The following is a 112,929-nucleotide window of genomic DNA, read 5'->3' on the forward strand; positions in this document are numbered from 1 at the left end:
AAAAAGGGGACAGATTTATTTTTTGATCAAAAGGGAAGCGGGTTATCGACCGTCTGAGTCATTCGTATTGCGCTTTTTTGCGGGCCTACCTTGCCCGCGACCTATTATACGAAGCCCTGTGATGCGTTCTATTTCCTCTACAAAGCAGGAGGTCCCCGTCAACTGTCCACGTTGAAGAGCGCCTCTTATGAGCTCCAGTTCTCCACTCGGAGTGACTTGGGCTACAAATTCTTTATAGCTGTTTCGGCGAATGAGTTCAGTAGTGCCCAATGCTTCAAAGCATGGGTCAATATCCAGCCAATTGCGTTCAGCTGGTTCTTGTAGACGAAGTCGGTAGCTAGACCATGGATAGTCCTCTGCGCGTGACACGATATGAGCTCTCACGGGATTCAGCTCAATGTACCGGCTGCACGCAAGAAGATAGGCGTCAGATTGAACAACACTGGATTTGTAACGGCTCTCCCATAACGTGCCTGAGCGCCCTTCCAGCTTATTTCGATAGCGGGTCATGCGAGCTGCAAGGGCTTTCATTAGTTGCCCAAGGCCTGATGCGGTGTCGCCAGGTGCAAGCAAAAGATGGACGTGGTTGGTCATCAAACAATAGGCATACACGCTTACATCGAAGGCCTCTTTCAGTTCGCGCAGGTCTGAGAGGTAGTGTTCAAAATCGGCTGTTTCAGCGAAAACAACCTGCCGATTGTGGCCACGTTGTACGACATGGTGGGGGTGGTTGGGCAGTACTACGCGTCCTATTCTGGGCATGCATCCTCCTACGTCCTTGTAGTGATGAGGAAAGCTTAGTGGGGGCGAGTAATTTTGCTTCCGTCATGTTGTAAATAAATCTGTCCCCTTTTCCCTTCGTCCCCTTTTCCCCCCTTTTCCCTTTTTCCGTCCCCTTTTCTGCCCAGAGATCTGCGGCGCACTAGGCAGAGCGCACGCGATCAGAGTCCAAAACAGGATCGGGCGAATAAGGGTAGGAGTTGGGGGTATTTAACCGTGAGGCCAGCTTCTGCTCGGCTGTGTGCACTATGCTCATTTTATACTGGTGTACTCGAGTGTTGGGAACATATTTATCGAGTTCGTTGCTGATTCTCACGGCTTGTTCAATCTTGCTTTTGGCTCGGAGTATTGCATCATTCCTTTGGGGTGAGTTCGGCGCAGCGACTGCTGCCTTGATGGCTGCAAGGTTTCTATGGATTTTATTGTATTGATGTGCAATGGTGTTATTAAATAAGATCTGTTCGTTTGTATTCTTCAGACTTGTAGCAAGTTGTTCGACACCTACAGTGCCTTGTAGGAAGGCCTTTGAATTCTGCAGGGCCTTAACCATGGGGCCGAAAAGCTCTTCGGGCAGGTTTGCTTTGAAATGTGTAATGACTGCTTTATACCAGTTGTGCCCCGTTGTATCGGCCCGGTTCATCGAGTCGCCACTGCAATATGTATAGCAATTCAACCCTCCTTTTCCAAATGGGCTAAAACTATCCGGGCTATTAAACCGCATCAACACCGGATTAAACGCCCGATATCCATTCCCCAGCAAATAATGCCCTGTTACCGGGTCCGGACGTTCGCCGTTAAAGCCCAGAAGACTCGTCAATCCACTTTCGGCCTGGCGATGGCCGTAAGGCGAGTAGGCGATGGGGTGTTGCTGTTGATCGGCTGTGAAGGTGTGCAGCACCGAGCGCTGCTGGTCAGTCGCCAGCAATGTGCTTTCAACGGCGCCGCCCTGGTTCTTGTGTTGCGCCAGCAGGAGGTCGTTATTCTGAAAGACACTGAATCCAATCGCCCCCTGTATTTCGGTGGCCAAGCGGCTTTTGCAGTAAAAACGCTGGTGAGCGGGTGCGTCCGGTTGAAGCTGGCTGATCAGGCGATCCAGTGGGTCGTACCCATAGCTGCAAAGTATTACAAGTTGTTGAGTCCCCATGGCAGGCGCTCCAGTTAACTCGGATTGAGCGCTTGAGTATCTGCGCAAACATCGCAGGCAGGTACTAGCAGAACTGCTAGGTTCGGCAGTCTGTACGGCTCGGTCAGGTACGAGTCTAAGCACCGCAAACCCTGTGGGAGCGGGCTTGCCCGCGAAAGCGGTGGGTTGGCCAACATCAATGGTTGCTGTGCCGACGTCATCGCGGGCAAGCCCGCTCCCACAGGGGTCTCCACAAGCCTTACAACCAGCCGCCACACCCTCAATTCCCCTCCAGGCAAAAGTTGGAAGGCTTCTTGCAGTAGCCGCCCTGCGCCCGCTTCTGGCGTCAAAAGTTTGCTTCAAAGGAACGGGGAATACCGGTGGATCGCTCTCAATTTATCAACAATGCCCGCAGCAACATGGCAGACCTCAGTCGAGGCAATCTGGGCGTGCCGCTGTTGCTGCTGGTCATGTTGGCAATGATGATGTTGCCGATCCCGCCGTTCCTGCTCGACGTGTTCTTTACCTTCAACATTGCCCTGTCGATCGTGGTGCTGCTGGTCTGTGTGTACGCGTTGCGGCCGCTGGATTTTGCGGTGTTCCCGACCATTCTGCTGGTGGCGACGCTGCTGCGCATGTAAATAAATCCATGTAAATAAATCTGTCCCCTTTTTCCCGGTCCCCTTTTTCCCCGTCCCCTTTTTCCCCTTTTTCCCGGTCCCCTTTTTCCCCCTTTTTCCCGCTGTATGGCGATTTAGTGGGGGGCTATAATTCGTGATACTCCCTAATTGTTTTTTTGTATTTTTCAATGTATCTATCATGAAATAATGCACTTTCTCCGTCAGTTATCTCGCCTTTCCTAAATAACTCGATTTGTTTGGTTCGGATTGTGGCGGCCCTTGCGGGTATTACTCCCGGTACTTTGCCGTTGAGTAGTTCTGATTCACGCGCACTCGCGTCGCCCGGAGCGAATCGTCCGGCAGGGTAGCGATGTTTAATATAGTTGACGTCCCCATGCAGGCGATCAAATTTTAGGACTAGATTTTTAGGTAGTTCTTTGGCTTTTTGAAGTTCAACCAGTTCTTTGCCGGTAAACTGTCTTCCCGCTTGTGAGAATAACGAGTCTGGCTCAGTCTTTGGGTAGATAAGTCCGGGATTGCTGTTGTGCACTTCAAGTGTTAGCTTTTCTCTAAATGTTAATCTTCTGCCGCCGCTTAATGTCCTGAGGTGATCTTTGCTGCTCATTCTCGCGAAAGTATGTTCAAAAAAAACTTTGTCAGCTTCTTCAAAAGAGTATCTATTCGGATTGGATGGGGTGGGGGGATATTTTGCGGGAGTGTGGCCGGGCGCTCTGCCAGTTGCATCGTTTCTATTGATCGGGTCTCCCAAACAATATGAATAAGTATTTAATCCGCCTTCCCCAAATGGACTCCATTTATCCGGGCTATTAAATCGCATCAACACCGGATTAAATGCCCGATATCCATTCCCCAGCAAATAATGCCCTGTTACCGGGTCCGGACGTTCGCCGTTAAAGCCCAGAAGACTCGTCAATCCACTTTCGGCCTGGCGATGGCCGTAAGGCGAGTAGGCGATGGGGTGTTGCTGTTGATCGGCTGTGAAGGTGTGCAGCACCGAGCGCTGCTGGTCAGTCGCCAGCAATGTGCTTTCAACGGCGCCGCCCTGGTTCTTGTGTTGCGCCAGCAGGAGGTCGTTATTCTGAAAGACACTGAATCCAATCGCCCCCTGTATTTCGGTGGCCAAGCGGCTTTTGCAGTAAAAACGCTGGTGAGCGGATGCGTCTGGTTGACGTTGGCTGATCAGACGATCCAGTGGGTCGTACCCATAGCTGCAAAGTATTACAAGTTGTTGAGTCCCCATGGCAGGCGCTCCAGTTAACTCGGATTGAGCGCTTGAGTATCTGCGCAAACATCGCAGGCAGGTACTAGCAGAACTGCTAGGTTCGGCAGTCTGTACGGCTCGGTCAGGTACGAGTCTAAGCACCGCAAACCCTGTGGGAGCGGGCTTGCCCGCGAAAGCGGTGGGTTGGCCAACATCAATGGTTGCTGTGCCGACGTCATCGCGGGCAAGCCCGCTCCCACAAGGATCTCCTCGCGCCACACAGCCAACCGCTGCACCCTCTGTTCCCAGCCTCGGCAAAAGTTGGAAGGCTTCTTGCAGTAGCCGCCCTGCGCCCGCTTCTGGCGTCAAAAGTTTGCTTCAAAGGAACGGGGAATACCGGTGGATCGCTCTCAATTTATCAACAATGCCCGCAGCAACATGGCAGACCTCAGTCGAGGCAATCTGGGCGTGCCGCTGTTGCTGCTGGTCATGTTGGCAATGATGATGTTGCCGATCCCGCCGTTCCTGCTCGACGTGTTCTTTACCTTCAACATTGCCCTGTCGATCGTGGTGCTGTTGGTCTGTGTGTACGCGTTGCGGCCGCTGGATTTTGCGGTGTTCCCGACCATTCTGCTGGTGGCGACGCTGCTGCGTCTGGCGCTCAACGTGGCGTCGACGCGGGTGGTGATGCTCCACGGCCAGGACGGGCACGCCGCCGCCGGCAAGGTGATCCAGGCCTTTGGCGAGGTGGTGATCGGCGGTAACTACGTGGTTGGTATCGTGGTGTTTGCGATCCTGATGATCATCAACTTCGTGGTGGTGACCAAGGGCGCCGGGCGGATTTCCGAGGTCAGCGCACGTTTCACTCTCGATGCGATGCCCGGTAAGCAGATGGCGATCGACGCCGACCTTAACGCCGGCCTGATCGACCAGGGCCAGGCCAAGACCCGTCGTACCGAAGTCGCCCAGGAAGCCGAGTTCTACGGCTCGATGGACGGTGCCAGCAAGTTTGTGCGCGGCGACGCCATCGCTGGCCTGTTGATCTTGTTTATCAACCTGATCGGCGGCATGGCGGTGGGGATTTTCCAGCACGGCATGACCTTCGGCGATGCCGGCCGGGTATACGCCTTGTTGACCATCGGTGACGGTTTGGTGGCGCAATTGCCATCACTGCTGCTGTCCACCGCTGCGGCGATCATGGTGACCCGTGCCTCGGGCTCCGAAGACATGGGCAAGCAGATCAATCGGCAGATGTTCGCCTCGCCCAAGGCCCTGGCCGTTTCGGCCGGCCTGATGGCGGTGATGGGTATTGTCCCGGGCATGCCACACTTCGCCTTCCTCAGCATGGCGGCCCTCGCCGCGGGCGGCGCCTACCTGTTCTGGAAGAAGCAGAACACCCTCAAGGTCAAGGCCCTGGAAGAGGTCCAGCGCCAGCAGGAGCTGCTGCCTTCGCCGGCGCGGGCCATGGAAACCAAGGAGCTGGGCTGGGACGACGTGACGCCGATCGACATGATTGGCCTGGAAGTCGGCTACCGCCTGATTCCCCTGGTGGATCGCAACCAGGGTGGGCAGTTGCTGGCGCGGATCAAGGGCGTGCGCAAGAAGTTGTCCCAGGACCTGGGCTTCCTGATGCCCACCGTGCACATCCGCGACAACCTCGACCTGGCGCCCAGCGCCTATCGCTTGACCCTGATGGGGGTGATCCTGGCCGAGGCGGAGATTTATCCGGACCGCGAGTTGGCGATCAACCCGGGGCAGGTGTTCGGTACCCTCAACGGGATTACCGCCAAAGATCCGGCCTTTGGCCTGGAGGCGGTATGGATCGAAGTCAGCCAGCGTTCCCAGGCGCAATCGCTGGGTTACACCGTGGTCGATGCCAGTACGGTGGTGGCAACGCACCTGAACCAGATTCTGTACAAGCACTCCAGTGAGCTGATCGGTCACGAGGAAGTCCAGCAACTCATGCAATTGCTGGCCAAAAGCTCGCCAAAACTGGCTGAGGAGCTGGTGCCAGGCGTGCTGTCGCTGTCGCAACTGCTCAAGGTGCTGCAGGCACTGTTGGCCGAACAGGTGCCGGTACGCGACATCCGCAGCATCGCCGAGGCGATCGCCAACAATGCCGCCAAGAGTCAAGATACTGCCGCTTTGGTCGCGGCCGTGCGCGTCGGCTTGTCCCGAGCTATCGTGCAAAGCATTGTAGGCACTGAGTCCGAGCTGCCTGTGATCACCTTGGAACCAAGGTTGGAACAAATATTGCTCAATAGTATTCAAAAGGCCGGGCAGGGCGCCGATGAGGGTGTCTTGCTTGAGCCAAGCATGGCCGAGAAGCTGCAGCGTTCGTTGATCGACGCGGCCCAGCGTCAGGAAATGCAAGGTCACCCGGTGATTCTGCTGGTCGCAAGTCCGGTCCGCGCGATGCTCTCGCGGTTCGGCCGCCTGGCAGTCCCGGGGTTGCATGTGTTGGCCTATCAGGAAATTCCTGACAACAAGCAAGTGACCATCGTTGCGACAGTAGGGCCCAACGGCTGAGGTAGTGGTTTATGCAAGTTAAGCGTTTTTTCGCCGCCGATATGCGTCAGGCCATGAAGCTGGTTCGTGATGAGCTGGGCGCCGATGCCGCGATCATCGGCAACCGCCGCATCGCCGGCGGTGTCGAGCTGATGGCGGCCCTGGATTACAAGCTGTCGGCCCTGGCGCCGCGGGTGCCGAACATTGAGCTCGAGGACGAGCTGCGCAAGACCCAGTCGCGCATTGTCACCGCCCAGGCCGAACTGAGCTTGCGTGGCGAAGGCGAGGCGGGCGAACACGCCAGTCGCCAGCTGTTTGCCGGGCTGCCGCTGACCGCCGCCGAACCCTTGATCGAACCGACCCTGTCCGAGCCGCCGCGTCCTGCCCCGGCACCAGCACCGGCGGCCGCCATCGACCCGCGTGCCTACGATTCGATGCGCTCGGAGCTCAATGGCTTGCGCGAGTTGCTCGAAGTGCAACTCGGCTCCCTGGCCTGGAACCAGCTGCAGGGCCGCCATCCGCAGCAGGCCAACCTCTGGCGCCGGCTGCAACGCATCGGCTTGTCCGGTCCGTTGTCCCGTGACCTGCTGGAGCTGACCACCAGTATTGAAGAACCCCGCCAGGCCTGGCGCATGCTGTTGGCCCACCTGGCGCGGATGATCGTCACCCCCGAGATCGAACCCCTGGAAGAGGGCGGAGTGATTGCCATGGTCGGCCCGGCCGGCATGGGCAAGACCACCACCCTGGCCAAGCTGGCAGCACGTTATGTGCTCAAGTACGGCGCGCAGAACATCGCCCTGGTGAGCATGGACAGCTACCGCATCGGCGCCCAGGAGCAACTCAAGACCCTGGGGCGGATCCTCAACGTGTCGGTGACACACCTGGATCCGGGTCAGTCCCTGGCCCAGGCCCTGGACCCACTGCTGCGCAAGCGCGTGGTGTTGATCGACACCGCGGGTCTGCAGGCCAGCGACCCGGCCTTGCGCATGCAGCTGGAAAGCCTGGCGGGACGCGGGATCAAGTCGAAGAATTATCTGGTCCTGGCCACCACCAGCCAGAAGCAGGTGCTGACGGCCGCCTATCACAGTTATAAACGTTGCGGGCTGGCCGGCTGCATCCTGACTAAACTGGACGAAACGGCAAGTCTGGGCGAGGTCTTGAGCCTGGCGATCAGTCACGAATTACCGGTGGCCTATCTGACCGATGGGCCGCGTATCCCGGATGACCTGCATCTGCCGCGCCGCCATCAGTTGGTCAGTCGCGCCGTGAGTGTACAAATGCAGGAAGAACCCAGCGAAGAAGCCATGGCTGATATGTTCGCTGATCTCTACCACAGCCCGACCAAACGGGTCGGCTGAGGTATTAATGACTAGATTTGTATCTACATCGATGGCCTGCCGTGCATTGTTCCCCAGGGAACGCGCAGCCAGTCATGTAGCCCGCGTCTAAGCAAGACAAGGTATAGAAAGCACATGGGCAGCATGCATCCCGTACAGGTGATCGCGGTGACCGGCGGCAAGGGTGGCGTCGGTAAGACTAACGTTTCAGTGAACTTGTCCCTGGCTCTGGCAGAGCTCGGCCGGCGCGTTATGTTGCTGGACGCCGACCTGGGGCTGGCGAACGTCGATGTGTTGCTGGGGCTGACGCCCAAGCGCACGCTGGCCGACGTGATCGAGGGTCGCTGCGAATTGCGCGACGTGCTGCTGCAGGGGCCCGGCGGGATTCGTATCGTGCCGGCCGCCTCCGGTACCCAGAGCATGGTGCATCTGAGCCCGGCCCAGCACGCGGGCCTGATCCAGGCGTTCAGCGATATCGGCGACAACCTCGATGTGCTGGTGATCGACACCGCGGCCGGGATCGGCGAGTCGGTGGTCAGTTTTGTCCGCGCCGCGCAGGAAGTGCTGCTGGTGGTCTGCGACGAGCCGACTTCGATCACCGACGCCTACGCCCTGATCAAGCTGCTCAACCGTGACTACGGCATGAACCGCTTCCGCGTGCTGGCCAACATGGCGCAAAGCCCGCAGGAAGGGCGCAACCTGTTCGCCAAGTTGACCAAGGTCACGGACCGCTTCCTGGATGTCGCCCTACAATACGTCGGCGCGGTGCCCTACGACGAAAGCGTGCGTAAGGCAGTGCAGAAGCAGCGCGCGGTGTACGAAGCCTTTCCTCGTTCCAAGTGCGCCCTGGCCTTCCGCGCCATTGCGCAGAAAGTCGATACCTGGCCATTGCCCGCCAATCCGCGTGGGCATCTGGAGTTTTTTGTGGAGCGCCTGGTGCAACAGACTGCGGGTCCGGTGCTATGACAGCCAGCGGTTACAACCTGTACAAGCAATCGGCGCGTGACGCGCAGTACGAGCTGATCGAGCGTTACGCGCCACTGGTAAAACGCATTGCCTATCACTTGCTGGCGCGTCTGCCGGCCAGTGTCCAGGTCGAAGACCTGATCCAGGCCGGGATGATCGGCCTGCTGGAAGTCTCGACCAAGTACGACGCCAGCAAAGGCGCGAGTTTCGAAACCTACGCCGGGATCCGCATCCGCGGGGCAATGCTCGACGAGGTCCGTAAAGGTGACTGGGCGCCACGCTCGGTGCACCGCAATACCCGCATGGTCAGCGACGCGATTCGCTCAATTGAAGCTAAAACCGGACGTGACGCTAAAGATCACGAGGTTGCGGCCGAACTCCAATTGAGTCTCGACGATTATTACGGGATTTTGAATGACACCTTGGGCAGTCGCCTGTTCAGTTTCGACGATCTGTTGCAGGACGGCGAGCATGAAGGGCTGCATGAGGATGGCGCGAGTGCTCATCTCGAGCCGTCGCGTGACCTGGAGGATGAACGCTTCCAGGCTGCGCTGGCGGACGCGATTGCCAATTTGCCGGAGCGTGAGCGACTGGTCTTGGCGCTGTACTACGACGAGGAGCTGAACCTCAAGGAAATCGGTGAGGTCCTGGGGGTCAGCGAATCGCGGGTCAGCCAGTTACACAGCCAGTGCGCAGCCCGTTTGCGGGGGCGTTTGGGAGAGTGGCGAGCGCGCTGACAGCAGTGTGGGGACACTGCGAACGACACCGCTACAGCCTCGCGCTGGCGCGGTCATCATCCGTTGTGCTCCAAACCGTCGTTGAGTGCTCTGCCTGTTGATTGAATGGCGTGCCCAGGTGCTGGGCGCGTTTAAGACTGCTTGGAGGTCGAATTGGACAAGAACATGAAAATCCTCATCGTTGATGACTTCTCAACGATGAGGCGGATCATCAAAAACCTGTTGCGTGACCTCGGGTTCACCAACACGGTCGAGGCAGACGACGGCACTACAGCCATCCCAATGCTCAACAGTGGCAGCATCGATTTTCTGGTCACGGACTGGAACATGCCGGGCATGACCGGTATCGATCTGCTGCGCCACGTGCGCGCCAACGAAAAGCTCAAGCACTTGCCAGTGTTGATGGTGACCGCTGAAGCCAAGCGCGAGCAGATCATCGAAGCGGCCCAGGCCGGCGTCAACGGCTATGTGGTCAAGCCGTTCACCGCCCAGGCGTTGAAAGAAAAGATCGAGAAGATCTTCGAACGCATCGGTTGATGTCTGGCGCCACGGGGGAGCTATGGAACAACGAGAGATTTCACAGGGCGATTTTGAATCGACCCTGAAAAAACACGCGGTCGAATTGGTCGACAGCCTGGAAAAGGGCAAGTTCGGCGAGGCCGTGCAACTGATCCATGAGCTCAACCAGACCCGTGACCGTGGCCTGTACCAGGAAGTGGGCAAGCTCACCCGTGAGCTGCATAGCGCGATCGTCAATTTCCAGATTGACCCGAACATGCCGCAAGCCGAGGAAGTCTCGCAGATCACCGACGCCACCGAGCGCCTGGGGTATGTGGTCAAGCTGACCGAGGCGGCGGCCAATCGCACCATGGACCTGGTGGAGAACAGCACGCCGCTGGTCAATGCCCTGGGGACCGATGCCCAGGCGTTGAGCGCAGACTGGGGGCGTTTCATGCGCCGTGAAGTCGGGGCTGAAGAGTTCCGTGAGCTGGCCCGGCGCGTCGATGGTTTCCTGAGCCGCAGCGCCAGCCACAGCCAGATCGTGGCGGGCAACCTCAACGACATTCTGCTGGCCCAGGATTACCAGGACCTGACCGGTCAGGTGATCAAGCGCGTGACGCAACTGGTCACGGAAGTGGAAAGCAATCTGCTGAAACTGGTGCTGATGGCCAGCCAGGTCGACCGCTTTGCCGGCATCGAACATGACCGTGCAGCGATCCTCGCGGAAAAAAATCCGCAAAAACATCTGGCGCAGGGTGAAGGTCCGCAGATTCATGCCGATAAACGTGATGACGTGATGTCCGGTCAGGACGATGTCGACGATTTGCTTTCCAGCCTTGGATTCTAGGAGCACCCCTACACATGAGCTTCGGCGCCGATGAAGAGATCCTTCAGGATTTTCTGGTTGAGGCCGGCGAGATTCTGGAGCAACTGTCCGAACAACTGGTCGAGCTGGAAAGCCGACCGGATGATGCGGACCTGCTCAATGCAATTTTTCGCGGTTTTCACACTGTAAAAGGGGGCGCCGGCTTCCTCCAGCTCAACGAACTGGTGGAGTGCTGCCACATCGCCGAGAACGTCTTCGACATCCTGCGCAAGGGTGAGCGGCGCGTCGACTCGGAGCTGATGGACGTGGTGCTCGAAGCGTTGGATGCGGTCAACGGCATGTTCAGCGAAGTGCGCGAGCGCGCACCGGTCACTGCTGCCACGGCCGAGCTGCTGGCGGCCCTGGCGCGCCTGGCGGAACCGCAATCGGCCGACGAGGTGGCAGCGCTTGCGCCAGCACCCGCGGCGCCGGTTGTCGCCAGCGACAGCGGCGATATCACCGATAACGAATTTGAACTGCTGCTCGACTCGCTGAATGCGGTCAAGGCGCAAGCCGAGGCACCTGTGATCCAGGCGCCAGCGGCGGCGAACGGCAGTGATGAAATCAGCGATGCCGAGTTCGAGTCGTTGCTCGATCAGTTGCACGGCAAAGGCCAGTTCGCCGTGGACAACCTGGCGGCCCCGGTCGAGCCGGTTGCCCCGGTGGTCGCGGCTGAAAGCAGCGACATAACCGACGACGAATTCGAAGCCTTGCTCGACCAGTTGCACGGCAAGGGCAACTTTGCCGTTGAAGCGCTCGAGTCGGCGATTGCCTCGGTGCCGGCCGCCATCGTTGCCGAAGCGGCGGCGGTTGGCGGCGACCTGATCTCCGATCACGAGTTCGAATCGCTGCTCGACGAGCTGCACGGCAAGGGCAAGTTCAGCCACGTCGCCGGCAATGCCGAGACCGCTGCGGCCAGCGCCGCGCCAGTCGCGGCCAAAGCCGTGGCCCCGGTCGCCAAGCCGGCTGTCGCCAAACCGGTCCCGGCCCCGGCCCGTGCCCAGTCGGCGCCACCAGCGGAAAAACCGGCCAGTGAAGCCGAGACCACCGTACGGGTAGACACCGCGCGCCTGGACGAAATCATGAACATGGTGGGCGAGCTGGTACTGGTGCGTAACCGCCTGGTACGCCTGGGGCTCAACAGCGGTGACGAGGCCATGTCCAAGGCCGTGTCGAACCTCGACGTGGTCACCGCGGACCTGCAGACCGCGGTCATGAAGACCCGCATGCAGCCGATCAAGAAGGTCTTCGGGCGCTTCCCGCGCCTGGTTCGCGACCTGGCCCGCCAGCTCAAGAAAGAGATCAACCTGGAGCTGGTCGGCGAAGAAACCGATCTGGACAAGAACCTCGTCGAGGCCCTGGCCGACCCGCTGGTGCACTTGGTGCGCAACGCGGTCGACCACGGCATCGAATCGCCGCAGGAGCGTGAAGACGCGGGCAAGTCCAGGGGCGGCAAAGTGGTGCTGGCGGCCGAACAGGAGGGTGATCACATCCTGCTGTCGATCTCCGATGACGGCAAAGGCATGGACCCCAATGTCCTGCGCGCCATCGCGGTGAAACGCGGGGTGATGGACAAGGATGCGGCCGAGCGCCTGAGCGACACCGAATGCTACAACCTGATCTTCGCTCCGGGTTTCTCGACCAAGACCGAGATCTCCGATGTGTCCGGGCGTGGCGTGGGCATGGACGTGGTGAAAACCAAGATTTCCCAGCTCAATGGCTCGATCAACATCTACTCGACCAAGGGCCAGGGTTCGAAGATCGTGATCAAGGTGCCGTTGACCCTGGCGATCATGCCGACCCTGATGGTGATGCTGGGCAACCAGGCCTTTGCGTTCCCACTGGTCAACGTCAACGAGATCTTCCACCTCGACCTGTCGCGCACCAACGTGGTCGACGGCCAGGAAGTGGTGATCGTGCGGGACAAGGCCTTGCCACTGTTTTATCTCAAGCGCTGGCTGGTCGCCTCCGCCGCTCATGAAGAGCAGCGCGAGGGCCATGTGGTGATCCTTTCGGTGGGCACCCAGCGGATCGGCTTTGTCGTCGATCAACTGGTTGGCCAGGAAGAAGTGGTCATCAAGCCATTGGGCAAAATGCTCCAGGGAACGCCGGGCATGTCGGGCGCCACCATTACCGGTGACGGTCGCATCGCGTTGATTCTCGATGTCCCGAGCATGCTCAAGCGTTACGCCACGCGGCGTATTTGATTCTGGTGGAGCGGGGCGCCTGGCGCCCTGTTGCGCCTATATGGAGTGTTTATGGCAGTCAAAGTCCTGGTGGTGGATGATTCCGGTTTTTTCCGCCGCCGCGTCTCGGAAATCCTTTCGGCGGACCCGAATATCCAGGTGGTCGGGACCGCGACCAATGGCAAGGAGGCGATTGATCAGGCGCTGGCCCTCAAGCCCGACGTGATCACCATGGACTACGAGATGCCGATGATGGATGGCATCACGGCGGTGCGGCATATCATGCAGCGCTGCCCAACCCCGGTGTTGATGTTCTCCTCGCTGACTCATGAAGGCGCGCGGGTCACCCTCGACGCGCTGGACGCCGGTGCGGTGGACTTCCTGCCGAAGAATTTCGAAGACATCTCGCGCAACCCGGAGAAGGTCAAGCAACTGCTGTGCGAGAAGGTCCACAGCATTTCGCGCAGTAACCGACGCTTCAGTGCCTATCGGGCACCGGCGCCGGCACCAGCAGCGGCGCCGATCCCGACCCCAGCCCCTGCACCGGTCAGCAATTTTGCCGGCAGCAGCCCGACACCACGTCCGGCGGTGGCACCTGTGCCAACCCGTGCTGCGCCGTCCTCGCCGGCACCCAAGCGCAAGGCCTACAAGCTGGTCGCCATCGGTACCTCCACGGGCGGCCCGGTCGCCCTGCAGCGCGTGCTGACCCAATTGCCGGCCAACTTCCCGGCGCCCATCGTGCTGGTCCAGCACATGCCGGCGGCCTTTACCAAGGCATTCGCCGAGCGCCTGGACAAGCTGTGCCGGATCAGAGTCAAGGAAGCCGAGGACGGCGACATCCTGCGTCCGGGCCTGGCCTTGCTGGCGCCGGGTGGCAAACAGATGATGATCGACGGCCGTGGCGCGGTGAAAATCCTCCCGGGCGACGAACGTTTGAACTACAAGCCGTGCGTGGATATCACTTTCGGTTCGGCGGCCAAGTCCTACGGCGACAAAGTTCTGGCGGTGGTACTCACCGGCATGGGCGCCGATGGTCGGGAAGGTGCGCGCCTGCTCAAGCAGAGCGGCAGTGCCATCTGGGCCCAGGATGAAGCCAGCTGCGTGATCTACGGCATGCCGATGGCCATCGTCAAAGCCAACCTGGCCGATGCCATCTACGACCTCGACGAAATCGGCAAACACCTGGCCGAGGCGTGCCTCTGATGGATGTGCTGAGTCTTATCGGGATCATCATGGCGTTTGTCGCCATTATCGGCGGCAACTACCTGGAAGGCGGCCACCTGGGCGCCCTGGCCAACGGCCCGGCCGCCCTGATCGTGCTCGGCGGAACCATCGGTGCGGCGCTGCTGCAGTCGCCGATGAGCGCCTTCAAACGTGCCATGCAGATTCTGGTATGGATTCTGTTTCCGCCACGGGTCGACCTGGCTGGCGGGATTGATCGGGTGGTCAACTGGAGCCTGACCGCGCGCAAGGAAGGCCTGCTGGGCCTCGAAGGCGTGGCGGATGCGGAGCCCGACAACTATTCGCGCAAGGGCCTGCAGTTGCTGGTCGATGGCGCCGAGCCGGAAGCGATCCGCAGCATCCTCGAAGTGGATTTCTACACCCAGGAAAGCCGCGACATCGAAGCCGCCAAGGTCTTTGAAAGCATGGGCGGCTACGCCCCGACCATCGGCATCATCGGCGCGGTGATGGGCCTGATTCACGTCATGGGCAACCTGGCCGATCCGTCGCAACTGGGCAGCGGCATTGCCGTGGCCTTCGTCGCGACGATCTACGGGGTGGCCAGTGCCAACCTGGTGCTGCTGCCGATCGCCAGCAAACTCAAGGCGATTGCCTTGCGTCAGTCGCGGTACCGGGAAATGTTGCTCGAAGGCATCCTGTCGATCGCCGAAGGTGAAAACCCTCGTTCCATCGAACTCAAGCTTCAGGGCTTCATGGACTGATAGGGGGCATGGAGCATGGCACGTCGGCGCTACACTGAAGAACCCGTCAACCATGAACGCTGGCTAGTGTCCTACGCCGACTTCATTACCTTGCTGTTCGCCTTTTTTGTGGTGATGTATTCGATTTCCTCGATCAACGAAGGCAAGTACAAGGTGATCTCCGAGGCGCTGATCGGCGTGTTCACCGACTCCGATCGGGCGCTCAAGCCGATTCCCATCGGCGATGAACGGCCACAGACCGTGACCCCGGCCAAGCCGCTGGTCAAGGACAGCGAGCAGCTCGACGCGGGCATTGCCCAGGCCGCTGACGACCCGCTCAAGCGCATCGCCGATGACATCAGCGCGGCTTTCGGTGACCTGCTCAGTGCCAACCAGATGACGATCCGCGGCAACGAGTTGTGGGTCGAGATCGAGCTCAACTCCAGCCTGTTGTTTGGCAGCGGCGATGCCATGCCCAGCGACATCGCGTTCAACATCATCGATAAGGTCGCGGCCATCCTCAAGCCGTTCGATAACCCGATTCACGTCGAAGGTTTTACCGACGATCTGCCGATCCGCACCGCGCAGTACCCGACCAACTGGGAGCTGTCCTCGGCCCGCTCGGCGAGTATCGTGCGCATGCTCGCGATGCAGGGCGTCAACCCGCAGCGCCTGGCGTCGGTGGGGTATGGCGAGTTCCAGCCAGTGGCCAATAACGCCACCGCCGAGGGACGGGCGCGCAACCGGCGGGTGGTGCTGGTGATCTCGCGTAACCTCGATGTGCGACGCAGCCTGACCGGTACGGGTACCGCCCATGCACAACCGGATGCGGCATTGAAGCGGGCTGGCACACAAACTGCACCGACCCAGGTCAAGTCGCCGGGACCGCAGAGTGCCGTCAATTCTCCGTCACCCGGCTTGCCACGTTGAGCTATTTCTCGGTTGCCCCATACGACCGGGAGGAACGAACTGAATGAGAGTCTGGGCAGTTGCCAATCAAAAGGGTGGTGTTGGTAAAACCACTTCCTCCATCGCTTTAGCCGGGTTGCTGGCTGAGGCGGGCAAGCGCGTGGTCGTGGTCGATCTCGACCCCCACGGCTCCATGACCAGTTACTTCGGTTACGACCCGGACAGCCTGGAACACAGCTGTTACGACCTGTTTTTGCATGGCGGCAGCGTGCCGCAAGGCCTGCCCGGGCAGTTGTTATTGCCCACCAGCGACGAACGTATTTCCCTGTTGCCGTCGAGCACCGCGCTGGCCACCCTGGAGCGCCAGTCGCCGGGCAAGAGCGGCCTGGGCCTGGTGATTGCCAAGAGCCTGGCGCAGTTGTGGCAGGATTTCGATTACGCCCTGATCGACAGCCCGCCGTTGCTCGGCGTGCTGATGGTCAATGCCTTGGCGGCAAGCCAGCAACTGGTGATCCCGGTGCAGACCGAGCACCTGGCGGTCAAGGGCCTGGAGCGCATGGTCAACACCCTGGCGATGATCAATCGCTCGCGCAAGCAGGCGTTGCCGTTCAGCATCGTGCCGACCCTGTTCGACCGTCGCACCCAGGCCTCCCTGAGCACTTTGCGGGTGCTGCGCGATATGTACCCGGATGACATCTGGCAGGGCTATATCCCGGTCGACACAAGGCTGCGCGATGCCAGCCGCGCCGGTCTTACGCCTTCGCAGTTCGACGGCAAGAGCCGTGGCGTGCTGGCCTATCGTTCGTTGCTCAAGCACCTGCTGGCGCAACAACTTGTCGCGCAGGTGGCTTGAGATGAATCGGCCGCTGAAAACCACCTCACGCCCGCAACTGGCGCTGCAATCCTACCTCGACGCCTTGCTGCAGGACGCCACCGAAGAGCAGCCGGTGGAGGTGAGCTCGGTCATCGAAGTGCTCGAGGTGATCGAAACCCAGGGGGCGCTGGACGAGTTCCAGGCGGCGGTGCTGCAAGAGCAGGCGCGCGATGCCCAGCCTCCTGTGGTCGAGTTGCCGCAAGTGAGCTTGGTCGAGGCGGTGGTCCCGGCACCGGCTGCCCCGGTGTTGCCGTTGCTGCACACGCTGGTCGAGCCGGTGGCCGACGTACACCTGCCGCCGAGCACCACACCACCGCCCGTGGACAGCGATGGTCGGCCGAGCTGGGCCGCCGAGCCGTTCGAATGCCTGTTGTTCGATGTCGCAGGTTTGACCCTGGCGGTGCCGCTGGTGTGCCTGGGTTCGATCTATCCCCTGGCCGGGCATGAGCTGACGCCTTTGTTCGGCCAGCCGGAGTGGTTCCTGGGGATCCTGCCGAGCCAGGCCGGCAACCTCAAGGTGCTGGATACCGCACGCTGGGTGATGCCCGATCGCTACCGCGACGACTTTCGCCAGGGCCTGCAATACGTGATCTCGGTGCAGGGCTACGAGTGGGGGCTGGCGGTGCATCAGGTCAGCCGCTCGTTGCGCCTGAACCCCAACGAAATCAAATGGCGCAGTCATCGCGGGCAACGGCCATGGTTGGCCGGCACCGTGATCGAACACATGTGCGCCTTGCTCGATGTCGCGCAACTGGCCGAGTTGATCGCCAGCGGCGGGGCCAAACACATGGGCACGCGCAAGCCGCTGCACTCACTGACATAACAAGCCACTGGCCGCCCGTCGTGGCGGCCAGGCAGAACACACACCGCCATCGGCGGTTTTTTTAAGGGGTCAGGGTATGAATGATAAGGCGTCGTCAGCAAAGGGTTCCGAAGATCCGATCCTGCAATGGGTAACCTTCAAGCTGGACAATGAAACCTACGGGATCAACGTGATGCGCGTCCAGGAAGTCCTGCGCTACACCGAGATCGCGCCGGTGCCGGGTGCACCCAGCTACGTGCTGGGCATCATCAACCTGCGCGGCAACGTAGTCACCGTGATCGACACCCGCCAGCGCTTCGGCCTGATGAATGCCGAGATCAGCGACAACACCCGGATCGTGATCATCGAGGCCGACAAGCAAGTGGTCGGGATCATGGTCGACAGCGTGGCGGAAGTGGTTTACCTGCGTCAGTCGGAAATCGAGACCGCGCCCAACGTCGGCAACGACGAGTCGGCCAAGTTCATCCAGGGCGTGTGCAACAAGAACAACGAACTGCTGATCCTGGTCGAGCTGGACAAGATGATGAGCGAGGAAGAGTGGTCGGACCTGGAGAGTATCTGATTGATTCTCGAAGCGGCTGTTACTGTCCTGGGGCTGCTGTGGATCGGCAGCCTGGCGATTTTCCTCGCCTATACCCGCAAGCAGCGAGCACTGGCCGTGGTCGCGGCACAAGCCGATGCGCAGCGTGACCAGCGGATCAAGGAACTGGCCCGGCGCGTCGATCATTACCAGGACGGTACGGTGCGCATGGGTGAAGAACTGCAAGAGTTGCGCGTGCTGGTCGAGCCGTTGCCGGACAAACTGACCCGGATCGAACAGCGCGACCCGACCAGCCTGTCATTCGCCCAGGCCGCGCGCCTGGTGGGCATGGGCGCCAGCGTCGACGAACTGACCCACTCCTGCGGCTTGACCCAGGCCGAGGCGGAGTTGATGAGCAAGATGCACAAGGGCTGATTGCGGCTTGCAGGCTCCGGCTTGCCCGCACCGGCCTCATCGCGGGCAAGCCCGCTCCCACAGTAATTTTCGGTGCTTGCGGATCTTGGATACACCCACTGAACCTGTGGGAGCGGGCTTGCCCGCGAAAGGCCTGAGGGCGCTGCTGGGTGTCAGGCTGTATGCGTCATCGTTGACGACCATCGCGGGCAAGCCCGCTCCCACAGTAATTTGCGGTGCTTGCAAATCCTGCATGCACCCACTGAACCTGTGGGAGCGGGCTTGCCCGCGAAAAGCCCGAGGGCGCTGCTGGGTGTCAGACTGTACGCGTCATCGTTGACGACCATCGCGGGCAAGCCCGCTCCCACAGTAATTTGCGGTGCCTGCAGATCTTGGATACACCGACTGAACCTGTGGGAGCGGGCTTGCCCGCGAAAGGCCTGAGGGCGCTGCTGGGTATCAGGCTGTATGCGTCATCGTTGACGACCATCGCGGGCAAGCCCGCTCCCACAGTAATTTGCGGTGCCTGCAGATCTTGGATACACCGACTGAACCTGTGGGAGCGGGCTTGCCCGCGAAAGGCCTGAGGGCGCTGCTGGGTATCAGGCTGTATGCGTCATCGTTGACGACCATCGCGGGCAAGCCCGCTCCCACAGTAATTTGCGGTGCTTGCAGATCTCGCATACACCCACTGAACCTGTGGGAGCGGGCTTGCCCGCGAAAGGCCTGAGGGCGCTGCTGGGTGTCAGGCTGTATGCGTCATCGTTGACGACCATCGCGGGCAAGCCCGCTCCCACAGTAATTTGCGGTGCTTGCAGATCTCGCATACACCCACTGAACCTGTGGGAGCGGGCTTGCCCGCGAAAGGCCTGAGGGCGCTGCTGGGTGTCAGGCTGTATGCGTCATCGTTGACGACTATCGCGGGCAAGCCCGCTCCCACAGTAATTTGCGGTGCCTGCAGATCTTGGATACACCGACTGAACCTGTGGGAGCGGGCTTGCCCGCGAAAGGCCTGAGGGCGCTGCTGGGTGTCAGGCTGTATGCGTCATCGTTGACGACCATCGCGGGCAAGCCCGCTCCCACAGTAATTTGCGGTGTTTGCAGATCTTGGATACACCCACTGAACCTGTGGGAGCGGGCTTGCCCGCGAAAGGCCTGAGGCGCTGCTGGGTGTCAGGCTGTATGCGTCATCGTTGACGACTATCGCGGGCAAGCCCGCTCCCACAGTAATTTGCGGTGCGTGCAGATCTTGGATACACCGACTGAACCTGTGGGAGCGGGCTTGCCCGCGAAAGGCCTGAGGGCGCTGCTGGGTGTCAGGCTGTATGCGTCATCGTTGACGACTATCGCGGGCAAGCCCGCTCCCACAGTAATTTGCGGTGCTTGCAGATCTTGGATACACCCACTGAACCTGTGGGAGCGGGCTTGCCCGCGAAAGGCCTGAGGGCGCTGCTGGGTGTCAGGCTGTATGCGTCATCGTTGACGACCATCGCGGGCAAGCCCGCTCCCACAGTAATTTGCGGTGCTTGCAGATCTTGGATACACCCACTGAACCTGTGGGAGCGGGCTTGCCCGCGAAAGGCCTGAGGGCGCTGCTGGGTATCGGCACCCACCCAACCTGTGGGCGCTGTCACTTCAGTAATCATCCCCGCGATGGGTGATGTCTTTCTCCAGCTGCGTCGTGTCCAGGTCCTGTGTCTGGGCAAACTTGCCCTTCAGGTTCCAGGCAAACGCAATGATCTCGGCAATGGTCCGATACAGCTCTTCGGGGATGCTATCGCCCAATTCCATCCGCGCCAGCAGCCGCACCAGCTCGGCGTTCTCGTAGATCGGTACCTCATGCTCACGGGCGATTTTCAGGATGGCTTCGGCCAGGGCATCGTCGCCTTTGCCGGTGAGCGTGGGGGCGTGCTGGCCGTCGTATTTGAGGGCGATGGCCTGGCGGGGCAGGTTGTGGTGGTTCATGCGGTGTCGTCCACCCAGCGTTGTTCGAGACGGGTTTGTGGGCCTCGGGGGGGAATGCCGAGGTGACAGTCGAGGTCGCCGACGTTCAGGCCGCAGGCATGCAGTTGCGCGCGCAAATGGTCCAGGTGCTGTTCAATCAGGCTGGCGGTGTAGGGGCGTTCGGCCCAAAGCTGGCTGGACAGGCTGCCGCGTACCAGTTGTGCCTGTACCTGCAGTGGTCCCAGGGGCTCAAGGTCGAATGCCAGGTCGACCCGCCACAAGTGTTGGCGGGCTTCGCGTTCGGTGGGTTTTTCCTTGGGATCCCTGGGCGGAGGGTCTTCGCGCTGCACCTTGACCTGCAGTGGCACGATGTCTTGCAGGTTGCGCATGGGGATTTCCAACTGCCAGGTGGTTTGCAGGCGGCCGTCCTCGGTCATGCCGGTCTGTTCCAGGCTCGACAATTGGTGGCTTTGCAGGCGCGAGATCGCGGCGGCGGCCAGGCGCAGCAGGTGTTCCAGGTCGCCTTCCTCGGTCAGCTTCTGCAGCAGCCGCGAGGGCAGGGGAAAGCCACCCGGGGCCGGTTTGGCGCTGACCTGGCCAAGGGTGCCGAGGGCATTGCGCACAAAGCTCGGCAGGGCCTGGGCCAGGGTGTTGGCGGCCAACGCGGCATTGAAGCTGGGATTGGCCGGCAGGCCGGGGGCCAGTTGGGCGATCAGACGCAACAGGTTGCCCTTGAGGTCGTCTGCCGGCGCCGGATTCTGTCCGGCGAGCAATCGGCTTTCGAGAAACAGCCCGCTGTTGGCCAGCGCTTGCGCCAGCCCCTTGGCGCTGCTCAGGTGCTGGACCTCGGGCAGGCTGGCAAGCAGTTTGTCGACGCTGGCGCGAACCTCAGGGGATTGCCCATCGGCCGGCAGGTTCTGCAAGGCCTTGAACACCGCGTCCAGGGAACCCTGGCGACTCTGCTGGGTGTGCAATTGTTGGCTGATCGCCAATTGTTCCTGGCGAGTGCTCAGGGGCACGAAGCTGAGGGTGTGCGCGTCCTGGACCTGGGCACTGAGCAGGGTGCCGATGCGCAGTGGCTGCGGGCTGTCGATGTTCAGAGCGGTGCCGCTGAGCGCGCTGTTGAGCAGGCTGACCATCGAGCGGTACACCGCCGGTTGCCCCGGTGCCTGCGGCTGTAACTGGGTGGTCAGCACCTTGCCCTGCAACAGCGTGCCGACCGGCAGTTGTGTGGTGTCAATGCGCGACAGGGCTGCGGCGTTGCCAGCCAGGCTGGATTGCGGACTGATCGCCAGGCTGCCGGCCGAGGGCTGGGTAATGGCCAGGCTGGCACCCAGGGCCAATGGCAGGCTGCTGGTGGCCGATACGGTGGTCTGGCGCCCACCCGCCAGGGTGATCTTGAGCAGCAGCTGGAACATCTGCTGGTCCTGCTTGAGTGACAGGACTTCGGCCTTGGCGCTCTGCCCGGCACCGATCAGGCCGTCCACCGGGGTCAGCAGCTTGAGCAACTCGCCACTGGCCTGCACGCGCGGCGTGGCAGGTGCCGCGGGGGGCAGGGGAGGAAGGTTGATCTCAGCGGTCATCGGTCACACCCTGTCGAAATTGCCCTCTTGAGAGTAGGACATGACATGTATAATGCCGCCCGTCTCCAAGGACGCGCGGCGCCATCGCGCAGCAAAACCAGCATAAATATTGACCCAGCTCTCTGGAACAGGCCGTCAATGCATCTATGCTGCACCACTTTAACGGCCGATCCACTGCCGACTTGAACCGTAAAGGCCCGCGATCTCTTGACCATCCCTCTACTAGAAGCCGTAGCGCTCGCCTGTGAGCGAGACTGGCGGATGCTCTTCGAAAACCTCGCATTGCGTCTGGATCGCGGCGACATGCTGCAGATCAGCGGCCCCAACGGCAGCGGCAAGACCAGCCTGCTGCGCCTGCTGGCCGGCCTGATGCAGCCGACCAGCGGCCAGGTGTTGCTAAATGGCGAGCCGCTGCACAGCCAGCGGATAGAGTTGGCCCACAACTTGTTGTGGATCGGCCATGCCGCCGGCATCAAGGATCTGCTGAGCGCTGAAGAGAACCTCAGTTGGCTCTGCGCCCTGCACCAGCCGGCCAACCGCGAGGCTATCTGGCAGGCGCTGGCGGCCGTCGGGCTGCGCGGTTTTGAAGATGTGCCGTGCCATACCCTGTCCGCCGGCCAGCAACGCCGGGTCGCTCTGGCGCGGTTGTACCTCGAGAGTCCGGCGCTGTGGATCCTCGACGAGCCGTTCACCGCCCTGGACAAGCAAGGTGTCGCCCAGTTGGAAGAGCACCTGGCCGCCCATTGTGAACAGGGCGGCATGGTGATCCTGACCACCCACCACACCATGACCCGGATGCCGGCCGGTTACCGTGATATCGACCTGGGGCAGTGGGCCGTATGAGTGTTTTTGCGCTGTTGGTGGCCCGCGAGGCCCGGTTGTTGTGTCGCCGTCCGGCGGAGCTGGCCAACCCCTTGGTATTTTTCGCAATTGTTGTCGCATTGTTTCCATTGGCAGTGGGACCTGAGACTCAATTGTTGCAAACCTTGTCTCCGGGCCTGGTCTGGGTAGCTGCCCTTTTATCGGTTTTGCTCTCGCTGGACGGGCTTTTCCGCAGTGATTTCGAGGACGGATCCCTTGAGCAGTGGGTCCTTTCGTCGCACCCCCTGGCTCTTCTGGTTTTGGCCAAGGTACTGGCACACTGGGCGTTTTCCGGCCTGGCATTGGTATTGCTTGCGCCGTTGCTGGCCTTGATGCTCGGTTTGCCTGCCGCCTGTCTGCCGGTTTTGCTCTTGTCGCTGTTGCTGGGTACACCGGTGCTGAGCCTGCTCGGTGCGGTCGGCGCGGCGCTGACGGTGGGTTTGAAGCGTGGCGGCTTGCTGCTGGCGCTGTTGATTCTGCCGTTGTATATCCCGGTGTTGATCCTGGGCAGTGGCGCCTTGCAGGCGGCACTTCAGGGCATGCCGGCGACCGGGTATCTGCTGTGGCTTGGGAGCCTGACCGCCCTGGCAGTTACCCTGACACCCTTTGCAATAGCTGCTGGCCTGAAGATCAGCGTCGGCGAATAATGAGGTCTGGTCAAAAAACGACCAGTAAAGACCCTGGCTTTTCGTGTTGACGAAAAGCAACCGTGATGGAAACAGCAATGAACTGGACCTGGTTTCACAAGCTCGGCTCGCCCAAGTGGTTTTACGGCATCAGCGGCAAAATGCTGCCCTGGCTGAGTATCGCCGCCGTGTTGCTGATCGGCATTGGAGTGGTCTGGGGCCTGGCGTTCGCACCGCCGGACTACCAGCAAGGCAACAGCTTCAGGATCATCTACATCCACGTGCCGGCGGCCATGCTGGCGCAGTCGGTGTATGTGATGCTGGCGGTCTGCGGCATCGTCGGGCTGGTGTGGAAGATGAAGCTGGCCGACGTCGCCCTGCAATGCGCGGCCCCGATTGGTGCCTGGATGACCGCCGTGGCGCTGGTCACCGGGGCGATCTGGGGCAAGCCGACCTGGGGTTCGTGGTGGGTCTGGGATGCGCGACTAACGTCGATGCTGATCCTGCTGTTCCTGTACTTCGGTCTCATTGCGCTGGGCAACGCCATCAGCAATCGTGACAGCGCCGCCAAGGCGTGCGCGGTGCTGGCGATTGTCGGGGTGATCAACATCCCGATCATCAAGTATTCGGTGGAGTGGTGGAACACCCTGCACCAGGGCGCGACCTTCACCCTCACCGAAAAACCGGCGATGCCGGTGGAGATGTGGCTGCCATTGCTGCTGACGGTGTTGGGTTTCTACTGTTTCTTCGGCGCGGTGCTGTTGCTGCGCATGCGCCTTGAAGTGCTCAAGCGCGAAGCCCGGGCCAGTTGGGTCAAAGCCGAAGTGCAAAACAGCCTGGAGGCCGCCTCATGAGTTTTGCTTCATTGGGCGACTTCCTCGCCATGGGCCATCACGGTCTATATGTCTGGTCGGCCTATGGCATCTGCCTGGCGGTACTGGCCCTCAACGTGGTCGCGCCGATCCTGGCCCGCAAGCGTTATCTGCAACAAGAGGCGCGTCGTCTGCGCCGGGAGAACAGCAAGTGAATCCGCTGCGTAAAAAACGTCTGCTCATCATTCTCGCGATCCTGGTGGGGGTTGGCGCTGCTGTCGGCCTGGCCTTGAGTGCCTTGCAGCAAAACATCAACCTGTTCTACACCCCGACCCAGATCGCCAATGGCGAAGCCCCGCAAGATACGCGCATCCGCGCCGGTGGCATGGTCGAGGCCGGTTCCCTGAAACGTTCCGGCGATTCGCTGGACGTGAGGTTCGTCGTCACCGACTTCAACAAATCCGTGACCATCACCTACCGTGGCATCCTCCCGGACCTGTTCCGCGAAGGGCAGGGCATCGTCGCCCTGGGCAAGTTGAATGCCGAGGGCGTGGTGGTGGCTGACGAAGTGCTGGCCAAGCACGACGAGAAGTACATGCCGCCGGAAGTGACCAAGGCGCTCAAAGACAGTGGTCAATCCGCCCCGACACCCGTGAAGGAGGGTTGATCCATGACGTCCGGCATCTTTATTCCCGAGTTGGGCCACCTGGCGATGATCCTCGCCCTGTGTTTTGCCATCGTCCAGGCGATCGTGCCGTTGTTCGGTGCCTGGCGCGGTGACCGCATGTGGATGGGGCTGGCCCAGCCTGCCGCCTGGGGGCAGTTCGCCTTCCTGGCATTCTCCTTCGGCTGCCTGACCTACGCCTTCATGGTCGACGACTTCTCCGTCGCCTATGTGGCCAACAACTCCAACAGCGCCTTGCCGTGGTACTACAAGTTCAGCGCCGTGTGGGGCGCCCACGAAGGTTCGCTGCTGTTGTGGGCGATGATTCTGGGCGGCTGGACCTTCGCCGTGTCGGTGTTCTCGCGGCAATTGCCGCAGGTCATGCTGGCGCGGGTGCTGTCGGTCATGGGAATGATCAGCATCGGCTTCCTGCTGTTCCTGATCCTCACCTCGAACCCGTTCGAGCGCATCCTGCCGCAGATGCCTACCGATGGCGCCGACCTCAACCCGTTGCTGCAGGACATCGGCCTGATCGTTCACCCGCCGATGCTGTACATGGGCTACGTCGGCTTCTCGGTGGCCTTCGCCTTCGCCATCGCCGCCTTGATGGGCGGTCGCCTGGATGCCGCATGGGCTCGTTGGTCACGTCCGTGGACCATCGTCGCCTGGGCGTTCCTGGGCATCGGCATCACCCTCGGTTCGTGGTGGGCCTACTACGAACTCGGCTGGGGCGGCTGGTGGTTCTGGGACCCGGTAGAAAATGCCTCGTTCATGCCTTGGCTGGTCGGCACGGCGCTGATTCACTCCCTGGCCGTGACCGAAAAACGTGGCGTGTTCAAAAGCTGGACCGTACTGCTGGCGATCGCTGCCTTCTCGCTGAGCCTGCTGGGGACCTTCCTCGTGCGTTCCGGGGTCCTGACTTCGGTCCACGCCTTTGCCTCGGACCCTGAGCGTGGCGTGTTCATCCTGATCTTCCTGCTGTTTGTGGTGGGTGGCTCGCTGACCCTGTTCGCCCTGCGCGCGCCGGTGGTCAAGAGCCATGTGGGCTTCAACCTGTGGTCGCGGGAAACCCTGCTGCTGGGCAACAACCTGGTGCTGGTGGTGGCGGCCTCGATGATCCTGCTCGGTACCCTGTACCCGCTGATCCTCGACGCCATGACCGGGGCCAAGCTGTCGGTCGGCCCGCCCTACTTCAACGCCCTGTTCATTCCGTTGATGGCGTTGTTGATGGTGGTGATGGCCGTCGGCGTGCTGGTGCGCTGGAAGGACACCCCGGTGAAGTGGCTGGTGGGCATGCTCACGCCGGTCTTGCTGGGCAGTGCTGCGCTGGCAGTGGTGGCCGGGATCGCCTATGGCGACTTCAACTGGGCCGTGCTGGCGACCTTCATGCTCGCCGCCTGGGTGCTGTTGGCCGGGGTCCGCGACATCCTCGACAAGACCCGCCACAAAGGCCTGATCAAGGGCCTGCCGACCCTGACCCGCAGTTACTGGGGCATGCAGGTCGCGCACCTGGGGATCGCCGTGTGCGCCCTGGGCGTGGTCCTTTCCAGCCAGAACAGCGCTGAGCGCGACCTGCGTCTGGAGCCGGGCGAGTCGATGGAACTGGCCGGCTATCACTTTGTGTTCGAGGGGGCCAAGCATTACGAAGGGCCGAACTTCACCTCCGACAAGGGCACCGTGCGGGTGATCAAGGGCGGCAAGGAAGTCAGCGTGCTGCACCCGGAAAAACGCCTGTACACCGTGCAGAACTCGGTGATGACCGAGGCCGGGATCGACGCTGGTTTCACCCGTGATATCTACGTCGCCCTTGGCGAGCCATTGGGCGAAGGTGCCTGGGCCGTGCGGGTGCACGTCAAGCCGTTCGTACGCTGGATCTGGTTCGGCGGCCTGCTGACCGGCTTTGGCGGGTTGCTGGCAGCGATGGATCGGCGCTATCGGGTCAAGGTGAAAAGCCGGGTGCGTGAAGCACTGGGCATGTCGGGAGCGGCTGCATGAGACGTTGGTTGATGGTGTTGCCACTGGCGCTGTTTCTGCTGGTGGCGGTGTTTCTGTACCGCGGGTTGTACCTCAATCCGTCCGAGTTGCCTTCGGCAATGATCGGCAAGCCGTTCCCGGAGTTCAGCCTGGTCAACGTGCAGGGTGACAAGACCCTGACCCGCGCTGATCTGCTGGGCAAGCCGGCGCTGGTCAACGTCTGGGGCACCTGGTGCATTTCCTGCCGGGTCGAGCACCCGGTGTTGAACAAGCTGGCCGAGCAGGGCGTGGTGATCTACGGGGTGAACTACAAGGACGTGAATGCCGATGCCTTGAAGTGGCTGGCCGAGTTCCACAATCCGTACCTGCTGGACATCCGTGACGAGGAGGGCTCCCTGGGCCTGAACCTGGGCGTCTACGGGGCGCCGGAAACCTTCTTCATCGACGCCAAGGGGATCATCCGCGACAAGTACGTGGGGGTGATCGACGAGGTGGTCTGGCGTGAACAACTGGCGGCCAAGTATCAGGCGCTGGTGGATGAGGCCAAACCATGAAGCGCTGGTTTGCCGCTGTGGTCCTGGGCTTGAGCCTGGCCGGCGTGGCGCATGCCGCCATCGACACCTACGAGTTCGCCAAGGACGGGGATCGCGAGCGTTTTCGCGAACTGACCAAGGAACTGCGTTGCCCCAAGTGCCAGAATCAGGACATTGCCGATTCCAATGCACCGATTGCCGCCGATCTGCGCAAAGAGATTTTCCGCATGCTCGGCGAGGGCAAGGACAACCAGCAGATCATCGACTTCATGGTCGACCGTTATGGCGACTTCGTCCGCTACAAGCCCGCCCTGACCGGCAAGACCGCCCTGTTGTGGTTTGGCCCGGCCGGGCTGTTGCTGGGTGGCGTGGTGGTGATTGCCCTGATCGTCCGTCGTCGGCGCGTTGAACGCGCGGCTGGCAAGGACACGCTTTCTGCCGAGGAGCGCGAGCGCCTCGACCAACTGCTGGACAAAAACACTGATGATTGATTTCTGGCTTGCCGCAGGTCTGCTGCTCCTGGTTGCCCTGAGTTTTCTGTTGATCCCGGTTCTGCGTGGCCGTCGTGCCCAACGTGAAGAGGATCGTACCGCGCTGAACGTGGCGCTTTATCAAGAGCGCGTGGCCGAGTTGCAGACGCAGCAGGCTGAAGGCGTGCTCGATGCTACACAAATGACCGCAGGGCGCGACGAAGCCGCTCGTGAGCTGCTGGCCGACACCGAAGGCGCCGACGCCGGCCGGGTATCCCGCCTGGGCAAGCCGTTGCCGCTGCTGGCGGCAATCCTGGTGCCGGTGCTGGGCCTGGGCCTGTACCTGCACTTTGGTGCCAGCGACAAGGTTGAGCTGACCCGCGAGTTCGCCCAGGCGCCGCAGTCGATGGAAGAAATGACCTTGCGCCTGGAGCGTGCCGTAGCGGCACAACCGGATTCCGCCGAGGGCCTGTACTTCCTTGGCCGTACCTACATGGCCCAGGACCGTCCAGCCGACGCGGCGAAGATCTTCGAGCGGACCGTGGCCCTGGCGGGTCGCCAGCCCGAACTGCTGGGTCAATGGGCCCAGGCCCAGTACTTTGCCGACAACAAGAAATGGTCGGACAAGGTCCAGGCGCTGACCGACGAAGCACTCAAGGCCGATCCAAAGGAAGTCACCAGCCTGGGCCTGCTGGGTATCGCCGCCTTCGAAAGCGAGCGCTACCAGGACGCTATCGACTACTGGAACCGCCTGTTGGCCCAACTGCCGGCCGAGGACGCTTCCCGTGCCGCGCTGCAAGGCGGCATTCAGCGGGCCACGGAAAAACTCCAGGAAAGCGGCGTGACTGTCGCCAAGGCCCCAGCCGTCGCGGCCAAGCCGGTGGCCTTGCTCAAGGTTTCGGTCGACCTGTCGGCCGAGGTCAAGGCCAAGGTCCTGCCAGGTGACAGCGTGTTCATCTTCGCTCGCGCCGTTTCCGGCCCGCCGGCCCCGCTGGCAGCCAAGCGCTTGACGGTTGCCGACCTGCCGGTGACCGTGGAACTGGGCGACGCGGATGCAATGATGCCGCAGTTGAAACTGTCGAACTTCCCTGAAGTCCAACTGGTTGCACGGGTATCCCGCGCCGGCCAACCGACTGCCGGCGAGTGGGTCGGGCGCAGCCAGCCAATGGCCAGCAGCACCACCGCGCCGCAATCGTTGACCATCGACAGCCCGGACCAATAATCAGGAAATGCCGCTATGACCGTACTCGCTCGAATTACCCTGCTCAGCCTGGTTCTAGGGTTAAGCGCCTGTACGGTCCAGCAGCCCACTCCAGACACCAGCCCGTTGCCACCGATCCCGCCGTCGGGCCCGACCACCAAGCCCAAGCCCACGACGGCTCCCGGCAAGCCGGTGACGCCGAACAAGCCGGCCAAACCCTTGCCACGCACCTCCGCCAGTTTCGCTCCGCCACCAGGTGGCAACAGTCATTGGGATGCGAAACTGGGGGTCTACGTCCTCGACGACCAGAGCAACGTCTTCTACCGCCAGCGCACCTATTACCGCTGGGATAACGGCTGGAGCCGCAGCATCAGCCCCCAAGGGCCGTGGGAAGACACCGATATCCATGGCGTGCCTTCGGGGTTGGGCAGGCAGTTCGGGCAGTAGATAAGACCCTTTCGGCTTGATTGGTGAGTTTCCGGATGTTGCGGTCACTGGAACCCTGCTGCCGGTTGATTTAGATTTCCCGGTCATTCCAGGGAGTCAGGAGTCTTCATGCACAAGTCGGTGTTAAATCCCTCCAGTGTTTTCAACTCGCTGCAGTACGGATTCAGCCAGGCGGTTGAGGTTCGTGGCGGGCGTCGGTTGCTGTTGTCCGGCCAGGTCGGTGTCGACGAGCATGAGCGTACGGTAGCGCCTGGCTTGCGCGAGCAGACTGACAAGGCGTTCGATAACATCGAGGCGATATTGCGCGAGGCGGGCGGGGACCTGTCCCATGTGGTGGTGATGCGGATTTACATCGCCGAGACCGCGCGCGATGAACAAGAGCAGATCACCCAGGTGTTGCTGGAGCGCTTCCCAACCAATCCGCCAGCGTCTTCCTGGGTGATTGTCAGTGGGCTTTCGTTGCCGCAGTGGCTGATCGAAGTGGAAGTGGAAGCGATGTTGCCCTAGGACGGGCAGCGACAAAAAAAGGCGACCCGCAGGTCGCCTTTTTTCGTTTCAGTGCAGCTTATTGGCCGCTGTAGATCTTGTCGAAAATCCCACCGTCGTTGAAGTGGGTCTTCTGCACGGTACGCCAGTCACCGAAGGTTTTTTCTACCGACAGGAAGTCGACTTTCGGGAAACGGTCGGTGTACTTGGCCAGCACCGCCGGGTCACGTGGGCGCAGGTAGTTGGCGGCCGCAATTTCCTGACCTTCTGGGGACCACAGGTACTTCAGGTATTCCTCGGCAGCGGCACGGCTGCCTTTCCTGTCGACGACTTTGTCGACCACGCTGACCGGTGGCTCGGCTTCGGCGGAGACGCTTGGGTAGATCACTTCGAACTGGTCGCGACCGAATTCGCGGGCAATCATTTCCGCTTCGTTCTCGAAGGTCACCAGCACGTCGCCGATCTGGTTGGTCATGAAGGTGGTAGTGGCCGCACGGCCGCCGGTGTCGAGGACCGGGGCTTGTTTGAACAGTTTGCCGACGAAGTCCTTGGCCTTGTTCTCATCGCCGCCGTTTTTCAGCACGTAGCCCCAGGCAGACAGGTAGGTGTAGCGGCCGTTACCCGAGGTTTTCGGGTTGGGCACAATCACCTGCACGCCGTCCTTGAGCAGGTCGGGCCAGTCTTTCAGGGCCTTGGGGTTGCCCTTGCGGACGATGAATACGGTGGCCGAGGTAAACGGTGCGCTGTTGTTCGGCAGGCGGGTAACCCAGTTTTCCGGGACCAGTTTGCCGTTGTCGGCCAGGGCATTGATATCGGTGGCCATGTTCATGGTAATGACGTCAGCCGGCAGGCCGTCGATCACCGAACGTGCCTGTTTGCTGGAGCCGCCGAAAGACATCTGCAGGGTGATGGTTTCGTTGTGCTCGGCTTGCCAGTGTTTCTGGAAGGCAGTGTTGTAGTCCTTGTAGAAATCGCGCATCACGTCGTAGGAAACGTTAAGCAAGGTTGGTGCGGCTTGAGCCACGCTAGCGAGGGTCAGGCCAGCGGCCAGGAGTGAGGCGCCAAAGATCTTTTTCACTGCACATTCCTTTTGTTCGAGAGAGTGAAGGCATTTTGCCGTCGACTATAGCCGGGGCTCTATAGCTCTTTAAAGATTAAAAAGTACTTTGCTTATTCGATTTTCTTAAATAGCGCATTACCGCAACGTGAGCAGAACGCTGCGCCGTGCTCATGGCTGTTTTTCTTGCACACCGGGCAGTCGTGTTGCAGTTGCTCGCCGCGCATGGCGTTGGCCAGTTCTGCGGTAAAGATGCCCGTCGGCACGGCAATGATCGAGTAACCGGTGATCATCACCAGCGAGGAGATCACCTGGCCCAGGGGCGTCTTGGGCACGATATCGCCGAAGCCCACGGTGGTCAGGGTGACGATCGCCCAGTAGATGCCCTTGGGGATGCTGGTGAAGCCGTTCTGCGGGCCTTCAATCACGTACATGAGGGTGCCGAACACCGTCACCAGGGTGCACACGCTGACCAGGAACACCACGATCTTCTGCTTGCTGCCGCGCAGCGCCGCCATCAGGTAGTTGGCTTGCTTGAGGTAGGGGCTGAGCTTGAGTACGCGGAAGATCCGCAGCATACGGATGATGCGGATAATCAGCAGGTACTGGGCGTCGCTGTAGTACAGGGCGAGTATCCCCGGCACGATCGCCAGCAGGTCGACCAGTCCATAGAAGCTGAACGCATAGCGCAACGGCTTGGGCGAGCAGTACAGGCGCAAGCCGTACTCGATGGCGAAGATCAAGGTGAAGCCCCACTCGATGTAGGCCAGCACGTTGGCATAGTCGCGGTGGATGCTGTCGATGCTGTCGAGCATCACGATCACCAGGCTGGCGAGGATGATCAACAGCAGGATGCCGTCGAAGCGCCGTCCGGCCTGGGTGTCGCTCTGGAACACGATGACGTGAAGTTCTTCGCGCCAGTTTCTGCTGCTGTCCATGGAAAACGCCTGAATCGATGATCAGCGCAGCCTAGGTTGATTCTCCTCCAGAGTGCAAGGCGTATGGGCGACAGCGGTCTTCGCAAACATTTGCACGGCGCTGCGCAGCAGCCAGCAGGCAACAATGAACGGCGCGGTCAACGTGGGCAGGCCGATGGCGGCAAACAGCGGTGTCAGCAACAAGGCCAAGGTTATGCCGAGCAGCGGCAACCACGGTTGCTGGCGTTGCGAACTGAGGGCGAGGGCGGCGAGCACGGCGTTGTAGCCACCGAGGCCGAGCAATGCGCTGTAGAAGTCGTGATGCAGCATGCTCCAGCCCATGCCCGCGACAGAGGCCAGCAATGCCCAGCAGAAGGCGCGGCGGTCGGCGATCAGCAATCCGCCGGCAATCAGCGCACCGGCCAGCGGATGCCCGAGGAACATCACCTGGCCGATTCCTTTGAAGGGGGCTGCGAGCATGTTCAGCGAGTTGACTTCGATCAAGTGCGCGGTTGTCGGGGGCGTGGCGAAACACAGCAGCAGCCAGCTCAGTACGACGAAGGGGGTGGTGTAGGCCGGCAGGTATTGGCTGACCCGCACCCGTTTGAGCCACTGTTGCGTGATCATTGCGCTCAGGCCGCCGGCGGCCAGGATCAGTGGTGGCAGCAGCGCCGACCAGGGGAAATACAGGCTCAGCAGCAAGCCGAGCAAGACCCCGTTGTAACTGAAAAGCCCGGCCTGGCGATCGGCCTTGGCATAGTTGCGGCGTTGCGCGGTGAGCAGTCCCGCGACCCCGCCCAGTAGCGCGCCGCCCAGCAAGGCCGGTGCGGTAAACAGGATGGCGCAGAGGCACAGCAGGCCGCACAGCGGATTGCGCTGGAGGAAGATCTGGCTGAAGCCGTTGAGCAGCGCAGTCGCCCAGTCGGGGCAGTGGCTGTTGAAGTGGTTGGCAGGCATGGCAGTTCTGCAAGGTCAAAGGGAGCGAATTGGTCGAGCGTGACCCCGGCTGATCGCCAGCAGGCTGGCTCCCACACTGAATCTTGGTTCAGTCTTGATTCTGAGATCGACCCAAAACCAATGTGGGAGCCAGCCTGCTGGCGATGGGGCCGGTATGGGCGCTCTAGATCAATGTCTCGATACGCAACGAGTTAGTCGATCCCGGCTGGCCGAAAGGCACACCGGCGGTGATCAACAAGGTATCGCCGCGCTGGGCCATGCCTTGGGCCTGGGCGATTTCCAGCGCGGTGGAGCAGACCTCGTCGACTTGGCGCAAGCGGTCGTTGACCACCGAGTGCACGCCCCAGGCCACGCTCAGGCGCCGTGCAGTCGACAGGTTCGGGGTCAGGTTGAGGATCGGCACAGCCGGCCGCTCCCGCGCCGCGCGCAAGCTCGAGCTGCCCGACTCGCTGTAGTTCACCAGGACCGCCACCGGCAGGATGTTGCTGATGCGGCGGATGGCGCAGCTGATGGCGTCCGAGGTGGTGGCTTCGGCTTTCGGTCGGCTGACGTCGAGTTGCGCCTGATAGTCCGGGCCGCTTTCGACCTGACGGATGATCTTGCTCATCATCTGCACGGCTTCGAGCGGGTATTCACCGGAGGCGGTTTCCGCCGACAGCATTACCGCGTCGGTGCCTTCGGCCACGGCGGTCGCGACATCGGTGACTTCGGCGCGGGTCGGTGCCGGGGAGAAGCGCATGGACTCGAGCATCTGGGTCGCCACCACCACCGGCTTGCCCAACTGGCGGCAGGTGCTGATGATGTCTTTCTGGATCTGCGGCACGCTTTCGGCCGGCACTTCCACTCCCAGGTCGCCGCGGGCGACCATGATCGCGTCACTCAGCTCGGCGATTTCGCGCAGTTGCTCGACTGCCGAAGGCTTCTCGATTTTCGCCATCAGGAACGCCTTGTCGCCGATCAGGGCGCGGGCCTCGCGGATGTCCTCGGGACGCTGGACAAAGGACAGGGCCACCCAGTCCACCCCCAGTTCCAGGCCGAAGCTCAGGTCACGACGGTCCTTGGCGGTCAGCGGGCTGAGGTCGAGCACCGCTTGCGGCACGTTGACGCCTTTGCGATCCGACAGCTCGCCGCCGTTGAGCACCGTGGTGTCGATGGCGTCGGCGTATTTACTGACCACCCGCAGGCGCAGTTTGCCGTCGTCCAGCAGCAGGTCCATGCCCGGCTCCAGCGCCGCGATGATTTCCGGGTGGGGCAGGTTGACCCGGCGGGCATCGCCCGGCGTCGGATCGAGATCCAGGCGCAGGGCCTGGCCACGCACCAGTTGCACTTTGCCTTCGGCGAACTTGCCGACCCGCAGCTTCGGACCTTGCAGGTCCATCAGGATCCCCAGTGGGTAATTGAGCTGGCGCTCGACTTCGCGGATCCACTGGTAGCGCTGGGCGTGGTCGGCATGATCGCCATGGCTGAAGTTCAGGCGAAAGATGTTGACCCCAGCCAGTACCAGTTCGCGGATGTCTTCGATGCCGTCGGTGGCAGGCCCCAGGGTGGCGAGGATTTTGACCTTTTTGTCAGGCGTCATGTTTTGGGTTCTCGAGGATCAGGATGGCGCGGAAGTCATTGACGTTGGTGCGCGTCGGCTCGGTGACGATCAGGGCGTCGAGCGCGGCGAAGTAACCGTAGCCATTGTTGTTGTCCAGCTCGGCGCTGGCGCTCAGACCCAGGGCGGCGGCGCGGGCGTAGCTGTCCGGGGTCATCAGGGCGCCGGCGTTGTCTTCGGAGCCGTCGATGCCGTCGGTATCACCGGCCAGTGCGTAGACGCCTGGCAGGCCCCTGAGGCTGTCAGTCAAGCTCAGCAGGAATTCGGCGTTACGCCCGCCGCGGCCATTGCCGCGCACGGTCACGGTGGTCTCGCCACCGGACAGGATCACGCACGGCGCGGCAAGCGGCTGGCCGTGCAGCACCACTTGGCGGGCAATGCCGGCGTGGACCTTTGCCACCTCGCGGGACTCGCCTTCCAGGTCCCCGAGGATCAGTGGGCTGAAACCGGCCTGGCGGGCTTTCACTGCCGCGGCTTCAAGGGATTGCTGGGGGCGGGCGATCAGTTGGAAATGGCTGCGGGCCAGGCTCGGATCACCGGGTTTTACCGTTTCCGATTCGGGGCTTTGCAACCAGGTGCGCACCGAAGCCGGAACCTCGATGGCGTAACGCTTGAGAATGTCCAGGGCCTGGCCGGAGGTGCTCGGGTCGGCCACGGTCGGGCCGGAGGCGATCACGGTGGCGAGGTCGCCCGGGACATCGGAAATGGCATAGGTGTACACCGTGGCCGGCCAGCAGGCTTTGCCCAGGCGGCCACCTTTGATGGCGGAGAGGTGCTTGCGCACGCAGTTCATCTCGCCAATGGTCGCGCCGCACTTGAGCAGGGCCTTGTTGATGGCCTGCTTGTCGGCGAGGGTGATGCCGGCTGCGGGCAATGCCAGCAAGGCCGAGCCGCCGCCGGAGAGCAGGAAGATCACCCGGTCGTCTTCATTCAGGTTGCTGACCAGTTCGAGTACACGCTTGGCCACGGCCAGGCCGGCGGCATCGGGCACCGGGTGGGCGGCTTCGACCACTTCGATTTTTTCGCAGGGCGCGCCGTGACCGTAGCGGGTGACGACCAGCCCGGACACTTCACCCTGCCAGCAGCGCTCGACCACCTGGGCCATGGCGGCCGCGGCTTTGCCGGCACCGATGACGATGACTCGACCGCTGCGGTCTTTGGGTAGATGAGCTTCGAGGACCTGTTGCGGATGGGCCGCGTCGATGGCGGTGGCGAACAGGTCGCGCAGGAATTGTTGCGGATCGACCGACATGGCGGGCTCCCGGAATTCTTGTTATTGGGATGGAACGAACACGTGTGGGCAGCTCGGGCCCTGGTGGGAGCTGGCTTGCCTGCGATTCAGGCGACGCGGTTTATCAGGTAAATCGCGGCGATTCCATCGCGGGCAAGCCCGCTCCCACAGGGAGAGCGGGTGGCACCAAAGGCTTATTTATCGCGAATCGAGAAATTCGCCATGTGCTCCAGGCCCTTGATCAGCGCCGAGTGGTCCCAGTTGCTGCCACCGATGGCCGCGCAGGTGCTGAACACTTGCTGGGTATTGGCGGTGTTGGGCAGGTTGATGTTCAGTTCCTTGGCGCCTTGCAGGGCCAGGTTCAGGTCCTTCTGGTGCAGGCTGATGCGGAAGCCTGGATCGAAGGTGCCCTTGATCATGCGATCGCCGTGGACCTCAAGGATCTTCGAGGAGGCAAAGCCACCCATCAGTGCTTCGCGAACCTTGGCTGGGTCGGCGCCGTTCTTCGAGGCGAACAGCAGGGCCTCGGCCACGGCCTGGATATTCAGCGCAACGATGATCTGGTTCGCTACCTTGGCGGTTTGACCGTCGCCATTGCCGCCGACCAGGGTGATGTTCTTGCCCATGGCCTGGAACAGCGCGAGGGCGCGTTCAAAGGCATCGGCATCGCCACCGACCATGATGCTCAGGGTCGCAGCCTTGGCACCCACTTCACCGCCGGACACCGGGGCGTCGAGGTACTGCGCGCCTTTTCCATTGATCCGTGCAGCGAAGGCTTTGGTTGCGGTTGGCGAGATCGAGCTCATGTCGATCACTACTTTGCCTTTGCCAACACCGGCTGCAATGCCATCAGCACGAAACAGCACGTCCTCGACCTGAGGGGTATCGGGGACCATGACGATGATGAATTCAGCTTCCTGGGCGACTTCTTTCGGGTTCGCCAGGGCGACGGCGCCAGCAGCGATCAGATCGGCAGGGGCGGCGTCGTGGTGTTGCGAAAGGAACAGGCTGTGCCCGGCTTTCTGCAGGTTTGCCGCCATTGGGTGGCCCATGATGCCGGTGCCGATAAATCCGATTTTAGCCATGAGAAAATCCTCTTGTTTTTATTGCTGCTGCAAACAAATGGGCAACTGCTGCTCTAGGTAGGAGCGAGCTTGCTCGCGATAGCGGCCTCGCTCCTACATGGGGAGCAGCGTTAGATTGCGTTGTGGGTTTTCAGCCAACCCAGGCCTGCTTCAGTGGTGGTCAGCGGCTTGTATTCACAGCCAACCCAACCCTGGTAGCCGATGCGGTCCAGGTGTTCGAACAGGAAGCGGTAGTTGATCTCACCGGTGCCCGGCTCGTTGCGGCCCGGGTTGTCGGCCAGCTGGATATGGTTGATCTCGCCCAGGTGCGCCGCCATGGTCCGGGCCAGGTCGCCCTCCATGATTTGCATGTGATAGATGTCGTATTGCAGGAACAGGTTGGCACTGCCCACTTGCTCGCGAATCGACAACGCCTGCGCGGTGTTGTTCAGGTAGAAACCCGGGATGTCACGGGTGTTGATGGCTTCCATCACCAGCTTGAGGCCGGCTGCTTGCAGCTTTTCGGCGGCGAACTTGAGGTTGGCGACGAAGGTTGCTTGCACCGTGGCATCGTCGACGCCCTGTGGGCGAATGCCGGCCAGGCAGTTGACCTGGGTGTTGCCCAGCACTTTGGCGTAGGCGATGGCCAGGTCGACACCGGCGCGGAACTCTTCCACGCGATCGGGGTGGCAGGCGATCCCGCGTTCACCCTTGGCCCAGTCACCGGCCGGCAGGTTGAACAGCACTTGGGTCAGGCCGTGGGCTTCCAGCTGGGCCTTGATTTCGGCGGAGCTGAAGTCGTACGGGAACAGGTATTCGACGCCACTGAAACCGGCCTTGGCGGCCGCTTCGAAGCGGGCAAGAAAATCCTGTTCAGTGAACAGCATGGACAGGTTGGCTGCAAAACGCGGCATGGTGGACTCCTGTAAATCTCTGGTGAGCGTTCCCGGATCCCTGTGGGAGCGAGCTTGCTCGCGATAGCGGTGTGTCAGTCGACATGGATACTGAATGGCAGTCCGCAATCGCGAGCGAGCTCGCTCCCACAGGATGCGAGAACGATCCTACAAATTAATCGAGCATCGAAATCGCGGTCGGCGCGTCGTTGCCGACCAGCGCCAGGTCTTCGAATTCGTTGACGGCGTTGATCTCGGTGCCCATGGAAATGTTGGTCACGCGTTCCAGGATAATCTCGACGATCACCGGCACTTTGAACTCCTCGATCAGCGCTTGCGCCTTGCGCAGGGCAGGGGCGATTTCGGCGGGTTCGAAGACCCGCAGGGCCTTGCAACCCAGGCCTTCGGCAACCGCGACGTGGTCTACGCCGTAGCCGTTGAGCTCCGGTGCGTTGAGGTTGTCGAAGGACAGCTGCACGCAGTAGTCCATGTCGAAACCGCGCTGCGCCTGACGGATCAGGCCCAGGTACGAGTTGTTCACCACGACGTGGATGTACGGCAGTTTGAACTGCGCGCCCACCGCCAGTTCTTCGATCATGAACTGGAAGTCGTAGTCGCCCGAGAGTGCCACAACCTTGCGGCTCGGGTCAGCCTTGACCACCCCCAGCGCCGCCGGAATGGTCCAGCCCAGTGGGCCGGCCTGGCCGCAGTTGATCCAGTGGCGCGGCTTGTAGACGTGCAGGAACTGCGCGCCGGCAATCTGCGACAGGCCAATGGTGCTGACGTAGCAGGTGTCTTTGCCGAACACCTGGTTCATCTCTTCGTAGACGCGCTGTGGCTTGACCGGCACGTTGTCGAAGTGAGTCTTGCGGTGCAGGCTGGCCTTGCGCTGCTGGCAGTCCTGCAGCCAGGCGCTGCGGTTTTTCAGTTTGCCGGCTGCGTGCCACTCACGAGCAACCTCGATGAACACGGTCAGCGCGGCGGCGGCGTCGGAGACGATGCCCAGGTCCGGGGTGAACACACGGCCGATCTGGGTCGGTTCGATGTCGACGTGAATGAACTTGCGACCTTCGGTGTACACGTCGACCGAACCGGTGTGGCGGTTGGCCCAACGGTTACCGACGCCCAGCACCACGTCGGACTTGAGCAGGGTGGCGTTGCCGTAGCGGTGCGACGTCTGCAGGCCAACCATGCCGACCATCAACGGGTGATCATCGGGGATCGTGCCCCAGCCCATCAGGGTCGGAATGACTGGAATACCGGTCAGCTCGGCGAACTCCACCAGCAGCTCGCTGGCGTCGGCATTGATGATGCCACCACCGGCCACCAACAATGGACGCTCGGCTTGATCGAGCATGGCCAGGGCTTTTTCCACCTGCACGCGGGTCGCGCTCGGCTTGGCCAATGGCAGCGGTTGGTAGGCATCGATGTCGAATTCGATCTCGGCCATCTGCACGTCGAACGGCAGGTCGATCAGCACTGGGCCTGGACGGCCGGAGCGCATTTCATAAAAGGCCTTCTGGAACGCGTAAGGCACCTGGCCCGGTTCCATGACGGTGGTCGACCACTTGGTCACCGGCTTGACGATGGTGGTGATGTCGACAGCCTGGAAGTCTTCCTTGTGCATGCGGGCGCGGGGTGCTTGCCCGGTGATGCACAGAATCGGGATCGAGTCGGCCGAGGCGCTGTAGAGCCCGGTGACCATGTCGGTACCGGCAGGGCCGGAGGTGCCGATGCACACGCCGATGTTGCCGGCCTTGGTGCGGGTGTAGCCCTCGGCCATGTGCGAGGCGCCTTCAACGTGGCGAGCGAGGACGTGATCGATGCCGCCGACCTTTTGCAAGGCGGAGTACAGCGGGTTGATTGCGGCTCCCGGGATGCCAAAAGCGGTATCAACCCCTTCACGGCGCATCACCAGAACGGCGGCTTCGATTGCTCTCATTTTGCTCATGGTTTTGTGCCTCTTTACGTTTTGTAATTGTATACAAGTGGCTTTGCGCAGAGTGTATTCACGGCGGATGGCGCAGGTCAATCCATTTTCTCAAGCGCTTGTTTCATTCGGCAAAAGCCCATAAACACTGTGGCGTTTCGTCGCATGAGGCGCTTTTCGAAAATTATTGTATACAAAAAAATACTTCATTGTGTTCTATTTGTTGCATCGGACTGCGGCACCCACCCGCGTCCCACGGCTTCGTGAAAAACAATATGAGGACGGCACCATGAGCGCTCTAACCTTGAAAGTCGCAGTCAACCTGGCCAGTCAGGCCATTGCCGCGGGACGTGCCATTACGGCAGCGCCCCTGACCATCGCAGTACTGGATGCCGGTGGGCATCTGATCACCCTGCAGCGTGAGGACGGCGCCAGCCTGCTGCGCCCGCAGATCGCCATCGGCAAGGCCTGGGGCGCGATCGCACTCGGCAAGGGCTCGCGCCTGTTGGCACTGGACGCCCAGCAACGCCCCGCCTTCATCGCCGCGCTTAATAGCCTGGGGCAGGGCAGTGTGGTGCCGGCGCCGGGCGGGGTGCTGATTCGTGATCAGCAGGGCAATGTGCTGGGAGCCGTGGGCATCAGCGGGGATCTGTCGGATATCGACGAGCAGTGCGCGATCAATGCGATCGAGGCGCTGGGGTTGCGGGCGGATGCGGGGGTAGCGGCTTGATCTGCGGCGGCTGATCGATCGCTATCGCGGGCAAGCCCGCTCCCACAATGATCGAAGGTGCCCACATATTTTATGTACACCATCAGACCCTGTGGGAGCGGGCTTGCCCGCGATGGCTATCGACGGGACACATCCAGCTAAAGGTCCGCATGATCATCCAGCGCTTCCGGGGCTAGCCTTCTCATGACTTCATCATGAGAGTGGCAAAGGAATGCCTGATTCACCTGCTTCACATCGTCTACGCACGGGTCGCTATGCCGAACCCAATCGAATCTATTTACTGACCACCAATACGCTTGGCCGAGAACCGGTTTTCGCCGATTACGCTTTGGGCAGATTGGTAGTGCATCAATTTCGGAAGGCGCAAAGCCTGGGATTGGCAAACTCATTGGCTTGGGTTGTCATGCCTGACCATTTCCACTGGTTGGTGGAATTGGAGAAATGCTTACTCAGTAGTCTGATGCGGCAAACCAAATCACTGACTACGCGGGAGGTGAACCTTTCCACAGCCAGGCACGGGCCACTCTGGCAGCAGGGCTATCACGATCGAGCACTGAGGCGAGATGAGGATCTGGTGAAGATGGCGCGGTATGTTGTTGCCAACCCATTGCGCGCTGGGCTTGTAAAGCGTCTTGGCGACTATCCTTTGTGGGATGCGATTTGGGTCTGATCCACTCCCAGTTGCCGCCATCGCGGGCAAGCCCGCTCCCACAGGGATATGTGTGGCTCACAGAATTTGAATTCTACAGGGAAACCTGTGGGAGCTGGCTTGCCAGCGAAGGCCGCGCAGCGGTCTATCAGTCCGGCTCGCAGCCCTTGAGCACCAGGCGGATGATGGTCTGCGCGGCGGCTTCGTAGTCTTCTTCGTCGAGCTTGGCCTTGCCGGTGACGGCGGAGATCTGCCAGTCGAAGTCGGCGTAGGTCTGGGTTGCGGCCCAAATGCTGAACATCAGGTGATTGGGGTCGATCGGGGCGATCTGGCCGCGGTCGATCCAGGTCTGGATGCACTCGATATTGTGCTTGGCCTGGCCGTTGAGCTGTTCGACCAGGTCGGCGCTCAGGTGCGGTGCGCCGTGCATGATCTCGCTGGCAAACACCTTGGAGGCAAATGGCAGGTCACGGGAGATGCGGATCTTGGAGCGGATGTAGCCGCTGAGCACCTCGCTGGGTACGCCATCGGCGTTGAACGGCGTCGAGGCCTGCAGGATCGGCTCGATGATGCTTTCCAGAACCTCGCGGTAGAGGTTTTCCTTGGACTTGAAGTAGTAATAGACGTTGGGCTTGGGCAAACCCGCCTTGGCCGCGATGTCACTGGTTTTGGTCGCAGCGAAGCCTTTGTCGGCAAACTCTTCACTGGCGGCACGCAGGATCAGTTCTTTGTTGCGCTCGCGGATAGTACTCATAAACCAAGGTGTTCCTTGCCGATACTGGCGGTCGCGCATGGTAGCACCGGCCTTGCGCAGCGCTCAAGAATGCCCATTGCCCCGATGGCAGGCTATGCTGCGCAACATCCATTCCCGAAGGAAACCATGAGCCATGGCAGGAAGTAGTTTGTTGTTGCTGATCGACGATATCGCCGCCGTGCTCGATGACGTCGCGCTGATGACCAAGATGGCCGCGAAAAAGACTGCGGGCGTGCTTGGCGACGACCTGGCGCTCAATGCCCAGCAGGTCAGCGGCGTGCGGGCCGAGCGGGAAATCCCGGTGGTCTGGGCGGTGGCCAAGGGCTCGTTCATCAACAAGTTGATCCTGGTGCCCTCGGCGCTGGCCATCAGTGCGTTCGTGCCCTGGCTGGTGACGCCGCTGTTGATGCTCGGCGGCGCCTACCTGTGTTTCGAGGGCTTTGAAAAGCTGGCGCACAAGTTTCTCCACAGCCCGGCGCAGGATCAGGCCGAGCATGCGCAGTTGGTCGAGGCGGTCGCGGACCCGGCGGTCGACCTGGTGGCGTTCGAGAAGGACAAAATCAAGGGCGCAGTGCGTACCGACTTCATTCTCTCGGCGGAGATCATCGCCATTACCCTGGGCACCGTGGCGGATGCGCCGCTGACCCAGCAGGTGATCGTGCTGTCGGGCATTGCCCTGGTCATGACCATCGGCGTCTACGGCCTGGTGGCGGGTATCGTCAAGCTCGACGACCTGGGCCTGTGGCTGACCCAGAAGCCTTCGCCGATTGCCAAGGGCATCGGCGGCGCGATCCTGCGGGCCGCGCCATACATGATGAAAAGCCTGTCGGTGATCGGCACTGCGGCGATGTTCCTGGTCGGTGGCGGGATCCTGACCCACGGCGTACCGGTCGTGCATCACTGGATCGAAGGCGTGAGCCAGAGCGTTGGCGGCTGGTCGTGGATCGTGCCGAGCCTGCTCAATGCGGTGGCCGGGATTGTCGCGGGGGCGGTGGTGTTGGCGGGGGTGATGGTGGTGAGCAAGATCTGGAAATCTGTCAAAAGCTGATGCTGTGGGTGGAAAATCAAAAAGGCCATTCGATCTGCATCGAATGGCCTTTTTTATCACCGCAAACGTTACTCGGCGATCTGCAGCTTGCGTGCTTCGGTGTACACGTAGCGGACCTTCTCGTACTCGAACGGCGAGTTCATCTGACCGTAGCGGAAGTTGGTCTGGTAGCGTTTGTCGACGCCGCGCAGGATCCAGACTTCCGGATGGTTGGAGCTGACTTCAGCCACGTTGAGGAAGTTGATCGCCGACTCTGCGCTGTAGTCCACCACCAGCCCGCCGGTATCGCGCAGGTTGGAAGGCCCAAGGATCGGCAGCATGAAGTAGGCGCCACCCGGAACGCCGTAGAAGCCCAGGGTCTGGCCGAAGTCTTCGCTCTGACGCGGCAGGCCCATGGCGGTCGCCGGGTCCCACAGGCCGGCGATGCCGATGGTGGTGTTGAGCAGCAGGCGGCCGGTGGTCTCCAGCGAGCGCTGGCCCTTGAGTTGCAGCAGGCTGTTCACCAGGTTGGGCACGTCGCCCAGGTTGTTGAAGAAGTTGCTGACGCCGGTGCGCAGGAAGCTTGGGGTGATGTAGCGGTAGCCGTCGACCACGGGCAGGAATACCCACTGATCGAAGCGGTAGTTGAAGTGGTAGACCCGACGGTTCCACGACTCCAGCGGGTCATAGACGTTCAGCGCACTGAGGGTCGAGCGCTCGAATTCGCGCTGGTCCAACCCTGGGTTGAACTTGAGTTTGGTCAATGGCTCGGTAAAGCCATCCGGGTCGACCACTGTGGGTTCGTTGGCCTTGCTGTTGTCGGCATTGGCATAGCCTGCGCAAAGTAACGCGGCGAGAAGCAGGAGAGGTTTAGCCACGGAAAAACTCCAGCATGGCGTCGGCGTTGACGCGGTAGTTGAGGTTGCCGCAATGGCCGCCGTGAGGGTAGACCGTCAGGCGGTCACCAAAAGTCTTGCGCAGGAAGCCGAGGTCGCCAGGGCCGAGGATCACGTCGTCGGCGTTGTGCATGACGGCGATTTTCGGGCTGGCTTGCAGGTAATCCTTGAGCGCGTAGAGGCTGACCTGGTCGATCAGTTGCAGCAGGCTGCCACCGTCGGTGCGGGCGCGCCACATCGGGATCACCTGCTCGGTGAGGTAGCAGTCGAAGTCGCATTGCAGTGCACGCTTGAGGAACGGCGTGAGGCTGGTGCCTTCGGTGATCGGGTACTTGGGCGGAGTGATCAGGCCACGACGGTTGACCAGGTCCGAGGTGTAGGCGATGTCGGCCGCGGAGAAGCGGAACGAGGTGCCGATCAGCATGGCCATCTGTTCGTTGGTCAGGTGCTGCTTGGATTGCTGGAAGTCGTAGAGCAGGGCGTCGTTGAGGTCGATGTAGCCTTTTTGCTGGAAGTAGCGGGTCAACTTGTTGAGCACCAATTCATAGAAGGTGGTGCTGGTGTTGATGCCCTTGACCTCGGTTTGCACCAACTTGTCCAGGTTGGTGACGGAGGTGTAGAGGTTGACCGGCGGATTGAGCAGCAGGACTTTCTTGAAGTTGAAGCTGCGTCGGGTTTCGTCCAGATGAGCAACAAATGCCGCGTCCAGGGCGCCGAGGCTGTAGCCGGTGAGGTAATAGTCGGTCACCGGTAGTTTCGGGTTCTGCGCGCGTACCGCTTGCATCACGCGGTACAGGTCTTCGGCATCTTCCTTGGTTACGCCCGGGGTGGCGAAGCGCGACGCTGCGCTGATGAAGTCGAAGCTGGTGGGCGAGGACAGTTGGACGACGTGGTAGCCGGCCTTGTAGTACAGGCGCTTGAGGTATTCGTTGAGGCTGCTGTCGTAGCGGGCGCCGGTGCCGGCGATCAGGAAGATCAGCGGTGCCGCGTGATCCTGGGTGGCCATGCGATAGGTGAGTTTCTTCACGGCCCAGAAGTTGTCCGGCAGTTCGAACTGACGTTCCGGGCGCAGGGTCAGGCTGTGATCCGATTGGTTGATGTCTTCGTCCAGGGGCAGCTCTGGCCTAAGGTCCGGAGGTGTCGTGGCAATAGTCGCTTCAAACGGGTTGGTAAGCGGGTAGCCATAACTGGCGGCATCGATATCTGCCGCCAGTGCGGACGCACTCAGGATAAGGCCGCCGAAAACGGCAGCGAAGCGCAAGGAACGGAGCATGACTAAATCCCTTAGAGGAAGGTGCCTAATGAAGTTTGCAGGCTATGACCACAGGTTATGCGCCAAAGTGCCATGGATCGGCACCAAACAGGCCTTATGGTGGGTAATAGTAGCTGGACGATACACTTTGCCAGTAATTGATGACCAGATTTCTGTTGATCTTCCTTGCGCCGTTTCGCGGGAGGATTAAGCTGGGCGCCGTTTTTGCCTATCGGAGTGCTTCATGTCCAGCCGTTTTCCCGTGATTTTGCTGCTCATCGTCCTGCCGTTGTGGCTGGCCGCCAGTTATGGCGCGCGTTATGGCTTTATGGAAGATGCCCAGTGGGTGGGGATTTGTGTCGACGAGGCGAATCGCTGGCAATGCCAGTTACGCGCAAACCTGGGGCTGCTGATTCACTTCAAGGTCATGGGCTGGGGCGCATTGGCGGCGGCGGTGCTGGGGTTTGTGCTGCCGGGTCGTGCTGGCTGGTGGCTGGCGGTGTTGGCGCTGGTACTGGGCTTTCCCGCATTGGCCTTGTACAACACCGGCCTGGCGGTGTTTGCGGTGGTGATTGCGGGGTTGCGGTTGGTCAGGGCGCCGCGTGGCGCCTGACTAATCGAATCGCGGGCACAGGACTGCTGAAAATCAACCGCGGCGTACCCGCAGGCTGCGCCACAGTGCAGCCACCAGCAAGCCGCTGACCAGCGCCCAGCCCCAGGCCTGCTGGTTGAGCAGTCCTTCACGGTACAGCTGTGGGGCGATCCCGGCACCGATGATGAACGCCAGCAAGGCGATTTCGCGGCGCGGTGCGCTCACCGGGCGAATCAGGTAGACCAGTGCCGGCAACAGCAAGGCGGCGCTGGGGAAGCTGCGATAGCGGGGTTCGAACACCAGCCCCAGCATCATTACCGCGCCCGCAAAGCCGGTAGCAGCCAGTAACCAGCCTGCACGTCGTTGCAGTGCCTCAAACGCGCGCTCGCGCCAACCGGTGCGGGTGCTCAGGCTCAGCGCCGCGTGGGCCAGGACCAGCAGGTTCAGCGCGACCAGCAGACCGGCCCACAGCCATTCATCGAGCGAGCGGCTGGTGACTCGCGCCAGTTCCCCCCAGGTACCGATAGAACAGGCCGCCACGGCGCCCAGCAGCGGCAGCACCAAGGCTGCACGGGTGCTGCGTACGCGACCACCGAGCAACAGCGTGGCGAGGAAGATCAGCCCGCCCACCGCCAGCCATTGTGGCCAGAGTGGCAGGTTGCTGACCGGGCCTGCGAGGACATTCTTGTCCTGGCGATCGGCATCGAACAGACCCCAATAGCCGCCCACCGCGCCTTCGCTGCCACGTTTCCACGGCTGGTCGAAGGCTTCGATCAGGTTGTAGTGCCAGCCTTGCTGCTCGGCCATGGCGACAAAACCGCGGATGAAGCGCGCTTCGTTGACGCGGCTGGGCAGGGCAGTCTCACGCTGGCGACCTTCGCTGGGCCAGCCGGTTTCGCCGATCATCACGTCCTTGGGCGCGAAGCGGTTGCCGAACACCTGGCGCACTTGGGCAACATGCTGCAAGGCGGCATCGATATTGGAAGGGTCATCCTCCCAGTACGGCAGCAAGTGGATAGTCAGGAAATCCACTTCGGGGGCGATCTGCGGGTGCTGGAGCCAGAATTCCCAGACGTCGGCGTAGGTCACCGGTTGCTTGACGTTCTGCTTGACGTGCTTGATCAGCTTGGCCAATTGCGGGCCGGTGATTTCCTTGCGCAGCAGCGCTTCGTTACCGACGATCACCGCCGAAACCACGTCCGGGTTGGCATTGGCCTCGGCAATCAGCAGCTCGATTTCCTTGGCGGTGTCCACCGGGTTGCTGTTGACCCAGGCGCCGATCATCAGCTTCAGGCCATGTTTGCGCGCCAGTGCCGGCAGTGCTTCCAGGCCGGTCACCGAGTAGGTACGAATGCATTCAAAGCGGGTTGCCAGCAGGGCCAGGTCGGCGTCCATGCGCTCGGGGCGCAGGTTGAACGGCTGGTCGAACGGCGACTGGTCCTTGTCGAAGGGGGTATAGGAGGCGCACTGCAGTTTGTGCGTGGCGCTGGCAACGTCCGGCAGCAGCACCGGTTGGCCAAGGCCGTACCAGTAGCCGCCGAGGGCAAACAGGCCGAGCAGGCAGGCAAATGCATAAGCTAAAAAAGGAAAACGCGCGGTGGCGGGCATGGTCAGACCGTCTGGGAGCAAAGCCGCGCATCTTACCTGCATTTACCGGCGGTCTGGGCGTTAGGTGGTTTTGCCATGCAAGGTTCGGGCGGGATCGGCCGGGGTTTTACCGATGGCTGTCGTTACTGGCTTTCTGATGTCGTTTCTCGCTGCCTTGAGGTCGCTGACAGAGCAGGTCCTCTTGGGCGCGAGGTTGATGATCGAAGCATCAGTACTCCGCTGATGTTCGAACGATTTTGCGGTGAAGCGTGATGGGGGCGCTGTGCACCATAACAATACGTTGACGCCGCTCGGCATCCGTCGGGCGCAGCACTTTCGGGGAAGTAACGATGAAGATGCGACGACTCTTAGGCGCCAGTGCCGTTCTGGCATTGGCGATGGGCTCTACTCTGGCGACAGCCGACAGCAAAACCCTGAGCATCGGCTATGTCGACGGTTGGTCCGACAGCGTGGCGACCACCCATGTGGCGGCGGAAGTGATCAAGCAGAAGCTGGGCTACGACGTGAAACTGCAGGCCGTGGCGACCGGGATCATGTGGCAGGGTGTGGCCACCGGCAAGCTCGATGCCATGCTCTCGGCCTGGTTGCCAGTGACCCATGGTGAGTACTGGGCCAAGAACAAGGACAAGGTGGTCGACTACGGCCCCAACTTCAAGGACGCGAAAATCGGCCTGATCGTGCCGGAGTACGTCAAGGCTGTCTCGATTGCCGACCTCAAGACCGACACTACCTTCAAGAACAAGATCGTGGGCATCGATGCCGGTTCAGGGGTAATGCTCAAGACCGACCAGGCCATCAAGGACTACGGCCTCGATTACAAACTGCAAGCCAGTTCCGGCGCCGCAATGATTGCCGAGCTGACTCGCGCCGAAGACAAGAAAGACTCGATTGCCGTGACCGGCTGGGTGCCGCACTGGATGTTCGCCAAGTGGAAACTGCGTTTCCTTGAAGATCCAAAAGGCGTGTATGGCGCGGCGGAAACCGTCAACAGCATCGGCAGCAAGGGCCTGGAAGCCAAGGCGCCGGAAGTGGCCAAGTTCCTGCACAACTTCCAATGGGCTTCGAAGGACGAAATTGGTGAAGTAATGTTGGCGATTCAGGATGGTGCCAAGCCTGACGCAGCGGCCAAGGATTGGGTCGCGAAACACCCTGAGCGCGTCGCCGAGTGGATCAAGTGATTTGATTCGACGCGTCTAGTCAGCATCTTCCAGGCCCGTTTGGCATTTTTGCCAAGCGGGCCTTTGTGTTTCTGGCGCTAAAGCAGTGGTTTTTATGTCCGGGGCAAATTGGCGAAAGCGACATCTGGTTCTAAGACTAAGGTCGTCTGGAACCTCTCCTTGAGCCGCATAGAGTGGATAACGTTCCAACTAAAATCTGTGCTGCGAGGATAAAAACAATGAACGACAGCATTTACCTCTCGATTCAAAACAGCCCGCGCTTCAAGGAGCTGGTTCGCAAACGAGAAAAGTTCGCCTGGATTCTCTCGGCGATCATGCTTGGGCTGTACTCCGGATTCATTCTTCTGATCGCTTACGGGCCGCACGTACTGGGGGCAAAAATCAGCCCTGAGTCGTCGATCACCTGGGGCATTCCGATTGGTGTGGGGCTGATTGTGTCGGCCTTCATCCTGACCGGTATCTATGTGCGACGCGCCAACGGCGAGTTCGACGATCTGAACAATGCAATTCTGAAGGAGGCCAAGCAATGATCCGGCGTCTATTGGCTCTATTGAGCGTTGCAGCGTTCGCGCCGGGTGCCTGGGCGGCTGACGCCCTGACCGGTGAGGTGGCCAAACAGCCGCTGAACATTCCTGCAATCCTGATGTTCGTGGCCTTTGTCGGCGCTACGTTGTGCATCACCTACTGGGCCTCGAAGAAAAACAACTCGGCGGCCGACTACTATGCGGCGGGCGGCAAGATCACCGGTTTTCAGAACGGCCTGGCGATTGCCGGCGACTACATGTCGGCAGCGTCCTTCCTGGGGATTTCCGCGCTGGTGTTCACCTCCGGCTACGACGGCCTGATCTATTCGATCGGCTTCCTGGTGGGCTGGCCGATCATTCTGTTCCTGATCGCCGAGCGTCTGCGTAACCTGGGTAAGTACACGTTTGCCGACGTGGCGTCCTACCGCCTTGGGCAAACCCAGATCCGCACCCTGTCTGCCTGCGGTTCGCTGGTGGTGGTGGCGTTCTACCTGATCGCGCAGATGGTCGGTGCCGGTAAGCTGATCCAGTTGCTGTTCGGCCTGGACTACCACGTTGCGGTGATCCTGGTCGGTGTGCTGATGTGTATGTACGTGCTGTTCGGCGGCATGCTGGCGACTACCTGGGTGCAGATCATCAAGGCGGTGCTGCTGCTGTCCGGTGCCTCGTTCATGGCGCTGATGGTGATGAAGCACGTCAACTTCGACTTCAACATGCTGTTCTCCGAGGCGATCAAGGTTCACCCTAAAGGTGAAGCGATCATGAGCCCGGGCGGCCTGGTGAAAGATCCGATTTCTGCGTTCTCGCTGGGTCTGGCTCTGATGTTCGGTACTGCTGGCCTGCCGCACATCCTGATGCGTTTCTTCACAGTGAGCGACGCAAAAGAAGCGCGTAAGAGCGTGCTGTACGCGACTGGCTTCATTGGTTACTTCTACATCCTGACCTTCATCATCGGCTTCGGCGCGATCTTGCTGGTGAGCACCAACCCGGCCTTCAAAGATGCTGCTGGCGCGCTGTTGGGCGGCAACAACATGGCGGCGGTGCATTTGGCCAACGCGGTTGGCGGTAGCATCTTCCTGGGCTTCATCTCGGCAGTGGCGTTCGCGACCATTCTGGCAGTAGTCGCGGGTCTGACCCTGGCCGGTGCTTCGGCGGTGTCCCATGACCTGTATGCCAGTGTGATCAAGAAGGGCAAGGCCAACGAGAAGGATGAGATTCGTGTTTCGAAGATCACCACTATCGCTTTGGCGGTGCTGGCGATTGGCCTGGGTATTCTGTTCGAAAGCCAGAACATTGCGTTCATGGTGGGCCTGGCCTTCTCCATTGCGGCCAGCTGTAACTTCCCGGTGCTGCTGCTTTCCATGTACTGGAAGAAGCTGACGACTCGTGGGGCGATGATTGGTGGCTGGTTGGGGCTGATCAGTGCCGTTGGCTTGATGGTGCTTGGGCCGACCATCTGGGTGCAGATCCTGCATCACGAGAAGGCGATCTTCCCTTACGAGTACCCGGCGTTGTTCTCGATGATTATTGCGTTTGTCGGGATCTGGTTCTTCTCGATCACTGACAAGTCGGCGGCTGCGGACAAAGAGCGGGCGCTGTTCTTCCCGCAATTTGTGCGTTCGCAGACTGGGCTGGGGGCGAGCGGGGCGGTTTCGCATTGATGGTTTGATGGTTTTGTAATGTTGTGCTGAATGCCCCGGTTGAGAGATCGGGGCATTTTTTTGTGGGCGGTTATCGGGCTTTGGTGTGTTTTTTATTGGGTGTATATCCGTTGCTGCGGTTAGGGCTGCTTAGGGTTTCGCCCTTACGGCGACTCACTTTTTTTCAAACGCCAAAAAAAGTAAGCAAAAGGCACTTGCTCCTACGTCCGGCCCGCTCGCTGGGGCTCGGGGTCCCTTCGCTCCGGGATCGATCCGGGCGCAGCGCCTACGGTTTGCTTCGCTGCACCTCCTCTCGCTGTGTTTGGCTTCGCCAAACGGTCGCTGCGCTCCCACCCCCGGATCAATCCCTCCACTCAGCCTTCCGACGTCGCCTTACAGATCAAGATCAAGAGCAGGCGAGCTGACACTCGGCCTATTGAGTGGTGAGGGGCTCTTGATCTGGCTTGTGATCTTGCTTTGGCTTTGGCTTCGGCTTTTGATCTTTTGCCCCATCGGCAGGCCGAGCGAAGGCCCCCGGTGTCAGGGTAGTTGTCGTGTCCTCCGCTTTTTAAAAGTATTCCGGGGGCGGCAAGAGTAAGGTCATGCCTTTCTATTCAGAAGAACGCAAAGCTGCGTTGTTGAAAATGATGCTTCCGCCCCTGAGCCTTTCAGCGTCGGAGGTCGCGCGCCGTGAAGGTTGTAGCGACATGTCTCTTCATTATTGGCGTAAGCAAGCTGCTGCCAGAGGTTCCCAGTTGTCCGAAAACAAGCAGTCGCCTGAAAATTGGTCTGCCGAATCCAAGCTCATGGCAGTCATCGAATCATCAGCTTTGTCGGAGCTGGAGCTGAGTGAGTATTGCCGTCGCAACGGTATTTTCCCTGAGCAAATTGATGGCTGGCGCAAAGCTTTCATTGCCAACAGTACTAATCATTCAGCGCTGAAAAAAGGAATCGCTGGGGAGACCAAGGAGGATAAAAAGCGGATTCGGGAACTGGAGCGCGAGCTGCGCCGAAAGGATGCAGCACTGGCTGAAACAGTCGCATTGCTGGTGCTGCGAAAAAAGCTCAATGCCTACTGGGGGAGCGACGACGAGGTCAATTGACCTTGTTGCCAGAACGGCATCTTCTCGTCGACTGGCTCAACGAAGCCATCACGGCGGGCGCCCGCAGGGCGCCTGCGTGTCTAGAAGTCGGTATTTCGCTACGCACGCTACAGCGCTGGAGCCTGCCCGAAGCAATGTTGGCAGATGGGCGCACCACGACGGTGAGGCCAGTGCCGAGTAACGCCCTGAGTGATCTTGAGCGCCAAGCTATCCTGGTCTTGTGCAACAGCAAGGCCTACGCACATCTGCCACCGAGCCAGATCGTGCCACGGCTCGCTGACGAGGGACGTTACATGGCATCGGAGGCAACCTTTTACCGAGTGCTGCATGCGGCAGATCAGCAGCATCATCGTTCCCGCGCCAAACGCCCGCATCGCCATGAAGCACCCACCACTTACGCGGCGACAGCCGCCAATCAGGTGTGGTCTTGGGATATTACGTACCTGCCGTCGCCGGTTCGTGGGAAGTTTTACTACCTCTATTTGATCGAGGATATCTACAGCCGAAAGGCCGTGGGCTGGGAAGTTTACGAGGCAGAAAGCGGTGAAAAAGCAGCCGTCCTACTGCAACGAAGTGTCACTCGAGAGAAGTGCTGGCGTCAGCCGCTGGTGCTTCACTCGGACAATGGCGCACCGATGAAATCGGTGACGTTACTGACCAAGATGTACGACCTGGGTATCACGCCATCGAGAGGAAGACCTCGGGTAAGCAACGACAATCCTTACTCGGAGTCGCTGTTTAGAACGCTGAAGTACTGCCCGCAGTGGCCGCAGGATGGATTTAGCAGCCTGGATGACGCGCGTATCTGGGTGAGGAATTTTATGGCCTGGTACAACACCGAGCATCGTCATAGCCGAATCCGCTTCGTGACACCCGCCCAGCGCCACGAGGGAAATGACCGGGAAATCTTGGCCCGGAGGGCGGCAATCTATGGGCAAGCGAGAGAAAAAAGGCCTGAAAGATGGTCAGGTGAGACACGCAACTGGAACCCAATCGGGACGGTGTATCTCAACCCCGAAAGGGAGCTGACAGTTGTCGTGAAGGTCGCCTAGCAAGACGGGCGACACGACAACTACCTTGAAAAACGCCGAAGGTGTTCATCGGGGGTAGGCGCGCAGCGCCGTGCGGCGTAGCCGCATTCATCGAGAGGAGGTGCAGCGAAGCAAACCGTAGGCGATGCCCCCGGATGGACACCGTAGCGAGGGAACACTGAGCCTCAGCGAAGTGCCGTACGCCAGGGGCAAAGCCTTTTGCTTACTTTTCGGCGTTTGGAAAAGTGAGCCGCTGTAAAAGCCAGCCCTTTCAAGGTCTTTTGACTTTAGCGGCCTTGAGCACCCGATCCGTCGACACGTGGGCATTCGCGGCTTTGCCTTCAAGCCACTCCTTTGGTTTGGGCACCTTCGGACCTCGTTTACTCTTGACGACCGCTTTGGGCTGGATGTTTCGAGCGAGTGCAAGCAGATACTGAGCCAGCCCTCCTGCGGGGATCGGAATGGATGAGTGTTCTGCTGGCAGGGCTATTTGCATACCCTCGTAACCGCTGCGTACCTGTACCGTCAGGTGGAAAATCGATGCTTCCCAATCGTCGGGCAGGGTCTGGCGATGAGCCTGTTCAACGCTGTGCTTGAGCACGGCCAAGACGTTGTAAGCCAACACGGCCGACGCAAATCCCAGCAGGGCGGCCTTAGGGTTGCCCAAGGTTTCGATTTCGCTGTCCAGCACCGATTCCAGACGCTGGAACATCCCTTCGATGCTCCAGCGACGGCGGTACAAATCGGCGATTTGCTCGGCACTGATGGAGTCGGGCAAGTTGCTCCAGAACAACAGCGTGGTGTCGCCAGATTCGGTGGGGTTTTGCAGATTCAGTTCGACACGCCGCCACTGGCGACCACCTTTGACCTCGATGATTTGCTCGCGCACGCTGCCTACCCCGACCGCGACAGACTCCTGCCAGTCGCTTTCCTTAAGTAGACGTGGATGCTTGCTCGGTTCGCGAATGATGAACGAGGCTCCGGACTCTTCGCAGGCGTCCATGACGGGGAGCGTGCAATAGAGTCGATCAGCCATCCACAGCTGCCCCGCACAGGCTTTTTCCAGCAACGGCAGAACGCTGACGCGCTCACTGGCATAGGTATCTTCACAGGGCTGAAGATCGACGACCTGATCCAGATCGGGGTCGTAAACCACTACTGAAAAACCAGGCCGGGCGGCCCCTCGTTCACGGCGCAAAGCGCCCAGGCGTTTTTCGCTGGAAGGCAGGTGATTGCCGTCGACGACCCGCAGTTGCCAGCCAGGCAAAATGGCTGAGTGCCCCAGCTCTTTTATCGTCGGGGCCAAGCGCTCTGCGCTGCCGGTGACCAGGGCGCGCAGCAGCGCAGGTTCTGTGCGGCTGACCTTGTCATACAGCGCCGCCAAGCTGACGGGAAGATCCTCCATCTGCCGTGCAGCAGCATGTAGCGATGGTCGCAAGCCCAATGAAACAAGGGACATCAGTTCAACGATGGTTGAGAACAGAAGCTCACGCGGGTATTGCCGCTGACGATGTTCTTCGAACACCTGATCGACCCATGTGGCAGGAACAGCCTGCTCCAGTATCACTCTGGTCATGACACTGGCCGGTGTTTTTTTCTCAAACCGCGCTAGAACTTCTGCCCACATCGCTTTCGTCACCCTGACTGGAGTTTTGGGGGATTTTATCAAAGACCTTGAAAGGGCTGGCTGTAAGAGCGAAACCGCCAGCGGCAGCACCCTAAGAAACGGATATGCCCCCAACCCCAAAAAATACCAACCCCAGCACAAACAAAAACGGCCCCTATATAAATAGAGGCCGTTCCCGGTACAACTTAAGACTTCATCGCAAGACAAATCTTATTTGCGGTCTTCCAGCTTGGTAATGTCACGCGACTCGTAGCCGGTGTACAACTGGCGCGGGCGGCCAATCTTGTACGGGCTGGAGAGCATTTCTTTCCAGTGCGAGATCCAGCCGACAGTACGTGCCAGGGCGAAGATCACGGTGAACATGCTGGTTGGAATGCCGATCGCCTTGAGGATGATCCCCGAGTAGAAGTCGACGTTCGGGTACAGCGAGCGTTCGATGAAGTACGGGTCGGTCAGGGCGATCTCTTCCAGGCGCATGGCCAGTTCGAGTTGCGGATCGTTGTTGATCCCCAGCTCCTTCAGTACTTCGTCGCAGGTCTGCTTCATTACAGTCGCGCGAGGATCGCGGTTCTTGTAAACGCGGTGACCGAAGCCCATCAGTTTGAACGGATCGTTCTTGTCCTTGGCCTTGGCGATGAACTTGTCGATGTTCGAGACATCGCCAATTTCGTCAAGCATGGTCAGTACCGCTTCGTTGGCGCCGCCGTGAGCCGGGCCCCAGAGTGCGGCGATGCCGGCAGCGATACAGGCAAACGGGTTGGCACCCGAGGAGCCTGCCAGGCGGACGGTGGAAGTCGATGCGTTCTGCTCGTGGTCGGCGTGGAGGATGAAGATCCGGTCCATGGCCTTGGCGAGTACCGGGCTGATCGGTTTGATCTCGCACGGGGTGTTGAACATCATGTGCAGGAAGTTTTCCGCGTACGACAGGTCGTTGCGCGGGTACATCATGGGTTGGCCCATGGAGTACTTGTAAACCATCGCTGCCAGGGTTGGCATCTTGGCAACCAGGCGGATCGCGGAGATTTCGCGATGCTGCGGGTTATTGATGTCCAGGGAGTCGTGGTAGAAGGCCGAAAGAGCGCCGACTACGCCGCACATGACCGCCATCGGGTGGGCGTCGCGACGGAAGCCGTTGAAGAAGGTCTTCAGCTGCTCGTGAACCATGGTGTGGTTCTTCACGGTGCCGACGAACTGGGCCTTTTGCTCTGCGGTCGGCAGTTCGCCGTTGAGCAGCAGGTAGCAGGTTTCCAGGTAGTCCGACTTTTCAGCCAGTTGTTCGATCGGGTAGCCGCGGTGCAGCAGGATGCCGTTATCGCCGTCAATATAGGTAATCTTCGACTCGCAAGAAGCGGTCGACATGAAACCCGGGTCAAAGGTGAAGCGGCCCGTGGCGGTCAAGCCCCGGACGTCGATAACATCGGGACCAACGGTGCCGGTTAAAATGGGCAGCTCGACGGGGGCTGCGCCCTCGATGATCAACTGCGCTTTTTTGTCAGCCATGTGGCCTCCTATTTATGCTTGAAATCATCAGACAGACCCCCCACGCAGGGCCCGCACCACTATAGTGAGATAAATTCGAATGTCAATTTGCCTAAAGTCTTGCCCCAGAAGGCTTTAACCACACTTTTTCCTCGAAATTGCCTGCCATTTACGCCTTTTATCCTGCTTGCGCAATCAGCTATTAGGGGAAGGTGTTTGCGTTGTCATTAGTAACCTAACTGTCTATACTCGGCAGCCGACCGCCAAGGGCTTTTGGGCCTGTTTTGATGGGGGTCGCATCCCTGGGTGGTGGTTACCTGACCAGTGCACTCCCCAACAACTTTGCCCTGATTGTTAGGGGCTCTTCAGTGTGAAAAAAAAGCCGTGAATAGCCAACGACCTGTAAACCTAGACCTAAGGACCATCAAACTCCCCATCACCGGCGTTACGTCGTTTCTTCACCGTGTTTCCGGCATCATCCTCTTCCTGGGCCTTGGCTTCATGCTGTATGCATTGGGCAAATCCCTGGGTTCCGAGGAAGGTTTCGCCGAGGTGAAGGCATGCTTGACCAGCCCGCTGGCCAAGTTCGTAGCATGGGGCCTCCTGTCCGCTCTGCTGTATCACCTGGTAGCCGGTGTGCGCCACTTGATCATGGATATGGGCATCGGTGAGACGCTGGAAGGCGGCCGCCTGGGCTCGAAAATTATCATCGCCGTTTCCGTGGTGTTGATCGTTCTGGCAGGAGTTTGGATATGGTAACCAGCGTTACGAACCTTTCGCGTTCGGGCCTCTATGACTGGATGGCACAACGTGTGTCTGCGGTCGTTCTCGCGGCTTATTTCATTTTCCTGATCGGGTACCTCGTCGCGAACCCTGGCATTGGCTACGCCCAATGGCACGAGCTGTTCGCAAGCAACTGGATGCGTATCTTCAGTCTGTTGGCCCTGGTGGCCCTGGGCGCTCACGCCTGGGTCGGCATGTGGACCATCGCGACCGACTACCTGACGCCAATGGCGCTGGGCAAGTCCGCGACTGCAGTACGTTTCCTTTTCCAGGCAGTATGCGGCGTTGCGATGTTCGCTTACTTCGTCTGGGGTGTGCAGATTCTCTGGGGTATCTGATTCATGGCTAACATTCCAACGATTTCTTTCGACGCCATCATCATTGGTGGCGGCGGTGCTGGCATGCGCGCAGCGCTGCAACTGGCACAAGGCGGTCACAAGACTGCCGTGATCACCAAGGTTTTCCCGACGCGTTCGCACACTGTATCGGCCCAGGGTGGCATCACCTGCGCCATCGCTTCTGCGGATCCGAACGATGACTGGCGCTGGCACATGTACGATACCGTCAAGGGTTCCGACTACATCGGTGACCAGGACGCTATCGAATACATGTGTCAGGAAGGCCCGGCCGCTGTCTACGAGCTGGACCACATGGGTATGCCGTTCTCCCGTACTGAACAGGGTCGTATCTACCAGCGTCCATTCGGCGGTCAGTCCAAGGATTACGGCAAAGGCGGGCAGGCTGCCCGTACGTGTGCTGCTTCCGACCGTACCGGTCACGCGCTGCTGCACACCCTTTATCAGGGCAACCTGAAAGCCGGTACCGTGTTCTTGAACGAGTATTACGCTGTTGACCTGGTAAAGAATGGTCAAGGCGAGTTCGTCGGCGTAATCGCTATCTGCATCGAAACCGGCGAAACCACCTACATCCGTGCCAAGGCCACCGTTCTGGCTACCGGCGGTGCAGGTCGTATCTACGCGTCCACCACCAACGCCCTGATCAACACCGGTGACGGCGTTGGCATGGCCCTGCGTGCTGGTGTTCCGGTACAAGACATCGAAATGTGGCAGTTCCACCCGACCGGCATCGCCGGCGCCGGTGTACTGGTGACCGAAGGTTGCCGTGGTGAAGGTGGTTACCTGATCAACAAGCACGGCGAGCGTTTCATGGAGCGTTATGCTCCGAACGCCAAGGACCTTGCCGGTCGTGACGTGGTTGCTCGCTCGATGGTCAAGGAAATCATCGCTGGCAACGGTTGCGGTCCGAATGGCGACCACGTAATGCTCAAGCTCGACCACCTGGGCGAGGAAGTGCTGCACAGCCGTCTGCCAGGCATCTGCGAACTGTCGAAGACGTTTGCCCACGTTGACCCGGTTGTTGCTCCGGTTCCGGTTGTTCCGACTTGCCACTATATGATGGGCGGCGTTCCGACCAACATTCACGGCCAGGCGATCACCCAGAACGACGAAGGCGTGGATCAGATCATTCCAGGTCTGTTCGCTGTAGGTGAAGTAGCTTGCGTATCGGTTCACGGTGCCAACCGCCTGGGCGGCAACTCGCTGCTCGACCTGGTGGTATTCGGCCGCGCTGCTGGCCTGCACCTGGAAAAAGCACTGACCGACGGCATCGAATACGATGAGGCCACCGACGCCAACATCGAAACTGCCCTGGCGCGCCTGTCCGCTCTGAACGAGCGTACTGATGGCGAAGACGTGGCAACCCTGCGTCGCGAGCTGCAAAGCTGCATGCAGAACTACTTCGGTGTGTTCCGTACCGGCGAATACATGCAGAAGGGTATTGCCCAGCTGGCTGACCTGCGCGTGCGCATCGCCAACGTCAAGATCAACGACAAGTCGCAGGCGTTCAACACTGCGCGGATCGAAGCTCTGGAACTGCAGAACCTGTTGGAAGTGGCTGAAGCCACCGCCATCGCTGCCGAAGTACGTAAAGAGTCCCGCGGTGCTCACGCCCGTGAAGACTTCGAAGACCGTGACGACGAAAACTGGCTGTGCCACACCCTCTACTTCCCGGGTGACAAGCGCGTGACCAAGCGTGCTGTGAACTTCTCGCCGAAGACTGTTCCGACTTTTGAACCTAAGATTCGGACTTATTAAGGGTGGCCGCCATGTTGAAAGTCAGCGTTTATCGTTACAACCCTGATCAGGACGCCGCGCCGTTCATGCAGGAATTTTCGGTCGATACCGGTGGTAAAGACCTGATGGTGCTGGACGTGCTGGCCCTGATCAAAGAGCAGGACGAGGGTTTCTCCTATCGTCGCTCTTGCCGTGAAGGTGTTTGCGGTTCCGACGGCATGAACATCAACGGCAAAAACGGCCTGGCGTGCGTTACGCCGCTGTCCGCTGTCGTAAAAGGTAACAAGTTGATCGTTCGTCCTCTGCCAGGTTTGCCGGTTATCCGTGACCTGGTCGTCGATATGAGCATCTTCTACAAGCAATACGAGAAGGTTAAGCCTTACCTGCAGAACGATACGCCGGCTCCGGCCATCGAGCGTCTGCAGTCCCCTGAAGAGCGTGAAAAGCTCGACGGTCTGTACGAGTGCATCCTGTGCGCTTGCTGCTCGACTTCGTGCCCGTCCTTCTGGTGGAACCCGGACAAGTTCCTGGGTCCAGCTGCCCTGCTGCAAGCGTACCGCTTCCTGGCAGACAGCCGCGACACCAAGACGTCCGAGCGTCTGGCTTCACTGGATGATCCGTTCAGCGTATTCCGCTGCCGCGGCATCATGAACTGCGTCAACGTTTGTCCGAAAGGCCTGAACCCGACTAAGGCCATCGGTCACATTCGTAACATGCTTCTGCAAAGCGGCGTGTGATTCAGCAGTAGTAAATGCAGGACCGCTGTACCCGTAGAGGCCAAGGCGCGGGCTTCAACCCGCGCCCTGGCTATAACCAGAGCAGTAGCCCATAAAGCTGCAGCTCTTATTTTGAAGAAATGAGACAAGCAGGGGCATCCGGGCTGGTACCCGGACTATCAGCGTGATCCTAAGTGGCTTGTTTTGGTCGCTGCACTCGGACTTCTGCAAGCTCGCTCGGTGTCTTCGCCGATGGTGTTCCCCTAACCGAGGGTGACCAAGCATGCAAGAAAGCGTGATGCAGCGCATGTGGAACAGCGCCTACCTATCCGGTAGTAACGCTGCCTATGTGGAAGAGCTCTACGAGCTCTACCTGCACGACCCTAACGCTGTGCCAGAAGAGTGGCGCACCTACTTTCAGAAGTTGCCGACAGACGGCAACTCTGCCATCGATGTTTCGCACTCCACAATTCGCGACCATTTTGTGCTGCTGGCAAAGAACCAGCGCCGCGCCCAACCGGTTTCCGCCGGCAGCGTGAGCAGTGAGCACGAGAAGAAGCAAGTTGAAGTGCTGCGATTGATCCAGGCCTACCGTATGCGTGGCCACCAGGCAGCCCAGCTTGACCCGCTGGGGCTGTGGCAGCGTCCTGCACCTGCAGACCTGTCGATCAATCATTACGGCTTGACCAATGCCGATCTTGATACGACCTTCCGTGCCGGCGACCTGTTCATCGGCAAAGAGGAAGCGAGCCTACGCGAAATTCACGAAGCGTTGCAGCAGACATATTGCCGCACCATCGGCGCTGAATTTACGCACATCACCGATTCCGAGCAGCGCCAGTGGTTCCAGCAGCGTCTGGAAAGCGTGCGTGGCCGTCCGACTTATTCCGCGGACATCAAGGGCCACCTGCTCGAGCGCGTGACCGCCGGTGAAGGCCTGGAAAAATACCTGGGCACCAAATACCCGGGTACCAAGCGTTTCGGTCTGGAAGGCGGCGAAAGCCTGATCCCGATGCTCGACGAGCTGATCCAGCGTTCCGGTTCCTACGGCACCAAGGAAATCGTCATTGGCATGGCCCACCGTGGCCGTCTGAACGTGCTGGTCAACACCTTCGGCAAGAACCCGCGCGAGCTGTTCGACGAGTTCGAAGGCAAGAAGAAGGTCGAGCTGGGTTCCGGTGACGTTAAATACCACCAGGGCTTCTCGTCCAACGTGATGACCACCGGCGGTGAAGTTCACCTGGCCATGGCGTTCAACCCGTCCCACCTGGAAATCGTTTCCCCGGTGGTCGAGGGTTCGGTTCGCGCCCGTCAGGATCGTCGCAACGACCCAACCGGTGAGAAGGTTCTGCCGATCTCGATCCACGGTGATGCGGCATTCGCCGGTCAAGGCGTGGTGATGGAAACCTTCCAGATGTCGCAGACCCGCGGTTTCAAGACCGGCGGCACCGTGCACATCGTGATCAACAACCAGGTCGGTTTCACCATCAGCAACCCGCTGGACTCGCGTTCCACCGAGTACGCTACCGACGTTGCGAAAATGATCCAGGCGCCGATCCTCCATGTGAATGGTGATGATCCGGAAGCCGTATTGTTCGTGACCCAGTTGGCCATCGACTACCGCATGCAGTTCAAGCGTGACGTGGTGATCGACCTGGTCTGCTACCGTCGTCGCGGCCACAACGAGGCCGACGAGCCAAGCGGCACCCAGCCGATCATGTATCAGCAGATCACCAAGCAGCGCACCACCCGTGAGCTGTATGCCGATCGCCTGACTCAAAGCGGTGTGCTGGACGCAGAGCGTGTGCAGTCGAAAATCGACGAATACCGCAACGCACTGGACAACGGCCTGCATGTTGTAAAAAGCCTGGTCAAAGAGCCGAACAAAGAGCTGTTCGTGGACTGGCGTCCGTATCTGGGCCATGCCTGGACTGCGCGTCACGACACTCGCTTCGACCTCAAGACCCTGCAGGAACTGTCCGCCAAGCTGCTGGAAATTCCAGAAGGCTTCGTGGTTCAGCGCCAGGTTGCGAAAATCTACGAAGACCGTCAGAAGATGCAAGCCGGCGGCCTGCCGATCAACTGGGGTTACGCCGAAACCATGGCGTACGCGACCCTGGCGTTCGAAGGTCACCCGATCCGCATGACGGGTCAGGACATCGGTCGCGGTACGTTCTCGCACCGTCACGCTGTCTTGCACAACCAGAAAGACGCGGGGACCTACATCCCGCTGCAGAACCTGTACGAAGGCCAGCCACGTTTCGACCTGTACGATTCGTTCCTGTCCGAGGAAGCCGTACTGGCGTTCGAATACGGTTACTCGACCACCACGCCTGACGCGCTGGTGATCTGGGAAGCCCAGTTCGGCGACTTTGCCAACGGTGCCCAGGTGGTTATCGACCAGTTCATCACCAGTGGCGAGCACAAGTGGGGCCGTCTGTGCGGTCTGACCATGCTGCTGCCACACGGTTATGAAGGTCAGGGTCCTGAGCACTCCTCGGCACGTCTGGAGCGTTACCTGCAACTGTGCGCCGAGCACAACATTCAGGTAGCCGTACCGACTACGCCGGCTCAGATCTACCACTTGCTGCGCCGTCAGGTGATTCGCCCGCTGCGCAAGCCATTGATCGTACTGACACCGAAGTCGCTGTTGCGTCACAAGCTGGCCATCTCGACCCTGGAAGACCTGGCAGAAGGTTCGTTCCAGACCGTTATCCCGGAAATCGATGCCCAAGACCCGAAAAAGGTCGAGCGCATTGTTCTGTGTAGCGGCAAGGTCTACTACGACCTGCTGGAAAAACGCCGTGCCGAAGGCCGTGACGATATCGCCGTCGTGCGTCTCGAGCAGCTGTATCCATTCCCTGAGGACGACTTGAACGAAGTCCTGGCGCCTTACACCAACCTCAAGCATATCGTTTGGTGTCAGGAAGAGCCGATGAACCAGGGTGCCTGGTACTGCAGCCAGCACCACATGCGTCGCATCGTTGGCAATCACAACAAGGCACTCGTCCTCGAGTACGCCGGTCGTGAGGCCTCCGCTGCACCGGCGTGTGGTTATGCATCGATGCACGCTGAGCAGCAGGAAAAACTGCTGCAAGACGCCTTTACTGTTTAACGCCTTCGCGCACCTGAAACCGAATTTAAGGAACCACAGACAATGGCTATCGAGATCAAAGCCCCCACTTTCCCGGAATCGGTTGCCGATGGCACCGTTGCCACCTGGCACAAGCAACCGGGCGACGCGGTCAAGCGCGACGACCTGATCGTCGACATCGAAACCGATAAAGTCGTACTGGAAGTGTTGGCTACCGCTGATGGCGTACTGGGCGCTATCGTCAAGAACGAAGGCGACACCGTTCTGTCCGACGAAATCCTGGGCTCCATCGAAGCGGGCGGCGTTGCTGCCGCTCCTGCCGCGGCTCCTGCTGCTGCCGCTCAAGCCGCTGCCCCGGCTGCTGCTGGCGAAGACGATCCTGTTGCCGCTCCAGCTGCGCGCAAGCTGGCTGAAGAGAACGGCATCAACATCGCTTCCGTTGCCGGTACTGGCAAAGGCGGTCGTGTGACCAAGGAAGACGTGGTTGCAGCCGTTGCTGCCAAGAAAGCCGCTCCGGCTGCCGCGCCTGCCAAGGCTGCTGCTCCGGCCGCCGCTGCTCCTGTATTCGCTGCTGGCGATCGCATCGAGAAGCGCGTTCCGATGACCCGCGTGCGTGCCACCGTGGCCAAGCGTCTGGTTGAAGCTCAGTCGAACATGGCGATGCTGACTACTTTCAACGAAGTCGACATGACCGAAGTCATGGCACTGCGTTCGAAGTACAAGGATCTGTTCGAGAAGTCCCACAACGGCGTACGCCTGGGCTTCATGTCGTTCTTCGTGAAAGCGGCTACCGAAGCGCTGAAACGCTTCCCGGCGGTCAACGCTTCGATCGACGGTGCAGACATCGTTTACCACGGTTACGCCGACGTCGGTGTTGCTGTTTCCAGCGACCGCGGCCTGGTGGTTCCGGTTCTGCGTAACGCCGAACTGATGAGCCTGGCTGAAATCGAAGGCGGCATCGCCACCTTCGGCAAGAAAGCCCGTGACGGCAAACTGTCGATGGACGAAATGACCGGTGGTACGTTCACCATCACCAACGGTGGTACTTTCGGTTCGATGATGTCGACTCCGATCGTCAACCCGCCGCAAGCAGCGATCCTGGGCATGCACAACATCCTGCAGCGTCCTATGGCGATCAACGGTCAAGTGGTAATCCGTCCGATGATGTACCTGGCTCTGTCCTACGATCACCGTCTGATCGATGGCAAAGAAGCTGTGACTTTCCTGGTGACCATCAAGAACCTGCTGGAAGACCCGGCTCGTCTGTTGCTGGATATCTGATAGAAGCAGCCGCGAGCTGCAGGCTTCAGGCTGCTGGTTAACGGCAGTCTGGCTTGTGGCCCGCGGCTTCAGGCTTTTCGCTAAAGAGGATTTTTTTCAATGTCGCAGAAATTTGACGTAGTAGTGATCGGTGCCGGCCCTGGCGGCTATGTAGCAGCTATCAAGGCCGCTCAACTGGGTCTTTCGACGGCCTGCATCGAGAAGTACACCGACAAGGAAGGCAAACTGGCTCTGGGCGGTACTTGCCTGAACGTCGGCTGCATTCCATCCAAGGCGCTGCTGGACAGCTCCTGGAAATTCCACGAAGCACAAGACGGCTTCGCGATCCACGGTATCAACCACGCTGGCGTGACCATGGACGTTCCAGCAATGGTCGGCCGTAAAGCCAACATCGTCAAAGGCCTGACCTCGGGTGTTGCCACCCTGTTCAAGGCCAACGGCGTGACCTCGATCCAGGGCCACGGCAAACTGCTGGCTGGCAAGAAAGTCGAAGTCACCAAGCCTGACGGTTCGGTAGAAATCATCGAAGCCGAGAACGTGATCCTGGCTCCAGGTTCGCGTCCAATCGACATTCCACCGGCTCCGGTTGACCAGAACGTGATCGTCGATTCGACTGGCGCCCTGGAATTCCAAGCTGTGCCAAAACGTCTGGGCGTGATCGGCGCTGGCGTGATCGGCCTGGAACTGGGTTCGGTATGGTCGCGCCTGGGCGCTGAAGTGACTGTCCTGGAAGCCCTGGACACCTTCCTGATGGCTGCTGACGCCGCCGTTTCCAAGGAAGCACTGAAAACCCTGACCAAACAAGGTCTGGACATCAAGCTGGGCGCTCGCGTAACCGGTTCCAAGGTCAACGGCGAAGAAGTAGTCGTGACCTACACCGACGCCAAAGGCGAACAGACCATCACCTTCGACAAGCTGATCGTAGCCGTTGGTCGCCGTCCGGTGACCACTGATCTGCTTTCCGCTGATTGCGGCGTGACCCTCGACGAGCGCGGTTTTGTGCACGTCGACGATCACTGCGCGACCACCGTACCGGGCGTATACGCGATCGGCGACGTGGTTCGCGGCATGATGCTGGCTCACAAGGCCTCGGAAGAGGGCATCATGGTTGTCGAGCGCATCAAGGGCCACAAAGCCCAGATGAACTATGACCTGATCCCTTCGGTTATTTATACTCACCCGGAAATTGCATGGGTCGGTAAAACCGAGCAGGCCTTGAAAGCTGAAGGCGTTGAAGTTAACGTCGGCACTTTCCCGTTCGCAGCCAGTGGCCGTGCCATGGCAGCCAACGATACCGGCGGTTTCGTCAAAGTGATCGCCGATGCCAAGACTGACCGCGTATTGGGCGTCCATGTGATTGGCCCGAGCGCTGCAGAACTGGTCCAGCAGGGCGCAATCGGCATGGAATTCGGCACCAGCGCTGAAGACCTGGGCATGATGGTCTTCTCCCATCCGACCCTGTCCGAAGCCTTGCACGAAGCAGCTCTGGCAGTGAATGGCGGCGCCATTCACATCGCCAACCGCAAGAAGCGTTAAGACAATAAGAAACCACGGCGGTATGGCCCGTCGTGAGCCTTGCATGCAAGACTCACCGCGGAATATCCGCTGGACGCAGTCTTGCGTAGCTTAGGCTACGCAAGCAGCAGTCACAGGTGGTGCGGCACTCCACAGTGCAGCACCGAATGCGCAGTACCTAACGAAGACGGTAATAAGCATGAATCTTCACGAGTATCAGGGTAAGCAGCTGTTCGCTGAGTACGGCCTGCCAGTATCCACCGGTTACGCGGTAGACACCCCGGAAGCAGCAGCAGAAGCTTGCGACAAAATCGGCGGCAGCGAGTGGGTTGTCAAAGCCCAGGTCCACGCCGGTGGTCGCGGTAAAGCGGGCGGCGTAAAGCTGGTTCGCAGCAAAGAAGACGCTAAGGCATTCGCACAGCAGTGGCTGGGCAAGCGTCTGGTGACTTACCAGACTGACGCCAATGGTCAGCCAGTCACCAAGATCCTGGTTGAATCGTGCACTGATATCGCTAAAGAGCTGTACCTGGGCGCTGTCGTTGACCGTTCGAGCCGTCGCATCGTGTTCATGGCTTCCACCGAAGGTGGCGTGGACATCGAGAAAATCGCTCACGACACTCCAGAAAAAATTCTGAAAGCCACTATCGATCCACTGGTTGGCGCTCAGCCATTCCAGGGTCGCGAGCTGGCATTCCAGCTGGGCCTGGAAGGCAAGCAAGTTGCTCAGTTCGCCAAGATCTTCGTAGGTCTGGCCAAACTGTTCAAGGATCACGACCTGGCTCTGCTGGAAGTGAACCCGCTGGTGATCAAGGCTGACGGCGATCTGCACTGCCTGGACGCGAAGATCAACATCGACGCCAACGCCATGTACCGTCAGCCTAAGCTGAAGACTTTCCACGATCCGTCGCAAGACGATCCGCGCGAAGCGCACGCTGCCAAGTTCGAACTGAACTACGTAGCGCTGGAAGGCAACATCGGTTGCATGGTCAACGGTGCTGGCCTGGCCATGGGTACCATGGACATCGTCAACCTGCATGGCGGCAAACCAGCCAACTTCCTCGACGTGGGCGGCGGTGCTACCAAAGAACGCGTTACCGAAGCGTTCAAGATCATCCTGTCCGACACTAACGTCGCTGCAGTACTGGTCAACATCTTCGGCGGCATCGTTCGTTGCGACATGATTGCCGAAGGCATCATCGGCGCTGTGAAAGAAGTCGGCGTGAAAATCCCGGTTGTTGTTCGCCTTGAAGGCAACAACGCTGAGCTGGGCGCTAAAGTACTGGCAGAAAGCGGTTTGAACATCATCGCTGCTACCAGCCTGACCGACGCTGCTCAACAAGTTGTCAAAGCTGCGGAGGGCAAATAATGAGCGTCCTGATCAATAAAGACACCAAAGTTATCTGCCAGGGTATTACCGGTTCGCAAGGTAGTTTCCACACCCAGCAAGCCATCGAGTACGGCACCAAGATGGTTGGTGGTGTAACTCCAGGCAAAGGCGGCACCGAGCACCTGGGTCTGCCAGTGTTCAACACCGTGAAAGACGCCGTAGCTGCCACTGGCGCTACCGCCAGCGTGATCTACGTTCCGGCTCCTTTCTGCAAGGACTCGATCCTGGAAGCTGCTTTCGGCGGCATCAAGCTGATCGTGTGCATCACCGAAGGCATTCCTACCCTGGACATGCTGGACGCTAAAGTTAAGTGCGACGAGCTGGGCGTAGTCCTGATCGGCCCTAACTGCCCAGGCGTGATCACCCCAGGCGAATGCAAGATCGGCATCATGCCAGGTCACATTCACTTGCCAGGCAAAGTCGGTATCGTTTCCCGTTCCGGCACCCTGACCTACGAAGCTGTGAAGCAGACTACTGACGCCGGTTTCGGTCAGTCGACTTGCGTCGGCATCGGTGGTGACCCGATCCCGGGTTCGAACTTCATCGACATCCTGAAGCTGTTCCAGGAAGACCCGAAGACCGAAGCGATCGTGATGATCGGCGAGATCGGCGGTTCGGCTGAAGAAGAAGCGGCTGCCTACATCAAGGCACACGTGACCAAGCCGGTTGTTTCCTACATCGCTGGTGTGACTGCTCCTCCGGGCAAGCGCATGGGCCATGCTGGCGCAATCATCTCTGGCGGCAAAGGCACTGCAGACGAGAAGTTTGCTGCCCTGGAAGACGCAGGCGTGAAAACCGTGCGTTCGCTGGCAGACATCGGCAAGGCTTTGTCCGAGCTGACCGGTTGGGCTGTCAAGTAAGCCTCGCGCTTAGCTGACGCTTTACCAGACAAAGGCCACCTTCGGGTGGCCTTTGTCATTTCCGGGATTTGTGTTGACCGTGCGGACGCCATCGCGAGCAAGCTCGCTCCCACAGGGATTTGTAGTGCACATTCGATTTGATTCACACCGCAAAAACTGTGGGAGCGAGCTTGCTCGCGATGACGGACTTACAGACACCAACCATTTACATGCATAAACGCGACACGAAAATGTCGTAGATCGGATAGTTCGCCCTTTAACAGTGCGTTTTCCTGCCGAATTCGTTAGGCTACTCGCCATTTTTGCGTCTGCGTCCCACAAGGTTGCTGCGCGCTAAACGGGTCAGTCCTATACGGACCGACAGCATTTCCCTCACCCATCAGGGAAATCCCTCTCTAAATTCCGATTCAGTAGTGTGGTATTTCCTTAATGAAAGTGTTGAAAGGCCAGGACATTCTGGCACTTGGTTTTATGACGTTTGCCCTGTTCGTCGGGGCCGGCAACATCATCTTCCCGCCTATCGTCGGTTTGCAGGCCGGACCACATGTCTGGATGGCGGCGCTGGGTTTTCTGATTACCGCGGTAGGTTTGCCGGTGATCACCGTTGTCGCGCTGGCCAAGGTCGGGGGGGCGATGGACGCCCTGAGCAGTCCGATCGGTAAAGTCGCTGGTGGCATACTGGCGGCTGCCTGCTACCTCGCCGTGGGCCCGCTGTTTGCCACCCCGCGTACCGCCACCGTGTCCTTTGAAGTAGGCCTGGCGCCACTGACCGGCGAAAGCCCGCTGGCGCTGTTCCTCTACAGCTCGGTGTACTTCCTGCTGGTGTTCTTCATTTCCCTGTACCCGGGTCGCCTGCTGGACACCGTGGGACGTTTCCTCGCTCCCCTGAAGATCATTGCCCTGGCAGTGCTCGGGATCGCCGCATTCGCCTTGCCGGCCGGGGATATCGGGCACGGCACGCCAGAATACGTGGCGGCACCGTTCTCCCAGGGCTTCATCAATGGTTACCTGACCATGGATACCCTGGGCGCCCTGGTGTTCGGCATCGTTATCGTCAATGCCATTCGCTCCCGTGGCGTCGAGTCGCCTGCGCTGATTACCCGGTACGCGATCATTGCCGGGCTGATTGCCGGCGTGGGCCTGGCCCTGGTGTATGTCAGCCTGTTCCGTCTCGGTTCCGGCAGTCATGAAGTGGCTGTCGGCGCGACCAATGGCGCGGCGGTATTGCACGCTTACGTGCAGCACACCTTCGGTTCGCTGGGCAGTGGTTTCCTGGCGGTGCTGATTTCCCTGGCGTGCCTGGTGACCGCGGTCGGCCTGACCTGTGCCTGTGCCGAGTACTTCAGCCGTGTCCTGCCACTGTCCTACAAGACCCTGGTGATCATCCTTGCGGCATTCTCCCTGCTGGTGTCCAACCTGGGCCTGACCAAGTTGATTGCGTTCTCGATCCCGGTACTGACGGCGATCTACCCGCCGTGCATCGTGCTGGTGGCCCTGAGCTTCTGCAAAGACTTCTGGCACGAGCACAGCCGCATCCTCGGTCCGGTGATGCTGGTGTCGTTCCTGTTCGGCCTGATCGACGCGCTCAAGGGCGCTGGCCTGGCTGACTGGATGCCGACTCAACTGACCCACTTGCCGCTGGCCGAGCAAGGCCTGGCATGGCTGGTGCCGTGCGTATTCACCCTGGTGGTAGCGGTGGCTTGCGACCGCCTGCTGGGCAAGCGCGACGAAGCCCTGGCGTAACTGACGCCGCCCGTCACAAGCGGGCTGGCGCGAAACACCGAAATGCCCCGTATCGATTGATGCGGGGCATTTTTTATGGGCGCATAGCCGTGCCTTTTTCCCTGAGCTAACGTCGAACATCTAACTTGCAGGAACATGGCATGCCCGCGATGACGATCTCCAGGACGGCATCGCGGGCAAACCATGCTCCTACGGGTTTAATCAACGTCTCCAGGGAATTACATGTCGTTCATCCATGCCAATCTGATCCATCTGCTGGCCGCGCTCTGGTTTGTCATCTGCTGGGGTGGCTACACCCGTTATGCCAGTTGGAAGGGGCGCGACACGGCGTGCCTGGCCAGCGTGTTGCACCTGTACCGTGAAGACTGGATGCGCCGCATGCTGCTGCGCGACAACCGCATTGCCGACGCCAGCGTGATTGGCAACCTGGAGCGCAACGCGTCGTTCTTTGCCTCCAGCACCCTGATTATTCTCGCCGGTATTCTCACGGTACTGGGCGCATCCGAGCGCGCGGTGTCGTTGCTGGCTGATATTCCGATGGTGCAACAGGCCTCCCAGGGCATGTCGGAGATCAAGTTGCTGTGCCTGGCGCTGGTATTTGTCTATGCCTTCTTCACGTTCAGTTGGTGCATGCGCCAGTACAACTTCGCCGCGATCCTGGTGGGCTCGGCGCCCATGGTTGGTGAGCGCCATGTCTCGGAGCAGGAGCGCAAGGCATTTGCCGCGCGGGCGGCGCGGGTGATTTCGATGGCCGCCAACCAGTTCAACTTCGGCCTGCGTTCTTACTACTTCGGCATGACCATGCTGGCCTGGTTTGTCAGCCCCTGGTTGTTCATGTCGATGAGTGCCGGGGTGGTGTTTGTGTTGTATCGCCGGGAGTTTCATTCCGACGTTCTAGAGGTCATGGTCTATACCCCTACTGAGGCGCCATTGCCCGAGGCCAATAAAGAGGTGAGCTGATGAGTATTGCGTTCTGGTGCGTATTGATCAGTGCCTTGCTGATTTTTGTCGCGCGTGTGCCGGTGACCAAGGCCATGAAAGAGCAGGGCGGCTACAACAATCACCTGCCGCGCCAGCAACAGGCGCAGTTGAGCGGCTTGGGTGCCCGGTCGCTGGCGGCCCACCAGAACAGTTTTGAGGCGTTCATCCTGTTTGCAGTGGGGGTGTTGATGGCGCACACCACGCAGACGGCGGGATGGCTGATCGACGGGTTGGCAATGGTCTTCGTGATTGCCCGGGTGATCTATTTGCTGTGCTACTGGGCTGACCTTCCCTGGCAGCGCAGCCTGGTGTGGTGTATCGGCCTGGTGTGTTCATTGCTGCTGATGCTCAGCCCGACATTCAAGAGCGTGCTGCTCTAATACGTTTGCAACGCGCACAATAAAGCCCGCACTTGGCGGGCTATATTGTGCAGCGCTAAAACCATTAATTGGTTTTTGGAGCGGCTTCTTCGGCAGCGGCTTTGTTCGATTCAGCCTGAGCTTTGGCAGCTTCGGCGTTTTCTTTCGCAGCGTCGTTCACTTTATCCTGAGCTTTGCTCATGTCCTGCTGAGCTTGCTCGGCATGTTTGGTAGCATCTTGAGCTTTGTCCTCGGATTTTTTATCGCAGGCAGCGAGACCGAGGGAAGCGGTCAACATCAAGGCAATAGCTAAAGTCTTACGCATGGGGTGTTTCTCCTTATGGAAAATATCTACTTGGCCTTTCGAGCACAGCCTGAGGGGTTAAGTTCCATGTTTCCCACAGATATATAAGTTTATTCTTGTGGGAACTTTTCCTTACGTCCATAACAGCTAAGCAACAACACTAATCAGAGCCTATAGCGAATGTCGGATAACCCCATTTTTGAGCGTGCGATGCGCTTTTTATCGGCCCTGCGTCATTGTCAGGTCCTCGGTTTGCATGTGCACAGCGCCAGCCAGGACGGTATGACCATCACCTTGCCCTACAGCCCGCAGATCGTCGGTAATCCGCAGACCGGGGTGATTCACGGTGGCGCCATTACCTCCCTGATGGACACCGCCTGCGGCATGGCCACCCTGTGTGTGCTGCCGGAGTTCGAAGTGTGCCCGACCCTCGACCTGCGCATCGACTACATGCACCCGGCCGAACCCCACAAGGATGTGTACGGCTTTGCCCAGTGCTACCGGGTGACCACCGATGTGATCTTTACCCGCGGCTTTGCCTATCAGGACGATCCGCAGCAGCCAATCGCCCATGTAGTCGGGACGTTCATGCGCATGGGCAAAGGGATCAAGGGCACCAAGGGCTTCGGCGGTTCGATGAGTGGTGGGCAACAATGAACGATGACTTCAAGACCCAATTGCAGCAGGCCCACGAGCGTGGCGACTATGCCTCGCTGCTGCACCTGATCCCGTACGCCAAGCTGATTGGCGTCGAATGCTCGCGCCTGGGCGATGAGTTGCTGTTTCGCCTGCCGGCGAACAAGGACAACATTGGCAACCCGCTATTGCCGGCAATTCACGGCGGGGTGATTGCGGGTTTCATGGAGCTGGCTGCAGCCCTGCACCTGGTGGTGTTCACCGGCTCGCCGGGAGTGCCGAAGATCATCGACTTTTCCCTCGACTACCTGCGTGCCGGGCAGTTTCGCGATACCTATGCCAAATGCCAGGTGTGTCGGCAGGGGCGGCGCGTCGCCAACGTGGCGATAACCGCGTGGCAGAGCACTGAAGCCGAACCGATTGCCACGGCGCGGGCGCATTTCAAGATCGAGGAAACACCCAGCCCTTGAAATCCTCGGTGGCGCCCCCAACTTGAATGACATCCCGCCGCCACCCTTCAGGGCGCGGCCACTGCCATCCAATCGGAGTTTGATGACCATGAGCGTGGAAACTCAAAAGGAAACCCTGGGCTTCCAGACCGAGGTAAAGCAACTGCTGCACCTGATGATCCATTCGCTGTACTCCAACAAGGAAATTTTCCTTCGCGAACTCATCTCCAACGCCTCTGACGCTGTCGACAAATTACGTTTCGAAGCCCTGTCCAAGCCTGAGTTGCTGGAAGGCGGCGCGGAACTGAAAATCCGTGTGAGCTTCGACAAAGACGCCAAGACCGTCACCCTCGAAGACAACGGCATCGGTATGAGCCGCGAAGATGCGATCACGCATCTGGGCACCATCGCCAAGTCCGGCACTGCTGATTTCATGAAACACCTGACGGGCGACCAGAAGAAAGATTCGCACCTGATCGGTCAATTCGGCGTGGGTTTCTACTCCGCGTTCATCGTTGCCGACCAGGTTGAAGTGTTCAGCCGTCGTGCCGGCCTCGCCGCAAGCGAAGGCGTGCACTGGTCGTCCAAGGGCGAAGGCGATTTTGAAGTCGCGACCATTGAAAAAGCCGATCGCGGTACCCGTATCGTCCTGCACCTGAAATCCGCTGAAGACGAGTTCGCCGATGGCTGGCGCCTGCGCAACATCATCAAGAAGTACTCCGACCACATCGCGCTGCCGATCGAACTGCCGAAAGAAGTCACGGCGGCCGAAGGTGAAGAGCCGCCTGCGGTTGAATGGGAAACCATCAACCGTGCCAGCGCGCTGTGGACACGTCCGCGTACCGAGATTAAGGACGAGGAATACCAGGAGTTCTACAAACACATCGCCCACGATTTCGAGAATCCGCTGAGCTGGAGCCACAACAAGGTCGAAGGCAAGCTGGAATACAGCTCCTTGCTCTACGTGCCGGCCCGTGCTCCGTTCGACCTGTACCAGCGTGAAGCGCCTAAAGGCCTGAAGCTGTACGTGCAGCGGGTGTTCGTCATGGACCAGGCGGAGTCGTTCCTGCCGCTGTACCTGCGTTTCGTCAAGGGTGTGGTCGATTCCAACGACCTGTCGCTGAACGTGTCGCGGGAAATCCTGCAGAAAGACCCGATCATCGATTCGATGAAGTCGGCGCTGACCAAGCGCGTGCTGGATATGCTGGAAAAACTGGCGAAGAACGATCCTGAGCAATACAAAGGCTTCTGGAAAAACTTCGGCCAGGTGATGAAAGAAGGCCCGGCCGAAGATTTCGCCAACAAAGAGAAGATCGCTGGCCTGCTGCGCTTTGCCTCTACCCAGGGTGAAGAGGGCGAGCAAGTGGTTTCCCTGGCCGAGTACCTGGCACGCGCCAAGGAAGGCCAGGACAAGATCTACTACCTGACCGGCGAAACCTACGCACAGGTCAAGAACAGCCCGCACCTGGAAGTCTTCCGCAAGAAAGGCATCGAAGTGCTGCTGCTGACCGATCGCATCGACGAGTGGTTGATGAGCTACCTCAGCGATTTCGACGGCAAGAGCTTTGTCGACGTGGCGCGTGGCGACCTGGACCTGGGTAACCTGGATTCGGCCGAGGACAAGCAAGCAGCGGAAGAAGTCGCCAAGTCCAAGGAAGGCCTGGTTGAGCGTCTGAAAACCGCGCTGGGCGACGCTGTTGCCGAGGTGCGGGTTTCCCATCGCCTGACCGATTCGCCGGCGATCCTGGCCATCGGTGAGCAGGACCTGGGCCTGCAGATGCGTCAGATCCTTGAAGCCAGCGGGCAGAAGGTTCCGGACTCCAAGCCGATCTTCGAATTCAACCCGGCTCACCCGCTGATCGAGAAGCTCGACGCGGAGCAGAGTGACGAGCGGTTCGGTGATCTGTCGCACATCCTGTTCGATCAGGCGGCCCTGGCGGCCGGCGACAGTCTCAAGGATCCGGCCGCTTATGTGCGCCGGCTGAACAAGCTGCTGGTTGAGCTGTCGGTGTAAACAGGTTGTAGAAAAACCCGCTTCGGCGGGTTTTTTCCTTCTGGCGTTTATTGACGGGAGTGAGTCATGAGTCAAATCACTGTGCGTTCCGTGGTCTATCAGATTGATGGCCAGCCATACGAAAGTCGCCTGGCGTTCGATGCCGCTCACTCAGGTCCGCGTCCGGGCCTGTTGATGGCGCCGAACTGGATGGGCGTTGGTGCGGGTGCCGAGGAGATTGCCAAGGCGGTCGCGGCCAAGGGCTATGTGGTGCTGATTGCCGACCTCTATGGTCAGGCGGTTCGACCGCAGGACAACGATCAGGCGGGGGCGGCGATGATGCCGCTGAAGAATGACCGGCCGTTGCTGCGCAAGCGTATGCAGGTGGCGTTCGAGCAGTTGCAGGGCCAGGGTGAGGCGGCGGTCGATGTGTCTCGGCTGGCGACGTTCGGTTTCTGCTTTGGCGGCTGCTGTGCGTTGGAGTTTGCCCGCACGGGGGCGCCGGTGAAGGCGACTGTGTCGTTCCACGGTACGCTGGATACGCCGGATGCCAGCGATGCGAAGAGCATCAAGGGCTCGGTGTTGGTGCTGCACGGGGCGTCTGACCCGTTGGTGCCCAAGGAGCAGTTGCCGGCCTTCGAGGCCGAGATGAATGCAGCGGGTGTGGATTGGCAGTTGTTGAGTTATGGCGGGGCCTTTCACTCGTTTACCGATCGGCATGCCAATGTGCCGGGCATGATGATGTATGACGCCAAGGTGGCGGGGCGGGCCTTCAGGTCGATGCATGATTTGTTGGATGAGGTGTTTGCGGGGTAGGGGATTGGGGGCATCGCCCTCCGGGTGGATCAAGATCAAAAGCCAGGGCACGGCGACCTACCCGTCGGCCTGCTTTCCCGCGCTGGAATATCTCTGTGGGAGCGGGCTTGCCCGCGATGGCGGCTTGCTCCACACCAAAGCTCTCGGTGTAACCCCCCAATCCTCTCGCAGCGCATCCCACAAAAAAACCTGCCCGCCTCAGCCTTTGCCTTTGGGTAACTCAATTCTCTCGCTTTCCCCCGGAACACTTGGCCAGTCACCTGCTGCCCAGCGCCGGCGCGCTTCTTCGATGGCGCTCGGGTCGCTGGCAACGAAGTTCCAGTTGATCCGGCGTGGGCCGTCCATGGGGGCGCCGCCGAAGAGGATGGCGTGACAGTCGCTCTCGGCGAACAGGGTCATTGTTTCGCCGCTTGGCAGGATCACCAGCGAGTGGGGTTCGATGGGCTGGTCGTTGAGCTGGGCGTCGCCGCTGAGGACGTAGAGCGCGCGTTCTGTGTGTTCGGTGGGGATCAGCAGGGTGGTCGCGGTTTGCAGTTGCAGTTCCGCGTACAGGGTCGGGGAGAGTATGGGGACCGGGGACTCAAGGCAGAAACCGGTGCCGGCGATCATGCGGATTTTTACTCCCAGGTTATCGCTGACCGGCAGGCTGGCGGCCGGGTGGTGGCTGTAGTGGCCTGGGCCTTGTTCGTGTTCCTTGGGCGAGGCCAGCCAGATTTGCAGGCCGTGCATGCTGAAGTCCTGGTCCCACAGCTCGGCGGGCGTGCGTTCGACGTGGGCGATGGCGCGGCCGGCGGTCATCCAGCTGACGTCACCGGCCTGGACGAGTTGCTCGGAGCCCAGGCTGTCCTTGTGCAGGAGTTGGCCTTCGAACAGGTAGGTCAGGGTCGACAGGCCGATGTGCGGGTGTTGGCGGATGTTCATGCCGTGGCCGGCCGGGTAGCGGGTGTGGAGCATGTGGTCGAAAAACACGAAAGGCCCGACGCTGCGGCATTTGGCCGAGGGCAGCGGGCGCAGGATCGGCTGGCCTTCGACCTCTTCGGGGCGCGGGCGGATCACGAGCGGTGCGGTCATGGGGCATTCCAGGCTGTACGAAAGATGCCGTTGAGCATAACCCGCACAGCCGGCACTTGCCGCTATTGGCTGAAGGCGCCTTCGGAAAGGTGGGTTTCGATGCTCACTTCGCTGGTGGTCATCAGCTTATGGATCGGGCAGCGATCGGCCACCCGGTGCAGTTCGTCACGCTGGGCATCGGTGAGCACGCCCTTGAGGGTCAGCTTGACGTGCAGGGCGTACTTGCCTTTCTGCTCTTCGCTGTTGTCGTGCTTGACCTCGACCGTGACGCCGGTCAGCGGGATGCCTTTTTTCTGCGCGTACAGCTTCAGGGTCAGCGCCTTGCACGCCCCGAGAGCGGCGTCGAAGTAGTCGTGGGGCTCAGGCGCGGAGCCTTCGCCGCCTGCGGATACCGGGACATCGGCAAACAGTTCATGCTCATCGATCTGCACGCTGTGGCGAAAACCTTCACTGGATTCAGTATTGACGGTAATGGTCATGGGTTACCTCTCTGGCAGTGGGAGACGACGGAAAAACACCCTGCAGTTATAGAGCATTCGCGCAATCAGGCGTTCCACTTTCTTTATCGCTGAACCCTTGGGCGTGGCGCGGGGTCTATCCTGTTCATCTGTTGGGGAGTGCGCGCGTGTCTTTGAAACCCTGGAATACTGCCTGGTTGCTGGTGCTGCTCAGCGGGCTGGCGGACGCCCGTGAGTACGCCTATAGCGATGCACACCTGCACTATGTGGATTTTTTCCAGGAAACCGCCGGCATGCCGAAGCTGCTCAAGGCGATGGCGGACAATCGCATTGAGCATGTGATGATTTCCGGGGTCCCGGTGGCGAAGAAGTGGCATGAAGACGAGCCCAAGCGCCCGCGCTATTACGCCGGGGATGATGCCGATGCCTACTGGTACAGCGCCACTGATGTGATTGTCGCCGCCGCGGTGAACAAGCTGACCCCCGAACAGCGCCAACAGTTTCATCCGTTCCTCTCAGGCTTCAATCCCAATGACAAGAACTCTGAGGCGCATATCCAACGCATGCTCGACCTCAATCCCGGCTTGTGGCAGGGCATAGGCGAGGTGTTTACCCGGCATGACGACTTGACCGCCCTGACCTCCGGCGACACGCCGCGAGCGAACAACGAGGCCATGACGCGGATTTACCACCTGGCGGCGGAGAACGACTTGCCGGTGCTGGTGCATTCCAACATCACTTCCAAGCGCGAGAAAAACCCGCTGTACCTGGCCGAGATCGAAGAGCCGCTGCGCAATCATCCCCATACCCGGTTTATCTGGGCGCACGCTGGCACCAGCCTGGAAATCCATCGGCATCAAACCCAGCTGGATTTCCTGCTGCCGACCCTGACGCGGCTGCTCGAAGCGTACCCCAATCTGTTCATCGACCTGTCCTGGAGCGTGCTCACGCCTTATCTGCTGGATGAGGCGGGGCAACCTCGCCCGGAATGGGTAAGCCTGGTGACGCGCTTCCCTGAGCGTTTCATGCTGGGTTCCGACGTGGTCGGGCGCTTCAAGACCCTGGGCAAACAGATGCACGGCTTTACCCCCTTTCTTGATGCCTTGCCGCCCGAGGTCGCGCGTCGGGTGGCGCGAGACAACTTCCTGGCGGTCCTGCCGCGTACGGTGACGCAAGGGGCGCGCTGAGTGGCGGTTTGTCATCAGCCTGTCACCCGGGTGTCATACCCTCGCGCCCATCTCAATCAAGGAGCGCGATATGTCCCTCACTCGTTTATCTGCATTGGCGGCGCTGATGCTGCTCAGCGGCCTGGCCAGCGCCGAGGTCAGCGTGCAAGGTCCAGTGGAATATGGTGTGTTCGAAGGGGCCAAGGCCGATCTGCAGTCAGGGGAGCGGGTGTTGCGGCGCAGCAACGAGTCGATCCGCCAGACCGAAACGGTGCCAGCCAAGTTGGGCACCAAGTTCGGTATCCGCTATCAGTTGGCCGGCAAGGCGGTCGAGGGGCAGCCGCTGACGTTGCTGTACTTTACCCCGGGCATTCGCACCCCCGACGGTGTGCGTCACGACAAACTGGAGGTGGTCCAGAAGCTGCTGCCGGGTGCCCCGCAGGATGTGATGGCCTATGAATTCACCGAGAGCCACGAAGTGGTGCCGGGCGAATGGCGCTTCATGGTGTTCCAAGGCGATCGTTTGCTGACGCAGCAAAGTTTCACCGTGCGCTAAGCAGCAATCGCAGACAAAAAAACGCCCCGAACCAGTCGGGGCGTTTTTTATGCGGCGGTGCGGCGGGGTATTACTTACCCTGCCAGCGCTGCAGGACCAGGGTGGCGTTGGTGCCGCCGAAGCCGAAGCTGTTGCTCATCACGGTGTTGAAGGCTACGTCTTCACGGGTCTTGGTCAGGATTGGCATGTCGGCCACTTCCGGATCCAGCTCGTCGATGTTGGCCGAACCGGCCATGAAGTTGCCTTCCATCATCAGCATGCAGTAGATCGCTTCGTGAACGCCGGCGGCGCCCAGGGAGTGACCCGACAGGCTCTTGGTGGAGCTGATGGCCGGTGCCTTGGCGCCGAACACTTCACGCACACCTTTCATTTCCATGACGTCGCCGACCGGAGTCGAGGTGCCGTGGGTGTTCAGGTAGTCGATCGGTGCATCAACGGTGGACATCGCCATCTGCATGCAGCGGATAGCGCCTTCGCCGCTTGGTGCGACCATGTCGTAGCCGTCGGAAGTCGCGCCGTAGCCGACGATTTCCGCGTAGATCTTCGCGCCACGGGCCAGAGCGTGCTCCAGCTCCTCAACCACGACCATGCCGCCACCGCCGGCGATGACAAAACCGTCACGCTTGGCGTCGTAGGCACGGGAGGCTTTTTCCGGGGTTTCGTTGTACTGGCTGGACAGTGCGCCCATGGCGTCGAACAGGAACGATTGGCTCCAATGCTCTTCTTCACCGCCGCCGGCGAACACGATGTCCTGCTTGCCCATCTGGATCTGTTCCATGGCGGTACCGATGCAGTGAGCACTGGTGGCGCAGGCAGAAGCGATGGAGTAGTTCAGGCCCTTGATCTTGAACGGAGTGGCCAGGCACGCGGAAACGGTGCTGCTCATGGTCCGCGTCACGCGGTATGGGCCGACGCGCTTGACGCCTTTCTCGCGCAGGATATCCAGCGCTTCCATCTGGTTCAGGGTCGATGCGCCACCGGAGCCGGCGATCAGGCCGGTACGCGGGTTGGACACTTGCTCTTCGGTCAGGCCGGAGTCAGTGATGGCGTCTTTCATGGCCAGGTAGGCGTAAGCCGCCGCGTGGCCGACGAAGCGATAGATCTTGCGATCGATCAGTTCTTCGAGGGGCAGGTCAATGGAGCCGGAAACCTGGCTACGCAGACCCATTTCGGCATATTCCGGGTTGAACCGGATGCCAGGGCGGCTTGCACGCAGGTTAGCGGAGACGGTCTCTTTGTCATTGCCCAGGCACGAAACGATGCCTAGACCAGTGATAACGACGCGGCGCATGCGGATAACCCTTAGAAGTTGTCAGTGGAGGTGAAAACGCCGACCCGAAGGCCTTCGGCGGTGTAGATCTCGCGGCCGTCAACGCTGACCGAACCATCGGCGATGGCCAGGTTCAGTTTGCCTTTGAGTACACGCTTGATCTGAATGTTGTAGGTGACTTTCTTGGCGGTCGGCAGGACCTGGCCAAAGAACTTCACTTCGCCCGAACCCAGGGCACGGCCGCGGCCTGGCAGGCCTTGCCAGCCGAGGAAGAAGCCGACCAGTTGCCACATGGCGTCGAGGCCCAGGCAGCCCGGCATCACCGGATCACCTTCGAAGTGGCAGGCGAAGAACCACAGGTCCGGAGTGATATCCAGCTCTGCGACCAATTCACCTTTGCCGTACTTGCCACCCTCTTCGCTGATATGGGTGATGCGATCCACCATCAACATGTTCGGGGCGGGCAGTTGCGCGTTACCTGGGCCGAACAGCTCACCGCGACTGCAGCGCAGCAGGTCTTCCCGAGTAAAGGCGTTTTGTTTGGTCATGCGAGCTCCTCAATAGTCCCATGCGGCAGGTGGGGCAAATCTTCCCGGCCGATCAAAGCATTCATGCCTTGAACCGGCAGCCTACTCATAGACTATTGCGTTGTGGTGAAAGTCACAGGACAAGGGACATGAATGTACACTTGTGCACTGAAATTATTATTCAAGCCCAAAATCGAGCCTGTCGAGGTGACTAAGACTGCCGCACTTTCGGTTTTCGCGCCAGTCGCAGATGCTCGATTAGGCGGTACTACTGCAGCCAACGCTGGAGAATTTGCTGCAGATCAGTACGTTTGAAAGGCTTGGCCAGGTAATCGTTCATTCCCGCCGCCAGGCAGGCCTCGCGGTCACCCTGCAAGGCGTTGGCCGTCAGGGCGATGATCGGTACTTCGCTGCAGCCGGGCAGTTGCCGGATCTGCCGCGTGGCTTCGTAGCCGTCGATGATCGGCAGCCGGCAATCCATCAGGATCGCCTCGAAAATCAGGCTCTCGGCGCTGCGAACCGCCTGCGCGCCGTCGGTGGCGACGCTGACGGTGAAGCCCAGGCTGCGTAGCATGGCCTCGATCACGGTCTGGTTGACCGGGTTGTCCTCCACCAGCAACACATTGCGCCCTTCGCCATTGCCGCTCGGCACCCGCGCGGCAGGCGCCGGTGTGGGCAAGGTCTGGCGCGACAAGGCCAGGGGCATTTCCAGGGTAAAGACCGAGCCCTGGCCTTCCACGCTTTGCGCGCGCAGTGTGCCCCCCATGCGTTCGGCCAGGGTGCGGGCGATCGGCAGTCCCAGGCCGGTACCGCCATAACGCCTTGAAATCGAACTGTCGGCCTGCTGGAAGGCGTTGAACATCTGCTCCAGGTTGTCCGGGGAGATGCCGATGCCGCTGTCGCGCACCGTGCAGGTAAACCACAGCAGTTCGTGGTCCAGCGACTGCCACTGCGCCTGGATTGACACCTGGCCGTGCTCGGTGAATTTCAGGGCATTGCCGATCAGGTTGACCAGGATCTGCCGGATACGTGTCGGATCGCCCTGCACGTTCAGGGCCGGCATGCCGTCGGCCAATTGCAGCTGCAGGTTCAGGCCGCGTTGCTGCGCACTGTGGGCGAACGCCTGGGCGCAACTGTTGATCAGGTCGGCGAGGTTGAACGGGATGTGCTCCAGTTCCAGGGGGGCTCGTTCGATGCGCGAGAAATCCAGAATGTCGTTGATCACCTTGAGCAAATGCTCGGTGGACTCCGACGCCAATGCGGCGTACTCGACTTGCTCGTCGGTCATCTGGGTGGTTTCCAGAAGCTGCAACATGCCCAGCACGCCATTCATGGGGGTGCGCAGTTCGTGGCTCATCATCGCCAGGAAGTCGGATTTGGCGCTGTTGGCCTTCTCCGCCTCTTCACGGGTCTGGATCAGTTGCGCCATGGCCTGCTGCTGTTCACGGCTGGCGTGCTCCAGGCCATCGGCCAGGTTGTTGATATGCCGCGACAGGCTGCCCAACTCCGCATCGTCGACGATCGGCAGCGGGGTGCTGTAGTCGCCTTGTTGGATGGCCTTCACCGCGTTGCCCATGGCACTGATGGGTTCCGACAGGCTGGCGGCCAGGCGCCGGGCCAGGAGGAAGGTAAAGAGCAGGGCGAATAGCGCCAGGATGCCCGCCTTGAGGACGATCTCCTGTTGGCGCTGACTGAAGGCATCGTTGGACATGCCAACGATCACCCGCCCCAGATAGTCTTCAGTGATGCCGCTGGGCGGGGGCGCGGCCTGCAGGAAGTCGTCATTGAGCTGGATGCGTTGCAGGCGCACCGGTGCCTGGAATACCTCGATCTGCTGTGGCTGTCCGCGGGAAAGCGACGGTTGCTCGACGTACACCAGAACGTTGTTGGCACTGTCCTGGACCTGCAGGAAACGCACGTGAGGGGTGGCCAGCGTGGCCTTCATCAGGCTCTCGAGCACCTCCTTGTTGCCGGAAATCACCCCATATTCGGTGGCCGGGGCCAGTTGATTGGCCACCAGTTGGCCGGTGTGATTGAGTTCCTGGCGCAAGTCCTGGATGCGCACGAAGGTAAAGAAGCTGATCAGCAGCAGGGTCAGCAGCAGGGCCGGGCCGAGGCTGATGACCTGGGTGCGAGTATTGATGCCCCAGTGGCGGCGGAAGGTCATGGCCAGGTGTCTCCTTCGGCCAACTGGATAGCCACCGCCACGGGGTCGATCTGTTCAAGGCCCAGGGAGCGCGCGACTTGCGGGTTGCTGGCGACCTTGAAGCGCGTGGGGTAGAGGCTGCGGGGCCAACTGGCCGGCGGACGGTCGAGCAACTCGTCGAGGATCGCCAGCCAGTCACTCTGGTCGCTGTAGCTGCTGGCCAGGCTGCCGGCCTTGACGAACCCGGCATTCGGTCCGATCAGCGCCCGTTGCTGGCCATAGCTACTGAGCAACAGGTTTTTTGCGGTTTTCGGGTTGTACAGTTCGGGGTCGTCGAGACCTAGCAGCACGTCGCTGTTTTTCAGTAGCGTTTGCAGGGGCCGGCTGTCACTGGTGTTGTCCCAGCGCTCGGCGACGACTTCCATGCCCAGGCGATGGGCGGCGCCGTGCAGCTCCTTGAGCAGGAACTCGCTGTCCTTGCCGAACAACACGCCAATGCGCCTGGCTTGCGGCAGCAGGCTACGGGTCAGGCGCAACTGGCGGCTGAGCGGTGGATCACTCCACAGCAGGCTCAGGTGCAGAGGACGGGTGTCGCCCACGCGTTGATTGGCTTGCAGACGGCTGATCCGCAGCACCAGGGTGGGAGGGCCTTGATGGTCTTGCAGGCGCCAGTCGAGGCTGGCCAGGTCGAGCAGAATCAGGCGGGTGGTACAGGGGATGCGGGCGGGCGGCGGCAACTCGCGCAATGGCATGAAGCGCACAGTGTCTTTGGGCCGCTGCTGGGCCAGGGCCTGGGTAAAGGCCTGCACGCCGGGACTGTCTTCGGCCCCCGTCAGGAGGATATCGGCTGCCCGCACGGGGAGGGCGGCCAGGCAGCCGAGCAGCAGCAGCCCCAGGCAACGAAGCAGGTGGTTCAGCAGGCTGGTCGACATACGCGCAAGAACCATCTCAGAACACCAGCTCGGCGCTGAAGTACAGCACGTGGCGTGAGTCGTAGTAATTGTCGGCGAAGGTGTTGGGCTGATTGTCCAGGCGTTGTTGCAGGGTGCCGGCCAGCTCCAGGCTGGCCTTGCCCAGGGCGATGCGTTTGGCCAGGCGCGAGTCGAGCCGTTCGAAACGGTAGCCATTGAGGGCGTCGTCGCCGTAGTAGAACAGCGCGCTGTTCCAGCCGTTGCCCCAATCGCGCAGCCAGCCGGCGGAGCCACTGTTGCGCGCGGTCAATTGCTGGTCCTGGGGGCTGCTGGCCTCGGCGTCGACATAGGCGTAGGTCAGGCGCAATCGGTCGACAGCACTCAGGCGCCAGTCGAGCTGGGTTTCCGTACCTTGAAAGCGAGCGGTGTTGGAATTGCTGGCAATGAACTGATTGTTGCGCAGCGACTCGCTGATCATCCCGGTGATCTCGTCGTGGAACAGCTTGACGTCGAGGTTCAGGCCCAACTGGGCGAAATAGCCGTTGTAGCCGAGTTCGCGCGAGCGCATGTGTTCCTGCTCGAGATCGCCGGGACCGCGGGTCTTGACGAAATAACGGGCGTTGGGCCTGCCGTAGGCCGTGGGGTTGAGCCCGGTCACCCGATAGCTCCAGTTGACGTTGTTCTCGAACATGTCGGGCGAGCGCACGGCTTCGGAGTACACCGCGCGCAGGCCATGGCGCGGGTTGATCAGGTAGTTGATCGCGAAGCGCGGGGTCAGCGAGTCACCGATCAAACGGGTTTTTTCGTACATTGCACCGCCCTGCAGTAGCCAGTGCTCGGTGGCACGCCACTCCAACTGGCCGAACAGGCGCGAGGTGGTGTCATCGAGGGTGCCATTGAAGTAGGTCTCGGAGTCGGCCCGGTCGTAACGATAGTTCAAGCCGCTGACCAGGCGCAGACTATCGGACAGGCTCAGGGTGTCCTGCAGTTCCAGGTCGTAGCGCGATTCCCGGGTGCTTTGGTCGATGTTGCCGCAGACGGTCCGGTTGGCGCCGCCTCGCCACTGCGCCAGGGCCTGGTTGGCCAGTGCCTCCTGCTCTGGCGTCGAGCTCGGGGCACCGCTGGCGGTGAAGCTGTCCATGTTGCGCGCCAGGCGCTCGGTGTAGTTCGGGTCCAGTTGCCAGAGCTCCGCCAGTTGCGGGCTGAACGATATTTCGGCATCACAGGCGCGCCAGGTTTGCTGGCGATCCCAGTGCTGCGCCGTGCCCTGGACATAGAGGCTGTGCTCGGGGTTCAGGTCGAGGTTCCAGCGCAGGGAGGTGGAATAATTCTTGGCGCTCACGTCGGAATTGTTTCCGGCGGCGGTAATCCCGGGGAATACCGGACGGTAGGTATAGGGCCGCTGATTGCTGCCGTCCTTGGCGTTGAGCTGCCAGTCGAGGCTGTGCTGCTCGTCGAGTGTCTGGCTGATGGCCAGGTTGACCCGGTCCAGGCGCCGGCTGTCGTGGTAGTCCGCACCCCGCTGGTCGGAGTCGAAGCCGTCGTCTTCCTGGCCCGACAACGACAGGCGCAGGTCGCCACTGCCCCAGCCGGTGCCGTGGCTGGCGTACCAGTCATTGATCCCGCGCTGGCCGCGGGTGACTTTGACCCGTGTGCCATGGCTGTTGGCCGGGGCGCGGGTAATGATGTTGACCACGGCCATCAGCGCGTTGGCGCCGTAGCTGACGGTGTTGGGCCCGCGAAACACCTCGATGCGCTCAACGTCTTCCAGCGCTACCGCGATATCGCTCCAGTCCACCGTTGCCAGGCCGGCGCGGTACACCGAGCGCCCATCGATCAGTACTTGCATGCGCCGCGCCTGACTGGCATTGCTGCCGTGGTAGTTGACCACCGCCTGGTTGCCGTTGATGTTGCCCACCATCATCCCCGGTACCAGCCGCAACAGCTCGCTGATGTCCCGCGCGCCGCTGGCCTTGATCAGTTCGCTGTCGAGCACGCTCATGCTGCCCGGCACGGCGGCGGGCGACTGTTTGAGTCGGGTGGCGGTCAGCACTTGTGGCAGCGGCAGGTTTTCCAGGAACAGGTCATCGGCCAGCAAGGTGTCGCTGAACAGCAACGCCAGGGCCAGCGAAGAATGGAGGGGGGAGGGACCAGCAACCACGGAACAGCCTTGATACCGTTTGGATGGGGCGCATGTTAACCGAGCTGGTCGAGTTTTCCAGTCACGATGTCAGCGTTTTCCTTCGTTTTGTTGTCTAGCGTCCTACTGATGTCGGTAATTGTTCGTGGGGCTGGTCGATGCACGGCCGCCCCGTATAATGCTGTCATCGCCATTGCAATGGATTAATGGACTACATATGAATGAACAGCGCCCGATTGCGGTCCTGGGGGGCGGGAGTTTTGGTACCGCTGTGGCAAATCTGCTGGCTGAGAACGGTCATGCGGTTCGCCAATGGATGCGCGACCCCGAGCAGGCCGAGGCCATTCGAGTCAACCGCGAGAACCCACGCTACCTCAAAGGTATCAAGGTGCATCCGGCCGTGGAGCCGGTCACCGATCTGCAGGCCACCCTCGACGATTGTGATCTGAGTTTTGTCGCACTGCCGTCCAGCGCCCTGCGCTCGGTGCTGGCACCCCATGCCGAGCGCCTGAGTGGCAAGTTCCTGGTGAGCCTGACCAAAGGTATTGAGGCGCAAAGCTTCATGCTGATGAGTGAGATCCTCGAGGAAATCGCTCCGCAAGCGCGTATCGGGGTGCTCTCCGGGCCGAACCTGGCCCGTGAAGTCGCCGAGCACGCCCTGACGGCCACGGTGGTGGCCAGTGAGGACGAAGAGCTGTGCCAGCGCGTACAAGCCGCGCTGCACGGCCGGACCTTCCGCGTCTACGCCAGTGCCGACCGTTTTGGGGTCGAGTTGGGTGGCGCGCTGAAAAACGTCTACGCGATCATCGCCGGCATGGCCGTGGCGCTGGGCATGGGGGAAAACACCAAGAGCATGTTGATCACCCGGGCGCTGGCGGAAATGACCCGTTTTGCGGTGAATCGTGGTGCCAACCCGATGACGTTCCTCGGTCTGGCCGGGGTCGGCGACTTGATTGTCACCTGCTCTTCACCCAAGAGCCGCAACTATCAGGTGGGTTTTGCCCTGGGCCAGGGCTTGAGCCTGGAGGATGCGGTGAACCGCCTGGGCGAGGTCGCCGAGGGCGTCAACACCCTCAAGGTGCTCAAGGCCAAGTCCCAGGAAGTCGGAGTCTATATGCCGTTGGTCGCCGGCCTGCACGCCATTCTGTTTGAAGGGCGCACGCTGGAGCAGGTGATTGAACTGCTGATGCGTGGCGAGCCGAAAACCGATGTCGATTTTATCTCCACCAGCGGTTTCAACTGAGCCCTCGATTGACGGGGGCAGGGAGCAAGACATGAACGAACCCAAAGTAGAAGCCAGGTACGAGTCGATCCTCCTGCGGGTGCTGTGGATGCTGGTGTTTGTGCTGGTGTGGCAGGTGGCGCAATTCATTCTCGGCGCCGTGGTGCTGGTGCAACTGGTCTACCGCCTGATTTATGGTGCCCCGAGTGCCGGGCTGATGAACTTCGGTGACAGCCTCAGCCAGTTCCTCGCGCAGATCGGCCGTTTCGGCAGCTTCCACAGCGACCAGAAACCCTGGCCGTTTGCCGACTGGCCAACCCCGCGCACCCCGGAAGGCGAGGCCCCGCACACAGTGGCGCCAGCACCACATCCGGTCCGTGATGAGGAGCCAAAACTATGAAAGTCTGGGTGTTGCGCCATGGTGAAGCCCAGCCCTATGGTTCGCGTCCGGACTCGGAGCGGGCATTGACGCCCCACGGCTGCGAGGAAGCCTTGCGCAGTGCCGCCCGGTTGATCGGCGAGCCGCTGACCGCGATCTACGCCAGCCCCTATCTGCGTGCCCAGCAAACGGCACAACTGGTGCGCGAGGCCCTGGGTTTCGTGCCAGACATTCGCACCGTCGAATGGCTGACCCCCGACAGCCGCCCGCAAGCCGTGGCCGAGCAACTGGCCTCGGTGGACAACGTGCTGCTGGTCAGCCACAACCCGTTGGTGGGCAATCTGCTGGGGTTTTTGCAGCACGGTCATCTGCAGGAGCCTGTGGCCGTGCGCACGGCAGGCCTGGCGGAACTCGAAGGCGAGTGGCCGCTGGCCGGGCTGATGAAGCTCAACAGCCTCAAACACCCGTAATACCCCGGCGCTCAGGGGCGGGGTTTTTTGTTTGAAATAGACAACCAAGCAATCGCTTGGTTGGTCTACGCTTGCGGCGACACCGAACAAAAACAGGAGCGCATTCCATGCCCGCCGCTTTTCGTTTGCCGCTGCAAGTGTTCTACGAGCGTGAAGCCCGCCACCCGCGCCAGCGGTTCATGGTCCAGCCCATCGGGGGCGGCCAGGTCGAAACGCTGACCTGGGCCGATGTCGGTCACCAGGCTCGTTGCGCCGCGCACTGGCTGCGCGCCCGGGAGTTGCCCCAGGGCAGCCACATTGCCCTGATCTCGAAAAACTGTGCGCACTGGATCATCGCTGACCTGGCGATCTGGATGGCCGGGCATGTGTCGGTGCCGCTGTACCCCAACCTGACGGCCGAGTCGGTGGCCCAGGTGCTGGAGCACTCGCAGGCGGCCCTGGCATTCATCGGCAAGCTGGATGACTGGCCAGGCATGTCCAAGGGCGTCAGCGCCGACCTGCCCACCATCAGCCTGCCACTGTGCCCCGCGGCGACGTTTGACTACAGTTGGGCCGACCTGCAGCGCAGTTCACCGATCCAGGACAACCCGACGCCGGATGCCGACGAGTTGGCGACCATCATCTATACCTCCGGCACCACGGGCCTGCCCAAAGGGGTGATGCACAGCTTTGCCAACCTCGGCTTTGCCGCCACCCATGGCACCCAGTTGTTCAACCTCACTGAGTCGGATCGACTGTTGTCGTACCTGCCGCTGTGCCATGTCGCCGAACGCATGTTTGTCGAAATGGCATCGATTTATACCGGGCAAACAGTGTTTTTTGCCGAGAGCCTCGATACCTTCCTGGTTGATTTGCAGCGCGCCCGGCCCACGGCGTTGTTTGGCGTGCCGCGGATCTGGACCAAGTTCCAGATGGGGGTCTACAGCAAGATCCCGGCCCGACGCCTGGATTTTTTGCTGGGCCTGCCGATCATCGGCAAGCGGGTCGGGCACAAGGTGCTGGCCGGCCTGGGCCTGGATGCCTTGCGCATTGCCCTGTCCGGCGCTGCACCGGTGCCCTTGGCCCTGCTGCATTGGTACAAGCGCCTGGGACTGGATGTGCTGGAGGTCTACGGGATGACCGAAAGTTGCGGTTATTCGCATATCTCCCTGCCGGGCCAGCAACGCCCCGGCTGGATCGGCAAACCGTGCCCTGAGGTGCAAGTGCGCATCGACACAACGGGCGAGGTGCAGGTGCGCAGCGGCGCCACCATGCAGGGCTATTTCAAGGAGCCGCAGAAAACCGCCGAGACCATTACCGAAGATGGATTTCTGCGCACCGGCGATAAGGGCGAGCAGGACGCCGAGGGTTATTTGCGCCTGACCGGACGGCTCAAGGAAATCTTCAAGACCAGCAAGGGCAAGTACGTGGCCCCGGCACCGATCGAGAACCGCCTGGCGGTGCACTCGCGCATCGAGCAAGTGTGTGTGGTTGGCGACGGCCTGAGTGCGCCGTTGGGCCTGTGCGTGCTGTCGGCGGTGGGACTGCAGGATGCCGCCAGCGCGGCGCGAAATGCCCTGCATGCGAGCCTGGAAAGCCTGCTCGAAGAGGTCAATGGCGCCCTCGACAAACATGAGCGCCTACGCCAGTTGGTGGTGGTCAAGGACAGCTGGGCGGTGGAGAACGGCTTTCTGACCCCGACCCTGAAGATCAAGCGCAACGTGATCGAGGCCACCTACGGTGCGCGCTTCGAAGAATGGAGCGCGCGCAGCGAAGCGGTGCTGTGGCAGGATTGAGGCAAACAACAGCAATAAGGGACCAAGAGATGAGTCTGTGGCGTACTGCTCCAAACATTGAACAACTGAATGCGATTCAGAAAAACACCATTGGCGAAGTGCTGGATATTCGTTTTGAGTCGTTTGACGAGCAATCGCTGACCGCCAGCATGGTGATCGATCACCGCACCCATCAGCCCTACGGCTTGTTGCATGGCGGCGCCTCCGTGGTGCTGGCCGAGTCGGTTGGCTCGATGGCCAGTTACCTGTGCATCGATGCGAGCAAGTTCTATTGCGTTGGCCTGGAAATCAATGCCAACCACCTGCGAGGGCTGCGCAGCGGGCGGGTCACGGCGGTGGCCAGGCCGATCCACATCGGGCGTACCACCCACGTCTGGGACATTCGCCTGAGCAGCGATGAAGGCAAGGCCAGTTGCGTGTCGCGCCTGACCATGGCGGTGGTGCCGCTGGGTGAGGCACCTCCAGCACGCTGATCCGCTGCTGCTGGGGCGTGGGCGATCAACATAACCATGGCCTGACTGTCACCCTTCCTGGCAGTTACGGTCATTGCCCCGGACCTGGGTCTTGCGGACAATCAACCCTTGATTTTGTTTATGGATATGTCGTTATGCCGCAGCAGATTTTTTTCGCCCATGCCAATGGCTTTCCTTCAGGCACCTACGGCAAGTTGTTTGCCGCACTTGCGCCGGAGTATCAAGTCGCGCATCTGCAGCAGCACGCCCATGACCCACGGTTTCCGGCGGACGACAACTGGTTCAACCTGGTGGACGAGTTGATCCATCACCTGGAGCAGCAACCAGGCCCGGTGTGGGGGGTGGGGCATTCCTTCGGCGGCGTCCTGCACCTGCACGCCGCATTGCGTTGCCCGCAGTTGTACCGCGGGGTGGTGATGCTTGATTCGCCCGTGCTGACCCGTACCGATCAGTGGGTGATCCGCGCGGCCAAGCGTTTTGGTTTAATCGACCGCCTGACCCCCGCCGGCCGCACCCTGGGGCGCCGGGAAGAGTTTGCCGACCTCGAGGCAGCCCGGCATTACTTTGCCGGCAAGAGCCTGTTCCGCGGTTTCGACCCGGAGTGTTTCGACGCCTACCTGCAACATGGTTTGCACAAGGTCGGCGATCGTTTGCGGTTGCGTTTTGACCCGGCCACCGAGATCAGTATCTACCGGGGGGTGCCGCACACCAGTCCTGGTCGTACGCGTCAGTTGCAGGTGCCGCTGGCGGTGGTGCGTGGGCGGCAGAGCCGGGTGGTCATGCGTCATCACGCCAGCGCGGTGGCCCGCATGCCTCAGGGCGAGTCCCTGACTGTGCCCGGCGGCCACATGTTCCCCCTCGAACGGCCACAAGACACCGCCGGATTGCTCAAGGAGCTGTTCCAGCGCTGGGCCGGTCGCAGCGACCGGGAATGCGCGTGAGCAGCGTCACGGAGGTGCGCCTGAACCTGCCGCACATCGAGTTGGCCGCCCACCTGTTCGGGCCTGAAGACGGCCTGCCAGTGATCGCTCTGCATGGCTGGCTCGACAACGCCAACAGCTTCGCCAGGCTGGCACCCCGGCTCAAGGGCTTGCGCGTGTTGGCCCTGGATATGGCCGGGCATGGTCATTCCGGGCATCGCCCCCTGGGGGCCGGTTATGCCCTGTGGGATTACGCCCACGACGTGCTGCACGTTGCCGAACAGATGGGCTGGCACCGATTTGCCCTGCTTGGCCATTCCATGGGGGCGATTGTCTCGGTGGTGCTGGCGGGTGCCATGCCCGAGCGCGTGACGCACCTGGCGTTGATCGACGGGGTGATTCCCCCCACGGCGGAACATGACAATGCTGCCGAGCGCATGGGCATGGCGTTGCAGGCGCAACTGGACCTGCAAGGCAAGCGCAAACCGGTCTACAGCAGCATTGACCAGGCTGTGCAAGTGAGGATGAAAGGCCTGGTGGCGGTCAGTCGTGAAGCGGCTGAATTGCTCGCCGAGCGCGGGCTGATGCCGGTGCCGGGCGGTTACACCTGGCGCACTGACAGTCGCCTGACACTGCCTTCACCCCTGCGCCTGTCCAGTGAGCAGGCGCTGTCCTTTGCCCGGCGCGTCAGTTGTCCGGCGCACCTGGTGGTCGCGGCCGACGGCATGCTCGGCAAGCATCCCGAGTTGCTGGAGCGTCTACCCTTTAGCCACGAACAGCTGCCAGGCGGGCATCACTTGCACTTGAATGACGAGGAGGGGGCAACCCTTGTTGCAGACTGTTTCAATCGCTTTTTCGCCATTCCTTGACTTGCAGCGGGCAACTGTCGAGGCTGGGCGGGTTGAAATGGGAGACAACCATGATAGATCTCTACACCGCTGCGACCCCTAATGGCCACAAGGTCTCTATCGTGCTCGAGGAACTCGGCATGCCCTACACGGTGCATGCCCTGAGTTTCGACAAGAAGGAACAAAAGGCACCCGCGTTTCTCAAGATCAATCCCAATGGCCGGATTCCGGCGATTGTCGACCGCGCCAACGGCGATTTTGCCGTGTTCGAATCCGGCGCGATCCTGCTCTACCTCGCTGAACTGAGCGGGCAATTGCTGCCCACCGACCCACAAGGGCGTTCGCGGGTAATCCAGTGGTTGATGTTCCAGATGGGCGGCATCGGCCCGATGCAGGGCCAGGCGAATGTGTTTTTCCGCTACTTTGCGGAAAAGCTGCAGGGCGCCATCGACCGTTACCAGCACGAAACCCGCCGCCTGTACGAGGTGCTCGACAGCCGTCTGGAAACCGTTGAATACCTCGCCGACACCTACAGCATTGCCGACATTGCGACCTATCCGTGGGTGCGTGGCCATGAGTGGTCCGGGGTCTCGGTTGATGGCTTGCCGGCCTTGCAGCGCTGGATGGCTGCCATGGCCGAGCGCCCGGCAGTGCAGCGCGGGTTGTTGGTGCCACAACGCATCGACGACGCCAGTGTCATCAAGGGCGCCCAGGCCATGCTGATCCGATGAGAGTCTCTTCAAGGTTGAAGCGCATGCGTTTTTTCAGTTTGTTCGTACTTGCCTGTTGCAGTTCGTTGGCGTCGGCTGCCGACGTGCCGGGCAGCCAGGATTTGCCGCTGGTGCCACGCATGGCCGATGCGCAAATCGTCGATTATCGTCCGCCCGCCGAGCTGGAGCGGATCTACCCCATGGGTGCGATCCGCAAGATCAGCGGCCAGTTGCGGTTTGACGGGCAAGTCACTGCACGGGGCCAGATGACCTCGGTGACCTATGAGTTGCCACCGGAGCATTCCGCTACTGCCGCCTTCACCGCAGCCCGCGAGGCCTTGCAGAAGCAGGGCGCCGAGTTGTTGTTCTGGTGTCAGGCGCGTGATTGCGGCGAAAGCAGCCTGTGGGCCAACGAAGTCTTCGGCAACGCCAAGCTCTATGGTGCCGATAACGGCCAGGCCTACCTGCTGCTACGCCTGGCTGCACCCCAGGACAACTCATTGGTGGCGCTGTACAGCATCACGCGAGGCAATCGCCGGGCGTACCTGCATGTCGAGCAATTCGACGCCGGTGCCCCCTTGGGCGAGCTGTTGCCTACCTCTGCCACGTTGTTACGGCAACTCAAGGACACAGGCACCCTGGACCTGCCACGCCTGACCGGGGAACCCCAGGCCCCGTGGGTGACGTTGCTGTCCCGTGGCCTGAACCTCGATACCACGTTGCGGGTCAGTGTTTCCGGGGTCCAGGCCGATGCCTGGCGTCAGGCGCTGGTGGCACAGGGCGTGCGCAGTGCGCGGTTGGACCTGGGTGAGGTGAAAGACCCTGGCCTGCATTTCGAACTCTTGCGTTAAGCTCTGTGCAAGCGAACGTGCCTTGGGCCGTTCGCTTGCACTTTTGTCGATTAACCCTGTTCGAGATTTTTCATGCTCAATAACGATCGCCTGTTGGTGCAGATCCTGCTCCTGGTGTTATTCGGTGCCAGTTTCTGGGTGATGGCGCCGTTCTGGTCGGCGCTGTTCTGGGGCGCGGTGCTGGCGTTCGCCAGTTGGCCGTTGATGCGCCTGCTGACCCGTTGGCTCAACGGTCGCGAATCCCTGGCCGCCGCCGTGCTGACCCTGGGCTGGATGGTGCTGGTGGCGGCGCCACTGGTATGGCTGGGTTTCAACCTGGCGGACCATGTGCGCGATGCCACGGTCTTCATCAAGGATGTCCAGGTCGATGGCCTGCCCGAAGCGCCCGTCTGGCTCGGCTCCATTCCCCTGGTCGGGGGACGGTTGGTGGGTATCTGGAACAGCGTCGACCAGCAGGGCGCGGCACTGATGGTGACGGTCAAACCCTATCTGGGGCAGGTTGGCAACTGGTTGCTGGCACGCAGTGCGCAGATCGGTGGCGGTATCCTGGAGCTGACACTGAGCATCGTCTTCGTGTTCTTTTTCTACCGCGATGGCCCGCGGCTGGCGGGTTTTGTCCACCGTCTGCTGGAACGCCTGATCGGCGAGCGGGCCGGTTACTACATCGAGTTGGTGGCCGGCACCGTGCAGCGGGTGGTCAACGGGGTCATTGGCACGGCGGCGGCGCAGGCCGTGCTGGCCCTGATCGGTTTCCTGATCGCCGGTGTGCCGGGGGCGCTGGTGCTGGGCATCGTCACCTTCCTGCTCAGCCTGATTCCCATGGGCCCACCCCTGGTGTGGATTCCGGCTACGGCCTGGCTGGTGTGGAAGGGCGACTACGGGTTTGCAGTGTTCCTCGGTGTCTGGGGGATGTTCATCATCAGTGGCGTCGACAACGTGCTCAAACCCTACCTGATCAGCCGTGGCGGTAATCTGCCGTTGGTGATCGTCTTGCTCGGGGTCTTTGGCGGTTTGATTGCCTTCGGCTTTATCGGCCTGTTCATCGGCCCGACCTTGCTGGCGGTGGCCTATAGTCTGCTGATCGACTGGAGCAACAGCCAGGCACGGGTTGAAGACAAGCGCTGAAAGGGAGGGCGGGCTGACGCGGGTGGCAACGAGCGCGTCAGCTCTTTGAGGCTTTTTTTCAGTCATGGGCACCGTTGATGATGATTTACCGATCATCGGGTCCCGGACGGGCTCGCGTTCCGCTACAATGCGCGCCGATTTCGACTTGCCTGAGAGCCCACTCATGTCCGCCTGCCAGACTCCTATCATCGTCGCCCTGGATTTCCCTACCCGTGACGCCGCACTGAAGCTGGCTGACCAGTTGGACCCCAAGCTGTGCCGGGTCAAGGTCGGTAAAGAGCTGTTCACCAGTTGTGCTGCGGAAATCGTCGGAACCCTGCGCGACAAGGGTTTTGAAGTATTTCTCGACCTCAAGTTCCACGACATTCCCAACACCACCGCGATGGCCGTCAAGGCGGCAGCGGAGATGGGTGTGTGGATGGTCAACGTGCACTGCTCCGGTGGCTTGCGCATGATGGCGGCCTGCCGTGAAGTGCTCGACCAGCGCAGTGGTCCCAAGCCGCTGCTGATTGGCGTGACGGTGCTGACCAGCATGGAGCGTGAAGACCTGGCCGGGATCGGCCTGGACATCGAGCCGCAGGAGCAGGTCTTGCGTCTGGCGGCACTGGCGCAGAAAGCCGGGATGGATGGCCTGGTGTGTTCGGCGCTGGAAGCCCAGGCCTTGAAGGCGGCACATCCGTCGCTGCAACTGGTGACCCCGGGGATTCGTCCGGCGGGCAGTGCGCAGGACGATCAGCGCCGGATCCTTACTCCGCGCCAGGCTCTGGATGCGGGTTCTGACTATCTGGTGATCGGGCGTCCGATCAGTCAGGCGGCTGATCCAGCCAAGGCGTTGGCTGCGGTTGTGGCTGAGTTGGCTTTGTAGGGGCGGCGCATTTCTCTTCTGTGGGAGCGAGCTTGCTCGCGATAGCGGCCTGCGCCACACCCTAGATCTCGGCAATACCCCAATCCCCTGTAGCAGCTGCCGAGCCCGCGAGGCTGCGTTCGAGGACGCAGTCCACGCCCCGGCTATCTCAAGATCAAGAGCTGCAGGCGAGCCAACGCTCGGCCTGTTGAGTGGTGGTGGCTTCTGTAGGGGCTGGCTTGCCGGTGAGGGTGCGACAAGCCAGCAGTGCTGGCTCGGGTTAAACCTTCAACACCAGTTTCCCGAAGTTTTCGCCGCTGAACAATTTCATCAGGGTTTCCGGGAACGTCTCCAGTCCGTCAACGATATCCTCCTTGCTCTTGAGCTGACCCTTGGCCATCCAGCCGGCCATTTCCTGCCCGGCGGCAGCGAATTGTGCGGCGTAGTCCATCACCACGAATCCTTCCATGCGTGCCCGGTTGACCAGCAGCGAGAGGTAGTTGGCCGGTCCCTTGATCGCTTCCTTGTTGTTGTACTGGCTGATGGCGCCGCAGATGACCACGCGGGCCTTGACGTTCAGGCGGCTCAGTACGGCGTCGAGGATGTCGCCGCCGACGTTGTCGAAGTACACGTCCACGCCTTTCGGGCATTCGCGCTTGAGGCCGGCCACCACGTCCTCACTCTTGTAGTCGATGGCCCCGTCGAAACCCAGTTCGTCGATCAGGAACCGGCACTTGTCGGCTCCTCCGGCAATGCCCACCACGCGGCAGCCTTTGAGTTTGGCAATCTGCCCGGCGATGCTGCCGACCGCTCCGGCGGCGCCAGACAGCACCACGGTTTCACCGGCCTTGGGGGCGCCGACGTCCAGCAGCGCGAAATAAGCGGTCATGCCGGTCATGCCCAGCGCCGACAGGTAACGTGGCAGTGGCGCCAGTTTCGGATCGACCTTGTAGAAACCGCGCGGCTCACCGAGGAAGTAGTCCTGCACCCCTAGTGCGCCGTTGACGTAATCACCCACGGCAAACCCCGGGTTGTTGGAGGCAATGACCTGGCCCACGCCCAGGGCGCGCATGACTTCGCCAATGCCCACTGGCGCGATGTAGGACTTGCCTTCGTTCATCCAGCCGCGCATGGCCGGGTCCAGCGACAGGTACTCGTTCTTGACCAGGATCTGGCCCGCCGCCGGTTCGCCCACCGGTACTTGCTGATAGGTAAAGGTTTCGCGGTTTGCCGCCCCCACCGGGCGTTTGGCGAGCAGGAATTGGCGGTTGGTCTGGGCAGTCATGGCGGGTACTCAAGGGTGAAGGAAGTCTGATTGATAGACCCTCATGGCCGATGTCGCAAGGTTTGCTGATCCAGCGAATACGGCTCGATCCAACGCAGTGATAGTTCGGTGGGCCTATTCATCACTGCTACTCATGAGCGATCAACCGGCCTTCTGATAGTGCTGACGTGCGACAGGGCCGGGTGGCTAGACTGGCAAAACGCGTTCACTCCCATCATTCGAGGACACAACAATGAGCATGACGTTTTCTGGCCGGGTAGCGTTGGTGACCGGTGCGGCCGCCGGTATCGGCCGTGCGACTGCCCAGGCATTTGCCGCCGCAGGCTTGCAAGTGGTGGTGGCGGATCTCGATGTGGCGGGGGGAGAGGGCACGGTCGAACTGATTCGTGCGGCCGGTGGCGAGGCGGTGTTTGTGCGTTGCAACGTGACCCAGGAAAGCGACGTGCAAAACCTGATGGCGCAAGCCGTGAGTACCTATGGCCGAATTGATTACGCCTTCAACAACGCCGGGATCGAGATCGAAAAGGGCAAGCTGGCCGAGGGCACGCTCGATGAGTTCGACGCGATCATGGGGGTCAATGTCAAAGGTGTCTGGCTGTGCATGAAACATCAACTGCCTTTGATGCTGGCCCAGGGCGGCGGCGCCATCGTCAATACCGCCTCGGTGGCCGGCCTGGGGGCGGCACCTAAGATGAGCATCTACGCCGCATCCAAGCACGCGGTGATCGGGCTGACCAAGTCGGCCGCCATCGAATATGCGAAGAAAAAGATCCGGGTCAATGCGGTGTGTCCTGCGGTGATTGATACCGACATGTTCCGTCGGGCCTACGAGGCCGATCCGAAAAAGGCCGACTTCGCTGCCGCCATGCACCCGGTGGGACGCATAGGTAAGGTGGAGGAAATTGCCAGTGCGGTGCTGTACCTGTGCAGCGATGGCGCGGCGTTTACCACAGGCCATTCATTGGCCGTGGATGGTGGGGTGACGGCTTTTTGATGGACTGAGGAAAGCCGAGTTTTCTGCAGTGCAACCACTGGAACTTATGTAAGAGCAAGCCCGCATTCCTGTGGGCTTTTTTGTGTCTTTGGCGAATGTGTTTCAAGGGGTTAGGGCGAGGGGGTTTTGACCGGGTGCCGCATCAAGCGGACAGGCAGGCTGTGTTTAACTGATCGAGGAAATAATCTAAAACATTTGGAGCTGATTTCTCATGGAATTGAGAATCGATCGTCAGGCGCTGGTCCCCGTCGTGCAGCAGGTGGTTGATGCGCTTGCCGGCAGAATTCGCCAGGGTGCCATCGAGCCTGGCACGCGTTTACCCTCTGTTCGCCAACTGGCCCGGGACAACCTGCTCAGCCAATCCTGCGTGATAGAAGCCTACGAGCGCATGGTGGCGCAGGGCGTGCTTGCATCGCGTCATGGTTCAAGCTATTTCGTTGTCACGCCGCTGCTCCCGTGCAGCTCTGAAGAAGTGCTCACTGCCGGGGCAAGCCCGTTGCCCCTGGGATGTGCCGGCATGCCGCAAAGCTGGCGGGAAAGCGATGACCTCGGGTATGCGATCCGGCAGATGTCACGCACCGATATGCAGGGGTTGTTCAGCTACAGCTCGGTGTATGGCTTGCCGGCCCTGCGCCTGCAGATTCTCAAGCGCCTGAAACAGATTTCGATCGTCGCCGAGCAGTCCCAGGTGCTCACCACTGCCGGCGCCACCCATGGGCTGGACCTGATCATCCGCACCCTGCTCAAACCCGGTGATTGTGTGGTGGTGGAAACGCCCGGTCATTCCAACCTGTTCGAACAATTGCGGTTGTCGGGTGTGCGGATGCTCGAGGTGCCGCGTACCCCGCGTGGGCCGGACATCCAGGTGCTTGAGTCGCTCTTGGCAGTCCATCAGCCGCGCGCACTGTTCATCAACAGCCAGTTTCACAATCCTACCGGCAGTTGCCTGGTCCTCGCTGTGGCGCAACGCCTGCTGGAGCTGGCCGCTCAATATGGGCTGTGCATTGTCGAAGATGACGTCTATGGCGATTTTCACGGGCGCAGTGCGACTCGTCTGGCCGCGCTGGATAACGCTGGCTGTGTGATCTACCTCGGCAGTTTTTCCAAGACCCTCAGCAGCTCGCTGCGGGTCGGCTATGTCGTGGCCAATCAGGCGCTGGTCAAGCGCCTGGCGCAGGTCAAGCGGATCACCAGTCTGGGCGTCTCCTGCTTCAGTGAAGCGGTACTCCATACCCTGCTGGCCAACGGGGCATATCGCAAGCTGGTGCAGCGCCAGCGGCTGCGTTTGAAGCGCGAGCTGAACGCGTCACTGCAGGTGCTGGAGGACGCGGACTGGGAAGTCTTTGGCAGACCTTCGGGGGGGCTGTATATCTGGGCCAGGCCCAGGGCTTGTGCAGCGAAGCACGTACGCGCCCTCGCGCAGCGACACGGTATTGCCCTGGCTGGCAGCGCTGAATTCAGCCCCAGCGGCGAGGCCGGCGATTGGTTGCGCATCAATGTGGCCTATGCCGGCGACTCACAAGCATTGGCGTTCTTTCAGGCCTGCGCATTGGAGGATCGACCTCAAGCGTTCTGAAAGCGACGCATACATAGCTTTTTGCCATGATTGCGGCAGCCGAGACTTGTGCTTGAGGGGCCCCGGTTGCGACCCTGCCGGGAGAGAAAATGGCCCCCATTGCCATTGGCCACTGGAAGAAGGTGACGAGCAATGATTTCAGGCGCGCAAGGATATTTCGCCAACCTCGGCATGGCGAAAAAACTGGGACTGGGTTTTATCCTGGTGTTGCTGTTGACTGCCCTGGTAGCGGCTATCGGGGTCTGGTCGCTGCACACCATCAGCCAGCGTTTCGACGGGCTCAAGCAAATGTCGGCGCTCAACAGTGGCCTGCTCAAGGTGCGTCTGCTGGAGCAGGAGTATGCCTTGCACGCCGATGACAAAACCGCCGAGGCCTTGCGCCAGGGCCTTGACGGCTTGCTCAACCTGACCGCCGAGCTCAAGGCGCGGTCGGCGGTCAATGCCCCGGTGATGAATGAGGTCGAGCATTCCCTGGGCGCCTATCGCAAGGCCTTCGATGAATTTGTCGAGCTGACTTCGGCCAAGGACCTGGCGCTGGAAATGGCCAGTTGGTCGGTCGCAAGCGTGGCCAACAACCTGGATGTATTGCAGGCGGGGCTGGCTGACGATGGCGCCTACATACTCAAGGAGTCGGCCGGCAAGGAGGGTGGTGAATTTATCGAGCAAGCCAGCCAGGTCAGTCAGGTCTCGAAGTTGATGCTGCAGGCAATGAACGAGGCGCGGGTCCGCCTGGACCAGAGCCGCAAGGCCACCACGCAGGATAGCGAGCAGGGCAAGATCGAGCAGGCTGACCAGGCGTTGAGCCAGGCGCAAGCGCTGATGCAGGTGGTCAAGGATGGCGGTTACCAGACTGTACTCGGCGAGGTGGCCGGGCACATCGCCAGTTTCACCGAAAAACTGGCGGAGTACACCGAGCTCCTGGCTCGCGAACAACAGGTGTATCAACAGTTACATGCACGTGCTGGCGAAGTGGTGCAGCGGGTCGATCAGGCTTACGCCGCACAAGACCAGGCGATGCAGGCAGAGTTGCAGCAAAACTCGCTGCTGATCATTGTGTCGTCGGCCTTGGCCTTGGTGGTCGGACTGATCGCCGCCTGGCTGATCACCCGACTGATCGTTAGCCCTTTGCGCAGCGTAATCCGACTGGCCGAGCAAATTGCCGCTGGCGACTTGAGTGCCAGTGTAGTGGTGACCCGGCGTGATGAAATCGGCCAGCTGATGCAGGCCATGCAGCAGATGGGCGCGGGATTGAGCCGGATCGTCAGTGGCCTGCAGGCGGGCATCGAGCAACTGGCCAGCTCCGCGCAGTCGCTGTCGGCAGGGGCCGAGCAGACCAATCTTGAAGTCAGCAGCCAGAAAGAGGAAACCGAACAAGTTGCCACCGCCATGAATCAGATGACGGCCACGGTGCACGACGTGGCGCGCAATGCCGAGGAGGCGGCGCAGGCTGCCCAAACCGCTGACAGCAAGGTGGAGTCCGGCCAGCAGGTGGTGCGTCAGAGCATGCAGCGGATCGAACAACTGGCAGACTCGGCGACAGCGACCAGTACCAGCATCGAGAGCCTGAGCGCCGAGATCCAGAACATTGGCAGTGTCCTCAGCGTGATCAAGAGCGTGGCCGAGCAAACCAATCTACTGGCCCTCAACGCCGCCATTGAGGCGGCGCGGGCAGGCGAGCAGGGCAGAGGCTTTGCCGTGGTGGCCGATGAGGTCCGCGCGCTGGCCAAGCGCACCCAGCAGTCGACCGAGGAAATCGAGCGCCTGGTGTCTTCCCTGCGCGGCGCCGCGCAGTCTTCAGTGCAGCAGATCGAGAACAGTGGCGAGTTGGTCAAGCTGGCGGTCAGTGATGCGCTGCAGACCGAGAGCGCACTGGGCAGTATCGCTGCGGCCGTTTCGCTGATTCAGCAGATGAACCAGCAGATCGCCGCCGCGGCCGAGCAGCAGAGCTCGGTGGCCGAAGAGATCAATCGCAGCGTCACCAGCATCCGTGCCAGTGCCGATCAATCCTCGCTGGCCATGCAGGGCAATGCCGCGTCGAGCATTGAGCTGGCGCAGCTGGGTGTGGAACTGAAGGGGATGGTCGGGCATTTCAGGCTGTAAGGCGGGGGGCGTAGCAGGAGGATCGCAGGCCAGTACTGACCTGCGATCCTCGAAGGTGATATCAGTCGTAGATGACTTTCTTCTTCCAGTCTGCATCGGCCTCGACTTCCTTGAGGCCCTCGGTCAACTCATTCACGTCACCTTCAACCGGGGCAATGTTGGTCAGCACCATGGAGTTGGCGCGGGCCAGGAGTTTTTCCAGGAACTTCAGCTGTTCACTGTAGGCCTGCGGATCGGGTTGTTTGCGCAAGTACTGCACGCCACGCTCGAATGCCAGGCGCGCCTGGCCAGGTTGCTCCTGTTGCAGGGCGTGCTGGCCCAGATTGCTGAAAAACTCGATGTGCAGCAGCACCAGGATGTGGCGGATTTCACGAATCCAGCTTTTTGCCTCGTTGGTGGGCAGGAAACCATCGTGGGCGGCGCGGGTGACCTGTCCATGCAAGGCTTCGAGCAGGAAACGTACGTCCTTGGCCTTGGCCTCGGTCAGGATCGGCGCCGGCGGGTTGTTCACCGGAATCGATTCGCCCTGGGCAATCAAGGCCTTCAACTCTTCGATGCGGCTTTTCAAGGGGGTGCTGGATTTCTCCAGATTGAGCATGCGCTGGCAGACGTTCAGTTCCAGGCGAGCCAGCAGCAACTTGAGGGCCGGTGTCATCAACTGGCCGGGGAAGGTCTCGGTGATTTCGCCGCAGCGGCGCAAGCGGTCATTGAGTTCAACCTTGGTGCGGGCCTTTTGCAGCTTGTTGTTTTCCACCACATTGTTCATGTAGCCAATAGCGATCAGTAGTGCGATCCCGACTATTACTAGCAGGGTGATCATGAGTGGTGTCACCGTGAAGACCTCTTTATTGGGTTTGGGTGCGAGTGTAGTGGCTAAGCCTGGGGGCGGATAGGGCGGTGCGACGAGTTGAAACGGGCCCTGCAGCGGTCGATAGGGGTAGGTGGTCGATGGATGCACAATGCCACTATCGGTGTGCCAAGGACTATAGCGCCTTGGCGAGTGCCAGAATATAGGCGTCAAACACCGGTCGGCCGAAAACCCCGAAACGTCCCACAAAGGACAGCGAAGTCATTGATTTAAATAAATTTATATCGGGGGGTTGACGACCCCTCAATCCATCCATAGAATGCGCGCCACTTACAGCGTAAAGCGAACAGCAAAACGCGGTAGGGAGTGAAGTTGTAGCTGTGTCCCCTTCGTCTAGTGGCCTAGGACACCGCCCTTTCACGGCGGTAACAGGGGTTCGAGTCCCCTAGGGGACGCCAATGCGGGAATAGCTCAGTTGGTAGAGCACGACCTTGCCAAGGTCGGGGTCGCGAGTTCGAGTCTCGTTTCCCGCTCCAATTTTAAACAGCAGTGCTTTCGGGCGGTGCTGAGTGAAACCAGAACCAAGTCTTCGGATGCGGCTCTGGACACCGAAACACACACCATGTGTTCCGGGTAGCGTGTCCCCTTCGTCTAGTGGCCTAGGACACCGCCCTTTCACGGCGGTAACAGGGGTTCGAGTCCCCTAGGGGACGCCATTTGCGGGAATAGCTCAGTTGGTAGAGCACGACCTTGCCAAGGTCGGGGTCGCGAGTTCGAGTCTCGTTTCCCGCTCCAAATTTAACGAGAGCGCCACTCAGTGAGTGGCGTTTTTGTTGGTCACCGCAGCACACGCCATGTGTTGCGGGTAGTAGTTGCTGTGTCCCCTTCGTCTAGTGGCCTAGGACACCGCCCTTTCACGGCGGTAACAGGGGTTCGAGTCCCCTAGGGGACGCCATTGCGGGAATAGCTCAGTTGGTAGAGCACGACCTTGCCAAGGTCGGGGTCGCGAGTTCGAGTCTCGTTTCCCGCTCCATATTCATCAAAAACGCCGCTCATCGAGCGGCGTTTTTGTGTGCGTGGGTTTTTTGTTGTCTCGCCATTCAAGTGGCAATACCTGCTGCCCACCGGGTGTTTCCCCTCGCCATTAAACCTCTCAAATTGTTACCGGACGCACCAATACCGGGCGAAGTGCGCACCGGGTAACAGTCTGAACCTTGAGCGGCCTGATCCTCAATACACTGTTTATGTACGGCGAAACCCCCGTGCCTGTGGGCTTGCGTGCCTTTCGCCTGGGGCGGTTTGGCCTTGCGCGGGGGAGTTGGCTGAGTGATTGCATATGCTTGTACGTACAAGTAAGTCTATGTGCGTAAGTGTTGAGGTCGAAGCTCGGCGCACTGGATTGCTTTTGAAGCTAGCGCTTGAGGTTCGGGATCAGGTTTAGCGTCTTGCGCGCAGTCCCTGACCGTATCCATGGGTCACAAGCGCCCGTCATGGTTTTAGGAATTGATAATAATGAAAAGAACATTGCTGACCCTTTCTGCGCTGACCCTCTGCCTGGCTGCCGGTGCTGCCCTGGCCAAGGACTACAAGGAGCTGCGTTTTGGCGTCGATCCTTCTTATGCACCCTTCGAATCCAAGGCCGCCGATGGCAGCCTGGTGGGCTTCGATATCGATCTGGGTAACGCGATCTGCGCCGAGTTGAAGGTCAAGTGCCGGTGGGTAGAAAGTGATTTTGACGGCACGATTCCCGGACTCAAGGCCAACAAGTTCGACGGTGTGATTTCCTCGATGACCGTTACCCCGGCTCGGGAAAAAGTCATCGATTTTTCCAGTGAGCTGTTCTCCGGTCCAACTGCCCTGGTCTACAAGAAGGGTTCCACTGTAGGTATCGACCTGGCTTCGCTCAAGGGCAAAAAAGTCGGCTACGAGCAGGGCACCATTCAAGAGGCCTATGCCAAGCAAGTACTGGACAAGGCTGGCGTGGAAACCCAGGCCTACGCCAACCAGGACCAGGTCTACGCCGACCTGATTTCCGGCCGTCTCGACGCCTCGATCCAGGACATGCTGCAAGCCGAGCTGGGCTTCTTGAAGTCGCCACAAGGTGTCGACTACGAAGTCAGCCCGCCCGTCGACAGTCCACTGTTACCGGCCAAGACCGCGGTGGGTATTGCCAAGGGCAACACCGAACTCAAGGCCCTGATCAATAAAGGCATCCAGGCGCTGCACGATGACGGCACCTACGCGGCGATCCAGAAAAAACACTTCGGTGATCTGAATCTCTACAGCGGCAAATAACGTCCCGCGCCCTTCTCGGGGAGGGCGCTTCTTTATCGCGATAGGTCCTGTGAATTATGTTCGAAGCTCTCTTACAGACGCTCGGGCTTTCCGCATTCAGCTTGCAGGGTTTTGGCCCTCTGTTGCTGGAAGGCAGCTGGATGACCGTCAAGTTATCGATTTTGTCCCTGCTGCTGAGTGTGCTGCTCGGACTGCTCGGCGCCAGCGCCAAGCTGTCCAGCCTCAAACTGTTGCGAATTCCCGCCCAGCTCTACACCACCTTGATTCGTGGGGTGCCGGACCTGGTGCTGATGCTGTTGATTTTCTACAGCCTGCAAACCTGGTTGACCAGTTTCACGGTGGCCATGGAGTGGGAATACATCGAGATCAATCCATTTGGCGCCGGGGTCATCACCCTGGGCTTTATCTATGGCGCCTATTTCACCGAGACCTTCCGTGGCGCGATCCTCGCCGTGCCCCGTGGCCAGATGGAAGCTGCTACCGCCTACGGCCTGAGTCGTGCGCAGCGCTTTCGCTTCGTGGTCTTCCCCCAGATGATGCGTTTCGCTTTGCCCGGCATTGGCAACAACTGGATGGTGATTCTCAAGGCCACCGCGCTGGTGTCGATCATCGGCCTGGCCGACCTGGTCAAGGCCGCCCAGGACGCCGGCAAGAGTACTTATCAGTTGTTCTTTTTCCTGGTGTTGGCGGCGCTGATCTACCTGCTGATCACCAGCGCGTCGAATGTCGTCCTGCGCTGGCTTGAGCAGCACTACGCGGCAGGTTCCCGGGAGGCAGTGCGATGATTGAGCTCTTGCAGGAGTACTGGAAGCCGTTCTTCTACAGCGACGGCTACCACATCACCGGCCTGGCGATGACGATGTGGCTGCTCAGCGCCTCGATCTGCATCGGCTTCCTGGTGTCGATCCCGCTGGCGATTGCCCGGGTTTCACCGCATTTCTACATCCGCTGGCCGGTGCAGTTCTACACCTACCTGTTCCGTGGCACGCCGCTGTATATCCAGTTGCTGATCTGCTACACGGGGATCTACAGCCTCGCCGCGATCCGCGCGCAACCGGTGCTCGATGGGTTCTTTCGCGACGCGATGAACTGCACGATCCTGGCCTTCGCCCTGAACACCTGCGCCTACACCACGGAGATTTTCGCCGGGGCGATTCGCAGCATGAACCACGGCGAAGTCGAGGCTGCCAAGGCCTATGGCCTGACGGGCTGGAAGCTGTATGCCTACGTGATCATGCCTTCGGCCCTGCGCCGTTCGTTGCCCTACTACAGCAACGAAGTGATCCTGATGCTGCACTCAACCACCGTGGCCTTCACCGCGACCATCCCGGACATCCTGAAAGTCGCGCGGGACGCCAACTCGGCAACCTTCCTGACGTTCCAGTCGTTCGGCATCGCCGCGTTGATCTACCTGGCCGTAACCTTTGCCCTGGTCGGTCTGTTCCGGGTTGCCGAACGCCGCTGGCTGGCATTTCTCGGTCCAGCCCATTAAGGGCGGCAGTCACCGTCTGCGACCGATGCGCCGCGACGTACCTTTTTTCTTTCTGGATGTTTGCGCCCATGTACAAACTGACCATTGAAGAGTTGCACAAGAGTTACGGTAGCCACGAAGTGCTCAAGGGGGTTTCCCTCAAAGCCAAGACCGGGGATGTGATCAGCCTGATCGGCGCCAGTGGTTCGGGCAAGAGCACCTTTTTGCGTTGCATCAACTTTCTCGAAACCCCCAACGACGGTGCCATGAGCCTGGACGGCAAGTCGATTCGCATGGTCAAGGATCACCATGGCATGCGCGTGGCCGACGACGCCGAGTTGCAACGCCTGCGCACGCGCCTGGCGATGGTGTTTCAGCACTTCAACCTGTGGGGCCACATGACGGTGCTGGAAAACATCAGCATGGCGCCGCGCCGGGTGCTGGGTGTCAGCAAGAAAGAGGCTGAAGAGCGGGCTCGCCGTTATCTGGAAAAGGTCGGCCTGCCGGCTCGTGTGGCAGAGCAGTATCCGGCGTTCCTCTCCGGTGGACAGCAGCAGCGGGTGGCGATCGCCCGTGCGCTGGCAATGGAGCCGGAAGTCATGCTGTTCGACGAGCCCACTTCGGCCCTGGACCCGGAGTTGGTGGGGGAGGTGCTCAAGGTGATCCAGGGGTTGGCCGAAGAGGGGCGGACGATGATCATGGTCACCCATGAAATGAGCTTTGCGCGCAAGGTCTCCAACCAGGTGCTGTTCCTGCATCAAGGGCGAGTCGAAGAGCAGGGGGCGCCGGAGGAGGTGCTGGGTAATCCGAAGAGCGAGCGCCTGCAACAGTTTCTCAGCGGTAATCTGAAGTAACTGCGTGCGCGTCCGGCCGCGGGGCTGGGCGCGTGCAGTTTGTTACAGCGAGAGCAGCAGGCGTCCGGCAAACAGAATCAGGATCACGCCCATGGTCCGTTCGAACCAGTGGCCCATGCGCATGAACTGCTGGCGCACCCGGTTGCTGGAAAAGAACAGTGCCACCAGGACAAACCACAGGGCGTTGACCAAACACATCCACAGTCCGTACAGCGCCTGCACCTCCAGCGGCGTGGTGGCGCTGATGAGTGTGGTGAAGATCGCCAGAAAGAACAGCGTTGCCTTGGGATTGGTGGCGTTGGTCAGGAAGCCGGTGGTGAAGGCTTTGCCCAGGCTCTGCGGGGCTTCGGCTGTGGTGGCGGCCGGTTCGCTGTCAAGCGTCGACTTGGGTTTGCTGCGCAGCAGGCTCACGCCCAGATAAACGATGTAGCCACCCCCTAGCACCTTGGCCACCGTCAGCAACCAGGGCGTGGTGTGCATCAGTGCGCCGACGCCGAGCACGGTGTACAGCACATGCACTGAAATGCCCGCGCCAATACCCAGCGCAGTGCAGATCCCCACCCAGCGGCCAAACCTCACGCTCTGGCGGATCGTCACCGCAAAATCCGGCCCCGGGGCCACCACGGCGAGAAAGTGGATGGTCGCCAACGCCAGGAACTCACCCAGATAATTCGAAAGCATCTCAACTCCAGCAGGTAGGGGGGAGCATGCTCTGGCGAGCATGCCGGTAACGTGTGCTTTCAGGGGAGGGGCAGGCCGGGGCTCAGCTGACGTCGTAGCGCACCGACAGCGTGCCTTTCTTCTGCGAGAGGCTGGCGATGGTCACCGTGCCGAGTTCCTGCAGGCGCCGCACATGGGTGCCGCCGCAACCGTAGGCCGGTAGTTCACCAAAACTGATTTCCCGCGCGCCTTCGCGCAGCGAGGTCAGGCGCGGCAGGTCGTCTTCAATCCACTGGGCCAGAGCGTCTTGCAGGGCACTGGCATCGAACTCTGTGGGTGTCTCGCCCGGCTTGAACGTCACCCGTCCCTCACCTGGCCAGTGATGACCCTTGATCGGAATCCAGCCTAGGGTTTCGGCAAAGTGCCCGATCAAGTGCCCGGCCGTATGCAGCCGGGTATTGAGTTGGCGACGTTGCTCGTCGAGGCGGATGCGGGTCATGCCGGGGCTGATGGGCCGATCGACGTAGTGCACGATGCGCTCGGGCTCCTGAACCACCCGCAGGACCTGGCTTTCACCGATCCAGCCGGTGTCGCAGAGTTGACCACCACCTTGGGGATGGAACAGCGTGGCACGCAGTACGACGGCAAATTCGTTCTCGTAGGGCGTGCACTCCAAGACTTCCACGTTGGCACTGTGTTCATCGCTGTGGAAGAACAGGCGAAGCGTCATATTCCAGGCTCTTATCAAAATTTCCATTTTTTATTATATGGAGGGCGCAATAGCGTGATAATCCGTTCAAACATCAAAGGACTGTTGCGCTGTGAGCATAAATCTACCGTTACCGCTATTGGGTGAAATGGCGATTTTCGTCAAGGTGGTCGAGACCGGCAGCTTCTCGGAAGCGGCGCGCCAGCTGGGTTCTTCTCCCTCGGCGGTGAGCCGGAGCATCTCGCGCCTGGAAAAGGCCCTGGCCACCCGGCTGCTGCAACGCACCACGCGCAAGTTGCGCCTGAGCGATGGCGGCGAAGAGGTGTTCAAACGCTGCCAGGAGATGGTCAGCGCCGCCCGTTCGGTCATGGAAATCAGTGGCCAGTTCACCCAGGAGGCCGAAGGGTTGGTGCGGGTCAGCGTGCCCAAGGCTGTGGGGCGGTTTGTGATCCATCCGCATATGCCGGAGTTTCTGCGGCGCTATCCCAAGGTCGATGTCGAGTTGCTCCTGGAGGACCGCGAGGTCGACCTGATCGACGACCATGTCGACCTGGCGATCCGCATCACCGACCGCCCACCGGTGGGACTGGTGGGGCGTCAGTTGCTGACCATCGACCACCTGCTGTGTGCGACGCCGCAGTACCTGGCGGAGCACGGCACGCCGAGCCATCCTCACGACCTGCTGAATCACAGTTGCATCTACCTGGGTGAAACGCCGAGCGATGCGCGCTGGAAGTTCAAGCGGGGCAGCAAGGCGGTGACCGTCGGGGTGCGCGGGCGATATGCGGCCAATCACACTGGAGTGCGCCTGGGGGCCGTGTTGCAGCATATCGGCATTGGCAGCCTGCCGTACTTCACCGCCCGGCATGCCCTTGAGCAGGGGTTGATCGTGCAGGTGCTAGCGGACTGGAGCTTTCTCGCTTCGTACAGTGGTGGCGCCTGGTTGCTGCATTCGCCGACGCGTTACTTGCCGCCCAAGCTGAGGGTGTTCATCGATTATCTGGTGGAGTGCCTGGAGAAAGAGCCGACGCTGAGTAAGCCCGGGAAATCGGCTGGAGTGGGTACGTTTGTTGCGCACTATGAGTTGCCGGAGAGTGAGGGGTTGTTCTGAGGTAGTGCGGGAGGGGGGGTACATTTCTAGATGTGGGAGCGGGCTTGCCCGCGATGGCGATTTCCGCCAATCCCCCGTAGCAGCTACCGAGCCCGCGAGGCTGCGTTCGAGGACACAGTTCTCGCCGCCCTTCAATGAGCCGACCTAGCGGTCGGCCTGCTTGGCTGTGCTGTAGGAGGTTCGCTTCCTGCTGTTGATCAGTGCTTGCTGTCCTGGTTCGACAGGGCCAGCAGTTGTTTTTCCTGGTTCCAGTCGAAAGGTTCGTCGTTCTGTTCGGCTTCGAAGCGACGTTCTTCCAGGGCTTGGTACAGGTCGATCTCATCGTCGGGCATGTAGTGCAGGCAGTCACCGGCGAAGTACCACAGCAGGTCGCGTGGGACCATATGGGCGATTTGCGGGTAGCGTTGGATGATCTGGCACATCAGGTCCTGGCCCAGGTACTGGCTTTCGATCGGATCGATCGGCAGGGCGGCACGCAGTTCATCGAAGCGTTCCAGGAACAGCGCATGGCTTTCTTCCGGGACCTGCTCGGCTTCACCGACAGCGACCAGGATACTGCGCAGGAGGTCGAGCTGGACGAGAGTTTGGTCGAGCATAACGGGAGTCCTCTAGAACTAAAGCAAAACGGGCGCCGGAGTATATAGCTCTGGCGCCCGTTTTTCATCTCCGCCGCGCTGGACGGGCCAGGGGCCTAGCGGACTTTGCCCTCGGCCAGTTGCAGTTGCTCCTTGGAAAAGTCATCGACGTCGATCACTTTGCGACGCGCCGCTTCGGCTTCGCGCAGGCTCTGCGCCTCCACGGCTTGCAGCACCCCGGCCTCAAGGGCCGCGTCGATGAGGTTTTCCCCGGCAGCGGGCTTGAACTGCCCGTTCTTGAGGGCCAGGTGGAGTTTTTTCTGCAGCGGATGGACCGCATTCAGCAGATTGCAGGCATGTTGCAGGGCGCCCACCGGATCTTCGACAGCTTGCGGACGGTAGCAGCCGCCCAGCAGCTCCTCAAGGGTCGGGTCGCCCTTGGCCCGGCCGATCACGCCTGCCACTTCGGCACCGAGTCGGTCGTCCGGGCCTTTGTGTCGGCGCCCGAACGGAAACACGATGACCCGCAACAGGCAGCCCAGCACCTTGCTCGGGAAGTTGCTCAACAGCTCGTCCAGCGCCCGTTCGGACTGCCCCAGGCTTTCCTCCATTGCCCAGGTGAACAGCGGCCGCATGTGCTCGGGCGAGTCGAGGTCGTGATAACGCTTGAGCGCGGCAGAGGCCAGGTACATGTTGCTCAGTACATCGCCCAGGCGGGCTGACAGGCGTTCACGGCGTTTCAGCTCGCCGCCCAGCAACATCATGCTCAGGTCGGCGAGCATGGCGAAGGCAGCCGCCTGGCGGTTGAGCGCGCGGAAGTAACCCTGGCTGAGTTTGTCGCCGGGACTGTGTTCCAGATGCCCAAAGCCGAGGTTGAGGACCAGGGTGCTGGCCGCGTTGCTCACGGCAAAGCCGATATGCTTGAGCAGCAAACCGTCGAACTCTTTCAGTGCCTGGTCCTTGTCTTCGCGGCCGGCGAGGGCCATTTCCTTGAGAACGAACGGGTGGCAGCGGATCGCACCCTGGCCGAAGATCATCAGGTTGCGCGAGAGAATGTTCGCGCCCTCCACGGTGATGAAGATCGGCGCACCTTGCCAGCTACGTCCCAGGTAGTTGTTCGGGCCCATGATGATCGCCTTGCCGCCGTGCACATCCATTGCGTGGCTGATGCACTCGCGACCCCGTTCGGTGAGGTGATACTTGAGCACTGCCGAGAGCACCGAGGGTTTTTCGCCAAGGTCCAGGGCGCTGGCGGTGAGCATGCGGGCCGCGTCCATCATCCAGGCATTGCCGCCGATGCGCGCCATGGCTTCCTGAATACCTTCGAAGGCCGAGAGCGGCACGTTGAACTGTTCACGCACCTGGGCATATTGGCCGGTGACCAGGCTGGTGAACTTGGCGGCGCCCGTGCCTACGGCTGGCAACGAAATCGAGCGTCCCACCGACAGGCAGTTCATCAGCATCATCCAGCCCTTGCCGAGCATCTCCTGGCCGCCAATGAGGAACTCCAGGGGCACGAAAACGTCCTTGCCGGAGTTGGGCCCGTTCATGAACGACGCGCCGAGAGGCAGGTGGCGGCGCCCGATTTCCACGCCATCGGTATCGGTGGGAATCAAGGCCAGGCTGATGCCCAGGTCTTCTTCGTCGCCCAGCAGATGGTCCGGATCATAGGCCTTGAACGCCAGGCCGAGCAGCGTGGCCACGGGGCCCAGGGTGATGTAGCGCTTTTCCCAGTTCAGGCGCAGGCCCAGGGTTTCCTCGCCTTGCCATTGGCCTTTGCAGATAATCCCGGTGTCAGGCATCGCGCCGGCGTCGGAACCTGCCAGCGGGCCGGTCAGGGCGAAGCACGGGATGTCATCGCCACGGGCCAGGCGCGGCAGGTAGTGGTTGCGTTGTTCTTCGGTGCCGTAGTGAAGCAGCAGTTCGGCCGGCCCCAGTGAGTTGGGGACCATGACGGTGGAGGCGAGGTCGCCACTGCGGGTCGCCAGTTTCATCGCCACTTGTGAGTTGGCGTAGGAGGAGAACCCCTTGCCGCCGTATTCCCGGGGAATGATCAGGGCAAAAAAGCCGTTGGCCTTGATATGTGCCCAGGCTTCGGCTGGCAGGTCCATGGTCTGGCCGATCTGCCAGTCGCTGACCATGGCGCAGAGCTCTTCGGTCGGGCCGTCGAGGAAGGCCTGCTCCTCTTCGCTCAACTGCGCCTTGGGATAGGCCAGCAGCTTGTTCCAGTCCGGGCGACCGCTGAACAGTTCACCATCCCACCAGACGGTGCCCGCATCGATGGCGTCGCGTTCGGTTTGCGACATGGGCGGCAGGGTTTTCTGGAACCAGTTGAACAGCGGGGCGCTGAAGAACTTGCGCCGCAGATCTGGCAGGAGCAGGGGCGCGGCCACGGCCGCCAGCGCGATCCAGAAAATCAGCAGCAACCAGCCGGGTGCGTGACTCAGGATGCCCATCGCCAGCAGGTAGGCGGCGACGATACCCAGGGCGGGCAGGGGCGCGGTGCGGCGGTGAGCCAGATAGGCAATTGCGACCACTAGAACCAGTATCCACAACAGCAACATATTCAATCCTCCGTGAAACCAGGGTCAAAACCACCCCAAGAGCTTAGTCGGCATCTGCCAAAGGGGGCGGTTGGCACTATGTGTTTGAATGTGTAGGAAATAGGGGGGTGTATTTCGCTTGTGAAACCGGGCGGCAAGCCGAACAAAAGCTGCGTGGGGTGTGTGACAAGCTCTCATGTTTGGCCGATATGTCGTTATCTCTGTGCTGAGGGTGTCGCTAGACTCGGGGCTTCCCCAGGAGATTGTTCTCATGCACGAGTATCTGAGTCCCGGCCGCTTCATCGATAGTGACCACCTGTCGGTGGTGGAGTTCGCCGAAAAACATCGGGGTAGCAGTCCAGACCCGGTCACGCAGGCGGTCAATCTCTATTACGCCGTGCGCGAGGCCGTGCGCTACAACCCCTATACCTTCAGTCGTGATCCCGAGACGCTGCGCGGCAGCTTTGCCCTGGCCACCGGTGAAAGCTACTGCGTGCCCAAGGCCACTTTGCTGGCCGGCTGTGCCCGGCATTGCGGCATAGCGGCACGCATCGGCCTGGCGGATGTGCGTAATCACCTGTCGACCCCGCGCCTGATCGCCTTGCTCAAGAGCGATGTGTTCGCCATGCACGGGTACACCGAGCTGTATCTGCAGGGGCGCTGGGTCAAGGCGACGCCGGCGTTCAATGCGCGGCTGTGTGAAATTTTCGATGTGCCGGCGTTGGAGTTCGACGGAGTCAACGACAGTGTGTTTCATGCCTTCAACCGCCAGGGGCTGCAGTCCATGGAGTACCTGGTGGATCACGGGCAGTTTGCCGATGTGCCCGAGACGTTCTTTTTCGAGCATCTGCAACAGTGCTATCCGCATTTGTTCAGCGAGCGGATGCCGGCCCTGCTGGGGGACATGCAGAGCGATTTGTCTGACGCTTGATCCGGCGTAGACTGCCCCGGCATTCATCCATTGAGGGAAGGTCATGCTGAAGATCTGGGGTCGGAAAAACTCGTCGAACGTCAGAAAACCACTGTGGGCGGCGCAGGAACTTGGCCTGGCCTATGAGGCCATCGACGCCGGCGGCGCGTTTGGGGTTGTCGATACGCCCGAGTACCGTGCCATGAACCCCAACGGCCGGGTGCCGGTGATCGAAGATGACGGCTTTGTGCTGTGGGAATCCAACACCATCGTGCGATACCTGATGGCTCGTCACGCCAATGCGACCCATTGGTACCCAGCCGATGTCCAGGCTCGCGCCAGTGCCGAAAAATGGATGGACTGGACCACCTCGAGTTTCGCCGGACCCATGCGTACGGTGTTCTGGGGAGTGTTGCGCACCCCGCCCGCGCAGCAGGACTGGTCGGCGATCAACGCCGCGATCAAGGAGTGCGAAGCTTTGCTGGCGATGGCGGACCAGGCGTTGGCCAGCCAACCCTATCT

Annotated in this window: 104 protein-coding genes, 6 tRNA genes and 3 pseudogenes (1 of these 113 running past the window's edge); 80 read left to right on the top strand and 33 right to left on the bottom strand. The window is 60.6% G+C overall.

Features of this window, described 5'->3' with window-relative positions; genetic code table 11:
- Positions 1-42 precede the first annotated feature (42 nt).
- Entirely contained in the window at positions 43-762 is a 720-nt protein-coding gene (locus PspS04_RS07430) for a transposase (protein ID WP_159994402.1), read from the bottom strand.
- Between the two features lie 160 nt (positions 763-922).
- Positions 923-1,924, bottom strand: a complete 1,002-nt coding sequence (locus PspS04_RS07435) for an RHS repeat-associated core domain-containing protein (protein ID WP_159994404.1) — start codon at positions 1,922-1,924, stop codon at positions 923-925.
- 359 nt (positions 1,925-2,283) lie between these two features.
- Between PspS04_RS07435 and PspS04_RS07440 the strand changes: the two are divergent.
- Positions 2,284-2,541 (top strand): annotated as a pseudogene (locus PspS04_RS07440) (FHIPEP family type III secretion protein); the annotation flags it as partial.
- 127 nt (positions 2,542-2,668) lie between these two features.
- Here the strand turns inward: PspS04_RS07440 and PspS04_RS07445 are convergent.
- Positions 2,669-3,784, bottom strand: coding sequence for an RHS repeat-associated core domain-containing protein (locus PspS04_RS07445; RefSeq protein ID WP_159994406.1), 1,116 nt, complete (start codon positions 3,782-3,784; stop codon positions 2,669-2,671).
- 360 nt (positions 3,785-4,144) lie between these two features.
- Between PspS04_RS07445 and flhA the strand changes: the two genes are divergently transcribed.
- The 14 genes from flhA (at position 4,145) to PspS04_RS07515 (ending at position 18,328) form a co-directional block, all read left to right on the top strand.
- Complete coding sequence (gene flhA / locus PspS04_RS07450; RefSeq protein WP_095169970.1) at positions 4,145-6,274, top strand: flagellar biosynthesis protein FlhA; 2,130 nt, start codon at positions 4,145-4,147, stop codon at positions 6,272-6,274.
- Positions 6,275-6,285: 11 nt separating this feature from the next.
- The gene (gene flhF / locus PspS04_RS07455; protein ID WP_095169969.1) at positions 6,286-7,611 is read left to right on the top strand and encodes a flagellar biosynthesis protein FlhF; all 1,326 of its coding nucleotides are present in this window, start codon (positions 6,286-6,288) and stop codon (positions 7,609-7,611) included.
- A gap of 114 nt (positions 7,612-7,725) precedes the next feature.
- Complete coding sequence (gene fleN / locus PspS04_RS07460; RefSeq protein WP_027621027.1) at positions 7,726-8,556, top strand: flagellar synthesis regulator FleN; 831 nt, start codon at positions 7,726-7,728, stop codon at positions 8,554-8,556.
- Positions 8,553-9,293, top strand: a complete 741-nt coding sequence (gene fliA / locus PspS04_RS07465) for an RNA polymerase sigma factor FliA (RefSeq protein ID WP_018925059.1) — start codon at positions 8,553-8,555, stop codon at positions 9,291-9,293. Before fleN ends, fliA begins: the two co-directional genes overlap by 4 nt.
- Before the next feature lie 165 nt (positions 9,294-9,458).
- On the top strand, positions 9,459-9,830 hold the full coding sequence (locus PspS04_RS07470) for a chemotaxis response regulator CheY (RefSeq protein ID WP_162530195.1): 372 nt from the start codon (positions 9,459-9,461) through the stop codon (positions 9,828-9,830).
- Positions 9,831-9,852: 22 nt separating this feature from the next.
- Positions 9,853-10,641 carry a protein phosphatase CheZ gene (locus PspS04_RS07475; RefSeq protein ID WP_159994408.1) on the top strand — a complete coding sequence of 263 codons (789 nt, stop codon included), beginning with the start codon at positions 9,853-9,855 and terminating at the stop codon, positions 10,639-10,641.
- Between the two features lie 14 nt (positions 10,642-10,655).
- A complete protein-coding gene (locus tag PspS04_RS07480; RefSeq protein ID WP_159994410.1) occupies positions 10,656-12,866 on the top strand; it encodes a chemotaxis protein CheA in 2,211 nt (736 codons plus the stop codon).
- Positions 12,867-12,917: 51 nt separating this feature from the next.
- On the top strand, positions 12,918-14,048 hold the full coding sequence (locus PspS04_RS07485) for a protein-glutamate methylesterase/protein-glutamine glutaminase (RefSeq protein WP_159994412.1): 1,131 nt from the start codon (positions 12,918-12,920) through the stop codon (positions 14,046-14,048).
- Positions 14,048-14,788 carry a flagellar motor protein gene (locus PspS04_RS07490; RefSeq protein ID WP_095169965.1) on the top strand — a complete coding sequence of 247 codons (741 nt, stop codon included), beginning with the start codon at positions 14,048-14,050 and terminating at the stop codon, positions 14,786-14,788. Before PspS04_RS07485 ends, PspS04_RS07490 begins: the two co-directional genes overlap by 1 nt.
- A gap of 15 nt (positions 14,789-14,803) precedes the next feature.
- Positions 14,804-15,697: a flagellar motor protein MotD gene (gene motD / locus PspS04_RS07495; protein WP_159994414.1), complete on the top strand. Its 894-nt coding sequence runs from the start codon at positions 14,804-14,806 to the stop codon at positions 15,695-15,697.
- Positions 15,698-15,740: 43 nt separating this feature from the next.
- Positions 15,741-16,529, top strand: a complete 789-nt coding sequence (locus tag PspS04_RS07500; RefSeq protein ID WP_095169963.1) for a ParA family protein — start codon at positions 15,741-15,743, stop codon at positions 16,527-16,529.
- Between the two features lies 1 nt (position 16,530).
- Positions 16,531-17,373: a CheW domain-containing protein gene (locus PspS04_RS07505; protein ID WP_159994416.1), complete on the top strand. Its 843-nt coding sequence runs from the start codon at positions 16,531-16,533 to the stop codon at positions 17,371-17,373.
- A 76-nt stretch (positions 17,374-17,449) separates the two neighbouring features.
- On the top strand, positions 17,450-17,935 hold the full coding sequence (locus PspS04_RS07510) for a chemotaxis protein CheW (protein WP_095169961.1): 486 nt from the start codon (positions 17,450-17,452) through the stop codon (positions 17,933-17,935).
- The gene (locus tag PspS04_RS07515; protein WP_095169960.1) at positions 17,936-18,328 is read left to right on the top strand and encodes a DUF2802 domain-containing protein; all 393 of its coding nucleotides are present in this window, start codon (positions 17,936-17,938) and stop codon (positions 18,326-18,328) included.
- Between the two features lie 1,614 nt (positions 18,329-19,942).
- On the opposite strand, the gene PspS04_RS07520 is transcribed toward PspS04_RS07515, so the two are convergent.
- Together PspS04_RS07520 and fliK are read right to left on the bottom strand one after the other, a co-directional pair.
- The gene (locus tag PspS04_RS07520; protein ID WP_095169958.1) at positions 19,943-20,272 is read right to left on the bottom strand and encodes an EscU/YscU/HrcU family type III secretion system export apparatus switch protein; all 330 of its coding nucleotides are present in this window, start codon (positions 20,270-20,272) and stop codon (positions 19,943-19,945) included.
- Positions 20,269-21,834 carry a flagellar hook-length control protein FliK gene (fliK, locus tag PspS04_RS07525; protein WP_159994418.1) on the bottom strand — a complete coding sequence of 522 codons (1,566 nt, stop codon included), beginning with the start codon at positions 21,832-21,834 and terminating at the stop codon, positions 20,269-20,271. Before fliK ends, PspS04_RS07520 begins: the two co-directional genes overlap by 4 nt.
- Positions 21,835-22,095: 261 nt before the next feature.
- Between fliK and ccmA the strand changes: the two genes are divergently transcribed.
- From ccmA to PspS04_RS07580, 11 genes are all read left to right on the top strand, one after another.
- On the top strand, positions 22,096-22,677 hold the full coding sequence (ccmA, locus tag PspS04_RS07530; RefSeq protein ID WP_237234965.1) for a cytochrome c biogenesis heme-transporting ATPase CcmA: 582 nt from the start codon (positions 22,096-22,098) through the stop codon (positions 22,675-22,677).
- Positions 22,674-23,342, top strand: a complete 669-nt coding sequence (gene ccmB / locus PspS04_RS07535) for a heme exporter protein CcmB (RefSeq protein ID WP_095169955.1) — start codon at positions 22,674-22,676, stop codon at positions 23,340-23,342. Before ccmA ends, ccmB begins: the two co-directional genes overlap by 4 nt.
- Positions 23,343-23,419: 77 nt before the next feature.
- Positions 23,420-24,175, top strand: coding sequence for a heme ABC transporter permease (locus PspS04_RS07540; protein ID WP_095169954.1), 756 nt, complete (start codon positions 23,420-23,422; stop codon positions 24,173-24,175).
- Positions 24,172-24,348, top strand: coding sequence for a heme exporter protein CcmD (gene ccmD, locus PspS04_RS07545; protein WP_095169953.1), 177 nt, complete (start codon positions 24,172-24,174; stop codon positions 24,346-24,348). The genes PspS04_RS07540 and ccmD overlap by 4 nt, the downstream gene beginning before the upstream one ends.
- Positions 24,345-24,800 (top strand): cytochrome c maturation protein CcmE, encoded by a 456-nt coding sequence (ccmE, locus tag PspS04_RS07550; RefSeq protein ID WP_159994420.1) that lies wholly within the window; start codon positions 24,345-24,347, stop codon positions 24,798-24,800. Before ccmD ends, ccmE begins: the two co-directional genes overlap by 4 nt.
- Positions 24,801-24,803: 3 nt before the next feature.
- Positions 24,804-26,792, top strand: a complete 1,989-nt coding sequence (locus PspS04_RS07555; RefSeq protein WP_159994422.1) for a heme lyase CcmF/NrfE family subunit — start codon at positions 24,804-24,806, stop codon at positions 26,790-26,792.
- Positions 26,789-27,325: a DsbE family thiol:disulfide interchange protein gene (locus PspS04_RS07560; RefSeq protein ID WP_095169950.1), complete on the top strand. Its 537-nt coding sequence runs from the start codon at positions 26,789-26,791 to the stop codon at positions 27,323-27,325. Before PspS04_RS07555 ends, PspS04_RS07560 begins: the two co-directional genes overlap by 4 nt.
- Positions 27,322-27,795, top strand: coding sequence for a cytochrome c-type biogenesis protein (locus PspS04_RS07565; RefSeq protein ID WP_095169949.1), 474 nt, complete (start codon positions 27,322-27,324; stop codon positions 27,793-27,795). The genes PspS04_RS07560 and PspS04_RS07565 overlap by 4 nt, the downstream gene beginning before the upstream one ends.
- Entirely contained in the window at positions 27,788-28,996 is a 1,209-nt protein-coding gene (gene ccmI, locus PspS04_RS07570; RefSeq protein ID WP_159994424.1) for a c-type cytochrome biogenesis protein CcmI, read from the top strand. Before PspS04_RS07565 ends, ccmI begins: the two co-directional genes overlap by 8 nt.
- Positions 28,997-29,011: 15 nt before the next feature.
- Positions 29,012-29,422 carry a hypothetical protein gene (locus PspS04_RS07575; protein ID WP_095169947.1) on the top strand — a complete coding sequence of 137 codons (411 nt, stop codon included), beginning with the start codon at positions 29,012-29,014 and terminating at the stop codon, positions 29,420-29,422.
- 108 nt (positions 29,423-29,530) lie between these two features.
- Positions 29,531-29,929: a RidA family protein gene (locus PspS04_RS07580; protein WP_159994426.1), complete on the top strand. Its 399-nt coding sequence runs from the start codon at positions 29,531-29,533 to the stop codon at positions 29,927-29,929.
- 58 nt (positions 29,930-29,987) lie between these two features.
- Here the strand turns inward: PspS04_RS07580 and PspS04_RS07585 are convergent, their stop codons facing one another.
- The 8 genes from PspS04_RS07585 to gcl form a co-directional block, all read right to left on the bottom strand.
- Positions 29,988-30,986: a sulfate ABC transporter substrate-binding protein gene (locus PspS04_RS07585; RefSeq protein WP_095169945.1), complete on the bottom strand. Its 999-nt coding sequence runs from the start codon at positions 30,984-30,986 to the stop codon at positions 29,988-29,990.
- 92 nt (positions 30,987-31,078) lie between these two features.
- Complete coding sequence (locus PspS04_RS07590; RefSeq protein ID WP_159994428.1) at positions 31,079-31,903, bottom strand: ion transporter; 825 nt, start codon at positions 31,901-31,903, stop codon at positions 31,079-31,081.
- Positions 31,904-31,924: 21 nt separating this feature from the next.
- Positions 31,925-32,839: an urea transporter gene (locus PspS04_RS07595; RefSeq protein ID WP_159994430.1), complete on the bottom strand. Its 915-nt coding sequence runs from the start codon at positions 32,837-32,839 to the stop codon at positions 31,925-31,927.
- A 163-nt stretch (positions 32,840-33,002) separates the two neighbouring features.
- A complete protein-coding gene (gene pyk, locus PspS04_RS07600; RefSeq protein WP_159994432.1) occupies positions 33,003-34,418 on the bottom strand; it encodes a pyruvate kinase in 1,416 nt (471 codons plus the stop codon).
- Positions 34,408-35,688, bottom strand: a complete 1,281-nt coding sequence (locus tag PspS04_RS07605) for a glycerate kinase type-2 family protein (RefSeq protein ID WP_159994434.1) — start codon at positions 35,686-35,688, stop codon at positions 34,408-34,410. Before PspS04_RS07605 ends, pyk begins: the two co-directional genes overlap by 11 nt.
- A gap of 173 nt (positions 35,689-35,861) precedes the next feature.
- The gene (locus tag PspS04_RS07610) at positions 35,862-36,752 is read right to left on the bottom strand and encodes a 2-hydroxy-3-oxopropionate reductase (protein ID WP_159994436.1); all 891 of its coding nucleotides are present in this window, start codon (positions 36,750-36,752) and stop codon (positions 35,862-35,864) included.
- A gap of 110 nt (positions 36,753-36,862) precedes the next feature.
- Positions 36,863-37,645 (bottom strand): hydroxypyruvate isomerase, encoded by a 783-nt coding sequence (gene hyi, locus PspS04_RS07615; protein ID WP_159994438.1) that lies wholly within the window; start codon positions 37,643-37,645, stop codon positions 36,863-36,865.
- A gap of 154 nt (positions 37,646-37,799) precedes the next feature.
- Positions 37,800-39,575, bottom strand: coding sequence for a glyoxylate carboligase (gene gcl, locus PspS04_RS07620; protein WP_095169938.1), 1,776 nt, complete (start codon positions 39,573-39,575; stop codon positions 37,800-37,802).
- Positions 39,576-39,843: 268 nt separating this feature from the next.
- On the opposite strand from gcl, the gene PspS04_RS07625 reads away from it, so the two are divergent.
- Positions 39,844-40,284 carry a GlcG/HbpS family heme-binding protein gene (locus tag PspS04_RS07625; RefSeq protein WP_095169937.1) on the top strand — a complete coding sequence of 147 codons (441 nt, stop codon included), beginning with the start codon at positions 39,844-39,846 and terminating at the stop codon, positions 40,282-40,284.
- 211 nt (positions 40,285-40,495) lie between these two features.
- Positions 40,496-40,954, top strand: a complete 459-nt coding sequence (locus PspS04_RS07630; RefSeq protein ID WP_159994440.1) for an REP-associated tyrosine transposase — start codon at positions 40,496-40,498, stop codon at positions 40,952-40,954.
- Positions 40,955-41,081: 127 nt separating this feature from the next.
- On the opposite strand, the gene PspS04_RS07635 is transcribed toward PspS04_RS07630, so the two are convergent.
- A complete protein-coding gene (locus PspS04_RS07635; RefSeq protein WP_095172017.1) occupies positions 41,082-41,687 on the bottom strand; it encodes a TetR/AcrR family transcriptional regulator in 606 nt (201 codons plus the stop codon).
- A 133-nt stretch (positions 41,688-41,820) separates the two neighbouring features.
- Between PspS04_RS07635 and PspS04_RS07640 the strand changes: the two genes are divergently transcribed.
- Positions 41,821-42,735, top strand: coding sequence for a DUF808 domain-containing protein (locus PspS04_RS07640; protein WP_159994442.1), 915 nt, complete (start codon positions 41,821-41,823; stop codon positions 42,733-42,735).
- Positions 42,736-42,803: 68 nt separating this feature from the next.
- On the opposite strand, the gene PspS04_RS07645 is transcribed toward PspS04_RS07640, so the two are convergent.
- Together PspS04_RS07645 and PspS04_RS07650 are read right to left on the bottom strand one after the other, a co-directional pair.
- Positions 42,804-43,592, bottom strand: a complete 789-nt coding sequence (locus PspS04_RS07645) for an MlaA family lipoprotein (protein WP_095172020.1) — start codon at positions 43,590-43,592, stop codon at positions 42,804-42,806.
- A complete protein-coding gene (locus PspS04_RS07650) occupies positions 43,585-44,883 on the bottom strand; it encodes a serine/threonine protein kinase (RefSeq protein WP_095172021.1) in 1,299 nt (432 codons plus the stop codon). The genes PspS04_RS07645 and PspS04_RS07650 overlap by 8 nt, the downstream gene beginning before the upstream one ends.
- A gap of 223 nt (positions 44,884-45,106) precedes the next feature.
- Here PspS04_RS07650 and PspS04_RS07655 point away from each other — a divergent pair, with 223 nt between their 5' ends.
- Complete coding sequence (locus PspS04_RS07655; RefSeq protein WP_159994444.1) at positions 45,107-45,475, top strand: hypothetical protein; 369 nt, start codon at positions 45,107-45,109, stop codon at positions 45,473-45,475.
- 33 nt (positions 45,476-45,508) lie between these two features.
- On the opposite strand, the gene PspS04_RS07660 is transcribed toward PspS04_RS07655, so the two are convergent.
- Positions 45,509-47,104: a glycoside hydrolase family 17 protein gene (locus PspS04_RS07660; RefSeq protein WP_095172025.1), complete on the bottom strand. Its 1,596-nt coding sequence runs from the start codon at positions 47,102-47,104 to the stop codon at positions 45,509-45,511.
- Between the two features lie 287 nt (positions 47,105-47,391).
- Here PspS04_RS07660 and PspS04_RS07665 point away from each other — a divergent pair, with 287 nt between their 5' ends.
- From PspS04_RS07665 to PspS04_RS07680, 4 genes are all read left to right on the top strand, one after another.
- Complete coding sequence (locus PspS04_RS07665) at positions 47,392-48,240, top strand: glycine betaine ABC transporter substrate-binding protein (protein WP_159994446.1); 849 nt, start codon at positions 47,392-47,394, stop codon at positions 48,238-48,240.
- Between the two features lie 218 nt (positions 48,241-48,458).
- Positions 48,459-48,770 carry a DUF485 domain-containing protein gene (locus tag PspS04_RS07670; protein WP_095143815.1) on the top strand — a complete coding sequence of 104 codons (312 nt, stop codon included), beginning with the start codon at positions 48,459-48,461 and terminating at the stop codon, positions 48,768-48,770.
- Positions 48,767-50,425, top strand: a complete 1,659-nt coding sequence (locus PspS04_RS07675; protein ID WP_159994448.1) for a cation acetate symporter — start codon at positions 48,767-48,769, stop codon at positions 50,423-50,425. The genes PspS04_RS07670 and PspS04_RS07675 overlap by 4 nt, the downstream gene beginning before the upstream one ends.
- Positions 50,426-51,006: 581 nt before the next feature.
- A protein-coding gene (locus PspS04_RS07680) for an IS3 family transposase (RefSeq protein WP_194240661.1) occupies positions 51,007-52,559 on the top strand; the annotation gives its coding sequence in 2 pieces (ribosomal slippage) (positions 51,007-51,469 and positions 51,469-52,559; 1,554 coding nt in all).
- Between the two features lie 250 nt (positions 52,560-52,809).
- On the opposite strand, the gene PspS04_RS07685 is transcribed toward PspS04_RS07680, so the two are convergent.
- Together PspS04_RS07685 and gltA are read right to left on the bottom strand one after the other, a co-directional pair.
- Positions 52,810-54,114: an IS4 family transposase gene (locus PspS04_RS07685; RefSeq protein ID WP_159998750.1), complete on the bottom strand. Its 1,305-nt coding sequence runs from the start codon at positions 54,112-54,114 to the stop codon at positions 52,810-52,812.
- A 261-nt stretch (positions 54,115-54,375) separates the two neighbouring features.
- Entirely contained in the window at positions 54,376-55,665 is a 1,290-nt protein-coding gene (gltA, locus tag PspS04_RS07690; protein WP_095167530.1) for a citrate synthase, read from the bottom strand.
- 363 nt (positions 55,666-56,028) lie between these two features.
- Between gltA and sdhC the strand changes: the two genes are divergently transcribed.
- From sdhC to PspS04_RS07750, 12 genes are all read left to right on the top strand, one after another.
- On the top strand, positions 56,029-56,403 hold the full coding sequence (gene sdhC / locus PspS04_RS07695; RefSeq protein WP_095167532.1) for a succinate dehydrogenase, cytochrome b556 subunit: 375 nt from the start codon (positions 56,029-56,031) through the stop codon (positions 56,401-56,403).
- Positions 56,397-56,765, top strand: a complete 369-nt coding sequence (gene sdhD, locus PspS04_RS07700) for a succinate dehydrogenase, hydrophobic membrane anchor protein (protein WP_003446906.1) — start codon at positions 56,397-56,399, stop codon at positions 56,763-56,765. Before sdhC ends, sdhD begins: the two co-directional genes overlap by 7 nt.
- A 3-nt stretch (positions 56,766-56,768) precedes the next feature.
- Positions 56,769-58,541 (top strand): succinate dehydrogenase flavoprotein subunit, encoded by a 1,773-nt coding sequence (sdhA, locus tag PspS04_RS07705; protein ID WP_095167533.1) that lies wholly within the window; start codon positions 56,769-56,771, stop codon positions 58,539-58,541.
- 11 nt (positions 58,542-58,552) lie between these two features.
- A complete protein-coding gene (locus tag PspS04_RS07710) occupies positions 58,553-59,257 on the top strand; it encodes a succinate dehydrogenase iron-sulfur subunit (RefSeq protein WP_046032887.1) in 705 nt (234 codons plus the stop codon).
- 262 nt (positions 59,258-59,519) lie between these two features.
- Positions 59,520-62,351: a 2-oxoglutarate dehydrogenase E1 component gene (locus PspS04_RS07715; RefSeq protein ID WP_095167535.1), complete on the top strand. Its 2,832-nt coding sequence runs from the start codon at positions 59,520-59,522 to the stop codon at positions 62,349-62,351.
- 42 nt (positions 62,352-62,393) lie between these two features.
- Entirely contained in the window at positions 62,394-63,611 is a 1,218-nt protein-coding gene (odhB, locus tag PspS04_RS07720) for a 2-oxoglutarate dehydrogenase complex dihydrolipoyllysine-residue succinyltransferase (protein WP_095167536.1), read from the top strand.
- A gap of 99 nt (positions 63,612-63,710) precedes the next feature.
- Positions 63,711-65,147, top strand: coding sequence for a dihydrolipoyl dehydrogenase (gene lpdA, locus PspS04_RS07725; protein WP_095167538.1), 1,437 nt, complete (start codon positions 63,711-63,713; stop codon positions 65,145-65,147).
- A gap of 178 nt (positions 65,148-65,325) precedes the next feature.
- Complete coding sequence (sucC, locus tag PspS04_RS07730; RefSeq protein WP_007919879.1) at positions 65,326-66,492, top strand: ADP-forming succinate--CoA ligase subunit beta; 1,167 nt, start codon at positions 65,326-65,328, stop codon at positions 66,490-66,492.
- Positions 66,492-67,373: a succinate--CoA ligase subunit alpha gene (gene sucD / locus PspS04_RS07735; RefSeq protein ID WP_053156820.1), complete on the top strand. Its 882-nt coding sequence runs from the start codon at positions 66,492-66,494 to the stop codon at positions 67,371-67,373. The genes sucC and sucD overlap by 1 nt, the downstream gene beginning before the upstream one ends.
- Positions 67,374-67,802: 429 nt before the next feature.
- Positions 67,803-69,116, top strand: coding sequence for a branched-chain amino acid transport system II carrier protein (gene brnQ / locus PspS04_RS07740; protein ID WP_095167539.1), 1,314 nt, complete (start codon positions 67,803-67,805; stop codon positions 69,114-69,116).
- Positions 69,117-69,338: 222 nt separating this feature from the next.
- Positions 69,339-70,076 carry a DUF599 domain-containing protein gene (locus tag PspS04_RS07745; protein ID WP_095167541.1) on the top strand — a complete coding sequence of 246 codons (738 nt, stop codon included), beginning with the start codon at positions 69,339-69,341 and terminating at the stop codon, positions 70,074-70,076.
- Positions 70,076-70,477, top strand: coding sequence for an MAPEG family protein (locus tag PspS04_RS07750; RefSeq protein ID WP_095167543.1), 402 nt, complete (start codon positions 70,076-70,078; stop codon positions 70,475-70,477). The genes PspS04_RS07745 and PspS04_RS07750 overlap by 1 nt, the downstream gene beginning before the upstream one ends.
- 64 nt (positions 70,478-70,541) lie before the next feature.
- Here PspS04_RS07750 and PspS04_RS07755 read toward each other — a convergent pair whose 3' ends face one another.
- The gene (locus tag PspS04_RS07755) at positions 70,542-70,781 is read right to left on the bottom strand and encodes a hypothetical protein (protein ID WP_095167544.1); all 240 of its coding nucleotides are present in this window, start codon (positions 70,779-70,781) and stop codon (positions 70,542-70,544) included.
- A 159-nt stretch (positions 70,782-70,940) separates the two neighbouring features.
- On the opposite strand from PspS04_RS07755, the gene PspS04_RS07760 reads away from it, so the two are divergent.
- The 4 genes from PspS04_RS07760 to PspS04_RS07775 all read left to right on the top strand — a co-directional run bounded on the left by PspS04_RS07760 (position 70,941) and on the right by PspS04_RS07775 (position 74,654).
- Positions 70,941-71,417 carry a PaaI family thioesterase gene (locus PspS04_RS07760; RefSeq protein ID WP_159994450.1) on the top strand — a complete coding sequence of 159 codons (477 nt, stop codon included), beginning with the start codon at positions 70,941-70,943 and terminating at the stop codon, positions 71,415-71,417.
- Positions 71,414-71,866, top strand: coding sequence for a PaaI family thioesterase (locus tag PspS04_RS07765; RefSeq protein ID WP_095167548.1), 453 nt, complete (start codon positions 71,414-71,416; stop codon positions 71,864-71,866). The genes PspS04_RS07760 and PspS04_RS07765 overlap by 4 nt, the downstream gene beginning before the upstream one ends.
- Before the next feature lie 88 nt (positions 71,867-71,954).
- Positions 71,955-73,859 carry a molecular chaperone HtpG gene (htpG, locus tag PspS04_RS07770; RefSeq protein ID WP_159994452.1) on the top strand — a complete coding sequence of 635 codons (1,905 nt, stop codon included), beginning with the start codon at positions 71,955-71,957 and terminating at the stop codon, positions 73,857-73,859.
- 66 nt (positions 73,860-73,925) lie between these two features.
- Entirely contained in the window at positions 73,926-74,654 is a 729-nt protein-coding gene (locus tag PspS04_RS07775) for a dienelactone hydrolase family protein (protein ID WP_159994454.1), read from the top strand.
- 198 nt (positions 74,655-74,852) lie between these two features.
- Here PspS04_RS07775 and PspS04_RS07780 read toward each other — a convergent pair whose 3' ends face one another.
- Both PspS04_RS07780 and PspS04_RS07785 read right to left on the bottom strand, forming a co-directional pair.
- Positions 74,853-75,725, bottom strand: coding sequence for a pirin family protein (locus PspS04_RS07780; RefSeq protein WP_159994456.1), 873 nt, complete (start codon positions 75,723-75,725; stop codon positions 74,853-74,855).
- Between the two features lie 62 nt (positions 75,726-75,787).
- Positions 75,788-76,204 carry an OsmC family protein gene (locus tag PspS04_RS07785; protein ID WP_095167553.1) on the bottom strand — a complete coding sequence of 139 codons (417 nt, stop codon included), beginning with the start codon at positions 76,202-76,204 and terminating at the stop codon, positions 75,788-75,790.
- 146 nt (positions 76,205-76,350) lie between these two features.
- Between PspS04_RS07785 and PspS04_RS07790 the strand changes: the two genes are divergently transcribed.
- Both PspS04_RS07790 and PspS04_RS07795 read left to right on the top strand, forming a co-directional pair.
- Positions 76,351-77,370: an amidohydrolase family protein gene (locus tag PspS04_RS07790; protein WP_237234966.1), complete on the top strand. Its 1,020-nt coding sequence runs from the start codon at positions 76,351-76,353 to the stop codon at positions 77,368-77,370.
- A gap of 70 nt (positions 77,371-77,440) precedes the next feature.
- Positions 77,441-77,905 carry a DUF3859 domain-containing protein gene (locus tag PspS04_RS07795; protein WP_095167555.1) on the top strand — a complete coding sequence of 155 codons (465 nt, stop codon included), beginning with the start codon at positions 77,441-77,443 and terminating at the stop codon, positions 77,903-77,905.
- A 70-nt stretch (positions 77,906-77,975) separates the two neighbouring features.
- Here the strand turns inward: PspS04_RS07795 and fabB are convergent, their stop codons facing one another.
- The 5 genes from fabB to PspS04_RS07820 all read right to left on the bottom strand — a co-directional run bounded on the left by fabB (position 77,976) and on the right by PspS04_RS07820 (position 84,920).
- Positions 77,976-79,196, bottom strand: coding sequence for a beta-ketoacyl-ACP synthase I (fabB, locus tag PspS04_RS07800; RefSeq protein ID WP_095167556.1), 1,221 nt, complete (start codon positions 79,194-79,196; stop codon positions 77,976-77,978).
- Between the two features lie 11 nt (positions 79,197-79,207).
- On the bottom strand, positions 79,208-79,723 hold the full coding sequence (gene fabA / locus PspS04_RS07805) for a 3-hydroxyacyl-[acyl-carrier-protein] dehydratase FabA (RefSeq protein WP_010211704.1): 516 nt from the start codon (positions 79,721-79,723) through the stop codon (positions 79,208-79,210).
- Positions 79,724-79,970: 247 nt separating this feature from the next.
- Complete coding sequence (locus PspS04_RS07810; RefSeq protein ID WP_095167558.1) at positions 79,971-81,869, bottom strand: ATP-binding protein; 1,899 nt, start codon at positions 81,867-81,869, stop codon at positions 79,971-79,973.
- Entirely contained in the window at positions 81,866-82,795 is a 930-nt protein-coding gene (locus PspS04_RS07815) for an ABC transporter substrate-binding protein (RefSeq protein ID WP_237234967.1), read from the bottom strand. Before PspS04_RS07815 ends, PspS04_RS07810 begins: the two co-directional genes overlap by 4 nt.
- Position 82,796: 1 nt before the next feature.
- Complete coding sequence (locus PspS04_RS07820) at positions 82,797-84,920, bottom strand: TonB-dependent receptor plug domain-containing protein (RefSeq protein WP_159994458.1); 2,124 nt, start codon at positions 84,918-84,920, stop codon at positions 82,797-82,799.
- A gap of 196 nt (positions 84,921-85,116) precedes the next feature.
- Here PspS04_RS07820 and PspS04_RS07825 point away from each other — a divergent pair, with 196 nt between their 5' ends.
- From PspS04_RS07825 to pyrF, 11 genes are all read left to right on the top strand, one after another.
- On the top strand, positions 85,117-86,142 hold the full coding sequence (locus PspS04_RS07825) for an NAD(P)H-dependent glycerol-3-phosphate dehydrogenase (protein WP_159994460.1): 1,026 nt from the start codon (positions 85,117-85,119) through the stop codon (positions 86,140-86,142).
- Positions 86,143-86,173: 31 nt separating this feature from the next.
- On the top strand, positions 86,174-86,521 hold the full coding sequence (locus PspS04_RS07830) for a DUF4389 domain-containing protein (RefSeq protein ID WP_095167563.1): 348 nt from the start codon (positions 86,174-86,176) through the stop codon (positions 86,519-86,521).
- Positions 86,518-86,970, top strand: coding sequence for a phosphohistidine phosphatase SixA (gene sixA / locus PspS04_RS07835; RefSeq protein ID WP_159994462.1), 453 nt, complete (start codon positions 86,518-86,520; stop codon positions 86,968-86,970). The genes PspS04_RS07830 and sixA overlap by 4 nt, the downstream gene beginning before the upstream one ends.
- Before the next feature lie 107 nt (positions 86,971-87,077).
- Positions 87,078-88,745 (top strand): AMP-binding protein, encoded by a 1,668-nt coding sequence (locus tag PspS04_RS07840; protein ID WP_159994464.1) that lies wholly within the window; start codon positions 87,078-87,080, stop codon positions 88,743-88,745.
- 29 nt (positions 88,746-88,774) lie between these two features.
- Entirely contained in the window at positions 88,775-89,218 is a 444-nt protein-coding gene (locus tag PspS04_RS07845) for a hotdog fold thioesterase (RefSeq protein ID WP_095167567.1), read from the top strand.
- 134 nt (positions 89,219-89,352) lie between these two features.
- On the top strand, positions 89,353-90,159 hold the full coding sequence (locus PspS04_RS07850; protein ID WP_095167569.1) for an alpha/beta fold hydrolase: 807 nt from the start codon (positions 89,353-89,355) through the stop codon (positions 90,157-90,159).
- Complete coding sequence (locus tag PspS04_RS07855) at positions 90,150-91,007, top strand: alpha/beta hydrolase (protein ID WP_159994466.1); 858 nt, start codon at positions 90,150-90,152, stop codon at positions 91,005-91,007. Before PspS04_RS07850 ends, PspS04_RS07855 begins: the two co-directional genes overlap by 10 nt.
- Before the next feature lie 50 nt (positions 91,008-91,057).
- On the top strand, positions 91,058-91,717 hold the full coding sequence (locus tag PspS04_RS07860; RefSeq protein WP_095167572.1) for a glutathione S-transferase family protein: 660 nt from the start codon (positions 91,058-91,060) through the stop codon (positions 91,715-91,717).
- A 23-nt stretch (positions 91,718-91,740) separates the two neighbouring features.
- Complete coding sequence (locus tag PspS04_RS07865) at positions 91,741-92,547, top strand: DUF4892 domain-containing protein (RefSeq protein WP_159994468.1); 807 nt, start codon at positions 91,741-91,743, stop codon at positions 92,545-92,547.
- A 72-nt stretch (positions 92,548-92,619) separates the two neighbouring features.
- Positions 92,620-93,672, top strand: a complete 1,053-nt coding sequence (locus PspS04_RS07870; protein ID WP_095167576.1) for an AI-2E family transporter — start codon at positions 92,620-92,622, stop codon at positions 93,670-93,672.
- A 163-nt stretch (positions 93,673-93,835) separates the two neighbouring features.
- Positions 93,836-94,537, top strand: a complete 702-nt coding sequence (gene pyrF / locus PspS04_RS07875) for an orotidine-5'-phosphate decarboxylase (RefSeq protein ID WP_162530196.1) — start codon at positions 93,836-93,838, stop codon at positions 94,535-94,537.
- A 259-nt stretch (positions 94,538-94,796) separates the two neighbouring features.
- Here the strand turns inward: pyrF and PspS04_RS07880 are convergent, their stop codons facing one another.
- Positions 94,797-95,801, bottom strand: a complete 1,005-nt coding sequence (locus PspS04_RS07880) for an NADP-dependent oxidoreductase (RefSeq protein WP_159994470.1) — start codon at positions 95,799-95,801, stop codon at positions 94,797-94,799.
- A gap of 232 nt (positions 95,802-96,033) precedes the next feature.
- On the opposite strand from PspS04_RS07880, the gene PspS04_RS07885 reads away from it, so the two are divergent.
- From PspS04_RS07885 to PspS04_RS28055, 4 genes and pseudogenes are all read left to right on the top strand, one after another.
- Positions 96,034-96,795 carry an SDR family oxidoreductase gene (locus PspS04_RS07885; protein ID WP_159994472.1) on the top strand — a complete coding sequence of 254 codons (762 nt, stop codon included), beginning with the start codon at positions 96,034-96,036 and terminating at the stop codon, positions 96,793-96,795.
- A gap of 211 nt (positions 96,796-97,006) precedes the next feature.
- Positions 97,007-98,371: an aminotransferase-like domain-containing protein gene (locus tag PspS04_RS07890; protein WP_159994474.1), complete on the top strand. Its 1,365-nt coding sequence runs from the start codon at positions 97,007-97,009 to the stop codon at positions 98,369-98,371.
- Between the two features lie 1,014 nt (positions 98,372-99,385).
- Positions 99,386-99,772, top strand: a pseudogene (locus PspS04_RS28050) (HAMP domain-containing protein); the annotation flags it as partial.
- Between the two features lie 102 nt (positions 99,773-99,874).
- Positions 99,875-100,471 (top strand): annotated as a pseudogene (locus PspS04_RS28055) (methyl-accepting chemotaxis protein); the annotation flags it as partial.
- A gap of 61 nt (positions 100,472-100,532) precedes the next feature.
- Here PspS04_RS28055 and PspS04_RS07900 read toward each other — a convergent pair.
- Positions 100,533-101,291, bottom strand: coding sequence for a hypothetical protein (locus PspS04_RS07900; protein WP_174244569.1), 759 nt, complete (start codon positions 101,289-101,291; stop codon positions 100,533-100,535).
- 370 nt (positions 101,292-101,661) lie between these two features.
- Between PspS04_RS07900 and PspS04_RS07905 the strand changes: the two genes are divergently transcribed.
- From PspS04_RS07905 to PspS04_RS07950, 10 genes are all read left to right on the top strand, one after another.
- Positions 101,662-101,737 (top strand) — tRNA-Glu (locus tag PspS04_RS07905).
- Between the two features lie 2 nt (positions 101,738-101,739).
- Positions 101,740-101,815, top strand: a tRNA-Gly gene (locus PspS04_RS07910).
- A gap of 104 nt (positions 101,816-101,919) precedes the next feature.
- Positions 101,920-101,995 (top strand) — tRNA-Glu (locus tag PspS04_RS07915).
- A 3-nt stretch (positions 101,996-101,998) separates the two neighbouring features.
- Positions 101,999-102,074, top strand: a tRNA-Gly gene (locus PspS04_RS07920).
- A gap of 84 nt (positions 102,075-102,158) precedes the next feature.
- Positions 102,159-102,234 (top strand) — tRNA-Glu (locus PspS04_RS07925).
- 2 nt (positions 102,235-102,236) lie between these two features.
- Positions 102,237-102,312: transfer RNA gene (locus tag PspS04_RS07930), tRNA-Gly, on the top strand.
- A gap of 479 nt (positions 102,313-102,791) precedes the next feature.
- Positions 102,792-103,574 carry a transporter substrate-binding domain-containing protein gene (locus PspS04_RS07935; RefSeq protein ID WP_095167588.1) on the top strand — a complete coding sequence of 261 codons (783 nt, stop codon included), beginning with the start codon at positions 102,792-102,794 and terminating at the stop codon, positions 103,572-103,574.
- A 56-nt stretch (positions 103,575-103,630) separates the two neighbouring features.
- Positions 103,631-104,359 (top strand): ABC transporter permease, encoded by a 729-nt coding sequence (locus tag PspS04_RS07940; protein WP_095167590.1) that lies wholly within the window; start codon positions 103,631-103,633, stop codon positions 104,357-104,359.
- Positions 104,356-105,066: an ABC transporter permease gene (locus tag PspS04_RS07945; protein WP_159994480.1), complete on the top strand. Its 711-nt coding sequence runs from the start codon at positions 104,356-104,358 to the stop codon at positions 105,064-105,066. Before PspS04_RS07940 ends, PspS04_RS07945 begins: the two co-directional genes overlap by 4 nt.
- Positions 105,067-105,134: 68 nt before the next feature.
- Entirely contained in the window at positions 105,135-105,899 is a 765-nt protein-coding gene (locus PspS04_RS07950) for an ABC transporter ATP-binding protein (protein ID WP_095167593.1), read from the top strand.
- A gap of 42 nt (positions 105,900-105,941) precedes the next feature.
- Here PspS04_RS07950 and PspS04_RS07955 read toward each other — a convergent pair whose 3' ends face one another.
- Complete coding sequence (locus PspS04_RS07955) at positions 105,942-106,580, bottom strand: LysE family translocator (protein ID WP_159994482.1); 639 nt, start codon at positions 106,578-106,580, stop codon at positions 105,942-105,944.
- 82 nt (positions 106,581-106,662) lie between these two features.
- Entirely contained in the window at positions 106,663-107,289 is a 627-nt protein-coding gene (locus tag PspS04_RS07960; protein WP_095167597.1) for a hypothetical protein, read from the bottom strand.
- A 91-nt stretch (positions 107,290-107,380) separates the two neighbouring features.
- Here PspS04_RS07960 and PspS04_RS07965 point away from each other — a divergent pair, with 91 nt between their 5' ends.
- Positions 107,381-108,379: a LysR family transcriptional regulator gene (locus tag PspS04_RS07965; RefSeq protein WP_095167599.1), complete on the top strand. Its 999-nt coding sequence runs from the start codon at positions 107,381-107,383 to the stop codon at positions 108,377-108,379.
- Between the two features lie 197 nt (positions 108,380-108,576).
- On the opposite strand, the gene PspS04_RS07970 is transcribed toward PspS04_RS07965, so the two are convergent.
- Together PspS04_RS07970 and PspS04_RS07975 are read right to left on the bottom strand one after the other, a co-directional pair.
- Positions 108,577-108,975 (bottom strand): PA2817 family protein, encoded by a 399-nt coding sequence (locus PspS04_RS07970; protein WP_095167600.1) that lies wholly within the window; start codon positions 108,973-108,975, stop codon positions 108,577-108,579.
- 95 nt (positions 108,976-109,070) lie between these two features.
- The gene (locus tag PspS04_RS07975) at positions 109,071-111,518 is read right to left on the bottom strand and encodes an acyl-CoA dehydrogenase (RefSeq protein WP_159994484.1); all 2,448 of its coding nucleotides are present in this window, start codon (positions 111,516-111,518) and stop codon (positions 109,071-109,073) included.
- Between the two features lie 250 nt (positions 111,519-111,768).
- On the opposite strand from PspS04_RS07975, the gene PspS04_RS07980 reads away from it, so the two are divergent.
- Together PspS04_RS07980 and PspS04_RS07985 are read left to right on the top strand one after the other, a co-directional pair.
- Positions 111,769-112,428, top strand: a complete 660-nt coding sequence (locus PspS04_RS07980) for a transglutaminase-like domain-containing protein (RefSeq protein ID WP_159994486.1) — start codon at positions 111,769-111,771, stop codon at positions 112,426-112,428.
- A gap of 43 nt (positions 112,429-112,471) precedes the next feature.
- A protein-coding gene (locus PspS04_RS07985; protein WP_159994488.1) for a glutathione S-transferase family protein crosses the window boundary here: on the top strand, positions 112,472-112,929 show its 5' portion. 166 nt of this gene lie beyond the right edge of the window; only the first 458 of its 624 coding nucleotides appear in the window; the start codon lies at positions 112,472-112,474; its stop codon lies beyond the right edge, outside the window.

The sequence above is a fragment of the Pseudomonas sp. S04 genome, assembly GCF_009834545.1.
GTDB lineage: Bacteria > Pseudomonadota > Gammaproteobacteria > Pseudomonadales > Pseudomonadaceae > Aquipseudomonas.

Bases quoted from the DNA above. Each gene is read 5' to 3' on its own strand.
- PspS04_RS07430 (WP_159994402.1), bottom strand. From the start codon at position 762: ATGCCCAGAATAGGACGCGTAGTACTGCCCAACCACCCCCACCATGTC.
- PspS04_RS07435 (WP_159994404.1), bottom strand. From the start codon at position 1,924: ATGGGGACTCAACAACTTGTAATACTTTGCAGCTATGGGTACGACCCA.
- PspS04_RS07445 (WP_159994406.1), bottom strand. From the start codon at position 3,784: ATGGGGACTCAACAACTTGTAATACTTTGCAGCTATGGGTACGACCCA.
- flhF (WP_095169969.1), top strand. From the start codon at position 6,286: ATGCAAGTTAAGCGTTTTTTCGCCGCCGATATGCGTCAGGCCATGAAG.
- fleN (WP_027621027.1), top strand. From the start codon at position 7,726: ATGGGCAGCATGCATCCCGTACAGGTGATCGCGGTGACCGGCGGCAAG.
- fliA (WP_018925059.1), top strand. From the start codon at position 8,553: ATGACAGCCAGCGGTTACAACCTGTACAAGCAATCGGCGCGTGACGCG.
- PspS04_RS07470 (WP_162530195.1), top strand. From the start codon at position 9,459: ATGAAAATCCTCATCGTTGATGACTTCTCAACGATGAGGCGGATCATC.
- PspS04_RS07475 (WP_159994408.1), top strand. From the start codon at position 9,853: ATGGAACAACGAGAGATTTCACAGGGCGATTTTGAATCGACCCTGAAA.
- PspS04_RS07480 (WP_159994410.1), top strand. From the start codon at position 10,656: ATGAGCTTCGGCGCCGATGAAGAGATCCTTCAGGATTTTCTGGTTGAG.
- PspS04_RS07485 (WP_159994412.1), top strand. From the start codon at position 12,918: ATGGCAGTCAAAGTCCTGGTGGTGGATGATTCCGGTTTTTTCCGCCGC.
- PspS04_RS07490 (WP_095169965.1), top strand. From the start codon at position 14,048: ATGGATGTGCTGAGTCTTATCGGGATCATCATGGCGTTTGTCGCCATT.
- motD (WP_159994414.1), top strand. From the start codon at position 14,804: ATGGCACGTCGGCGCTACACTGAAGAACCCGTCAACCATGAACGCTGG.
- PspS04_RS07500 (WP_095169963.1), top strand. From the start codon at position 15,741: ATGAGAGTCTGGGCAGTTGCCAATCAAAAGGGTGGTGTTGGTAAAACC.
- PspS04_RS07505 (WP_159994416.1), top strand. From the start codon at position 16,531: ATGAATCGGCCGCTGAAAACCACCTCACGCCCGCAACTGGCGCTGCAA.
- PspS04_RS07510 (WP_095169961.1), top strand. From the start codon at position 17,450: ATGAATGATAAGGCGTCGTCAGCAAAGGGTTCCGAAGATCCGATCCTG.
- PspS04_RS07520 (WP_095169958.1), bottom strand. From the start codon at position 20,272: ATGAACCACCACAACCTGCCCCGCCAGGCCATCGCCCTCAAATACGAC.
- fliK (WP_159994418.1), bottom strand. From the start codon at position 21,834: ATGACCGCTGAGATCAACCTTCCTCCCCTGCCCCCCGCGGCACCTGCC.
- ccmA (WP_237234965.1), top strand. From the start codon at position 22,096: ATGCTCTTCGAAAACCTCGCATTGCGTCTGGATCGCGGCGACATGCTG.
- ccmB (WP_095169955.1), top strand. From the start codon at position 22,674: ATGAGTGTTTTTGCGCTGTTGGTGGCCCGCGAGGCCCGGTTGTTGTGT.
- PspS04_RS07540 (WP_095169954.1), top strand. From the start codon at position 23,420: ATGAACTGGACCTGGTTTCACAAGCTCGGCTCGCCCAAGTGGTTTTAC.
- ccmD (WP_095169953.1), top strand. From the start codon at position 24,172: ATGAGTTTTGCTTCATTGGGCGACTTCCTCGCCATGGGCCATCACGGT.
- PspS04_RS07555 (WP_159994422.1), top strand. From the start codon at position 24,804: ATGACGTCCGGCATCTTTATTCCCGAGTTGGGCCACCTGGCGATGATC.
- PspS04_RS07560 (WP_095169950.1), top strand. From the start codon at position 26,789: ATGAGACGTTGGTTGATGGTGTTGCCACTGGCGCTGTTTCTGCTGGTG.
- PspS04_RS07565 (WP_095169949.1), top strand. From the start codon at position 27,322: ATGAAGCGCTGGTTTGCCGCTGTGGTCCTGGGCTTGAGCCTGGCCGGC.
- ccmI (WP_159994424.1), top strand. From the start codon at position 27,788: ATGATTGATTTCTGGCTTGCCGCAGGTCTGCTGCTCCTGGTTGCCCTG.
- PspS04_RS07575 (WP_095169947.1), top strand. From the start codon at position 29,012: ATGACCGTACTCGCTCGAATTACCCTGCTCAGCCTGGTTCTAGGGTTA.
- PspS04_RS07580 (WP_159994426.1), top strand. From the start codon at position 29,531: ATGCACAAGTCGGTGTTAAATCCCTCCAGTGTTTTCAACTCGCTGCAG.
- PspS04_RS07590 (WP_159994428.1), bottom strand. From the start codon at position 31,903: ATGGACAGCAGCAGAAACTGGCGCGAAGAACTTCACGTCATCGTGTTC.
- PspS04_RS07595 (WP_159994430.1), bottom strand. From the start codon at position 32,839: ATGCCTGCCAACCACTTCAACAGCCACTGCCCCGACTGGGCGACTGCG.
- pyk (WP_159994432.1), bottom strand. From the start codon at position 34,418: ATGACGCCTGACAAAAAGGTCAAAATCCTCGCCACCCTGGGGCCTGCC.
- PspS04_RS07605 (WP_159994434.1), bottom strand. From the start codon at position 35,688: ATGTCGGTCGATCCGCAACAATTCCTGCGCGACCTGTTCGCCACCGCC.
- PspS04_RS07610 (WP_159994436.1), bottom strand. From the start codon at position 36,752: ATGGCTAAAATCGGATTTATCGGCACCGGCATCATGGGCCACCCAATG.
- hyi (WP_159994438.1), bottom strand. From the start codon at position 37,645: ATGCCGCGTTTTGCAGCCAACCTGTCCATGCTGTTCACTGAACAGGAT.
- gcl (WP_095169938.1), bottom strand. From the start codon at position 39,575: ATGAGCAAAATGAGAGCAATCGAAGCCGCCGTTCTGGTGATGCGCCGT.
- PspS04_RS07625 (WP_095169937.1), top strand. From the start codon at position 39,844: ATGAGCGCTCTAACCTTGAAAGTCGCAGTCAACCTGGCCAGTCAGGCC.
- PspS04_RS07630 (WP_159994440.1), top strand. From the start codon at position 40,496: ATGCCTGATTCACCTGCTTCACATCGTCTACGCACGGGTCGCTATGCC.
- PspS04_RS07635 (WP_095172017.1), bottom strand. From the start codon at position 41,687: ATGAGTACTATCCGCGAGCGCAACAAAGAACTGATCCTGCGTGCCGCC.
- PspS04_RS07640 (WP_159994442.1), top strand. From the start codon at position 41,821: ATGGCAGGAAGTAGTTTGTTGTTGCTGATCGACGATATCGCCGCCGTG.
- PspS04_RS07650 (WP_095172021.1), bottom strand. From the start codon at position 44,883: ATGCTCCGTTCCTTGCGCTTCGCTGCCGTTTTCGGCGGCCTTATCCTG.
- PspS04_RS07655 (WP_159994444.1), top strand. From the start codon at position 45,107: ATGTCCAGCCGTTTTCCCGTGATTTTGCTGCTCATCGTCCTGCCGTTG.
- PspS04_RS07660 (WP_095172025.1), bottom strand. From the start codon at position 47,104: ATGCAGGTAAGATGCGCGGCTTTGCTCCCAGACGGTCTGACCATGCCC.
- PspS04_RS07665 (WP_159994446.1), top strand. From the start codon at position 47,392: ATGAAGATGCGACGACTCTTAGGCGCCAGTGCCGTTCTGGCATTGGCG.
- PspS04_RS07670 (WP_095143815.1), top strand. From the start codon at position 48,459: ATGAACGACAGCATTTACCTCTCGATTCAAAACAGCCCGCGCTTCAAG.
- PspS04_RS07675 (WP_159994448.1), top strand. From the start codon at position 48,767: ATGATCCGGCGTCTATTGGCTCTATTGAGCGTTGCAGCGTTCGCGCCG.
- PspS04_RS07685 (WP_159998750.1), bottom strand. From the start codon at position 54,114: ATGACCAGAGTGATACTGGAGCAGGCTGTTCCTGCCACATGGGTCGAT.
- gltA (WP_095167530.1), bottom strand. From the start codon at position 55,665: ATGGCTGACAAAAAAGCGCAGTTGATCATCGAGGGCGCAGCCCCCGTC.
- sdhD (WP_003446906.1), top strand. From the start codon at position 56,397: ATGGTAACCAGCGTTACGAACCTTTCGCGTTCGGGCCTCTATGACTGG.
- sdhA (WP_095167533.1), top strand. From the start codon at position 56,769: ATGGCTAACATTCCAACGATTTCTTTCGACGCCATCATCATTGGTGGC.
- PspS04_RS07710 (WP_046032887.1), top strand. From the start codon at position 58,553: ATGTTGAAAGTCAGCGTTTATCGTTACAACCCTGATCAGGACGCCGCG.
- PspS04_RS07715 (WP_095167535.1), top strand. From the start codon at position 59,520: ATGCAAGAAAGCGTGATGCAGCGCATGTGGAACAGCGCCTACCTATCC.
- odhB (WP_095167536.1), top strand. From the start codon at position 62,394: ATGGCTATCGAGATCAAAGCCCCCACTTTCCCGGAATCGGTTGCCGAT.
- lpdA (WP_095167538.1), top strand. From the start codon at position 63,711: ATGTCGCAGAAATTTGACGTAGTAGTGATCGGTGCCGGCCCTGGCGGC.
- sucC (WP_007919879.1), top strand. From the start codon at position 65,326: ATGAATCTTCACGAGTATCAGGGTAAGCAGCTGTTCGCTGAGTACGGC.
- sucD (WP_053156820.1), top strand. From the start codon at position 66,492: ATGAGCGTCCTGATCAATAAAGACACCAAAGTTATCTGCCAGGGTATT.
- brnQ (WP_095167539.1), top strand. From the start codon at position 67,803: ATGAAAGTGTTGAAAGGCCAGGACATTCTGGCACTTGGTTTTATGACG.
- PspS04_RS07745 (WP_095167541.1), top strand. From the start codon at position 69,339: ATGTCGTTCATCCATGCCAATCTGATCCATCTGCTGGCCGCGCTCTGG.
- PspS04_RS07750 (WP_095167543.1), top strand. From the start codon at position 70,076: ATGAGTATTGCGTTCTGGTGCGTATTGATCAGTGCCTTGCTGATTTTT.
- PspS04_RS07755 (WP_095167544.1), bottom strand. From the start codon at position 70,781: ATGCGTAAGACTTTAGCTATTGCCTTGATGTTGACCGCTTCCCTCGGT.
- PspS04_RS07760 (WP_159994450.1), top strand. From the start codon at position 70,941: ATGTCGGATAACCCCATTTTTGAGCGTGCGATGCGCTTTTTATCGGCC.
- PspS04_RS07765 (WP_095167548.1), top strand. From the start codon at position 71,414: ATGAACGATGACTTCAAGACCCAATTGCAGCAGGCCCACGAGCGTGGC.
- htpG (WP_159994452.1), top strand. From the start codon at position 71,955: ATGAGCGTGGAAACTCAAAAGGAAACCCTGGGCTTCCAGACCGAGGTA.
- PspS04_RS07775 (WP_159994454.1), top strand. From the start codon at position 73,926: ATGAGTCAAATCACTGTGCGTTCCGTGGTCTATCAGATTGATGGCCAG.
- PspS04_RS07780 (WP_159994456.1), bottom strand. From the start codon at position 75,725: ATGACCGCACCGCTCGTGATCCGCCCGCGCCCCGAAGAGGTCGAAGGC.
- PspS04_RS07785 (WP_095167553.1), bottom strand. From the start codon at position 76,204: ATGACCATTACCGTCAATACTGAATCCAGTGAAGGTTTTCGCCACAGC.
- PspS04_RS07795 (WP_095167555.1), top strand. From the start codon at position 77,441: ATGTCCCTCACTCGTTTATCTGCATTGGCGGCGCTGATGCTGCTCAGC.
- fabB (WP_095167556.1), bottom strand. From the start codon at position 79,196: ATGCGCCGCGTCGTTATCACTGGTCTAGGCATCGTTTCGTGCCTGGGC.
- fabA (WP_010211704.1), bottom strand. From the start codon at position 79,723: ATGACCAAACAAAACGCCTTTACTCGGGAAGACCTGCTGCGCTGCAGT.
- PspS04_RS07810 (WP_095167558.1), bottom strand. From the start codon at position 81,869: ATGACCTTCCGCCGCCACTGGGGCATCAATACTCGCACCCAGGTCATC.
- PspS04_RS07815 (WP_237234967.1), bottom strand. From the start codon at position 82,795: ATGGTTCTTGCGCGTATGTCGACCAGCCTGCTGAACCACCTGCTTCGT.
- PspS04_RS07825 (WP_159994460.1), top strand. From the start codon at position 85,117: ATGAATGAACAGCGCCCGATTGCGGTCCTGGGGGGCGGGAGTTTTGGT.
- PspS04_RS07830 (WP_095167563.1), top strand. From the start codon at position 86,174: ATGAACGAACCCAAAGTAGAAGCCAGGTACGAGTCGATCCTCCTGCGG.
- sixA (WP_159994462.1), top strand. From the start codon at position 86,518: ATGAAAGTCTGGGTGTTGCGCCATGGTGAAGCCCAGCCCTATGGTTCG.
- PspS04_RS07840 (WP_159994464.1), top strand. From the start codon at position 87,078: ATGCCCGCCGCTTTTCGTTTGCCGCTGCAAGTGTTCTACGAGCGTGAA.
- PspS04_RS07845 (WP_095167567.1), top strand. From the start codon at position 88,775: ATGAGTCTGTGGCGTACTGCTCCAAACATTGAACAACTGAATGCGATT.
- PspS04_RS07850 (WP_095167569.1), top strand. From the start codon at position 89,353: ATGCCGCAGCAGATTTTTTTCGCCCATGCCAATGGCTTTCCTTCAGGC.
- PspS04_RS07855 (WP_159994466.1), top strand. From the start codon at position 90,150: ATGCGCGTGAGCAGCGTCACGGAGGTGCGCCTGAACCTGCCGCACATC.
- PspS04_RS07860 (WP_095167572.1), top strand. From the start codon at position 91,058: ATGATAGATCTCTACACCGCTGCGACCCCTAATGGCCACAAGGTCTCT.
- PspS04_RS07865 (WP_159994468.1), top strand. From the start codon at position 91,741: ATGCGTTTTTTCAGTTTGTTCGTACTTGCCTGTTGCAGTTCGTTGGCG.
- PspS04_RS07870 (WP_095167576.1), top strand. From the start codon at position 92,620: ATGCTCAATAACGATCGCCTGTTGGTGCAGATCCTGCTCCTGGTGTTA.
- pyrF (WP_162530196.1), top strand. From the start codon at position 93,836: ATGTCCGCCTGCCAGACTCCTATCATCGTCGCCCTGGATTTCCCTACC.
- PspS04_RS07880 (WP_159994470.1), bottom strand. From the start codon at position 95,801: ATGACTGCCCAGACCAACCGCCAATTCCTGCTCGCCAAACGCCCGGTG.
- PspS04_RS07885 (WP_159994472.1), top strand. From the start codon at position 96,034: ATGAGCATGACGTTTTCTGGCCGGGTAGCGTTGGTGACCGGTGCGGCC.
- PspS04_RS07890 (WP_159994474.1), top strand. From the start codon at position 97,007: ATGGAATTGAGAATCGATCGTCAGGCGCTGGTCCCCGTCGTGCAGCAG.
- PspS04_RS07900 (WP_174244569.1), bottom strand. From the start codon at position 101,291: ATGATCACCCTGCTAGTAATAGTCGGGATCGCACTACTGATCGCTATT.
- PspS04_RS07935 (WP_095167588.1), top strand. From the start codon at position 102,792: ATGAAAAGAACATTGCTGACCCTTTCTGCGCTGACCCTCTGCCTGGCT.
- PspS04_RS07940 (WP_095167590.1), top strand. From the start codon at position 103,631: ATGTTCGAAGCTCTCTTACAGACGCTCGGGCTTTCCGCATTCAGCTTG.
- PspS04_RS07945 (WP_159994480.1), top strand. From the start codon at position 104,356: ATGATTGAGCTCTTGCAGGAGTACTGGAAGCCGTTCTTCTACAGCGAC.
- PspS04_RS07950 (WP_095167593.1), top strand. From the start codon at position 105,135: ATGTACAAACTGACCATTGAAGAGTTGCACAAGAGTTACGGTAGCCAC.
- PspS04_RS07955 (WP_159994482.1), bottom strand. From the start codon at position 106,580: ATGCTTTCGAATTATCTGGGTGAGTTCCTGGCGTTGGCGACCATCCAC.
- PspS04_RS07960 (WP_095167597.1), bottom strand. From the start codon at position 107,289: ATGACGCTTCGCCTGTTCTTCCACAGCGATGAACACAGTGCCAACGTG.
- PspS04_RS07970 (WP_095167600.1), bottom strand. From the start codon at position 108,975: ATGCTCGACCAAACTCTCGTCCAGCTCGACCTCCTGCGCAGTATCCTG.
- PspS04_RS07975 (WP_159994484.1), bottom strand. From the start codon at position 111,518: ATGTTGCTGTTGTGGATACTGGTTCTAGTGGTCGCAATTGCCTATCTG.
- PspS04_RS07980 (WP_159994486.1), top strand. From the start codon at position 111,769: ATGCACGAGTATCTGAGTCCCGGCCGCTTCATCGATAGTGACCACCTG.